At 64.6% G+C, this 83875-nt stretch carries 83 protein-coding genes and 2 pseudogenes; 36 read left to right on the forward strand and 49 right to left on the reverse strand.

Annotation, left to right across the window (positions count from 1 at the left end):
- The first annotated feature begins 219 nt into the window (after positions 1-219).
- From arcD to arcC, 4 genes are read left to right on the forward strand one after another with little or no spacing between them, the layout of a single operon-like run.
- Complete coding sequence (gene arcD, locus CSQ99_RS19505) at positions 220-1698, forward strand: arginine-ornithine antiporter (protein WP_099040667.1); 1479 nt, start codon at positions 220-222, stop codon at positions 1696-1698.
- Positions 1695-2954 carry an arginine deiminase gene (locus tag CSQ99_RS19510; protein WP_176561105.1) on the forward strand — a complete coding sequence of 420 codons (1260 nt, stop codon included), beginning with the start codon at positions 1695-1697 and terminating at the stop codon, positions 2952-2954. The genes arcD and CSQ99_RS19510 overlap by 4 nt, the downstream gene beginning before the upstream one ends.
- 20 nt (positions 2955-2974) lie before the next feature.
- Positions 2975-3979 carry an ornithine carbamoyltransferase gene (locus tag CSQ99_RS19515; protein WP_099040668.1) on the forward strand — a complete coding sequence of 335 codons (1005 nt, stop codon included), beginning with the start codon at positions 2975-2977 and terminating at the stop codon, positions 3977-3979.
- 15 nt (positions 3980-3994) lie between these two features.
- Positions 3995-4912: a carbamate kinase gene (gene arcC, locus CSQ99_RS19520; protein ID WP_099040669.1), complete on the forward strand. Its 918-nt coding sequence runs from the start codon at positions 3995-3997 to the stop codon at positions 4910-4912.
- A gap of 445 nt (positions 4913-5357) precedes the next feature.
- Here the strand turns inward: arcC and CSQ99_RS19525 are convergent, their stop codons facing one another.
- Complete coding sequence (locus CSQ99_RS19525; protein ID WP_099040670.1) at positions 5358-5588, reverse strand: hypothetical protein; 231 nt, start codon at positions 5586-5588, stop codon at positions 5358-5360.
- A gap of 182 nt (positions 5589-5770) precedes the next feature.
- Between CSQ99_RS19525 and CSQ99_RS19530 the strand changes: the two genes are divergently transcribed.
- The gene (locus CSQ99_RS19530; protein WP_099040671.1) at positions 5771-6652 is read left to right on the forward strand and encodes a universal stress protein; all 882 of its coding nucleotides are present in this window, start codon (positions 5771-5773) and stop codon (positions 6650-6652) included.
- Positions 6653-6852: 200 nt separating this feature from the next.
- Here the strand turns inward: CSQ99_RS19530 and CSQ99_RS19535 are convergent, their stop codons facing one another.
- Together CSQ99_RS19535 and CSQ99_RS19540 are read right to left on the reverse strand one after the other, a co-directional pair.
- Complete coding sequence (locus CSQ99_RS19535) at positions 6853-7806, reverse strand: 1-phosphofructokinase family hexose kinase (RefSeq protein ID WP_099040672.1); 954 nt, start codon at positions 7804-7806, stop codon at positions 6853-6855.
- 222 nt (positions 7807-8028) lie between these two features.
- Positions 8029-9012 (reverse strand): annotated as a pseudogene (locus CSQ99_RS19540) (magnesium transporter).
- Between the two features lie 148 nt (positions 9013-9160).
- On the opposite strand from CSQ99_RS19540, the gene CSQ99_RS19545 reads away from it, so the two are divergent.
- The 3 genes from CSQ99_RS19545 to CSQ99_RS19555 all read left to right on the forward strand — a co-directional run bounded on the left by CSQ99_RS19545 (position 9161) and on the right by CSQ99_RS19555 (position 11891).
- Entirely contained in the window at positions 9161-9946 is a 786-nt protein-coding gene (locus tag CSQ99_RS19545) for a universal stress protein (protein WP_099040736.1), read from the forward strand.
- Between the two features lie 158 nt (positions 9947-10104).
- Entirely contained in the window at positions 10105-10989 is an 885-nt protein-coding gene (locus tag CSQ99_RS19550; protein ID WP_099040673.1) for a universal stress protein, read from the forward strand.
- A gap of 41 nt (positions 10990-11030) precedes the next feature.
- Positions 11031-11891: a universal stress protein gene (locus CSQ99_RS19555; RefSeq protein WP_245908994.1), complete on the forward strand. Its 861-nt coding sequence runs from the start codon at positions 11031-11033 to the stop codon at positions 11889-11891.
- Here the strand turns inward: CSQ99_RS19555 and CSQ99_RS19560 are convergent.
- The 7 genes and pseudogenes from CSQ99_RS19560 to CSQ99_RS19590 form a co-directional block, all read right to left on the reverse strand.
- Positions 11888-12787, reverse strand: a pseudogene (locus tag CSQ99_RS19560) (universal stress protein). The gene CSQ99_RS19555 and the pseudogene CSQ99_RS19560 sit on opposite strands and share 4 nt — an antisense overlap.
- A 57-nt stretch (positions 12788-12844) precedes the next feature.
- Positions 12845-13645, reverse strand: coding sequence for a ribosome hibernation promotion factor (locus tag CSQ99_RS19565; RefSeq protein ID WP_099040675.1), 801 nt, complete (start codon positions 13643-13645; stop codon positions 12845-12847).
- Between the two features lie 123 nt (positions 13646-13768).
- Positions 13769-14632: a universal stress protein gene (locus tag CSQ99_RS19570; RefSeq protein WP_245908995.1), complete on the reverse strand. Its 864-nt coding sequence runs from the start codon at positions 14630-14632 to the stop codon at positions 13769-13771.
- Positions 14632-14901 (reverse strand): DUF1918 domain-containing protein, encoded by a 270-nt coding sequence (locus tag CSQ99_RS19575; RefSeq protein WP_099040737.1) that lies wholly within the window; start codon positions 14899-14901, stop codon positions 14632-14634. The genes CSQ99_RS19570 and CSQ99_RS19575 overlap by 1 nt, the downstream gene beginning before the upstream one ends.
- A 118-nt stretch (positions 14902-15019) precedes the next feature.
- Positions 15020-15838: a universal stress protein gene (locus CSQ99_RS19580; protein ID WP_176561106.1), complete on the reverse strand. Its 819-nt coding sequence runs from the start codon at positions 15836-15838 to the stop codon at positions 15020-15022.
- A gap of 5 nt (positions 15839-15843) precedes the next feature.
- Positions 15844-16767: a universal stress protein gene (locus CSQ99_RS19585; RefSeq protein ID WP_099040677.1), complete on the reverse strand. Its 924-nt coding sequence runs from the start codon at positions 16765-16767 to the stop codon at positions 15844-15846.
- 27 nt (positions 16768-16794) lie between these two features.
- Entirely contained in the window at positions 16795-18297 is a 1503-nt protein-coding gene (locus tag CSQ99_RS19590) for a bifunctional aminoglycoside phosphotransferase/ATP-binding protein (protein WP_099040678.1), read from the reverse strand.
- A 106-nt stretch (positions 18298-18403) separates the two neighbouring features.
- Between CSQ99_RS19590 and CSQ99_RS19595 the strand changes: the two genes are divergently transcribed.
- The 3 genes from CSQ99_RS19595 to dosR are packed head-to-tail and all read left to right on the forward strand — an operon-like array spanning position 18404 to position 20982.
- Positions 18404-19396 carry an Acg family FMN-binding oxidoreductase gene (locus CSQ99_RS19595; protein ID WP_099040679.1) on the forward strand — a complete coding sequence of 331 codons (993 nt, stop codon included), beginning with the start codon at positions 18404-18406 and terminating at the stop codon, positions 19394-19396.
- Positions 19397-19421: 25 nt separating this feature from the next.
- Positions 19422-20291, forward strand: a complete 870-nt coding sequence (locus tag CSQ99_RS19600; RefSeq protein WP_099040680.1) for a universal stress protein — start codon at positions 19422-19424, stop codon at positions 20289-20291.
- A gap of 40 nt (positions 20292-20331) precedes the next feature.
- Entirely contained in the window at positions 20332-20982 is a 651-nt protein-coding gene (gene dosR, locus CSQ99_RS19605; protein ID WP_099040681.1) for a hypoxia response regulator transcription factor DosR/DevR, read from the forward strand.
- Between the two features lie 19 nt (positions 20983-21001).
- Here the strand turns inward: dosR and CSQ99_RS19610 are convergent, their stop codons facing one another.
- The 6 genes from CSQ99_RS19610 to CSQ99_RS19635 form a co-directional block, all read right to left on the reverse strand.
- Positions 21002-21889 carry a universal stress protein gene (locus CSQ99_RS19610; protein ID WP_099040682.1) on the reverse strand — a complete coding sequence of 296 codons (888 nt, stop codon included), beginning with the start codon at positions 21887-21889 and terminating at the stop codon, positions 21002-21004.
- 110 nt (positions 21890-21999) lie between these two features.
- The gene (locus CSQ99_RS19615) at positions 22000-22581 is read right to left on the reverse strand and encodes an Rv1733c family protein (RefSeq protein WP_099040683.1); all 582 of its coding nucleotides are present in this window, start codon (positions 22579-22581) and stop codon (positions 22000-22002) included.
- A gap of 202 nt (positions 22582-22783) precedes the next feature.
- The gene (locus tag CSQ99_RS19620) at positions 22784-23821 is read right to left on the reverse strand and encodes an Acg family FMN-binding oxidoreductase (protein ID WP_099040684.1); all 1038 of its coding nucleotides are present in this window, start codon (positions 23819-23821) and stop codon (positions 22784-22786) included.
- Between the two features lie 116 nt (positions 23822-23937).
- Complete coding sequence (locus CSQ99_RS19625; RefSeq protein WP_099040685.1) at positions 23938-24840, reverse strand: universal stress protein; 903 nt, start codon at positions 24838-24840, stop codon at positions 23938-23940.
- A complete protein-coding gene (locus CSQ99_RS19630; RefSeq protein ID WP_099040686.1) occupies positions 24837-25064 on the reverse strand; it encodes a three-helix bundle dimerization domain-containing protein in 228 nt (75 codons plus the stop codon). The genes CSQ99_RS19625 and CSQ99_RS19630 overlap by 4 nt, the downstream gene beginning before the upstream one ends.
- 200 nt (positions 25065-25264) lie before the next feature.
- Complete coding sequence (locus tag CSQ99_RS19635) at positions 25265-25960, reverse strand: hypothetical protein (RefSeq protein ID WP_245908996.1); 696 nt, start codon at positions 25958-25960, stop codon at positions 25265-25267.
- A gap of 76 nt (positions 25961-26036) precedes the next feature.
- On the opposite strand from CSQ99_RS19635, the gene CSQ99_RS19640 reads away from it, so the two are divergent.
- Positions 26037-26405, forward strand: a complete 369-nt coding sequence (locus tag CSQ99_RS19640) for a SpoIIAA family protein (protein ID WP_099040739.1) — start codon at positions 26037-26039, stop codon at positions 26403-26405.
- 98 nt (positions 26406-26503) lie between these two features.
- Entirely contained in the window at positions 26504-26857 is a 354-nt protein-coding gene (fdxA, locus tag CSQ99_RS19645; protein WP_099040687.1) for a ferredoxin, read from the forward strand.
- 374 nt (positions 26858-27231) lie between these two features.
- Here the strand turns inward: fdxA and CSQ99_RS19650 are convergent, their stop codons facing one another.
- The 3 genes from CSQ99_RS19650 to CSQ99_RS19660 all read right to left on the reverse strand — a co-directional run bounded on the left by CSQ99_RS19650 (position 27232) and on the right by CSQ99_RS19660 (position 30195).
- A complete protein-coding gene (locus tag CSQ99_RS19650) occupies positions 27232-28383 on the reverse strand; it encodes an epoxide hydrolase family protein (protein WP_099040688.1) in 1152 nt (383 codons plus the stop codon).
- Positions 28384-28412: 29 nt separating this feature from the next.
- Positions 28413-29438: an alcohol dehydrogenase catalytic domain-containing protein gene (locus CSQ99_RS19655; RefSeq protein WP_099040689.1), complete on the reverse strand. Its 1026-nt coding sequence runs from the start codon at positions 29436-29438 to the stop codon at positions 28413-28415.
- A 127-nt stretch (positions 29439-29565) separates the two neighbouring features.
- Complete coding sequence (locus tag CSQ99_RS19660) at positions 29566-30195, reverse strand: TetR/AcrR family transcriptional regulator (protein ID WP_099040690.1); 630 nt, start codon at positions 30193-30195, stop codon at positions 29566-29568.
- Between the two features lie 97 nt (positions 30196-30292).
- Here CSQ99_RS19660 and CSQ99_RS19665 point away from each other — a divergent pair, with 97 nt between their 5' ends.
- The 5 genes from CSQ99_RS19665 (at position 30293) to CSQ99_RS19685 (ending at position 35562) form a co-directional block, all read left to right on the forward strand.
- Positions 30293-31126, forward strand: coding sequence for a mycofactocin-coupled SDR family oxidoreductase (locus CSQ99_RS19665; protein WP_099040740.1), 834 nt, complete (start codon positions 30293-30295; stop codon positions 31124-31126).
- A complete protein-coding gene (locus CSQ99_RS19670; RefSeq protein WP_099040691.1) occupies positions 31123-31935 on the forward strand; it encodes a mycofactocin-coupled SDR family oxidoreductase in 813 nt (270 codons plus the stop codon). Before CSQ99_RS19665 ends, CSQ99_RS19670 begins: the two co-directional genes overlap by 4 nt.
- A 19-nt stretch (positions 31936-31954) precedes the next feature.
- Positions 31955-32761, forward strand: coding sequence for a carboxymuconolactone decarboxylase family protein (locus CSQ99_RS19675; protein ID WP_099040692.1), 807 nt, complete (start codon positions 31955-31957; stop codon positions 32759-32761).
- Between the two features lie 5 nt (positions 32762-32766).
- Complete coding sequence (locus tag CSQ99_RS19680) at positions 32767-34215, forward strand: aldehyde dehydrogenase family protein (RefSeq protein WP_099040741.1); 1449 nt, start codon at positions 32767-32769, stop codon at positions 34213-34215.
- 66 nt (positions 34216-34281) lie between these two features.
- On the forward strand, positions 34282-35562 hold the full coding sequence (locus CSQ99_RS19685; protein ID WP_099040693.1) for a cytochrome P450: 1281 nt from the start codon (positions 34282-34284) through the stop codon (positions 35560-35562).
- Positions 35563-35586: 24 nt separating this feature from the next.
- On the opposite strand, the gene CSQ99_RS19690 is transcribed toward CSQ99_RS19685, so the two are convergent.
- The gene (locus tag CSQ99_RS19690; RefSeq protein ID WP_099040694.1) at positions 35587-37089 is read right to left on the reverse strand and encodes a serine hydrolase domain-containing protein; all 1503 of its coding nucleotides are present in this window, start codon (positions 37087-37089) and stop codon (positions 35587-35589) included.
- A gap of 167 nt (positions 37090-37256) precedes the next feature.
- On the opposite strand from CSQ99_RS19690, the gene CSQ99_RS19695 reads away from it, so the two are divergent.
- On the forward strand, positions 37257-37949 hold the full coding sequence (locus CSQ99_RS19695; protein ID WP_425437841.1) for a DUF1906 domain-containing protein: 693 nt from the start codon (positions 37257-37259) through the stop codon (positions 37947-37949).
- A gap of 131 nt (positions 37950-38080) precedes the next feature.
- Here CSQ99_RS19695 and CSQ99_RS19700 read toward each other — a convergent pair whose 3' ends face one another.
- Entirely contained in the window at positions 38081-38410 is a 330-nt protein-coding gene (locus CSQ99_RS19700) for a hemophore-related protein (RefSeq protein WP_099040696.1), read from the reverse strand.
- Between the two features lie 105 nt (positions 38411-38515).
- On the reverse strand, positions 38516-39439 hold the full coding sequence (locus tag CSQ99_RS19705) for an alpha/beta hydrolase (RefSeq protein ID WP_099040742.1): 924 nt from the start codon (positions 39437-39439) through the stop codon (positions 38516-38518).
- Positions 39440-39588: 149 nt separating this feature from the next.
- Between CSQ99_RS19705 and CSQ99_RS19710 the strand changes: the two genes are divergently transcribed.
- Together CSQ99_RS19710 and CSQ99_RS19715 are read left to right on the forward strand one after the other, a co-directional pair.
- A complete protein-coding gene (locus tag CSQ99_RS19710) occupies positions 39589-41841 on the forward strand; it encodes a molybdopterin-dependent oxidoreductase (RefSeq protein WP_281258493.1) in 2253 nt (750 codons plus the stop codon).
- A 21-nt stretch (positions 41842-41862) separates the two neighbouring features.
- Positions 41863-43113, forward strand: coding sequence for a cytochrome P450 (locus CSQ99_RS19715; RefSeq protein WP_425437839.1), 1251 nt, complete (start codon positions 41863-41865; stop codon positions 43111-43113).
- A gap of 18 nt (positions 43114-43131) precedes the next feature.
- Here CSQ99_RS19715 and fadD1 read toward each other — a convergent pair whose 3' ends face one another.
- From fadD1 to CSQ99_RS19750, 7 genes are read right to left on the reverse strand one after another with little or no spacing between them, the layout of a single operon-like run.
- Entirely contained in the window at positions 43132-44730 is a 1599-nt protein-coding gene (gene fadD1 / locus CSQ99_RS19720) for a fatty-acid--CoA ligase FadD1 (protein WP_099040699.1), read from the reverse strand.
- Positions 44723-45124, reverse strand: coding sequence for a Zn-ribbon domain-containing OB-fold protein (locus tag CSQ99_RS19725; RefSeq protein ID WP_099040700.1), 402 nt, complete (start codon positions 45122-45124; stop codon positions 44723-44725). Before CSQ99_RS19725 ends, fadD1 begins: the two co-directional genes overlap by 8 nt.
- Before the next feature lies 1 nt (position 45125).
- Positions 45126-46328 carry a thiolase family protein gene (locus CSQ99_RS19730; RefSeq protein WP_099040701.1) on the reverse strand — a complete coding sequence of 401 codons (1203 nt, stop codon included), beginning with the start codon at positions 46326-46328 and terminating at the stop codon, positions 45126-45128.
- Positions 46325-46747 (reverse strand): MaoC family dehydratase, encoded by a 423-nt coding sequence (locus tag CSQ99_RS19735; RefSeq protein ID WP_099040702.1) that lies wholly within the window; start codon positions 46745-46747, stop codon positions 46325-46327. Before CSQ99_RS19735 ends, CSQ99_RS19730 begins: the two co-directional genes overlap by 4 nt.
- Positions 46744-47247 (reverse strand): MaoC family dehydratase, encoded by a 504-nt coding sequence (locus CSQ99_RS19740; RefSeq protein WP_099040703.1) that lies wholly within the window; start codon positions 47245-47247, stop codon positions 46744-46746. The genes CSQ99_RS19735 and CSQ99_RS19740 overlap by 4 nt, the downstream gene beginning before the upstream one ends.
- The gene (locus CSQ99_RS19745; protein WP_099040704.1) at positions 47244-48254 is read right to left on the reverse strand and encodes an acyl-CoA dehydrogenase family protein; all 1011 of its coding nucleotides are present in this window, start codon (positions 48252-48254) and stop codon (positions 47244-47246) included. Before CSQ99_RS19745 ends, CSQ99_RS19740 begins: the two co-directional genes overlap by 4 nt.
- Before the next feature lie 4 nt (positions 48255-48258).
- The gene (locus CSQ99_RS19750; protein WP_099040705.1) at positions 48259-49410 is read right to left on the reverse strand and encodes an acyl-CoA dehydrogenase family protein; all 1152 of its coding nucleotides are present in this window, start codon (positions 49408-49410) and stop codon (positions 48259-48261) included.
- 383 nt (positions 49411-49793) lie between these two features.
- Here CSQ99_RS19750 and CSQ99_RS19755 point away from each other — a divergent pair, with 383 nt between their 5' ends.
- Both CSQ99_RS19755 and CSQ99_RS19760 read left to right on the forward strand, forming a co-directional pair.
- Positions 49794-51563: a serine/threonine-protein kinase gene (locus tag CSQ99_RS19755; RefSeq protein WP_099040706.1), complete on the forward strand. Its 1770-nt coding sequence runs from the start codon at positions 49794-49796 to the stop codon at positions 51561-51563.
- Between the two features lie 7 nt (positions 51564-51570).
- Positions 51571-52326: an acyl-[acyl-carrier-protein] thioesterase gene (locus tag CSQ99_RS19760; protein WP_099040707.1), complete on the forward strand. Its 756-nt coding sequence runs from the start codon at positions 51571-51573 to the stop codon at positions 52324-52326.
- A 17-nt stretch (positions 52327-52343) separates the two neighbouring features.
- On the opposite strand, the gene CSQ99_RS19765 is transcribed toward CSQ99_RS19760, so the two are convergent.
- The 4 genes from CSQ99_RS19765 to CSQ99_RS19780 are packed head-to-tail and all read right to left on the reverse strand — an operon-like array spanning position 52344 to position 56028.
- On the reverse strand, positions 52344-53096 hold the full coding sequence (locus tag CSQ99_RS19765; protein ID WP_099040708.1) for an SDR family NAD(P)-dependent oxidoreductase: 753 nt from the start codon (positions 53094-53096) through the stop codon (positions 52344-52346).
- Entirely contained in the window at positions 53093-54124 is a 1032-nt protein-coding gene (locus CSQ99_RS19770) for a phosphotransferase family protein (RefSeq protein WP_099040709.1), read from the reverse strand. Before CSQ99_RS19770 ends, CSQ99_RS19765 begins: the two co-directional genes overlap by 4 nt.
- The gene (locus CSQ99_RS19775) at positions 54121-54729 is read right to left on the reverse strand and encodes a TetR family transcriptional regulator (RefSeq protein ID WP_099040710.1); all 609 of its coding nucleotides are present in this window, start codon (positions 54727-54729) and stop codon (positions 54121-54123) included. Before CSQ99_RS19775 ends, CSQ99_RS19770 begins: the two co-directional genes overlap by 4 nt.
- A gap of 3 nt (positions 54730-54732) precedes the next feature.
- Positions 54733-56028, reverse strand: coding sequence for an acyl-CoA dehydrogenase family protein (locus tag CSQ99_RS19780; RefSeq protein ID WP_099040711.1), 1296 nt, complete (start codon positions 56026-56028; stop codon positions 54733-54735).
- A gap of 121 nt (positions 56029-56149) precedes the next feature.
- Here CSQ99_RS19780 and CSQ99_RS19785 point away from each other — a divergent pair, with 121 nt between their 5' ends.
- Positions 56150-57151: an NADPH:quinone oxidoreductase family protein gene (locus CSQ99_RS19785; protein WP_099040712.1), complete on the forward strand. Its 1002-nt coding sequence runs from the start codon at positions 56150-56152 to the stop codon at positions 57149-57151.
- A 3-nt stretch (positions 57152-57154) separates the two neighbouring features.
- Here the strand turns inward: CSQ99_RS19785 and CSQ99_RS19790 are convergent, their stop codons facing one another.
- Positions 57155-58390, reverse strand: coding sequence for a CynX/NimT family MFS transporter (locus CSQ99_RS19790; RefSeq protein ID WP_425437840.1), 1236 nt, complete (start codon positions 58388-58390; stop codon positions 57155-57157).
- A 46-nt stretch (positions 58391-58436) separates the two neighbouring features.
- On the opposite strand from CSQ99_RS19790, the gene CSQ99_RS19795 reads away from it, so the two are divergent.
- Positions 58437-59105 carry a FadR/GntR family transcriptional regulator gene (locus CSQ99_RS19795; protein WP_099040713.1) on the forward strand — a complete coding sequence of 223 codons (669 nt, stop codon included), beginning with the start codon at positions 58437-58439 and terminating at the stop codon, positions 59103-59105.
- Between the two features lie 27 nt (positions 59106-59132).
- Here CSQ99_RS19795 and CSQ99_RS19800 read toward each other — a convergent pair whose 3' ends face one another.
- The gene (locus CSQ99_RS19800) at positions 59133-60551 is read right to left on the reverse strand and encodes an SDR family oxidoreductase (RefSeq protein WP_099040714.1); all 1419 of its coding nucleotides are present in this window, start codon (positions 60549-60551) and stop codon (positions 59133-59135) included.
- A gap of 183 nt (positions 60552-60734) precedes the next feature.
- On the opposite strand from CSQ99_RS19800, the gene CSQ99_RS19805 reads away from it, so the two are divergent.
- From CSQ99_RS19805 to CSQ99_RS19815, 3 genes are all read left to right on the forward strand, one after another.
- Positions 60735-61865 carry a ferredoxin reductase gene (locus CSQ99_RS19805; protein WP_099040715.1) on the forward strand — a complete coding sequence of 377 codons (1131 nt, stop codon included), beginning with the start codon at positions 60735-60737 and terminating at the stop codon, positions 61863-61865.
- 7 nt (positions 61866-61872) lie between these two features.
- A complete protein-coding gene (locus tag CSQ99_RS19810) occupies positions 61873-63117 on the forward strand; it encodes a fatty acid desaturase family protein (protein ID WP_099040716.1) in 1245 nt (414 codons plus the stop codon).
- 75 nt (positions 63118-63192) lie between these two features.
- A complete protein-coding gene (locus tag CSQ99_RS19815; RefSeq protein WP_099040717.1) occupies positions 63193-64038 on the forward strand; it encodes a formate/nitrite transporter family protein in 846 nt (281 codons plus the stop codon).
- Between the two features lie 131 nt (positions 64039-64169).
- Here CSQ99_RS19815 and CSQ99_RS19820 read toward each other — a convergent pair whose 3' ends face one another.
- Together CSQ99_RS19820 and CSQ99_RS31455 are read right to left on the reverse strand one after the other, a co-directional pair.
- Positions 64170-64862 carry a mycothiol-dependent nitroreductase Rv2466c family protein gene (locus CSQ99_RS19820; protein ID WP_099040718.1) on the reverse strand — a complete coding sequence of 231 codons (693 nt, stop codon included), beginning with the start codon at positions 64860-64862 and terminating at the stop codon, positions 64170-64172.
- 31 nt (positions 64863-64893) lie between these two features.
- On the reverse strand, positions 64894-65049 hold the full coding sequence (locus tag CSQ99_RS31455; RefSeq protein ID WP_245908997.1) for a hypothetical protein: 156 nt from the start codon (positions 65047-65049) through the stop codon (positions 64894-64896).
- A gap of 6 nt (positions 65050-65055) precedes the next feature.
- Between CSQ99_RS31455 and CSQ99_RS31910 the strand changes: the two genes are divergently transcribed.
- Entirely contained in the window at positions 65056-65364 is a 309-nt protein-coding gene (locus CSQ99_RS31910) for a nuclear transport factor 2 family protein (protein WP_425437842.1), read from the forward strand.
- A gap of 16 nt (positions 65365-65380) precedes the next feature.
- Here the strand turns inward: CSQ99_RS31910 and CSQ99_RS19830 are convergent, their stop codons facing one another.
- The 4 genes from CSQ99_RS19830 to CSQ99_RS19845 all read right to left on the reverse strand — a co-directional run bounded on the left by CSQ99_RS19830 (position 65381) and on the right by CSQ99_RS19845 (position 70980).
- Positions 65381-65701 (reverse strand): STAS domain-containing protein, encoded by a 321-nt coding sequence (locus CSQ99_RS19830; RefSeq protein ID WP_099040720.1) that lies wholly within the window; start codon positions 65699-65701, stop codon positions 65381-65383.
- Complete coding sequence (locus tag CSQ99_RS19835; protein ID WP_099040721.1) at positions 65701-69885, reverse strand: SpoIIE family protein phosphatase; 4185 nt, start codon at positions 69883-69885, stop codon at positions 65701-65703. The genes CSQ99_RS19830 and CSQ99_RS19835 overlap by 1 nt, the downstream gene beginning before the upstream one ends.
- Entirely contained in the window at positions 69866-70210 is a 345-nt protein-coding gene (locus tag CSQ99_RS19840) for an STAS domain-containing protein (protein WP_342746716.1), read from the reverse strand. The genes CSQ99_RS19835 and CSQ99_RS19840 overlap by 20 nt, the downstream gene beginning before the upstream one ends.
- Before the next feature lie 101 nt (positions 70211-70311).
- On the reverse strand, positions 70312-70980 hold the full coding sequence (locus CSQ99_RS19845; protein ID WP_099040723.1) for a PAS and ANTAR domain-containing protein: 669 nt from the start codon (positions 70978-70980) through the stop codon (positions 70312-70314).
- 172 nt (positions 70981-71152) lie between these two features.
- Here CSQ99_RS19845 and CSQ99_RS31695 point away from each other — a divergent pair, with 172 nt between their 5' ends.
- Positions 71153-72655, forward strand: coding sequence for a dihydrolipoyl dehydrogenase family protein (locus CSQ99_RS31695; protein WP_099040724.1), 1503 nt, complete (start codon positions 71153-71155; stop codon positions 72653-72655).
- A 27-nt stretch (positions 72656-72682) separates the two neighbouring features.
- Here CSQ99_RS31695 and CSQ99_RS19855 read toward each other — a convergent pair whose 3' ends face one another.
- The 5 genes from CSQ99_RS19855 to CSQ99_RS19875 all read right to left on the reverse strand — a co-directional run bounded on the left by CSQ99_RS19855 (position 72683) and on the right by CSQ99_RS19875 (position 77504).
- Positions 72683-73456 (reverse strand): SDR family NAD(P)-dependent oxidoreductase, encoded by a 774-nt coding sequence (locus tag CSQ99_RS19855; RefSeq protein WP_099040725.1) that lies wholly within the window; start codon positions 73454-73456, stop codon positions 72683-72685.
- Positions 73457-73578: 122 nt separating this feature from the next.
- Positions 73579-74466 carry an NAD(P)-dependent oxidoreductase gene (locus CSQ99_RS19860; protein ID WP_099040726.1) on the reverse strand — a complete coding sequence of 296 codons (888 nt, stop codon included), beginning with the start codon at positions 74464-74466 and terminating at the stop codon, positions 73579-73581.
- Entirely contained in the window at positions 74463-75944 is a 1482-nt protein-coding gene (locus tag CSQ99_RS19865; RefSeq protein ID WP_099040727.1) for a four-carbon acid sugar kinase family protein, read from the reverse strand. Before CSQ99_RS19865 ends, CSQ99_RS19860 begins: the two co-directional genes overlap by 4 nt.
- Before the next feature lie 28 nt (positions 75945-75972).
- Positions 75973-76743: an SDR family NAD(P)-dependent oxidoreductase gene (locus CSQ99_RS19870; protein ID WP_099040728.1), complete on the reverse strand. Its 771-nt coding sequence runs from the start codon at positions 76741-76743 to the stop codon at positions 75973-75975.
- The gene (locus tag CSQ99_RS19875; RefSeq protein ID WP_099040744.1) at positions 76743-77504 is read right to left on the reverse strand and encodes a FadR/GntR family transcriptional regulator; all 762 of its coding nucleotides are present in this window, start codon (positions 77502-77504) and stop codon (positions 76743-76745) included. Before CSQ99_RS19875 ends, CSQ99_RS19870 begins: the two co-directional genes overlap by 1 nt.
- Positions 77505-77697: 193 nt before the next feature.
- Between CSQ99_RS19875 and CSQ99_RS19880 the strand changes: the two genes are divergently transcribed.
- A complete protein-coding gene (locus CSQ99_RS19880) occupies positions 77698-78462 on the forward strand; it encodes an inositol monophosphatase family protein (protein ID WP_176561107.1) in 765 nt (254 codons plus the stop codon).
- Between the two features lie 246 nt (positions 78463-78708).
- On the forward strand, positions 78709-78969 hold the full coding sequence (locus CSQ99_RS19885; RefSeq protein WP_099040730.1) for a hypothetical protein: 261 nt from the start codon (positions 78709-78711) through the stop codon (positions 78967-78969).
- An 825-nt stretch (positions 78970-79794) separates the two neighbouring features.
- Here the strand turns inward: CSQ99_RS19885 and CSQ99_RS19890 are convergent.
- On the reverse strand, positions 79795-80505 hold the full coding sequence (locus tag CSQ99_RS19890) for a TetR/AcrR family transcriptional regulator (protein WP_099040731.1): 711 nt from the start codon (positions 80503-80505) through the stop codon (positions 79795-79797).
- 101 nt (positions 80506-80606) lie between these two features.
- Between CSQ99_RS19890 and CSQ99_RS19895 the strand changes: the two genes are divergently transcribed.
- The 4 genes from CSQ99_RS19895 to CSQ99_RS31700 all read left to right on the forward strand — a co-directional run bounded on the left by CSQ99_RS19895 (position 80607) and on the right by CSQ99_RS31700 (position 82898).
- The gene (locus CSQ99_RS19895) at positions 80607-81137 is read left to right on the forward strand and encodes a hotdog domain-containing protein (protein ID WP_099040732.1); all 531 of its coding nucleotides are present in this window, start codon (positions 80607-80609) and stop codon (positions 81135-81137) included.
- A complete protein-coding gene (locus CSQ99_RS19900) occupies positions 81134-81787 on the forward strand; it encodes a TetR family transcriptional regulator (RefSeq protein WP_099040733.1) in 654 nt (217 codons plus the stop codon). Before CSQ99_RS19895 ends, CSQ99_RS19900 begins: the two co-directional genes overlap by 4 nt.
- A 635-nt stretch (positions 81788-82422) precedes the next feature.
- Positions 82423-82839 (forward strand): DUF488 family protein, encoded by a 417-nt coding sequence (locus CSQ99_RS19905; RefSeq protein ID WP_281258494.1) that lies wholly within the window; start codon positions 82423-82425, stop codon positions 82837-82839.
- On the forward strand, positions 82794-82898 hold the full coding sequence (locus CSQ99_RS31700) for a hypothetical protein (protein ID WP_281258495.1): 105 nt from the start codon (positions 82794-82796) through the stop codon (positions 82896-82898). The genes CSQ99_RS19905 and CSQ99_RS31700 overlap by 46 nt, the downstream gene beginning before the upstream one ends.
- Before the next feature lie 264 nt (positions 82899-83162).
- Here CSQ99_RS31700 and CSQ99_RS19910 read toward each other — a convergent pair whose 3' ends face one another.
- Together CSQ99_RS19910 and CSQ99_RS31470 are read right to left on the reverse strand one after the other, a co-directional pair.
- Positions 83163-83474, reverse strand: a complete 312-nt coding sequence (locus tag CSQ99_RS19910) for an FAD-binding oxidoreductase/lyase (RefSeq protein ID WP_099040734.1) — start codon at positions 83472-83474, stop codon at positions 83163-83165.
- Positions 83475-83525: 51 nt separating this feature from the next.
- A partial coding sequence (locus CSQ99_RS31470) for a transposase (protein WP_245908998.1) occupies positions 83526-83875 on the reverse strand: 350 nt, incomplete at its 5' end.

An 83875-nucleotide genomic window follows, 5' to 3' on the forward strand; every position in this document is an offset into this window, starting at 1 on the left:
TTGCACTGGAAGTGCCTTTCCGAACTGACCCGATTGTTTGTGTGAGAACTACAATCATCCCAGTTCAGAGGGCACTTTCCTCATTCCGACACCCAGAAAACACCAGGTCAGTCGGTGGATCGAGGCTAAAGCCTCCACAGCTATCGCGGCTCCGCTGGAAGCATCAGTGCTGCGAGGCGGCACCCGCGACCTTGCGTCATCTCGACCGGAGAGACAACGATGTCCGAAACCGTAATGACGCGGCCCGAGCCCGCCCGTCCCCCCGTCCCGAAACGTGGGCTGGGCCTGGCCGCCCTGACGGCAATCGTCGTCGGGTCGATGATCGGCAGCGGCATCTTCGCACTGCCGTCGCAGATGGCGGGCAGCGCCGCACCCGGTCCGCTGCTCATTGGCTGGGTGATCACCGGCGCGGGCATGTTGACACTGGCCTTCGTCTTCCAGACGCTCGCGAGTCGCAAACCGGATGTCGACGGCGGTGTCTACGGTTACGCCAGAGCCGGTTTCGGCAACTACGTGGGCTTCACCTCCGCCTTCGGCTACTGGGTGTCGGCCTGGATCGGCAACGTGGCCTACCTTGTCCTGCTGTTCTCGACGCTCGGCTACTTCTTCCCCGTTTTCGAGGGCGGCGCAACGGTTTCCGCGGTCATCGGCGCGTCGGTCGTGCTGTGGATCGTGCACGCCATGACGCTGCGCGGCGTGCAGACCGCCGCCTTGGTAAACGTCGTGGTGACTGTCGCGAAGGTGGTCCCGATCCTGGTGTTCGTCGCCATTGCCGCGGTCGGATTCAAAGCGGGGCTCTTCTCCGCGGACTTTTGGGGCAACGCGACGCAGATCGACGGGGCTCCGCTCGGCGACACCATGACGCAGGTCAAGAACATGATGCTGATCACCGTCTGGGTTTTCATCGGCATCGAGGGTGCCTCCGTCTACTCGCAACGTGCGGCCAGGCGCAAGGACGTCGGCCGGGCTACCGTGCTGGGCTTCGCCGGGGTGCTGGTGCTGCTACTCCTGGTGAACCTGCTGTCGTACGGCCTGATGGCCCAGGCGACACTCGCCGGCGTCCCGGACCCGTCCATGGCCGGGGTGCTCGAAAGCCAGGTGGGCACGTGGGGTGCGGCCTTCATCTCGATCGGTCTGGTCGTGTCGCTGCTCGGCGCCCTCATCGCATGGGTGCTGTTGTGCGTCGAGATCCTGCGCCTGCCCGCTCTCGAACACGTGATGCCGAAGGCGCTCGCCAAGGAGAACGCACACGGCGCACCGGCTAATGCACTGTGGCTCACAAATATCTTCGTCCAGGCGATGTTGCTGTGGACTCTGGCCAACGAAAGCACCTATCTCGATCTGATCCTGCTGGCGACCTCGCTGATCCTGCTGCCGTACCTGTGGTCGGCCGCCTATCAGGTGCTGCTGGCGGTGCGCGGTGAGACGTACGAGTCCGGCCATGGCCGGGTCCGCGATCTCGCCATCGGCGTGGTCGCGTTGGGCTACGCGGTGTGGCTGGTGTACGCGGGCGGGTGGCAGTATCTGTTGGTTGCGGCGTTGGCCTACTTCGTCGCCACCGTGTTCTACGTGTGGGCGCGCCGGGAGAATCGCCTGCCGGTTTTCACGAAGCCGGAATGGGGCGTTTTCGCGGTGCTTGCGCTGACGTCGGTCGCGGCCGTCGTATTGATGACCACCGGCAATTTGTCCGTCCTGTGAACGCCACCGAATCCCGGCTCGGCGTGTGGTCCGAGGCGGGCCGGCTGCGGCGGGTCATGGTCTGCGCGCCGGGGCTGGCCCATCAGCGGCTCACCCCGGACAACTGCCACGAGCTGCTGTTCGACGACGTCATCTGGCTGCAGCAGGCCCGCCGTGACCACTTCGATTTCGTCGCCAAAATGGTCGACCGCGGCGTCGAGGTCCTCGAGCTTCAAGATCTGCTCGCCGACGTCGTGGCTCAGCCCGAAGCCCTCCAGTGGCTGCTGGACCGCAAGGTGACCGAGGACCTGGTCGGCCCCGCGCTCACCAACGAGATCCGGGCCTGGCTGACCGAGCAGCCGTCGGATCGATTGGCGGAGTTGCTCATTGGTGGTGTCGCCTACCAGGACGTGGTCGACGAAGTGGATGGCAGGTTCCTCTCGCTGTTCAACTCGTTGGACCCGGCGGGGTTTGTCATTCGGCCGCTGCCCAACACGCAGTTCATGCGCGACAACTCCTCCTGGATCTTCGGCGGCGTGACGCTGAACCCGATGTACTGGCCTGCGCGGCGTCAGGAGACGTTGCTCACCGCCGCCGTCTACAAGTTCCATCCCGCCTTCGCCGACGAGAAGTACGCCGTGTGGCTGGGTGACGCCGACGGCGCACCCACCGACCACGGTCTGGCCACCCTCGAGGGCGGCGACGTGATGCCGATCGGGAAGGGACTCGTAGTGATCGGCATGGGCGAGCGGTCGTCTCATCAGGCGATCACCCAGGTGGCGCGCAACCTGTTCGCCGCAGGAGCGGCCGAGCGTGTGATCATCGCGAGCCTGCCGAAGACGCGCTCTGCCATGCATCTGGATACCGTGTTCACTTTCTGCGACCACGACCTGGTGACGGCGTTCGCTCCGGTCGTCGACGGAATCGTGGCGATCAGCCTGCGGCCCGACGAGTCCGCGTCGTCCGGCCTGGACGTCCGCCGCGAAAAAGGTGGCCTGATCGAGACGATCGGCGACGCGGTCGGCGTGGACTTTCGGGTCGTCACCACTGCCGGGGACGTTTACGGTATCCAGCGCGAGCAGTGGGATGACGGCAACAACGTGGTCGCGATCGAGCCCGGTGTGGTTATCGGATACGACCGGAACACCTTGACCAACACGGCGCTTCGAAAGGCGGGAGTGGAGGTAGTCACCATCGATGCCAGCGAGCTTGGCAGGGGCCGCGGCGGCGGCCGGTGCATGACCTGCCCGATCCTGCGCGATCCGCTCTACACCTGACCCTTACCCGGAGGCTCCCCATGGCGTTCAACAACCGCAACCGCAGTCTGCTCAGCCTCGTCCATCACACCGATCGCGACCTGCTGTATCTATTGGACTTGTCGCGAGATCTGAAGAGGGCGAAGTACTCCGGCATCAGCCGGACCAGCCTGGCAGGCAAGAACATCGCATTGATCTTCGAGAAGAGTTCCACACGCACCCGCTGCGCGTTCGAAGTGGCGGCATACGACGAAGGCGCCCACGTGACGTACATCGACCCCGCGTCGTCGCAGATCGGGCACAAGGAGTCGATGAAGGACACCGCCCGCGTTCTGGGGCGGATGTACGACGCCATCGAGTACCGTGGCGCAGGCCAGAAGATCGTCGAGGAGCTAGCCGAGTATGCAGGGGTACCGGTGTTCAACGGGCTCACCGACGAGTTCCATCCCACCCAGATGCTCGCTGACGTCCTCACGATGACCGAGCACTGTCCAAAGCCGTTGACCGACATCGCTTTCGCGTTCGTCGGAGACGGTCGCAACAATGTGGCCAACTCACTGCTGCTGGTGGCCGCCAAGCTCGGCATGGACGTGCGTATCGGTGCCCCACAAGATCTTTGGCCCAGCGATGACCTGCTGACGCAGTGCCGGGAGTTCGGCGTCGCGTCCGGCGCACGGATCACGGTCACCGACGATCCATTCAAGGCGGTGAGCGGCGTCGACTTCATCTACACCGACGTGTGGGTGTCCATGGGCGAACCGGTGGAGGCCTGGGGCGACCGGATCGAACTGCTGCTGCCCTTTCAGGTGAACGCCGAGTTGATGGCCGCAGCGGGCAATCCGCGGGTGAAGTTCATGCACTGCCTGCCCGCCTTTCACAACTCCGAGACCGAGGTCGGCGCGCAAATCTCCTCGCAGTACCCGCATCTGGCCAACGGCATCGAGGTCACCGAGGACGTCTTCGAGTCCGCAGCGAACATCGCGTTCGAACAGGCGGAGAACCGAATGCATACGATCAAGGCGGTCCTCGTGTCCGCACTGGCCTGAGCGCAGGGAGCCGATATGCGAATCGTGGTCGCCCTTGGCGGCAATGCGCTGCTGCGACGAGGACAGCCGATGACCGCGGAGAATCAAAGGGCCAACATCCGGTCCGCGGCGGAGTCCATCGCGGAAGTCGTTCAGGGCAACGAGGTTGTCATAGCGCACGGCAACGGCCCGCAGGTGGGTTTGTTGGCGCTGCAAGCGGCGGCCTATCACGATCTTGCCCATGGGGTGGCTTCGTACCCCCTCGACTTGCTCGGGGCGCAGACCGAGGCGATGATCGGCTACGTCATCGAGCAAGAACTGGGCAACCTACTGCCCGCCGATCAGTCGCTCGCCACGATATTGACGATGATCGAGGTCGACCGGAACGATCCGGCGTTCTCCAATCCCACCAAACCGATCGGCCCGGTCTATGACAGGGAGACCGCGGAGCGCCTCAAGGCCGCAAGCGGCTGGGCCATCGCACCGGACGGCGACAAGTTTCGGCGAGTCGTCGCGAGCCCAAAACCCAAGAGGATCTTCGAGATTCGGTCAATCCGCAGCCTGGTGGAGCAGGGCACCATCGTGATCTGCGCGGGCGGGGGCGGAATACCGACGATGTATGACGACGTCGGCATGCTCCACGGCGTGGAGGCCGTCATCGACAAGGACCTCGCCTCGGCCCTGCTGGCCGAACAACTCGACGCGGACCTGCTCGTGATCGCCACCGACGTCGATGGCGTCTACACCGACTGGGGCACAACGCGACAGGCGCGGCTCGGGCGGGTTACGCCCGACGAGCTTGTCGACCTGGACCTGCCCGCCGGGTCGATGGGACCCAAAGTTCAAGCTGCGTGCGGCTTCGCGCAATCCACCGGCAATGAGGCGGTCATAGGGTCGCTGGCTGACATCGCCAAAATAGTCGTCGGGGACGCCGGCACCCGCGTGAGAACCTGACCTTGCCGCTCGGCCTGATGACCGCACCGCTGCGTGCGGCAACGGCCGGTACCCGGCTGATGTAGTCCCCGGCGTCGACGCGTTCAACTCACCGCCACCGCATGATATGACTTTCGACCGTCGACAGGGGTCCTTCGGCCCTCCGATCGGGTACGCCGACGGTGCAACAGTTGGTGGTGCCGGCCAAACCGGTGATCTGCCCGAAGGCTGGAAGCCGCGGCTGAGTGGGGGACTCAGGACCTGGCATCCGCCTTCGGGCAGTTTTTGCGAGAACGCAGGCTAATTCGCGATTGCGAGCACGTCGTCGAAGCCGGTGACGAGGCAGTCGTAGAGAACCTCGGGATCCGGTCAAGGAGGACAACCGAGACGATCGTCGACCGCAGTCGAGGGTCGCTCTCCATCGACCAGGTGAAAGTGTCGGTGTTGCTGAGGAATTAGGCCATGGCTACGCGGTGCCGGTCACGTCGACGGACAGGATTTCAGCGATGGCGTGGGCAGCAGTCCAATCGCCTGTGCGCAGCGTGCAGGCAAGGTCGTCGACCAACGGACTGCTGGTGTCCAACTCGGCCAACCACGCCGATATCGTGGGCACGATGTCATCAGCGGATACGCGGGCAATCCGACCCGCGTGCAGCCGGTCGGTGAGCTGATAGGTTTTCACCCTCTGTGGGTTCATGGGTGGCCTCCTCGTTGGCTGCGACCTTCTGATCAGACCACCCGGCTAGTTTGCTGGCAAAGGGGCAAAGGTCCCCGCGGTGCTTTGGGCCCGGGCTCCAGGCGCCCGGCGGGGCCCTTTGGCCGAACGGGTGGGGACTAAAGACTCACTCCTGAAGTCGCCCGGCGGCCTTAACGTGCCATATGTCTTCGATTGCTCCCCCGGGAATCGTGGTCGGCGTCGACGGGTCGGCCGCCGCGAAGTTTGCCGTCGACTGGGCCGCACGAGACGCTGCGAGACGCGGCGCCCCGCTCACCCTGGTCCACGTCGTCAGCAGTGTTCTCGGCTCGTTGTCCCACGCACCCCTGCCGACCGGGGTGGGAAAGTGGCAACAGCAGAAGGCCCACGAGGCCGTTGACGAGGCAATGGCCGTCGTTGCAGCTGTGCAGAGGGACGCCGGCCCCCTAGACGTCCAAACCGAGATCTATTACTCGACCGCCGTCCCCACTCTCATCGATATGTCGAAGGGTGCGGCGATGGTCGTGGTCGGTAGCCGCGGCCACGGTGCAATCGGCAGTCTGCTCGGTTCGGTAAGCGCAGGCGTCATACAGCACGCGCACTGCCCGGTGGCAGTCATTCACGATGAGGATCCGTTGATGCCGCATCCGGCGCAGGCGCCGGTCCTGGTCGGGATCGACGGCTCCCCCACGTCCGAGCTGGCCACCGCAATCGCCTTCGACGAGGCGTCGCGCAGGGGCGTGGACCTCATTGCCCTGCACGCATGGACCGAATTCGGAGTGGGCGACCTTCTCGGCATGAACTGGCTGACGATGAAGGCTTCCGAGGACGCCGCGCTGGCCCAGCGTCTGGCCGGGTGGCAGGAGAACTACCCGGACGTGAAAGTCCAACGCCTTGTCGTCTGCGATCACCCGGCTCGCACGCTCATCGATCATTCGGAGGCGGCGCAACTGGTCGTCGTCGGCAGCCACGGTCGTGGCGGATTTGCCGGCATGCTGCTCGGTTCGGTCAGCGCCGCGGTGGTTCAGTCAGCGCGCATGCCGGTGATCGTCGCGCGCCAGCCGTAACCTCGCGCTCTTTACTCTGACCCGAACATACATGTGGTGCTCGCGGCAGCGGATCGGAAAGGCCGAGTGCACCAAGCGATTCGGTCGATTTGGCGACAACCACCATGTGATCGCCGCCATCAGGCGTGTCAATGACGCGGTTTCGGTGATCAATCCGTCGAGGTCGAGACAACCACGCCGTGCAATCGAGAATCGAAAACTCATGCAGATACGACAGCGACTTCTACTGGCTCTTCAGCAATTTCGAAGAGCCGCTCGGTGTCGGCGCGCGTGCACGGGGCGGTACCGGGGGTCATCAGCATTGCCGCGCCGGCGGCCATGCCGAAACGCACCGCCGTGCTCAGCGACCACCCGCGAGTCAGACCCACGGTGATGCCGGCGACCATCGCGTCGCCCGCACCAACGCCGCTGACCGCACGCATCGGAATGGCATCGAATCGGCGGCTTTCGGTCGGTGTGACGAGCAACGCGCCCTGAGCTCCTAGCGACACCACCACAGCCTCGGCGCGGCCGGAATCGACAAGTTCGTGCGCGGCGTCGAGCTGTTCGGGTTCGGTCGTCAGTTCACGTCCCAAGCATTCGCGGAGTTCGCGCACACTTGCCTTGAGCACGGATACACCACAATGCACGTGTTGTAGACCGGCGCCCGAGGTGTCCAAGACAAATCTGACACCGGTCTCAACGCACACCTCCGCGATCCGCTGGTAGAAGTCCGCAGGCACGCCCGGCGGCAGACTCCCGCTCGCGACAACGAATTGTGCCGACACCGCCTCAGCACGCAGCTGATCCATACACTCGGCTTGTTCGGACGCAGTCAATCGCGGGCCCGGAAGTACAAACCGGTATTGCAGACCGGTGTCGGTCTCATCGATCGTGAAGCTCTCCCGCGTGGGCTCGGCAATGTCGATCCGTCGGCAAGGCACACCTGCCTCGGCGACCAATCGGGCGACGAGGTCGCCGCTGGCACCCCCAGCAGGGAAAACGGCCGACACCGGCGCGCCGAGGACGTGTGCGATCTTTGCCACGTTGATCCCCCCACCGCCGGCGTCGTAACGAGCACGTGAGCAGCGGATCTTTTCGGTGGGACGCACGGCCTCCGCTGCGACGGTGATATCCAACGCAGGGTTCATCGTCAGAGTGACGATCGAATCCATGGCACAGCCTCCTCGCTTCATGAGCTGGTACTTATCCGACTACATCGCAGATCATGACGGTAGGGACCGGAGTCCCGCGCCGGGGAGGCGTTGGGCTCTAACACAAATGCCGCGATTACCCAAGGGACCCTCGGTTTCGGTGAACCCCGACGCGGTCCCCGCCGCCGTCGCAGATCGCCGCTGCCGAACGTCGGTTGCTGTTGGAGTCCGTGCGGTAGGCCGCTAACCGAGCAACACGGTGACTGCTCCGAGGTAGATCGCGATCGACAACAGATCCTGGATGACGGTGGCCAACGGGCCGGAACCGAACGCGGGATCCTTGTCCAGCGCCTGCAGCAACCAGGGCAGGAGCAGCGCCACCACCGTGGCGATCGTGCTCGCCGAGAGCACCGCGATGGCCACCGCCGTCGCGAGCCTCCAGTCGTCTGTCATCCACGCCACCGTCGGCAAGATCACCAGCCCCAGCAGCACGCCGATGATCAGCCCCGTCAAGGATTCCGGAGCCAGGATGCGGCGAATTCCGACACCGACCGACAGGCCGCGGATCGCGACCGTTTCCGTTTGCGTGCCAACGGCATCGGCCAAATAGACGATCCCGGGCACAAAATACGCGACCGCCAGCACGGCGCTGAGCTGATCCTCGAAGACCGCCATCAACCCTGCCGACACCATGGCACCGATCAAACCGACCACCAGCCACGGCAAACGATGCCAGAGCCGCCGGGTCACACTCTCGACCGTCGTCGTTCGGGTCGACTCGACCGTATGCAGAAATCCGCCCAGTCGTGCCATGTCCTCGTCATGTTCATGCAGGAGAACAGCAAGCAGTCGCTGCGGCGGTATCAGCCCACAGAAGCGGCCCTCCTGGTCGACCACCGCGAGACCAGGTTCGTTGTCCTGCACCACCCGCCAGGCGGCGCGCTCCTGGTCGGTGTCCGGCGTCACCACCGGGGGCTCTTAGTCCATGACGTCGCGCAGCGTCGCGCCGTTGTCCGCCGCAAACATCTGCTCAATGGTCGCGACACCGACGAGACGATCTCTGTCGAGAACCGCGACGGCCCCAGCACTGTCGAAACGCCTGCCCCGCATACGTTCGAGCGTCGTGACGATCAGGTCATCCGGGGATGCCGTCGGCACCTGCGTATAGGCGTGTGACAGCGCGGTCTCCGGCTCACCGCCGAAATCGGTTGGGACATAGGTGACCATGGCAGCTGACGCTACAGACATGACTTGCCGACAGACTGCGTGAAGACCGTGTTGAGGACCAATGTCCAGCAGGGAGGGACCTAGTGCCCCACCCGTTGGCCGTCGAACCCAATAGCGTCGAAGGAACAACGGCGGAATGGAGTGCACGATGACTGAGAGTGACGCCCCCGTGCCGGTAGTCGTCGCAATTGACGGTTCGGACACTGCGATCCACGCCGCGCTGTGGGCGATCGACGAAGCAATCGCCCGAAGTGTGCCGTTACGCCTCGTGTGCGTCACCAAGGCCACCCATCCCTCTGCAGAGGACTACTACGCAGACATCCACCACGCGGAGAACGCGATTCGTGCGGCACGGGACGCGGTCGAGTCCACTGGTCAGCCCGTCAAGATAGAGACCGCAATCCTGTCAGGGCCCCCCGCCGTCTCGCTCATCTTCGAGTCGGAGAACGCCGACTTGGTCTGTGTCGGCACCGTCGGTATCGGCCGAAACGCCCGTGCGATCTTGGGATCAACCGCAATCGAGCTCGCAGAGAAGGCACGGTGCCCGGTCGCGATCATCCGCCCAGAGGACGAGATACCGCGCGACACCCCCCAGTGGGTCGTCGTGGCGGTGACCGACGAACCCGAAAGCGAGTCCGTGGTTGAGCGCGCGATGGACGAGGCGAGGTTGCGGGAGGCACCGGTGCTCATGCTCGGACATCGCGGACGTTTGGACGACATTGTCGTGCAATGGAAAGCGCGCTATCCCGACGTGCACGTCTACCCCGTCACCAACGGCGCCGACGTCGCCCGGTTTCTAAAAAAACACGACGAACCGGTTCAGCTCGCCGTGATCGGCGGTTCACGTGCCGAAGAGGTTATGCAGATTGTCGGCCCCTACGGGCACTCCCCGTTTCGCGGCACGGCAGCCTCGGTCCTGGTCGTGCGGCACTGACGATCGCCGTGTCGGTACGGCCGCGACCGTCCAGGGACTACCGGCACCCGGCCAAGGGACCAACGACCCTGCTTGCGCGAGCAGTGACTGCATAGCGTCAACCACGAACACGCCCGCATCAACAGCCGCTTCTCGAACAAGTAGACAAGGAGTGCGCAATGTCCGATGACAGAGCGAAGTACGGCATCCTGGTGGGCGTCGACGGATCGCCGGAGTCCGAGGCCGCCATTCGCTGGGCGACCACCGAGGCCATCATGCGCGACCAACCGCTCACGCTGATGCACGCCATCCCTCCCGTGGTCGTCAGCTGGCCGGTGGCCTATCTGGAGGCGAGTTTCGCCGATTCCCAGGCGGCGAGCGCCCGCGAAGTGATCGAGAAGGCACAGAAGACTGTTCAGGCAAGCGCGGGCGAATCGCAGCCGCCCCCTCTGCGTACCGAAATGAGGCATACGGACGCGCCTTCGGCACTGGTGGTCGGGTCGCGCGACGCATACATGACCGTAGTCGGCAGCCGAGGTATGGGCCCGCTCGGCCGCGCCTTACTGGGTTCGGTCAGCAGCGGTCTGGTCCACCACGGGCACGGACCCATTGCGATAATCCGCGCGGAGGAATCCCAAGCACCCGACGCTGCCTCACCGGTTCTGCTTGGCATCGACGGATCTCCCGCCTCGGAGGAGGCGACGTCCCTGGCCTTCGATGAGGCATCCCGGCGTGGCGTGGGTCTCGTAGCGTTGCACGCATGGAGTGACGTCGGAGTCCTGCCAGTCCTCGGAATGGACTGGCACAAGTACGAGGATGAAGGACACGAGGTGCTGGCCGAACGCCTTGCGGGCTGGCAGGAGCGGTACCCAGACGTCCATGTCGAACGGCGGATCGTGTGCGATCAGCCTGCGCGTTGGCTCGTCGACGAATCACAACAGGCTCAGCTCGTCGTTGTCGGCAGCCACGGTCGCGGGGGCTTCAGCGGCATGCTGCTGGGCTCCGTCAGCTCGAAGGTGGCTCAGGCCGCCAAGGTGCCGGTCATCGTCGTCCGGCACCGGTGAGACCGACGATGTCCACTGGCACAGGGGCTGTCGTCGTTGGCGTGGACGGTACGACTGCATCAAGGGGAGCGGCGCGCTGGGCGGCCGCGGTAGCAGAGAAGTTCGGTGCGCCCCTCGAGATCGTCAACGGGCGCCATGCCACCGGCCGTCCACTGACCGACGCCGCAGCAGCCCTTTGGGCAGCCGCTGTCGCCGCGCAGCGTGAATCCGCAGAAACAATGCTCAAGTCGATCGAGGAGGAGATACGCGGCGACTTCGCTTCACTTGAGGTCTCCACCCTTCTGTCCGACGAACCCGTCGATGTTCTCCTGACTTCGCGTAGCCGACGCGCGCGGCTGGTCGTTCTCGGTTCCGACGAAATGACTCCGGCGGCCGCACTCGTGATCGGCTCGACAACGCTTGCCGTCTCCGCACATTCAGCCTGCCCTGTGATCGCCTGGCGCGGGAGCAACGCGCTGCCGACCAACCAGCCGGTCGTGCTCGGCGTCGACTATGAACACACCGGGCCGGACGCATTCAGGGCCGCTTTCGATTTCGCTGACCGGTTCGGGTTGGGGCTCAACGCCGTCCACGCGTGGTCGGCGTTTCGCCCCCCGGTGGACGCCATCACCCCGTACGGTGTCGACTGGGATGCGCTGGAAGCCCTTCAGTGGCAGAACCTCTTGAACACCCTCGACCCATGGACCGAGTTGTATCCGAACGTCGGGGTGACCCTATTCGTCGAGACCGAGGCGGCCGGCAAGGCCCTCATGCACCACGTGGCGGATTCACAACTCGTGGTGGTTGGCAGTCGGGGCCGCAATGCCCTGGCGGGTGCACTGCTCGGCTCCACCAGCCTCAACCTGCTCCATCACAGCCCTGTTCCGGTGATGTTGTGCCACAAGGTGTCCGGTGCAGCCTAGTGCTGACGAACGATGAGTACAGGGGTATGTGCAGCCTGCGCCACTTCGGAACTGACCGAACCAAGCAACATCTCGGTTAAGCCACCGCGGCGACCGTGACTGCCGACGACGACGAGTTGCGCTTCCTCGGACCGCTCGAGCAGTCGGCGCGCCGGGTGCTCGAATTCGACGACGGCTTGCACGTTGACCTCCGGATAGCGGCCCTTCTAGGCCGTGAGGCTCTCGGCAAGAGTTTCTTCGGCCGTGGATTGCAGCGCCGACCATTCCATGCCGAAGAAGGACGCGTCTGCATCCCAAAGGACACGTAGTACGACCAGATCCACTCCCCGCCAGGAGGCTTCGTCGAACGCAATCGCCATCGCCGACTCCGAAGCCTGCGAGCCATCGATCCCCACCAGCACCGGCAGGCGTGCCGCGCACGGGGACGACCGGCTCTCGTCGTTGATGACCGCGACTGGGCAATGCGCGTGGTGGATCAGCCCGGCGCTGACCGACCCGAGTAGGCGGCTATGCCGGCGGGTGCGTCCGCGGCGGCCGATCACCACCATCTGGGCATTTTTCGACAGATCCACGAGTGCCGGAACAGCTTTCCCGTACAGCATCTCGCTGTCGATTTCCGGCCGATCGCCGTTTGCGGCGACCTCGGCGGCGCGTATCGCGGTGGCGATGACATTGTGGGCCTCGTTCTCCTGAATCTCGCGCACCTCCTCGGGGATTCGGCCTGCGGGCCACGCCGACGTAGATGCCGCGCCCGACAAGAGGTCCGTGACGTGAACAACGGTGAGCGGCACATGGCGCATCGCTGCCTCATGCATCGCCCAGGCAACCGCCACTCCTGACGACGGGGACCCGTCGACGCCGACGACCACGCCGTGATGTGAGATCCGCCTGGGCATCCGTCCCTCCTCGCGATCGACGACCGGTGACCGGTCTTGGCTAGGTCTGGCGGCGAGTTAGCCAGCCGGGGTGATCAAGCCGTAGTGCCCGTCGTAGCGCACATACAGCACGGCGGCGCGGCCCTGGGCGGCGTCGATGAAGAACAGGAAGGGCAGTCCGAGCATGCTCAAACGCTCGGTGGCCTGCTCGACGGTTATGCACGGAGCCGGATGCGGGCTGATCGTCACCGGTGCTTGGAAGGGTGCCAAATGCACCGTTGAGGGGGGCACCACTTGCGCCAGGCGGTACCCGGTCGGACCGCTGCGGTAGAGGACACCGGCGATATCGGTGCCTTTCTCGTTGAACAGATGAAAGTCATAGTCGAGAAGGTCCATTTCGAGGGCCGCCTCGTCAACCGTGCAGGGCGCCATGGCGAATGACTTGCGTCGAATAACCCGACGTTCGGCAGCCGGACGCGGAAAGTGGCTCGGCCGCGGCGTCGCCCTCGAACCGCGCTGCCACGGATATGAACCGGTTGGGCTAACCGCGCCCCGACTGGCGTCCCAGTATTGGGCGGCGCGTTCGAGTTGGTGGCGCATCCTCGCCGCGAGTCGATCAATGGCTTCGCGCGCGGTGACCCCTTCGGCCTGTGCGCGGATGAACCGGCCGCCCACCTCGAGGTTCGCCTGCGCGACGACCGGGCGCCACACCGCAGGATCCCGATGTCTGGCCAGTTTGACGTGGGCATGCAGCACGGGTCGGTGCGAAAGCCGCCCCAGCCTTGCTATCTTGCTCCGCGCGTAGTCGGCGGCTCCCGGGAGTTGACCGTGCGTTGTCACGTCTATATCGACAGGTGGCAAGTCCTGTCTGTACGTCATGAGGTCTTGTCTACGCTTCACGTCGGTTCGGTCGCGAGGGACTTCAGTCACAGCCCTCGGCGACCATAGACCTCAATTGGTAGAACTACTGGTATGCAACCGATTCCCGTCCGCGGCCATGAACTATGACCGCGCGACAACCACCGGAATCCGGGCTGCTTGCACCACTGCGGCGCTGACTGACCCGAGGAGCATGCTGGCGATACTTCCGTGGCCGTGGCTGCCAACCACGATCAGCTGTGCAGAGCATGAGTTCTCAACGAGTCGTCGTGCCGGCTGATCACGGACGACAATCCGCCGAACAGGCACGTTCGGATAGCGTTCTTGCCACCCGGCCAACTGCCCGGCCAGCACGTCATCCACTTCGGAACGCAGATCGTTCCAGTCCAGGGCAAATTCGAACGCTCCAGAACCCCACCACGCGTGCAGGGCCACCAGCTCGACACCGCGTCGAGACGCTTCGTCAAATGCCAGCGCGGTAGCCGATTCCGAGGCGCGTGAACCGTCGAAGCCGAGCAGAATCGGCCCACCGTCGAGATCCTCGGTGGGCCGTTCTGCCTCGCGAATGACCGCCACAGGACAATGCGCGTGATGGACCAATCCCAAGCTCACCGATCCGAGCACCGTACGTGCGAGCGCCCCTCTGCCCCGGCTGGCCACCACGACCAGCTGCGCGTCCTTTGAGAGCGCAATCAGCGCCGGAACTGCCGCCGACACAAGCACTTCGGCGGATACCGACAGCCGTCCGCCAGTGATTTCCTTCGCAACGGCAACCGCGTCGTCGACGATCTGGCGGCCTCGTTCATGGTCCCACTGCATGACATCTGGCGGGACCGGAGTGGCCAGCCACGTGCCGACCACAGGAGCCACCGCATGGACGACCGTCAGGTGCGCGTTGCGCATCTCGGCATCTTTGGCAGCCCAGCGGATCGCCGCATCCGCCGACGGCGAGCCATCGGTGCCGACGACGATCCCTGAATGTGCCACTAGCCGCTCTTGAAGTGGTGGGTGATCTCGGTCTGAACCGCCGCAATACGCTGCTCGGCGCGGTTGTCGGCCGCCCGCTGCGCCGCGGCAGTCACGACGATCGCGTCAGGACCCGGGAACACAGTCGCCACATGGTCGTTATCGAGCCAATGCACCACGTATGGCGGCGAACCGTCAGTGGAGTGCACCTCGGTGATCAGTCCACGCTGTTCGTGTTGGTCGATCGTGAGGCCCTTCGTCACCAACCAATCGCCGACCTTTGCCTTCATCGCGCCGTCTCCCTCATAGGTCACCCACCAATCGTGCCCCGGCACGGCGGTCTTCCGGTACGGGCTTCGGTACCCCGCTTCGAAGGCCAAAGGACCTTAGGGGACCTCGCCCAATCACTCAGCGAAGAACCAGCACGGAACAGTTCGTATGGCGAAGCGACTTTCGCCCTTCAGGACCGACGACTTCAGTCGTCAGCACGGGGTCATTCGCGTCCACTATCACCAGTTGGTCGATGTTGGCGCTCTGCGCCAACACGCCGCCGATGTGTTCCGACATGGGAAGCGCACAGATCTGGATTTCGGCGGCATCGTCGTCCCTCGCCTCAGCGAGGTACTCATCGAGTCGCGCTCGCACATCGCGGTCATCGTCGGCTTCACTCGTGGGCGCAGACGGCCATCGCGTCAGTGCCAGCACCGGTGCCTTTCGCAGCGTCGCCTCGTCAATCGCCGCCTGTAATACGGCACCGCCGCCTGGCGATTCGTCGACTGCGGCCACAATCCAGAGGGGGTCGCACAACGGCTTGTGCGGATGTCGGCGGCGGACGATGGCCACCGGTACGTAAGCGGCTTGGGCCAGTGCGGCGCTGGTTGTCCCGTGCTCGTGATGTGGTGAGTCGTCCATGCCTGTCGAGCCGACGCACACCAGTTGCGCTGATCGCGAAGCCTCGGTCAGTTGTTCGACGGGATCGCCCTGTAGAACCGTCGATTCAAGCTTGACGGGCTTGCCGGTGGCTTCTACAGCGACCCACGCCTCATGCAGCGCATGCTGAGCATAGGCGTATTCGCGTTCCAGATCCTTCGCGTGCGGATTGATCACACAGGCGAGCAGCAGCGGAACATCGCGATCAACTGCTTCATCAACAGCCCACAACGAGGCACGGACAGCATGTTTCGACCCGTCGATCCCGACGACGACAGGGAGGTCCTGCCGATTCATGTTCATCATTGAACTCCAGTCCTGAATTGACTCTTTGATGAATGTGGGCTCATTGAGCGGCAGATCATCGTGGGGATGACCGAATGGTGGAGGAGGTTGAGCCCGGTCGAACCCAACACCGCACCCGCCATCGGACCGCGCCCACGGCTGCCGATGACCACGAGTTGCGCATCTTCGGAGTGATGCAGCAGGGCTCGACTCGGTTTGTCCTGGTCGACTACGTACTGCACGTCGACGTCGGGATATTGCCGTGTCCACGGCGCCAATGCGGTCACCAGGTGTCCGCGTTGGTCAGCGTGGACCGCATTCCAATCGATCATGAAGGGCAGAGTGACATCGCCGGCCGATCGGCGCGTCGACCACGCATGGACGGCGACGATGTTCACCGCGAATCGGTCGGCGAGTTCGAAGGCTGACGTGATCGCCACCCGGCTCGGATCGTCATCGTCTACACCTACGACGATCGGCTGACCGGTGAGCGCGGTCGCCCCACCGCGCCAGGCGACCACCGGGCACATCGAGTTCGCCGCCACCGCAACGGTGGTCGAGCCGATCAGCACAGCCGCGGCGACCGAGAGGTCGTCACAGCCCAGTACGATCAACTTCGCATGCTGGCTCAGATCGACCAACAATCGATCGACAGCTTCAGACACATGTGCGGTGGTGATGCGCAGGTTGGGGTGATCGCCGTGGACGGCTTGGCCCGCCTCGTCGAGAATTGCCGAGGCTCTTTCCTGCTGCGCGGACATCTCGCAGGCCCGGACAGCGGCAATGGCATCAGAAGGATTGTGACCGAGGTAAGGCCTGGCATGCACGATGTGCAGCGGGGCCCCGAGCTTGTGCGCGACCCCCGCAGCCCAACGGGCCGCGCGTATCGCGTTGTCCGTACCGTCGACTCCGACGACGACGGGATTCACGCTGTCTTCCATTAGATCTCGCCTCTCCGGTCAGCGTCGTCAAATTGCGAGACAACAGATTTGGCGAGCCTCGGCGACTGAGTCGGCGAGCGGACGCGTGGTGTCGATGGGATGACCGTCGGCCGAGGCGCCGACGACCTCTGCCATCGCGGCGGCGATCTCAGGTGTGGCATCGGAGGTCGTCACAGGCCTGTTCTCGATTCTCTCCGAGGCCTCGTCGAGAGGGACGGTGCAGGTGAGTTCCACGATCGGCGAATGCGATTGGCCGGCCAACCGGCGGGCGCGAGCACGGTGCACGGGATCGCGCCAGGTGCCGTCCAAAATCACGGACACGCCACGGCCCAGCAACATCCGCGCCCGCCGAAGAACCTCGTCGTACACGAAATTCACGTTTTCGGCTGCGTACAGACCCGAGTCCAGGACACCGATCGCTCCAGCTATGACGCCGGTCTGCTCGAGCTCACGGCGCACCTCATCTGTCGAAATAATCTCTGCCCCACACTGTTCCGCCAATCCACGTGACAGCGTTGTCTTCCCAGTACCGGGACCTCCCCCGACGACGATCAGTTGAATCGTACCGGTCCGCAGATGCCCCACCGCGATGTCGATATGCCGACGCGCATCGCTGGAAGCCTCCGCATGACCCTGCGCAAAGCGAACACAATCGACCTTGGCGCGGACCACCGCACGGTAGGCGATATAGAAGTGCTTGAGCGCATCCGGTGCGGGGTCTCGAGCACAGCGACTGTACGCATCGAGAAAGAACTCGCCGAGATCTTGGCGACCGAGAAACTCGAGGTCCATCGCGAGAAACGCTGCATCGTCGATGGAATCCACGTATCTCAGCTTGTCGTCGAACTCGAGACAGTCGAGGATGGCCGTTCCCCCGGGTGTGCAGAAGATGTCGTCGGCCAACAGATCCGCGTGCCCGTCGACGATCCGGCGGCTGCTGATGCGCTCGGCGAACAGTTCGCCGCGGCCCGCGATGAACTGAGCGGACAACCGTCCGACCTCACGGAGCAACTCGCTGGGAATCACGGTGTCCGCGTACCGTTGCAGTTCAACCAGATTCTGCCGCCATCGCGCTGAGACTGCGTCAGCTGTTCCGCAACTGTCGATCGCGGCGCTTCTCAGTGTCTCGGTGTGGAAGCGCGCCAGCTTTTGCGCGATCTCTTCCAAGTGATCGTGGACCGGGCGACCATTCCTGGCCAGCGATGCCAGGCGGGTCGAGTCGGGGTAGCGCCGCATCACGACCACCGGTTCCGCAGGGCCACCACCCGGACCGGCGAAGTGAGCCACCCCCAGGTAGCTGTCCGGGGCGAGCCTGCTGTTGAGAGTGACCTCGTGCGCGCAGGCAGCCTCCCGCTGCGTCGCGGTGGTGAAGTCGAGGAAGTCGGTGGCGATCGCCTTCTTCGCCTTGTACGCCTTGTCGCCGAGGAGGACGACCACGCCCGTATGCGTCTCGCGTACCTGGGCGTCCAGATTGCCCGCGATCGTCCAAGGAGCTTCGCCGCTGCTCAATTCGGCAGTCATGCCATCCATATCTAGATGGTTCATCCCGCGGTCCCCGGTAAGCCAGGGTCCTAAGGCCCAGGCTTGGGGACCATTGACCCTGGTTGAGGCCGGTTCTAAATCCGAAGCTAGGGACATGCGTGACACCATGGTGGACACCCAAGTGATCAAGGAGGCTGTGCAGTTGGCGTGCCGCGCGCCGTCGCTGCACAACAGCCAACCGTGGCATTGGGTTGCTGCAGGCAAAGTGGTCGATCTGTTCCTCGACAAGGAACGCGTCCTCTACTCGACCGACCACACCGGCCGTGAGGCCGTGATCGGCTGTGGTGCCGTACTGGACCACTTTCGGGTCGCCATGGCTGCGGCGGGGTGGGCCTGCCATGTCGACCGATATCCCAATCCCAACAACTCTCTGCATTTGGCGTCGATCGATTTCAGCCCGATGGAGTTCGTCACCGAGGGACACCTCCGCCGTGCCGACGCGATACATCTGCGACGGAGCGATCGTCTCCCCTACGCGGAGGCGCCGGGCTGGGCCACGGCCGAGGAACAGTTGCGTCGTAGCGTCACCTCCGATGCCGTCCGCCTTGATGTCATCGCCGACGAGTTGCACGCCGAACTTGCGGAGGCCGCTCAGCTCACCGAATCGTTGCGACTCTACGATTCGTCCTATCACTCTGAACTGTCCTGGTGGACAAGACCGTTCGAGTCCACCGACGGGATACCCCACAGCTCGCTGGTGTCGGCCGCTGAAAGCGACCGCGTCGATGTCGGACGTAACTTCCCGGTCACCCGCAACACAGATCGGCGCTTCGAGGTCGGCCAGGACCACTCGAAGATTCTTGTGCTATCGACTTACGACGGTGATCCCACTTCTGTCCTGGAGTGCGGCGAAATGCTCTCCGCCGTATTGCTGGAAGCCACGATGGCGGCACTCGCCACGTGCACGCTGACGAATATCACCGAGCTCTACCCGGGCCGGGACATCGTCGCATCGTTGATCGACCAGCCGACCACTCCCCAGGTATTGATCCGTGTCGGATCAGCTCCGGAGAGCGACGACAAGCCACCGCCGACGCCACGGCGGCAGATCGACGAGGTCTTCGAAGTAAAGGCGAAGGATATTTGACCGCCAAGCAGCACAAGGAGCCACCATGCGAGACCTACCTCATTCGCCGCCCTCAGTCGTAGTCGGTCTGGACGGTTCGCGCTCTGCACTCGATGCGGCGCTGTGGGCCGTCGACGAAGCCGTGAGTCGCGATATTCCCTTGCGCCTCGTCTACGCGGTCGATCCCGACAGTTCCTCCGGCACTGATCCGCACGATGCGGCGAGGGACCTTGCCGCGGCAGAGATAGCGGTTCGTCACGCGTGCACAGCCATCGAGTCGACCGACAAGCCCGTCAAGATCGAGATGGAGATCCTGCAGGCCCGGCCAGCCCGGGCGCTGATCGATACCTCCAGGTCGGCGGCAATGCTCTGCCTGGGAGACATGGGCCTCAGACACAGCGCACAAGGCCGGATCGGTTCCACGGCCGCGGAAGTCGCGGCCTCCGCCCATTGCCCGGTGGCCATTGTCCGCAGCTATGACCCGCGCCCAGGGCGAAATGACTGGGTGGTTGCCGAGATTGACGGGTCTCCCGTCGGCAACCACATCTTGCAGCGTGCCTCCGATGAAGCACGGCTCCGCAACGCGCCGCTGCGGGTGCTGACCAGTTGGCAGACTCGGTTCACCGACGTCTACAACAATCGCTCCGTGGCCGAGGGCAACAGGTGCGCCAAGGCGCAGCTCGACCGTCAACTGGCGCAGTGGAAGAAGCGCTACCCAGAGCTCGATGTCGAGTCCGTCGTAGTGCACGGCAATACGCTGGACTATCTGACGCAATATGGCGACTGGATCCAGTTGCTGGTGGTGGGTCATGAGCGCGTTCGCGGCATCAAGGATCTGGTCGGGCCACCCGGCTACGCGTCATTGCAGGAAGCAGGCTGTTCGGTCTTGATCTGCCAACCACACACCGTATTGTGATTTCGGCGTCTCGACCGCCGTTGCCGACAGGGGGCTTCAGATGGTGAAAGTCTTTCTCGTCGATGACCACGAAGTCGTCCGGCGCGGGCTGATCGACCTGTTGAGCGCCGATCCGGATCTCGAGGTCATCGGCGAAGCCGGATCTGTGGCGCAGGCGCTGGCCCGGATACCGGCGCTGCTGCCCGATGTCGCAGTCCTCGACGTGCGGCTTCCTGACGGCAATGGCATCGAATTGTGTCGCGATCTGCTGTCTCGGCTGCCGGATCTGCGCTGTCTGATGCTCACCTCGTTCACGTCTGACGAAGCGATGCTGGACGCGATATTGGCCGGCGCGAGCGGGTATGTCGTCAAGGACATCAAGGGTATGGAGCTCGCCCACGCGATCAAGGAGGTCGGGGCCGGCCGCTCATTGCTAGACAATCGAGCGGCGGCCGCACTGATGGCCAAACTCCGCGGGGCCGCGGAGAAATCGGATCCCTTGGCCGGCCTAAGCGACCAGGAACGGGTGTTGCTCGATTTGCTCGGCGAGGGTTTGACCAACAAGCAGATCGCCGCCCGGATGTTCCTGGCGGAGAAGACGGTCAAAAATTACGTGTCACGGCTGTTGGCCAAGCTGGGCATGGAACGCCGCACCCAGGCGGCGGTGTTCGTGTCCAAACTCGATCAATCCCACCGCCACTCCGAGGAATAGGCCACCGCCGACAGCGATCTCAGGTCGGACGGACCACCAGGACCGGCGTGCGCGCCGACTCCGCAACGGCCAGACTGACAGAACCCAGCAGCATGCCCGCGAATCCGCCCCGGCCGTGGCTGCCGACGACGGTCAGTTGCGCCGCCTCGGACCTTTCGAGCAACTGGTGCACGGGACGGTTGAGGGCCACGATGGACTGCACGCGCACGTCGGGATAACGCTCCTGCCAGCCGGCCAGGCGCTCAGCCAGGGTTTCGTCCGCGCGCCGCTGCAGAGAAGGCAACTCGGTTTCGGGTAGCTCGAATAGCCCGAAATCGCTCCACACGTGCAACGCGATGAGATCGACGCCACGGCGCGACGCTTCCTCGAATGCGATGGCGGTAGCCGATTCGGATACCGGCGAACCGTCGATGCCCACCAGGACAGGCGCCCTGGCGGGATCCGTCATCATTGGGTCCTCGTGAATGACCGCGACTGGGGCGTGAGCGTGCTGAATGAGACCCCTGCTGACTGACCCGAGCAGTCTCCGGTTGATCGGTCCGGTACCGCGGCATCCAACGACGATCATTTCCGCGTCCTTGGACAGATCTATCAGCGTGGGCAATACACCCCCCGTGATCAACGCAGTCTCGATATCAATCTGACGCGAACCCGCAGTCGCCGCCTGCGCGGCCCCGCGCGCAGCACTGAGAATCTCTTGGCCGTCTCTCTCGATACGAGCAAGCACCTCGTCGGGCATGGGGATCTCGGGCCACATTCGGACTGCGGGTGACTGTATGACGTGGATGATCGACAGCGGAAGCTTGCGCATCGCGGCTTCTCGCGCCGCCCAGTCGATGGCCACCTTTGACTGAGGCGATCCGTCAGCAGCTACGAGGATACCGTGATGTGTTGGGGAGGTTGACATTTGCGGACTCCTTCTGCCATGGCTGCTATATGCGCGACGCTACATTCATCGATGGGTCCGGTCGGGAGGCGATGGCCACCACACTGGTAGGCCAAAGGTCCTCTGATTGGTCAGGATTGGTAGTGGAGCGATTGGAGCTCGCGATCCCATTGGATATATGTTCGGTGTGCGAGGAACTCCCCAATGAGATAAGCGCCGCCGACGGCGGTCGCCATAACGGCGAACCACACAGAGAAGGCGACACCCACGGCATCGCTGACCGCCGCACTCGGTGGCGAAGGGGGGTCAGCCGGCTCGCCGGTGGCGTCGTCGACCCAGATGTCGGCTTGATCGCCAATCGTTGCCTTATCGGCCCATTCGACGACGTCGATGTGGTCGGAACCCGCATCAGTCCAGGAGGCCCGCACAAAAAACGAGACATCCTCTGGTCCTGGACCCACATCGACGGTGCCGTTCTCAAGCGCCGTGGCGGTAACCGCGTGGCGGTGCTCAGCCTCTTCCGCGTACAGCCGGGTTTGTTTGTCGTACACGGATGTTCCGATGGCAGCGGCGACGGGCAACGCCAGGACAGCGACGAAGGCGGCGAGAATGAGCGCCCACGCCTGAATTCGGTCGCTGCCCCGCACGAGGGGATTGCGCCCCGCAATCCGGCTGAACCAGTACCTCCCCCACGTGATCGTGAACGGTTGCATGACGTCTCTCCTTGCGTTGTCCCAGGGTCTTTCATCGATCCTGGGCGCCGACGAACCGCGATTCCAGGGTCCAATGGCCTGTTGCGGTGGGCCAGACGTCGTCTTCGGCGCCGCCGATGCCCATTTGATCTCGCGAATTGTCGAGCCTCACAAGCACAGCCTGGTTCCGCAGGCGAGTTCTCGGTACTCGTCGCGCACTAGCTCACCCGTCGAAGTCGACCTGACCGAATGTCATTGACGGCACACTTGCTCCGTCGAGTCGTGAATCGTCTAACCTGACAACCACTTCTGCCAGGTCGCGACGCGGTGTGGCGGGCAACGGATCGCTGTTGACGGGCGCCCAGCCGATGCGTAGCAGCATCTGGGGATAGCCATCCTCACCAAGCACGTCCGCCCGGACCGCTTCTCGGGTCGCGGCGATCTCCAGCGGCTCGGTGATCGGGCAACTTGCCAGGCCCAGGGCAGTCGCCGTGAGGAGTACCACGCTGGTGGCTTCACCCGCGCGCAGCCTCGACAGGTCATCGTCCGCTACGGTTCCCAGCGCAATAACCACAGCGTTGTCCGCGGCCGCATCGACCGGAGGCTGCGCGAGTACTGGTCCGGCGAACCATCGCGCCGGAATCGAACCTGCCGAGTCCGGCACGGGTGTGTTCCGGGCCGGGACTCCGGCCTCAGCCGCATATCGTCCGCTCCACGCTGCCAATTCTGCCGAGTATGCAAAGTCGGTCGCGTGGAGGGAAGCGGCCTCACCCACGATCTGCGTCAGGTGCGCGATGTCGTCGATCCGGCGCATTGTCACCCCTGCGCGCGCAGCCCGAGCGCCCATCAACGCGAGATCGCCCTTAGCGACCGGCCAGTGACTGTAGTACCGGCGATCGGTGCGGCGGCGCGGGATCGCCGCCGCAAGCGCGATGTCCACATCGGCCGGCGTCTGGCGACGAAGTTCTATCGAAGCCAGGTGATCCACATCGGCGGGATTGGGAAACCGGTGAATCTTGGCTGCCCACCCCAGTGCGGCGAAGGCGGTTACGCAATGATTAAGCGCGACACCACAGCTCAGAAGCAGGTCTCTGGCATCGGGGTCTGTGTTCGGCAGTTGCCGATCACGGTCTGCGTAGAGATGCACACTGCGTTCGCCGATCGCCCAACGCCACGGCTGGGAGTTGTGCACCGACGGCGCCCGAACGGCCAGCAGCAACGCTGACGTGATGGTCTCGGCATCTGGAAAATGCGCGCTCATTTGTCCCCACCTCGATCGGAGAAGTCTGTTGTTCTTTCCAGCGTGCCGCTTCTCGGCCAGAATCGAGAGGGTCTAAAGACCCAGACACATATGACTTGCGGAGTCGAACCGGAGCCCTAGGACTGCCGTGCCACGATGACCGGGATCCGCGCTGCCTGCGCCACGGCCGAGCTCACCGAACCCAAGAGAAGACCCGCAAATCCTCCGTGTCCATGGCTTCCTACAACCAGTAGTTGTGCACGTTCGGATTCCGTGAGCAGACAGTGGGCGGGATTGTCCTGAGCAATGACGCGCCGGACGGCGACATCCGGATAGCGCTCGCACCAGCCTGCAAGCCGTTGCGCCAGTTCCTCCTCGGCTTGCACGGCCCCACCCTCGAGGGGCACATCGAAGGAGAAATCTGCGTTGTTCATCCAGGTGTGGATCGCCACCAGTTCTACGCCGCGCCGCGATGCCTCGTCGAAGGCGATGGCCGTCGCTCGCTCGGAGGCTGGCGACCCGTCGATACCAACGAGCACAGGCGCCGCGACCGAGTAATCCGTGACCGGCTCCTCGTCGTGGATCACCGCCACGGGGCAGTGCGCATGGTGCAGCAGGCCCGAGCTGACCGAGCCCAGCAGAAGCCTCTTCACGCCGCCGAGCCCGCGGCGACCGACCACCACCATTTCCGCGTCTTTTGACATGTCCACGAGAGTCGGCACCGCAGATCCGGAGACGACGCGACGCTGAGTGGTCAATCCCGCTGCGCCGGATGTGGCCTCGGCGACGACCTGCATGGCGTCATCAATTACCTGGTCGGCACGTCGGTCGCGCTGGGACCAGTAGTCCGCCGATACGGGCATGTCGACCCACGGCCCGATAGACGTCGCCGGGAGAATGTGGACGACCGTCAACGGCACGTTGCGTAATGCCGCGTCCCGTGCGGCCCACTCTGTCGCCACGTCCGAGGCAGTCGAGCCGTCAACCCCGACGACGATGCCGTGATACTTCGACTCTGAAGACTCTGTTGTTGAACTCATTTCGCGCTTCTTTCCTTGTGGTCGAAGCTCAAGAGGCGTCGACTTCGATTGAGCGTCAGGGGAATCAAATGGGCGGTGACCGTCGCTCTCGCGGCCAGCTCGGCGTACACCTCTGCCACGACCGCCTCGACCTCGATTCGCGAGCGATCGGGGAATCGGCCGCACAGTGTCGACACGACGCTTTCAAGTTCATCGTGCACCAACGGTGCCGCGAAAGTGGTCATCGCCAGAGTCTGCGTCGAAGAAGTGCCAAGCATCTACGGACCAAAGTCCCCAAACCGGCGGCTAGCGTCACTTGGTGCCCGCGGAGCGCGCGGCGCCGCACCCCTTGCCTCCCGGATCCGACGAGCATCCCGGGCACCCCACGCGACGGGCACGCCACGACAAGCACAACCCGACGAGGTAGAGCCACCGGTCCCGCAATTCAGGCGGCGCTGGGAAAATCGATACTGATGTGGAGATTCGAATCCTGCCGATCTTTGCCGACGGGCTTCCACCCCACATATGTCAGATACAGACCGATGGCGGCAAATACGACGTATACCGCCTGCCATACGCCGACCGCTCCGATGACACGGTTGGCCACGGAGGCAAAGGTATCGGGGAAGGCAAGAAGAAAGACTCCGCGGGCAATGAGCAGCCATCCGAGGGCGGACACGATAATCGCGGCCGGGTCACGCCAGAGTTGGTGAAACGCCACGATCGAGATGCCACCCATGAGGATGAAGGCCCCTGTCACCCAGGGCCACAAATCGCTTGCGGTGAACTCGGACAATAGCCGTCGCATGTCGGGGGCGCGCAGCGCCACGACGATGGCGACGATAGTAAAGAATGGACCAAGCACTCGGGCGAACATCCGGGTGCGTTGTTGCACTTGCACACTCATCATTGCCTCGATCCGAAGGTGATTCATGAGATCTGCTGGTCTCGGTGCCAATACCACCACCACATGTATTTCCTGCCCCAGGGCCGAAGGTCCCGTGTGGTGTCGAATTCTTCCGCTGAAAAGCGGTGGGTGACGGAACAGACGGCTGTCATCTGGCCCCTGACCCGGGGGCACAAAGACCCCGTTCTTCATGACATCGAGCCAACTAGGCTCGAGCATGTCGCCGGTTGGCATCAGGATCGCCCAGCCCAGTGACGTACGGCAGGTATCCACACGAGCCGTCACGAGCCATGCGGCAAGGGAGAATTCGATGATCGAAGTACTGCATGACATGCCGCCCGGAGTGACCGGTATCCGCGTGTCGGGCCGATTGAGTGGCAACGACCTGCGTGAATTCGCGCCGGCCATGGAGGACCTGCTGAAAACGGATGAGATCCGGATCGTCGAAGTCATCGCTTCTGACTACCGGGGTTTCGGGCCCGACGGGCTGGTCGAGGACCTGAAGTTGGGCTTCAGCGCTCTCTTCCAACATCATTCGGCCTTCAAGCGAGTCGCGGTCGTGTCTGACAAGGAATGGGTCGCCCACACGCTGCACGCGCTCGCGTGGATGGTTCCTGGCGAGCTCGCCATATTCGGGCTCGACGAACTCGAGCGCGCGAAGGAGTGGGCCGCCGGCTGAGCCGGCTCGCGCGGAGCGGCTGGTGAGGGGCGAAGGTCACCCGTGAAAGTGCCTTTGTGCTCCGTTCTGCGCGGCGTTGATATTCCTACCGTTGCGCCATGACCTATGTAATCGGTTCGGCGTGTGTCGATGTGATGGACAAGTCGTGTGTGCTCGAGTGCCCCGCGGACTGCATCTACGAAGGTGCGCGCTCGCTCTACATAAATCCCGAAGAGTGTGTCGATTGTGGCGCGTGCAAATTGGTCTGCCGAATGGAGGCGATCGAATACGAGACCGATCTGCCCGACGGCGATTTGCAGCACCTCGTCGACAACGCGGCCTTCTTCCAGACCGTACTACCTGGCCGTGCCGCGCCGTTGGGTGCGCCAGGCGGCGCGCAAGGTGTTGGACGAATCGGCGTCGATACCCCCTTGGTTGCGATGATGCCGACTAAGGATCAGTCGGGGCATTGACGTCGGCCGAACGGCCGTATTGCGCTGCGGCGCAACCTCTCATATCAAAAATGTGGGGTTTGGAAGCACAATGCCACTGCCAACGAGGGCCCATCGGCCCTACAGGAACGGCATTGTCGGCGCGCATTCTGGGAGCAATCAATCGTTGAGGAGAGCACGATCATGGCAGATGGCATGGAATCGCAGAACGTCGTCGAACCACTGACGGAATACTGTCGCACTTGCGGTCACGCAAAAGAGAGTCACAACCTGGATTTTCGGGGTGCCCCGGAAGAGGCTCACCAACTCTACGGTCATGGCAAGTATGTGTGCCATCACATGACCGGAGCCAATTCCGCCGTTCACTGCATCTGCGTGGGGTGGAACAGCTGGGTCTAGAACACCCCCAGTTCCCGAAGCCTGTCGCCGTAGGCGTTGACATCGGCGGCGAAGAGGTGCGGCTGTTCGAACGCGGCGAAATGCCCGCCGCGGTCCTGCACGCTGTAATGCACGACGTTGTAGCGTCCCTCGGCCCATACCCGCGGCGTCTGCAGAAGTTCGTACGGATAGACCGCGTATCCCGTCGGGACATCGACCCGTCCGCTCCACTCGCTCAGCGCCGAGTTACCCGCCCGGGTTGCTTCGCAGTACAGCCGGGCCGCCGATGTCGCGGTACCGGTGAGCCAGTACATCATCAGGTTGTCGATGAGGCGGTCGGTACGAATCGGCATGCCGTCGCGGATGTCGCACCACGCGTGGAACTTCTCCAAGATCCAGCCGGCCAGGCCCAATGGTGAATCGTCGAGTCCAAAGCCCAGCGAGTGCGGCCGTGTCGACTGGATGTCCATATACGCCGTGCCGTCGGTGATCCGCTGGGCGGACGAGACCATCGCTGCCAGTTCGCTTTCCGTCACCCCTGTCATCGCGTCGGCGGCGTCACCATCGAAGGGGGCGAACAACATGTTGGTGTGGATGGCGGCCACCGATGGTGCGTGATGCTCCCCCAGATGCCGGACGACGAGAGCACCCCAGTCACCGCCCTGCGCGAGGTATCGGTCATAGCCGAGTTGGGCCATCACGTCGGCGACAGCGGCAGCGACCTTCGCGACATCGACGCCGCGCTGAATCGTCGGACCCGAGAATCCGTAGCCGGGCATGGAGACGACGACCACGTGGAAGCGTTCGCGCAGCAGTGGCAGCACATCGAGGAATTCAACGATGGATCCGGGCCATCCGTGGACCAGCACCAGCGGGATGGCATCGGCGGTGCCGGACCGCACATGCAGCAGATGCACCCGCTGCCCAGCCGCCGTGGCCAGGAACGATCCCCATCCGTTGAGCTCGGCTTCGGTTGCTCGCCAGTCGTATCCGTCGCGCCACCGATCGACGACCGATCGCAGGAATGCTTGTTCGGTTCCGTAATCCCATCCACTGTCCGGGAGTTCGGCCGGGAATCTCGCCGAGTCCAGTCGGCGGCGCAGGTCGTCGAGGTCGGCCTGGGTAACGGCGATCGGGAACGGCCGTATCGCATGTCCTTTGATGCTCATGGGATTCTCCTTTGTGCGACGTCGCCGGCTCAGACGGTCAGGGCCACCTTGACACAGTCGGCTGTGCGCGCCGCCACCGCGGCGTAGGCCGCTGGCGCGTCAGCGAGCGGCATGGTGTCGGTGAAGATGCCACTGACGTCGAGGCGACCCGACTGGAGCAACGGCACCAGTTCAGGCCACGTGCGCTGCACCGGCGCGGTCGTCATCCTCAGCGTGATGCTGCGAATCAGGCTGATCGTGGCGGGAAACGGGAACGGGTCGAGGTTGTGCACGCCGACCACCGAGACGGTGCCCCCCGCGCGGACCAGGTTGAGGGCTTCCGACATCGAGCCATCACTTCCTACGGCGTCGATGACCGAGGCCGCGCCCCGCCCGCCCGTCGCGTCCAGGACTGCCTGCAGCGCAGGCGGTTCCAGCGGAGTCGCTCCGAGCCGTTCGGCCCGGAGCCGTCGGCCCTCGACCGGGTCTACGACAAAGACGGTGCCCGCGCCGAGCATGAGCGCACTCTGTACCGCGCACAGGCCGACCGCACCGAGACCGAGGACCACGATCGTTCCCCCGGGAGGGAAGTCGGCGCGTTGTGCGGCCGCCCAACCGGTGGCGAGGTTGTCCGTCAGAAGCAACGCCTCCTCGGTATCGATGTCCTGGGGCAGGCGCAACAGCTGAAAGTCCGCTGCGGGCACCGCCAGCAGCTCCGATTGCGCCCCGCCGAGGGCACCGGCGCCGAAGATCCGTGGACCGCCGATGCATGTCACCGGATCACGAGTTTCGCACCCCGCGCAGGAGCCGCAGCCGGCGACCGACGAGACGAGCACCTCGTCACCCACTGCGAACGTCCGCACGTCAGGGCCGATCTCGACGATCGTGCCGATCGCCTCGTGCCCGAGTGCCACCGGATCGCCGAGAGGATAATCGCCCTCGTAGAAGTGCAGATCCGAGCCGCAGATCGCCGCGGCATTCACCTGAATCACCGCGCCGTCAGCGCCGGGCAGAATCGGATCGGGCAGCGTCTCCACACGTACCTGCCCAGGCGTATCGATCACGACACTCTTCATCGATGGTCAACCTTTCTGCAGCCTGGCCAGCGCCAGTTTCGCATCGTTGATGGTGTCCATGCGCGCACAGCAGGACTGTACGGAGACGGTGCCATCTGGAATCAAAGGCAAGTCGGCGAATCGCCGGTTAGGGCGATAAATCACCGGCGGCGCGCATGGTGTCCTGGGAGGCCGTCAACCAGAAGACCGCGCGGTCGAGCGAGGGCAGGATCTCAGTTACGGAGATCGCCCCGTCGGCGAACTGCCCGAGCAAGCCGTAAATGATGCCAGACATGATCCCTTCCATGTCGCGTGCAAATGCGGGGTCGGCCTGGGCAAGAATCTTCCGGGCGACGGGTACCACCACATCGAACCCGTGCTCGGTCAGTCCCTGTCCACCAGGACCAGCCTGTGCCCGGAAGTAGGCCTTGAGCATGCGCGGATGTTGCTCCCAGGGCTGAAAAATGGTGCGGAACAACGCCATAAGGTCGTCATACATCGAGCCTGACAGCTGTTCGGCGGCACTGGCCGCGACCCCGGCGTACCGGTTCTCGTCCATCCACCAGCGCAACGCACCGACGATCAATGCTTCGCGTGTCGGATACCGCCGATAGATGGTGGTCATCGAAACCCGTGCCCGCCGGGCAACCTCGCGCAGCTGGACCGCCTCATAGCCCTCGGTTTCGAGCAGGTCAACCACCGCGGCGATGACGGCATCGGCATCGTCGGCACCCGCAGTGGGGTGTTCGCCGACGCTGCGCGATCCTTGCCGAGCCATGAGTAACGATGTTACTGTACGCGCCGAGTAACGCGGTTACTCACCGCTGACGAGGTAGTTCCTGGTCCGCGGCAGTTCCGAAGTGGAAGCGGGCATCGTGGGTCAACTGGACGGCAGAGTCGCATTCATCACCGGCGTAGCCCGAGGTCAGGGGCGTAGCCATGCCCTCAGGCTGGCTGGTGAGGGCGCCAACATCATCGGAGTGGACATCTGCGCAGACATCCCGTCGAACAACTACCCGATGGCCACGCGTGCGGACCTCGACGAAACGGTCTCGCTGGTCGAGGAAGTTGGCGGGAAGATGCTCGCCACGGTCGCCGACGTCCGTGACTACCACGGGCTCAAGGCCGCGGTGGACGCCGGAGTCGATCAGTTCGGCCGGTTGGACATCGTGCTGGCCAACGCGGGCATCGCAAGTGTCGCCTTCCGCGAACTCACGATCGAAGAAGAGCTCGATCAATGGGCCGGTGTGCTCGATGTCAACTTGGTCGGCGCGTTTCACACCGCTCGAGCCGCTGTCCCCCACCTCATCGACGGGAACCGAGGCGGAGTGATCATCTTCACGAGCTCGACTGCGGGCTTGAAGGGGTTCGGCGGCATCCAGGGCGGAGGCGCGGCATACGCAGCTTCCAAACACGGGATCGTTGGCCTGATGCGCTCATTCGCCAATGCGCTTGCCCCGCTGAATATTCGGGTCAACACCATTCATCCCACCGCGGTGAACACGATGATGGCAATGAATGACGATATGCAGGACTTCCTGAAGAACTTTCCCGACGGCGGCGGTCCACACCTGCAGAACCCGATGCCGGTCGGCATGCTCGAGCCAGAAGACATCAGCGCCGCGATCGCCTACCTGGTTTCCGATGACGCCAAATACGTCACCGGGGTGACCTTCCCGGTCGACGCCGGCTTCTGCAACAAGCTGTGAGCACTTCAGAAGGGCGAATCGCCGGCAAGCGCGTACTCATCACTGGTGCGGCGCGTGGAATGGGCCGCAGCCACGCGGTGCGCCTTGCCGAAGAAGGTGCCGACCTCATCCTGGTGGACATCTGTTCATCGGTGTCAGAAATCGAGTACCCGCTCGCATCCAAGGACGACCTCGAGGAGACGGCGCGGCAGGTCACCGAGTTCGGTCGGCGAGCCGTCACGCACATCGTCGATGTCCGCGATGCCACGTCACTGACTGCCGCAGTCGAGAACGGCGTCGCCGAACTGGGCGGTCTCGATGCGGCGGTTGCCAATGCCGGCGTCCTGACCGTCGGCACCTGGGATACCACCACGCCTGAGCAGTGGCGCACTGTCGTGGACGTTAACCTCATCGGAACTTGGAACACCTGCGCTGCGGCGCTGCCGCACCTGGTCGAGCGCGGCGGCAGTCTGATCCTGATCAGCTCGGCGGCCGGGCTGAAAGGGACGCCGCTGCACCTCCCGTACACGGCAACCAAACACGGCGTCGTCGGTTTGAGCCGAGCGCTCGCCAATGAACTTGCCGCACAGAATGTTCGGGTCAATACCGTGCATCCGACCGGTGTCGAGACGGGGATGCGTCCGGAATCGCTGCACGGACTGCTCGCGGAGTCGCGGCCCGACTTGGTGCCGGTCTTCCTCAACGCCCTACCCATCATGATGGCCGACGCGATCGACATCAGCAATGCGGTGCTGTTTCTGATTTCAGACGAATCCAGGTACGTGACCGGACTCGAGTTCAAGGTCGACGCCGGCGTGACACTGCGCTGAGACCCTAGTAGGGAGCAATATGACCACAATCGATGATCGGCTCGAGCGCGGCAGGCGGGCCTTTGCTGAGGTGATGACCTTCCCGGCGCCCGACAACCTAATGCCGGCGACTGCGAGCTTTCTCGAATTCGTCTTCGCCGAAGTGTGGCAACGTCCGGTGTTGAGCCGCCGTGACCGTTGGTTCGTCACGCTGCCATGCGTCGCGGCAGCCGACGCCGAAGTGCCGCTACGAGAGCATGTGTATGCGGCGCTCAACAGCGGCGACGTGTCAATCACTGAAATGCAGGAGATGGTATTGCATTTCGCCGTGTACGCCGGTTGGCCGAAGGCGTCGCGGTTCAACATGACCGTCGACGAACAATGGGACCGCATCCATCGCGAGCGCGGTCGGCCGGTACCGCCGCCCGAGACGCTGCTGCCACTGACGACACCGAGCGACCCGGAAGAGCGGCTCTCGGGGGGCGAGCAGTCGTTCATGGACGTCAACTGCATGCCGTTCGTACCGATTCGCGACAATCCATATTCGGGGGCAGGCATCTTGAACTTCGTCTTCGGCGAGATGTGGCTGCGCCCCGGCCTCGCCATGAAGCAAAGGCGGCTGGTGACCGTAGCGTGTGTGGCTTTCCAGGACGCGCCGATACCCATTCTGAGTCACGTCTACGCGGCGCTGAAGAGTCGTGATGTGTCGTTCGACGAAATGGACGAGCTTGCAATGCAGTTCGCGGCATATTACGGCTGGGCCAAAGCGTCCCATCTCACTGGGGTGATCGCCGAGCAGAAGCGGCGGGTCGTCGACGAATGGGCGACGGAAGCCGATGTTCCGTGACCGCGATGACTACACATGAGCCGGTCGGTCTGGTCGTCGGTGGAGATCGAATCACCGCGTCCTCTGTACCCCACCATGAACACATCTTCCCAGGCACGGGAGGGCCGAATGCGATCGTTGCGATGGCCGGATCAGCTGAGATCGACCGCGCAGTCGCCTGCGCGTGGGAAGCACACCGCGAGTGGGCGGGGTTCACCGTCGATCGCCGTCGCGACCTGTTGATCGATCTGGCAGATGTCATTCACGAGAACCTGGACGAACTCGCGGCACTCAATGTGCATGACTACGCGGTTCCCATTTCGTTTGCGGGCACTGCCATTCTGCTGGAACGGTTTCTGCGTCATTTCGCGGGGTACGCGGACAAACCGTTCGGGTTGAGCACACCTGTAGCCGGTTCATTTGATGTGAACCTTGTCGAGCGCGAGCCGTACGGCGTCGTCGGAGTCATCGCACCGTGGAACGGCGCTTTGGCGGTGGCCGGCGCGTGCGTGGCACCTGCGCTGGCGGCGGGTAATGCCGTGGTGTTCAAGCCATCCGAGTTGGCGCCTCTTGCCTCGTTGCGCTTCGGAGAACTATGCCTCGAAGCGGGCCTCCCCCCGGGATTGGTCAACGTGGTGCCCGCGGGCCCCGAGGGTGGGGAAGCCCTCGTCCGCCATCCCGGCATCCGCAAAATCCATTTCACCGGCGGCGGTCACACCGCTCGTGCGGTGGTGCAGGCAGCCGCCGTGAATCTCACGCCCGTCGTTGCCGAACTCGGCGGCAAGTCGGCCGGCATCGTGTTCGACGATGCCGACCTGGACGCCGCTGCCATGCTGTCTGCGCATCAGGGACCGCTGATGCAGTCGGGCCAGAGTTGCGCCTGCGCAAGCCGTCTGCTGGTGCATGGATCGGTGTACGACGCATTCCTGGAGCGGTTTTCAGCCGTCATCGACGCGGCAATGGTCGGCGATCCCTTCGACACCGCAGTCACGTTCGGCCCTGTCATCAGTGAAGGGGCGCTCGATCGCATCCACGGGGTGATCGAGAACGCCGTTCACGAGCGCGCCGGTGTACTCCTCACAGGCGGAAAGCGCATAGGCGGTGAGTACTCACGGGGCTACTACATCGAGCCCACCGTATTCGGCGACGTCGACAACACTTCGAACCTGGCTCAAATCGAGACATTCGGGCCGGTCGTCTCTGTGATCAGGTTTGACGACGATGCCGATGCACTACGTCTGGCCAACGAAACTCCCTATGGTTTGAACGCCTTCGTGCATACACGCGACCTGAACCGGGCCCATCGCGTCGCGCGAGCCCTGGAGGCGGGGTCGGTATGGATCAACACGTTCAGCGATATCTCGCCGCAGGGCCCCTACGGCGGGTACAAGCAGAGCGGCTTCGGTCGCACCGGCGGCATCGACGGACTGCATGAATTTCTGCAGACCAAGAATATTCGCATCGGAATGGGCTGAGGGCAGCATCGCCGCCACTGCACGCCACCTCAACACGTCGAACCGACTGAAAGGTTCCCGACAGCCGTGAATGAACTCGCCGAAATCGACTACTTCTCCGACGAAGCCGTCGCCCAAAACCCCTACGAATACTACGAATATCTGCGCGGCAACGGTCCGGTGTTCCGAGAGCCTCACCACGACGTCGTCGCCGTCACCGGCTACGCAGAGGTCATGGCGGCCTTCAAGGACACCGAGTCCTTTTCGGCGGTCAATGCGATCGGCGGCCCGTTTCCGCCGCTGCCCTTCAAACCCGAAGGCGACGACATCTCCGCTCAGATCGAAGCCAACCGGCATCGGTTCCCGATTTTCGAACACATGGTCGTCATGGATCCACCCGACCACCAGCGGGCTCGGTCGTTGTTGAGCAGACTACTCACGCCACGACGGCTCAAGGAGAACGAGGAGTACATGTGGACGCTCGTCGACCGCCAGATCGACGAGTTCATCGACAACGGTAAGTGTGAATTCCTGGCGGAGTACGCCAAGCCGTTCGCCACCCTCGCTATCACCGACCTACTGGGTGTGCCAGTGGAAGACCGCGACGAGATTCGTCATGCGCTGGGTGCCGGCAGGGCGCCCGGTGACACGGTGGGCGCGCTCAACGGTGCCCCGGTCGGCCGTAACCCGTTGAAGTACCTTGACGACAAGTTCGCCGGTTACATCGCCGAGCGGCGCCGCGACCCACGCGATGACGTTCTCAGCGGCATGGCCACCGCCACATACCCTGATGGATCGACCCCCGAACTTCTGGAGGTGGTGCGGCCCGCCACCTTCTTGTTCGCAGCCGGCCAAGAGACCGTCACCAAACTGCTCAGCGCCGCAGTGCAGACATTGGGCGAACACCCTGAGTTCCAGCATCAGCTTCATGACAATCGGAAACTGATCCCCGCGTTCATCGAGGAATCGCTGCGGATGCAAAGCCCCACAAAGGTCGACTTCCGCCTCGCTCGCAAGACCACATCGCTTGGAAGCGTGCATATTCCGGCCGGCACCGTGTTGATGCTGTGCCTGGGCGCCGCTAACCGAGACCCGGACAAGTTCGAGAACCCTCATCAATTTCGACTCGACCGCAAGAACGTACGCGAACACATCGCCTTCGGACGCGGAATCCATACCTGCGCCGGTGCGCCGCTGGCACGAGTCGAGGGACTGGTGACGGTCCACCGTCTGCTCGACCGCATGCGTGACTTGACGGTCAGCGAAGCTGCACACGGGCCCGCCGACGATCGGCGATACTCGTACGAACCGACCTTTCTGCTACGCGGACTCAGAGAACTGCATATCGAATTCTCGCCGGTCCAATGAGGCGGTTTCTACAGGTGCCGCCGATTACAGATGCAGCGCCCGAGCGGCCAGCGTCGCGAGTTCGCCTTGCAGATTCGTGATCGGTGCGCTGCCGCGCAGATGGATCACGTTGGTGAGAAGTACGACGTAGGTGTCCGAGGCGGGATCGATCCACAGCGACGTTCCGGTGAACCCGACATGGCCGAAGCTACCGATCGGAAAGACCATTCCCCGCGGCTTGGAGTGCGGGGTATCGATATCCCAGCCGAACCCGCGCAGGTTCTGCCCAGCGATCGCCGGATAGTGCGGAGCAAGCAGCGGATGTTCGGTGTTCGGTGATGCGGCAAGGGCTTCTTGGGTCGCGGCGTTCGCGTCTACGACCTGTTGGGGCGTATGGCCTGGCTGCTGCGGAGTCGTCATCAACTGCAAGGTCTCCTGTTTCAGCGGAAACTTGCTCGGGCGCCCTGCCAGTCGATCCAGCAGAGCTTGCGCATAGATGCCGACGTCGTGCGCAGTCGAGAACACCCCGGCGTTGCCTGCCACTCCCCCCATGCGGCGCGCCGTGGGGTCGTGCACGGTACCTCGCAGCAGAAAGTCCAGATCGGGGTTCGCACCGGGTTCAGCTCGACCCTCTTCGTCACGTGCCGTCGGTGCGATTCGCGACAGCAGACTGGCGTCCCATTCACCGGCAGCACAAGGTGTGGGCGGCCCGGCAGTGAGCGCAACCGCTGATCCTCTGATTTGTTGTGGCCCACAGGCTTTGGACATTGACAGATAGCGGGTATCGCCCATGCCGAGCGGTGCGAAGACCTTCTCCTGGACATAGACGTCTTCCGGCTGGCCGGTGATCCTCTCGACCATCAGGCCGAGCAGAATGAAGTTGATGTCGGAGTAGCGGAATCCCGCCCCGGGAGACGCCTCCAGCGGCTTGGTGAGCGCACGAGAGAGACCCTCCGCCTTGTCTCCCCCATCGAGTCCCCACCGACCTCCGAGGTCGATTTCTCCCACCAGACCCGAAGTGTGGGTGAGCATCATGCGAATCGTCACTTCGGCCCGCCGCGGATCATTGGCCGGGTTGAAGTCGGGCAGATACTTCTGCACCGGATCGTCGAACTGAACCTTGCCTTGTTCGTAGAGCTGCATGACGGCGGTCGCCGTGGCGAGGGGCTTCGTCAACGACGCCAGGTCGAAGATCGTGTCCTCGGTCATCGGCTCCTCGGGTGCCGGCGCCCCATCCGGTCCGGGCTCGCCTGCAAGCTTGCGCAATCCGAAGGCTTGATCGAAGACGGTCATGCCATCGTGCCCGACCACGACCACTGCCCCCGGCAGTTTCCGCGCCGCGATTGCACCGGTGATGAGTCGGGAGACGGCAGCGAATTCCTTGTCACGGGTCGGATTTCGCGACGTCGACGTTGTGGCGGACGGGCTGGTCTGGGTGGCCTGCGTGCTACTGGTTACCTCTGGCTCACGTGCTTCGGCACATGAGGACGCCGCAACGAGTGCAAGCAGGACAGCTGCAGCGGGAATGGCTTTTCCCAGAACTGACATGGTCCCTCAGCATAGAGCGAAGGTTGTGGTCGACATCTTGTTACCATCGCGGCGTGGTCGACCCGTGTACGCCACCCGGTCGCGACGGAGCGCCGTCTCGTCGCGACGTACTGAAATATGCCATCTCCGCCCCAGCTCTTCTGGCTCTCGGCGCGGCCGTCTCGACAATGCACGGGCCGAAGGCATCGGCCGCTGCCGCGAAGTTGATCGATTTCACGCACCGCCAGGTTGCGCCGGATTTGATCAAAGCGGCGGGCTTCGACGGGGCACTTGTCTACGTATCCGAGTTGCGGCCGGGCGCGGACTTCGACTTCAAGCCCGTCACCCGCGGGTATGCGGACGCGCTGCGCGCCGAAGGCCTCGAGGTTGTCAGCTGCTATCAGTACGGAAAGCCCAATTGGCCGAATGCGCCATCGGATTACACCCGCGGCTACGACGGTGGCGTGGCGGACGCGCGGACGGCGATGCGGCTGCACACCGCGGCCGGCGGACCCGATACGGCGCCGATCTTCTTCAGCGTCGACGAGGACATCGACCTCGACACCTGGAACAGCGTTGCGGTCCAGTGGTATCGGGGCATCAACTCGATACTGGGCGTGAATCGCACCGGCATGTACGGACACGCAAATGCGTGTGCGTGGGCGATCCAGGACGGCGTCATCGGACCCTCGACCACTCCCGGCCACGCGTGGGCATGGCAGACCAGAGCGTGGTCGTACGGCGAGCGCGAGCCCGCGGCGGTGCTGTATCAGGACGTCATCGTCACACCGACCGACAAGGGCGTCATCCTGGGCGGGACCAGCGTCGATGTGGACTTGGTCCTCGCTCCCGATTTCGGGCAGTGGAGCCTTCCGAGATAGAAGTCATCCCGGCCCGCTCCAAGAAACCTCCAAGGCCTACCCGCCAGTCTGCTGTCAGCAAGTGCGGGGGCCCCACCCGACGAGGTCCCCGCACCTGCCGTATTCAGGCAAGCTCGGCCGCGTACCCGCGATCAGTAGTTGTTACAGCTATTGGCGATCGACGCCATGGGCCCAAAGTACTTCTGACCCCAAGATGTGGACTGATATTCCGCAACGAGCTGCGCGCGTTCCCCTGGCGGGGAGGACAAGAAATTGCCTAGCATGGCGGCGGCGATCGGGTTCGCGTTGAACTTCTGCGCCAGCGCCGGATTCTCGGTATTCAGTGCGGCCATGACCTGCGGATAACTGCAGGTGGTGTCGACGATCGGGTCGGCGGAGGCCATCGGAGTTCCTGCGGTCAACGAAAGCGCGAGACCGCCGACAGCGGCGACGACCAACTTTTTCAAGGATGAATTGAGCATGTTCGGGGACCTTCCAACTTATGCAGTGGCCCCCGACTGGCCCTGACTTCAACAGTGACCCCATGGTAGCGCGCGTTTGCCATGTCGTCACTGAGATCGCATTGCTCAATCCTGAGCCCGAATGAGCCCGCGGATGTCCGCCCACAGCAGTTCTCGCGCCGACGCTGCAGCTTCAAACGGCATGATCGTCATGAAACCATGGAACATCTCTGGGAAATCCCGATGCGCCACAGGTACTTTCGCGTCGCGTAGCCGCGTCGCGTACTCGGCACCTTCGTCGTGCAGGACATCGAGTCCCGCCGTCACAACCACGGCCCGCGGAAGGCCGTCATGCGACTCGGCTCGGCCCGGCGCCACCAGATCTGTCGGTTCGGCGCCGTCGAGGTACTGCTCCCAGTACCACTTCATCGCGGTACGGGTATTCACGTAGCCGGTGGCATACGCCAGGTAGCTCGCCGTCTCGAACGTCGGCTCGATTACGGGGTAGATCAGCACCTGGCCGACAGGCATCGGCGCGCCGCGCTCACGACACATCAACGAGACCACCGCCGCCAGGTTGCCGCCCGCGCTGTCACCGGCGACGATCAGCCTCGCGGCATCCACGTCGAGGTCGGCGGCGTGTTCGGCAACCCATCGAAACGCGGCGTAGGCGTCCTCCGCGGCGGCGGGCGCGCGGTGTTCCGGTGCGAGCCGGTAGTCGACGGATACGACAACGGACTCGGTGTGGCGGGACATCGCCCGACAGAAGCTGTCATGCGAGTCGAGGTCGCACAGCACGAAGCCGCCGCCGTGGAAGAACACCACCGCGGGGCGAGGGTCGCCGTCGCCGTGCGGGCGGTAGATCCGCACCCTGAGATCACCGCCCGGACCGGGAATGAAGCGGTCATCGGCGCTTGCGACGTCGTCGAGGTTGCCGACGGGCAGACGACGGCCGACCAGGATGGCCCGCACCTCCTGGGCCGTCATCGTCTCGACCGCGGGGAAGGCCTCGTCGCTGGCGCGCATGAAAGCCTGCACGCCGTCGTCCATGAGCCGACGGTAGTACAGCGGCGATCCCGGCACGGCTGAATCTGGACACTTGTCCGGCTCCGAAGGTGGCGAAAACGGGCCGATGTGGCAACGGCCCTCATCTCGCAGATTCCGCGGACACACGTCGCGAGACCCCCTAGACTGGACAAGTGTCCAGGCACGTTGCGGTGACCTGCCCGCTATGCGAGGCGATGTGCGGACTGCAGGTGCGCATCGACGGCGACGAGGTCGCCGATATCCGCGGCAACCCCGACGACGTGTGGTCGCGCGGCCATATCTGCCCGAAGGGCACCTCGCTGGCCCATCTGCACACCGACCCCGATCGACTGCGCCAGCCGATGGTCCGGACACCGAACGGTCATGTCCCGGTGTCCTGGGACGACGCCTACGCCGAAGTCGAACGCGTGCTGCGACCGGTGCTCGAGCGCCACGGCGCCGAAGCCGTCACCGTCTACGTGGGTAACCCGGTCGCCCACAACCTGGGGCTCAGCACCCACATCGGCGCACTCATCGGCATGGCGCAGGCCGCGGGAATGCCCTCGTACTACTCGCCCGGCACCGTCGACCAGTGGCCGCTGAACCTCGTCAGTGCACTGTTGTTCGGCCACATGTGGAACGCGCCGATTCCCGACGTCGATCGGACCGACCACCTGATGATCTTCGGCGCGAATCCTGCTGCGTCGCAGGGCTCGATGCTGTCGGCGCCCGATCTGATGGGTCGCCTCGCCGCGATTCGCCGGCGGGGCGGCACGGTGACCGTCGTCGATCCGCGCCGAACACTCACCGCGCAACGCTCGTCGCAATGGGTGCCGATCCGGCCCGGCACCGACGCGCTGCTGCTGTTCGCGATCCTGCGCACGCTCGAGGAGAACAACTGGGTGCGCCGACCCGCCCATCTCGAAGGCCGCGTCACCGGACTCGACGACGTGATCGCGATGGCCGCCGACTTCCCGCCGGAAACCGTCGCCGGCGCGTGCGGTATCGACGCGACGGTCATCCGACAGCTCGCGCACGATCTCGCGCACGCCGAAGCCCCGGTGCTGTACAGCCGCATCGGCGCATGCACTCAGGAGTTCGGCACCTTGGCGACCTGGCTGGTGTTCGTGATCAACATTGCGCTCGGCTCGCTGGACCGCGCAGGCGGTTCCGTGTTCCCGAAGCCGGCCGTGTGGTCGCCGATGTTCATGAAGCCGCCGGACCAGGACGGGCCGGGCTGGCAGTTCGGCCGCTTCCACAGCCGGGTGCGCGGTGCGCCGGAGGTGTTCAGCCAGTTTCCGGTGAGCTGTCTCGCCGAGGAGATCGACACCCCCGGCGATGGTCGGCTGCACGGGCTGATCACCGTCGCGGGCAATCCGGTGGTGTCGGCGCCGGGAGCGCGCCGACTCGATGCGGCCCTGGCGACGCTCGACGCGATGATCTCGGTGGACAACTACCTCAACGAGACGACCCGTCACGCCCACGTCATCCTGCCCGGGCTCTCGCCGTTGCAACGGCCGCACGCCGACGACCTGTACTGGATCTACGCGGTCTCGTCATGCCTGAAATGGTCCGAGCCGGTGTTCGCGCCCTCGCCGGAACAACCGCCGGAGTGGCAGATCCTGCTGCGGCTCGCCGGCGCGATGGTCGGGGTGCCGATGCCCGAGGTGGACGTCGCCGCCATGGACGACCTCTACGTGGCCGGCTTGGTCGCCACCGCATGCGCGACACCGGGAACACCGTTGAGTGGGCGGGATCCGCAGGAGGCGACGGCGGCACTGATCGGGTCCGGCCCGGAGCGACTCGTGGACATGGGGATTCGGCTCGGCCCGTGGGGCGACGACCTCGGCAGGCGGCCCGACGGTTTGACGTTGGCCGAAGTGCGTGAACATCCCAACGGCCTGCACCTGGGCGACCTGGACGGCGGCCGGCTGGACGACGAGGTGTGCACACCCTCCGGCACCGTCGAATTGGTGCACCAACGACTCGTCGACGACGTGCCCCGCCTGCGCGCCCGACTGCTGCGAGCCGACGACGAGCTGCTGCTCACCAGCCGTCGACACCTGCGCTCCAACAACTCCTGGATGCACAACGTGCCCGCGCTGATGCGGGGCAAGGACCGCTGCACGCTGCTGATCCACCCCGACGACGCACAGCGAGCCGGCCTGCAGACCGGTGACCTCGCTGAGTTGTCCACTGACGCGGGCTCGGTGGCGGTGCCTGCCGAGGTGTCCGACGAGATGATGCCCGGCGTGGTGTCGCTGCCGCACGGATGGGGCCACGGCGTCGACCGCACCAAGCTGCAGGTCGCCAACGGCCAGCCGGGTGTCAACTCGAATCTGCTGAACCCCGCCCATCTGATCGACGTGCCCAGCAATACTCAGGTCGTCAACGGCGTGCCGTGCCACGTCCGGAATCGAACCTGAGCCGGAATCGAACCTGAGCCGGTGCCGACCCTGAGGAGGTCCCCGATGGCCGCACCCAACCTGCCACCCGGCTTCGATTTCACCGATCCCGACATCTACGCCGAGCGCCTGCCGACAGAGGAGCTCGCCGAGGTCCGTCGCGCGGCTCCGATCTGGTGGAACGAGCAGGGCCCCGACGCGGGCGGGTACCGCGACGGTGGCTTCTGGGTGGTCAGCAAGCACCGCGACGTCCGCGAGGTGTCGCTACGCAGCGACGTGTTCTCGGCAGCCGCGAAAACCGTCGTCCCGCATTTCAAGCCCTCGGTCGACGTCGAAGGACAGATCAAGGCGTCCAAGTTGTCGATGCTCATGATGGACGACCCCGAGCACGCCCGGCTGCGCAAGATCGTCTCCCGCGGATTCACGCCCCGCGCCGTCGAGCGGCTGCGCGCCGAGCTCAACGAGCGGGCGCAGCAGATAGCCGCCGAAGCGGCCACGCACGACTCCGGCGACTTCGTCCTCGACGTCTCGCGTGAACTCCCGTTGCAGGCGATCGCCGGACTCCTCGGTGTTCCGCTGGAGGACCGCGAGAAGTTGTTCGACTGGTCCAACCAGATGGTCGGCGGTGACGACCCCGAGTTCGAGGAACACAACTCGCTGGGCGCGGTCGTCGAATTGATCGGCTACGCCATGGAATTGGCGAAGCTTCGGGAGAAGGAGCCGGGCGAGGACATCGTCAGCACGCTGATCGACTCCGAAGCCGACGGTCAGCTCACCGAGGCCGAGTTCGGGATGTTCGTCGTGACGCTCGCGGTGGCGGGTAACGAGACCAGCCGCAACTCGATCACCCAGGGCATGATGGCGTTCACCGATTTCCCCGACCAGTGGGAACTGTTCAAGCGTGAGCGTCCGAAGACCGCAGCCGACGAAATCATCCGCTGGGCCTCACCCATCACCGCGTTTCAACGGACAGCGCTGGCCGACACCGAACTATCGGGTGTGCCGATCAAGAAGGGCCAGCGGCTGGTGTTGTTCTACCGATCGGCAAACTTCGACGAAGACGTGTTCGACGATCCGTACACGTTCAACATCCTGCGAGATCCCAATCCGCACTTGGGCTTCGGCGGTACGGGCGCCCACTACTGTGTCGGCGCGAACCTCGCACGGATGACGATCGACCTGATGTTCAACGCGATCGCCGACCACATCCCCGACCTGAAACCAATGTCGGCGCCCGAGCGGCTGCGGTCGAGCTTCATCAATGGCATCAAGCACTGGCAGGTGGAGTACTGAGCGTGTGATTTCGGTGCGCTAACGTTCGCTCAGCGACTGTTTGCGCACCGAAATCGCCGAGTAGCGGCGGCCGCGCGGCTCGCGTTCCCACAGTTGGCCGTCACCCGCGGCGACACCCTCCTGGATCAGCGTGCGCTTGAGGATCTTGTTCGTCGCGGTCTGCGGCAACTCATCGTTGATTCGTAGATACCGCGGCCACGCCTTCGGCGACAGGTCCTGCTGTGCGGCAAGGAAATCCTCGAACCGCTTCGGCGTGAGTTCGTCGTTGAGCACGACGGCCGCCATCACCTGGTCGCCGACGTGCTCGTCGGGCACGGCATACACCGCGACGAGATTGACCTCCGGCAGCCGCTGCAGAATCCGCTCGATCGGGCCCGCCGCAAGGTTCTCCCCGTCGACGCGCATCCAGTCCGCGGTGCGCCCCGCCAGGAAGATCCACCCGTCGGCGTCGCGATAGGCGAGATCGCCCGACCAGTACATGCCGTGCCGCATGCGCTCATCCGTGGCCGCCGAGTCGTTGTAGTAGCCGGTGAACCCGCCGGATCCGTAGGTGTTCACCAACTCCCCCACGGCGTCGTCGAAGTTGGCCAACGCACCGTGCTCGTCGAATTCCGCTGTCGCACATTCGGTCACGGTGTCGGCGTGATACACGCTCACCCCCGGATAACCCTTGCCGATCGATCCCGGCGGGCATCCGTCCTCGCGCATCACCACGACCGCGAACTCACTCGACCCGAAGCTGTCCACCACCCGGCAGCCGAAGCGTTTGCCGAACAACTCGATATCGCGTTCCGTCGCTTCGTTGCCGAACGCGGCCCGCAGTGTGTTGTCGGCATCGTCGGGGTGCTCCGGCGTCGCCAGTACCAGTGCGAGCGGCTTGCCGACGTAGTTCATGTAGGTGGCGTTGTACCGCCGAATGTCGGGCAGGAACCGCGACGGCGAGAACCTCGCGGGCACCATCGTCGCCCCGCACGCGATCGCGACGGCCCACCCCGCGGCTACCCCATTCGAATGAAACAGCGGCATCGACAGGTACGCCACATCGTCGGCTGTCAGCTCGAAGCGGTCCACCAGGCTCGCTCCGCACAGCACCGCCATCGCGTGCGCAAACCGCACCGCCTTGGGGTCGCCGCTGGTTCCGGAGGTGAAGATCATAATCGCGGTGTCTTGGCCGGTGACCTCACGATGCGGGACAAGGGGTTTCGCGGTCTGTACCGCGGCCAGGTATTCGGCGCTGTCGACGTCCACCACCGTCGCGGGGCCGAGGTCCAGTCCGTCGAGCAGCGGGAGGTGATCGGTGTCGACGAGCACCATTCGGCAGTCGGCGCGCCGGATGTCGGTCGCCAGCCCCTCACCACGTCGCGTGGTGTTGATACCGCACAGCACATAGCCGCCGAGCGCCGCCGCGGCCATCGACCGCAGCATTGCTGGCGAATTACCCAGCAGCGCGCCGACGTGCAACGGTTCGTCCGGCGGCGCCGATTCGATCAGGGCCGCGGCCTCCGCCGACGCCTCGGCCAGATGCTCACGCCACGTCCACGCGCGGTCGCCGTGCAACATCGCGACGCCGTCATCAGCCAAGCGCGTGCGCAGCAGCTGCTGCACCGTCTCAATCATCGGCCGGCCGGTACCGAAGGAGCGTCACACCGTCCTCGTCACAGAACACCGGGACGACGCGCATGCCGATTCGGATGGCCTCGGGTTCGACGGCCACCAGTTCGGTGCTCACCCTCGGACCGGCATCCCATTCGACCACGGCCAAGAGCTGTGGCAGCTTCTCGGCCCACGGCGGTCCGGTCGGGCGGCGGGCGACGGTGTAGGTGTACACCGTTCCCGCGCCGTCGATCTCGCGCCATTCGAGGTCGTCGGCCAGGGTTCCCGGTGCGAGCGTGCGCGGGTAGAACACGTACCGGTCCGCGGACGGCGAGTACTGGATCAGAATCCTGTGCTCACGCAACGCATCCCAGTAGGGCTGCGACACCGGTGTCGGTTCGGGCAAAGGTGCGGTCATGTCAATCGCCGCCAAGGATCAGGGCGACCTGCTCGCTCATGATGCCGCCGGTGCCGCTGACGAACGCCGTGTTGCAGTCGGCAACCTGGGCATCGGCTGAACGGCCCATCACCTGCCTGGCGCCGTCGACGATGTGGTGCATTCCACCCGCCATCCCGGGCTGCCCGTAGGACAACTGCCCGCCCGCGGTGTTGAGCGGGAAGTCGCCGCGGAAGGTCAGGTCGTGGTCCGTCAGCCATTTCATGCCCTCGCCCTTACCGCAGAAGCCGGCGTCCTCGAGCGTCATCAGCACGGTGATCGTGTAGCAGTCGTAGACCGACGCCACGTCGATGTCGGACCGCTGCAGCCCCGCCATCGCGAACGCCCGGTCGGCGGACCGGGCAATCGGCGTGCGCATCAGGTCATCGGCGTAGGTCGCTGTCTTGAAGCGGATGTGCTCCCCGAAGCCCTTGAGCCACACCGGGCGGTGGCGGCCCCGTCGTGCCACGTCGGCATTGGCGATCAACACACCCGAGCCGCCCTGCACGCGCATCACGGTCTCGAGCATGTGTATCGGATCGGCGATCACCGGGCTGTTCAGCACGTCCTCGACGGTGATCGGCGTGCCATGGAACACCGCGCCGGGATGGGCGCACGCGTTGGTCCGCTGGTCGACGGCGATCCGGGCCAATGCCGCGGCGTCGTAACCATATTCGTGCGCATACCGCTGGGCGATCTGCGCGAAGGGGCCGTTCTGGCCGACGTTGCCGTAGGGGATCTCGAACTCGGCCTGCGGTGAGCCGTAGTTGTTGCTCGATGCGCCGTACCAGCTGAGTGTGCGCCCGGGCTTGGACTCCGAGCGTGGCACTTCGGCCGATCCCGGGACGACGGCGAGCACGGCATCGCACAGACCCAACTCGACAGCGGCGGCGGCGCGCCACACCATGCCAGCCGCGGTAGCCCCGCCGAGGTCCACGCGGTCTCCGAAGTTCAGCGGCAGACCCAGGTACTCGGACAGCGTGGCCGGGGCGAACATGTCCGACTCCGCGATTCCGTGCGTCGAGAGGCCGTTCACCAGGGCGGTATCCACGCCCGCGTCGTCGATGACCATCTTGGCGAGCCGCGCGTACTGATCCAGCGTGAACGACGGCGGGGCGCTCTGGCGCTTCTCCGCGGGCAGTTCCGCGATGCCGATGATCGCCGCCTCGCCGCGCAGGCCCGTCATGGCGCGACCTTTGACGGCAGCGCGACGGTCGCGGTACCCGGCATCAGCACCTCGTCACCGCGCTTGCAGTAGATATCGAGGTCGACGAGGCCGGCCTCCCGTTTGCCGGTGACCACACCGCCGAACGTCAACTGCTGCCCGGGATACGCGATCGCCCGGTTCTGGACGGAGAACGCCACCAGCCGGCCTGCGCCGCCGATCCAGTCGGTCAGCGCTCGTGAAAGCAGCGCCGCCTGCAGTGGACCCTGGACGAGCACGGTGTCGTAGCCCTCGGTGTCGCGGGCCCAGTCCTTGTCGTAGTGGATGCGGTGGCCGTTGTACGTGGCGGCGCTGAAGAAGAACATCTGCGTCTCGTCGACCGTCACCGACAGCGCTGGGATCACGTCACCGCTGTCGACGTCCTCGTACAACGGGCTCACGCGGGCCGCGCGATCATCGACGTGGTCGCTTCGGCGAGAAGGTCACGATGCTGGTTGCGGTATTCGGCACGCCAGGTCACCAAAACGAATCTTCCTGACCTGCCTTCCTTCTCGATGATCGACTCGACCATGCGGGTCATCTCGACCTCATCGCCGTGGTAGGCGGGCAGGTGGAATGCGGTGCTCTCACCACCGGCCATTCGTCGAGGCGCTTTCGGGAAAGCCATGCTGCCCGTCACCGCGCCCGAGGAGCCGTCGGGCCGCAACTCGTCGAGCGCGGCGACCCCGAGGATCGCGTACTGCAGATACAGCGGCGGACAGATGACCTCGCGAAAGCCATGACTGCGCGCGTAGTCCGCGTCGAACCACAGCGGATTGTGATCGCCGACGGCGGCGGCCCAGCGCTGCCAGTCCCGCCGATACACCTCGCCGGTGGCGACGGCTACCACGGTTCCGACCCTGGCGGCCGATTCCGGGTCGACAAGGCTTTCCGCGCTCATCGTGAACCTCTCGTGCCGTCAAGCCATTTCGCGGCGATGTCCGCCCCACCGCCGAGTGTCGAGAGCACCCGCGCGCGCTCGGAGAACAGGTGCAGGCCGGTGTCGACGACGTAACCCATACCGCCGTGGAGTTGATGCGCGTCGAGGGTGACCTTCTTCACCTCGGCGGCGCGTATCCGGGCGATCGCCGTCTCGCGGGTCGCGACCTTGCCGCGCCCGACCCAGAACGCCGCCGACTGCGCCGCGAGACGCGCCGCGGCCAGCGCGATGTGCATGTCGGCGACCATATGCTGCGCCGCCTGGAACGACGCGATCGGCCTGCCGAACTGCTCACGCATCTTCGTATAGTCCACGGTGCGGTCGATCACCGCCTCGCCGACACCGACGAGATCCAGACAATCCAGCGCCACAAGGGCATTCGCTGTCCGTCGCAGCTGATCCTCGTCGACCGGCGTCGGCTCGTCGATCATGACGTCGTCGAACCGAACCGTGAATACCCCGAAGCCGCCCATGATCGGCAAGGGCTCGACATCAACCCCGTTGGCGGTGGTGTCGACGGCCACGACGCCCGCGTCTGTGCTCGCGACGATCACATCGGCCAGGTCGGCGTCGGCGACGTAGTGCACGTCACCGCTGACCCGGCAGGTGTCACCGTCACGGCGCACCCGCAATTGCGGGGTCACGTCGGCGGCGTCACGCGGGTTGAACAACGCGTACGTTCCGCGCGCCTCGCCGGACGACAGACGCGGCAACCATGCCGAACCGACGCCAAGCCAGTCGACGGCGAGCGCCGCGTACAGCGTGCTCTGAACCACTCTGGGGCACAGCGCCCGTCCCGCCTCGACGCAAAAAACACCGATGTCGTTGAGGCCGGCGTCGACCACCAAGCCGAGGATGCCCGCCGATGCGAGCGCTTTCCACTGCGCGTCCGGCTTTAGGTCGGCCGCCAGCACGCTGCGGCACATTGCGGCCAGGTCGCGTTCGTCCTGCGAAGGAATCACCCGCATACCGTCACCTCCCGTACGACGGCATCTTGTGACCGCGCTGGGCGATCACGTCACGAAGGACTTCGTTGGTGCCACCGCCGAACCGCATGAGAGGCGACACCCGGTAGAGGCGCTCGAAGAATCCGTCGAGCGGTGCACCGGCGCTGCGGTGCGCCCGCAGACCCTCGGGACCCAGCAGGTCGAGCGCGAGGTCGGCGATCCGCTGCCGGAGCTCACTGGTGAAGATCTTCTCGACGCTGACCTCCACGGAGGGGATACGGCCGCTGTCGAGCATCGAGGCGGCTTCCAGACCCATCAATCTGGCGACCTCGACGTCGGCCTCGGCCTGGGCGAGCCGCCGCCGAAACGCTGGATCCGGGTCACCGGCGAGCGCGGTCAGCTCGTCGAGCGCACGACGTAGGTCGCCCACGTTGATCAACGCGCCGCGCTCCAGGTCCAGCGCACCGGTGATGTAGGTCCACCCCATGTTGAGCTCGCCGACCAGGTTGGTGGCCGGCACGCGCACGTCGCGGAAGAACGTCTCGTTGGTGCGATAGCCCGACCACGCGTACAGCGGGTGGATGTCGATGCCCGGGCTGTCGATGGGTACCACGATCACCGAGATGCCGCGATGTCTCGGCGCGTCCGGGTCGGTGCGCACGCACAACCACTCGTGGGTGGACCGCTGGGCGCCGCTGTTCCAGATCTTCGAGCCGTTGATCACCCATTCATCGCCGTCGCGCACCGCGCGCGTGCGCAGGCTGGCCAGGTCGGTGCCGGCGTTGGGCTCGGAGTAGCCGAGCGCGAAGATGATCTCGCCTCTGGCGACGCCGGGCAGGAACTCCGTCTTGTTCTGCTCGGTGCCGTGCCGCATGATCATCGGCGCCACCGATGTCACCGTGAGATCGGGCCCGGGCACGCCGACATACTCGAACTCGCTCATCAGCAGGTGCTGGTGCATGGCGGTAAGGCCGAGCCCGCCGTACTCCTTCGGCCAGTTCAGGCCGAACCAGCCCTTCTCGCCGATCTTGCGGCGGAACGCTGTCAGCTCGCCGCCCTGGTGTTCGAGTCCATGCTCGGCCATCTCCGCCCGTAGCGCCGCGGTGACGTTCTCGTCGAGGAACTGCCGCACCTCGTCCACCCAGGCTCGCTGCTCGTCGTCGAGCTCGAAGTCCACGCAGGCGACACTATCGAGAAAGTGTTCACCGGGCGGGCGAACTGTGCCGTCACTAGCGCGTGTCCGACGTGCTTTCCGCGCCGCGCGGACGGGGATCGAGGTCCTGTCTGCAGTCCTATGGTCGAGAGTGCACCCATGGCTGTGACTGGCGTGACGACCCTGAGTTCAATCTCGACTGTAGGAAGTGCAGGCGGCAGTACCGACCGCTGCCGTCCTCGCACCACGCGCGCAGCGGGCGGTGCGGTCTGCGGATCCGCAGCACATCTGGCAAGCGTCGTCACTGCTCTGCGCGAAATGCCCTGATTGGTCATCTCGGTCGGTCCGAAAACGCTCGTCACCGGCATAGTTCGTCGCCCAGGCGTGCGGGTTTGTAGTCTTCGGGGATGCCGTTCGAGAACGGCGAGGTCTTCGCCGGCTACGTGATCCAGCGGTTGCTGGGCACCGGTGGCTCGGGAGAGGTCTACCTCGCCCAGCATCCGCGCCTGCCTCGTCAGGACGCGTTGAAGGTGCTGTCGCTGGACTCGACGGCCGATGACGAGTTCCGGGCCCGATTCAACCGCGAGGCCGAATTGGCGGCGACGCTGTGGCACCCCCACATCGTCGGCGTCCTCGACCGTGGTGAGTTCAACGGTCGTCTGTGGATCTCGATGGACTATGTGGACGGCACCGACGCGGGCCGATTGATTCGTGAGACCTACCCCCGCGGCATGCCGGAACACGACGTGTGGGAGATCGTGACGGCGGTGGCCGATGCGCTCGACTTCGGTCACGAGCGCCAGCTGCTCCATCGTGACGTCAAGCCCGAGAACATCCTCGTCACCGCCTCCGATGGCCACCGGCGCCGGGTGTTGTTGACCGACTTCGGGATCGCCCGCAGGATCGATGACGCCAGCAATCTCACCAACACCAACATCGCGTTGGGCACCATCAACTACGTGGCCCCCGAGCAGCTGCTGGGCAGGGCGATCGACGGTCGGGCGGATCAATACGCGTTGGCTGCCACGACCTTTCACCTGCTGACCGGCTCACCGGTGTTCGAAGACTCGAACCCCGCCGTCATCATCAGCCACCATCTGGGGACCCTGCCGCCGCGGATATCGGACCGGCGACCCGATCTCGCGCACCTCGACGCCGTGCTGACAAGGGCGCTCGCCAAAGATCCAACCGAGCGCTACCCGACATGCATGGACTTCGCCCGAGCCCTCACACAGCAGAGTCCACGCCCGCAGGCAGCCGATCTCGGCGCAGACGAGCGGCCAGTCACGCAGCGTTTGGAGCGCCTCGTCATTCATGGGACGGCACGGGGCGTACAGCGCCGCGCAATGGGCGATCGAGATGCCATCGGGCTCCTGTCATTTCATCTGGTGCCGTTTGAAGCCATTGCCGGCCGGGACGCGCCCGTCCCCGTCGAGATCCAAACTCAGCTCGTCAAGGATCAACTTGCCGACGGAGATGAGGTCGAGGTCAGCGGGACCTGGGACGGCGAGGGTCTGGACGCGGACACGATCGTCAACATCTCGGCCGGCGTGAAACCACCGCGGCGGCGGCCCAAGACCCCGGCCAAACTGCCACGCGCCGACGCTCCGACGAAGGCTCGCAAACGCAAATGGGTCCCGATCGCCGCACTTCTCGCCGTGATCGCAGTGGTGGCCGGCGGGGTGCTGTACTTCACCGGAGCACTCGGTGTCTCGACCGGCCCCGGACCGATCGTCAAGCCCGCGAGCGCGACCGTCTTCTCTCCCGGCGGCACACCGGACAATCCGCAGGATGCCGGCAAGGCGATCGACGGCGACCCGGACACCGCGTGGTCCACCGTCACCTATCGCGACGCCGTCCCGTTTCCGACCTTCATCGAGGGCCAGGGTTTGATGCTGCACCTGTCCGAGCCGACGGCACTGAGCGCAGTCACCATCGACATCTCCAGCACGGGAACGGAAGTGCAGATCCGCTCATCGCCGACCGAGAGGCCCGCCGCGTTGTCTGACACCACCGAACTGGCCCCCACCGCCGCATTGCAGCCGGGGCAGAACCGCATCGAGGTGCACGACTCAGCCAAGACATCCAATGTGCTGGTGTGGATCTCCAATCTGGGCACGACCGACGGCCGCAGCCGGACGGAAATCTCGGAGGTCACGCTGCAGGCAGCGGGCTGAGTAAGCGATGCCGAACAGCGATGTCGACCGGCGGCTGGCCCCGAAGCCGTCGGCAGGCTATATCTACCAGACCTCGTGGCCCGTCCCGACCGGTGATATCGGCGGTCAGCTGCAGTTGCGCCTTGACGGGGTGGCCCGGTACATCCAGGAGGTCGGCGCCGAGAATCTGCTCGATGCCGGTGAAGCCGAGGAGCATCCGCACTGGCTGGTCCAACGCACGGTGATCGACGTCATCGAACCGATCGAGTGGCCGAATGAGGTGTCGTTCAGCCGGTGGTGCTCGGCGCTGTCGACGCGATGGTGCACCATGCGCGTCGACCTGGTCGGCAACGACGGCGGCCGCATCGAAACCGAGGGTTTTTGGATCGCGATCAACGAACGGACCCTGACACCGCAGCGGGTCTCCGACAGTCTCATCGAGAAGTTCGCCAGCACCACCGAGGAGCACCGCCTCAAGTGGCGACCGTGGCTGGCCAACCCGGACGATTTCGACGTCGTTGCGCCATTCGCATTGCGTCGCACCGACATCGACGTGTTCGAACACGTCACCAACACCGCATACTGGCATGCCATCCACGAAGTCATGGCCGACGTGCCCGACGTGTGCCGGCCGCCGTATCGCGCTGTCGTGGAATACCGCCGACCGATTCAGTACGGCGAAGACGTCACTCTGCGGTGGGCCCGCCGCGATGACGACGTGAACATCGCCATCGCCGTGGGTGACGAAGTCCGCGCCGCAGCGCTGCTACGCAAGCTCCGCTGACATCGATCGCACGGACGTCATCCCGCGACGCCGCCGTCGATGGTCATGAGTGATCCGGTGGTGTAACTCGACGCGTCGGAGAGCAGATACACGACGGCGCCGACGATCTCATCGGGGCGACCGACGCGACCCATCGCGATGCCACGCAGGATCTCGGGGTTCTGCACCAGACCTGACGCTGCGTCGGTGTCGAACGTGCCGCAGATGATTCCGTTGACCCGGACGCCGACCGACGCATACTCGCGGGCCGTCGCTGAGGTCAATGCGTTCAACCCGGCCTTCGCCGCGGCGTACACCGTCGTCAGTGGCGTGGGCCGCACCGAGGCCAGCGAGCTGATGTTGATGATCGAACCGCCACCAGTAGCGGCCATCGCCGTGGCGGCGAGGGCCGTGAGACGCGTCGGTCCTTTCAGGTTGACGCCGATCACCTTGTCGAACAACGTCTCCGAGGTATCGAGCAACGACGGTGCCAACGGGCTCATCCCGGCATTGTTGACCAGACCATCAAGTCGGCCCCATCGGGCGGCAGCGGCATCGACGACAGCGCCCAGTGAATCCCATTGGCCGACATGGCAGCTCAACGCGTGAGCACAACCGCCACTGTCGGCGATTCGGGCGGCGAGCTCTTCGCACGACGCAAGTTTGCGACTGGCGATGACAACCCGGGCACCTCGTTGAGCCAGTCCCACGCTCATGGCGGCGCCGAGGCCGCGACTTCCCCCGGTGACAAGCACCACCCGATCGGTGAGGTCGAAGAGGGAATCGTTCATCGGGCGAACCTCCTGGCGCGGATGAGAAGTTGCTTCACGAGTGGACCGAAGACCTCATGAACTGGATTGCGGGACTCACCGCGAACGTGCGTGGCATAGGAGCCTTCCAGAACGATGGCGAGCTTCCAGGCGCTGAACACCTGGTACCAGTCGAACCGCGACAGATCGCGCCCCGTCGTCGCGGCATAGCGATCCACCAATTGGGCCGGCGCCTGGCAGTGTGCGGGGTGGATGCCGTTGGGAGAACCGGGAGCTGCCAGGGCGATGGGGTTGCCGTCTTCGGGCCAGAAGATCATCGCCCAGGCCAGGTCGATGAGAGGGTCGCCGACGGTGGTCATCTCGAAGTCGACGATGCAGGCGATCCGTGGCGGGGGTGCGGGCGCCCAGATGACGTTGTCGACTTTGTAGTCACCATGCATGACCGTGAGGTCGGCCCGATCGGGGGTGTTGGTCTGGAGCCATTGCGCAAGGTCGTCGATGCCGTCCAGTTCGCGGACCCGATAGCTGTCCAATTGGGTCATCCAGCGACCGACCTGGCGGTCCAAAAATCCCTCTGGATGCGACATTTCGGACAATACGGTGTTGGCCCAATCCACCGCGTGCAGATCGGCAAGCGTGTCGATGAGTTGTTCACCAATCGAACCGTGCGAGTCCGGGTTGTCGTGCAGCCCCGCCGGTAAACCGTTGCGCCGAATCACGTCGCCGTCCACGAAGGACATGACGAAGAACGGCGCCCCGAGAACGTCGGAATTCTCGCTGCGCGCCAATATGCGAGGTACCGGAATTCCTTGCTCCGAAAGCGCTTCCATGATGCGAGCCTCACGGATGACTTGATGGGCGGTGGCAGACACCGCAGCTTTCGGCGCGCGGCGCACCACCAATGATTCGCCGGGTCGATCGACGCGGAACATCTCACAGCTGCCGCCGCCGCGAATCGACGTCACGGAGATGTCGGCGTACTCGCCGGTGGCCTCGCCCAGCCATGCGGCGAACTGAAGGATATCGAAATCCAGAAATTGTGCGGTCATGGTTCGCCTGAGTCCCCGCGAGCAGCTTCGTCACGCCGGATGCCGTCGATCAGGTAGTCGATGTGGGCCGTGAACAATTCGTCGACTTCCTCCGACGTGACGCCTGCCGGGTCGCTGCCCGCGGGTTGGCCGCGGCGTCGAGACGATGAGGGTGCCGTGGGGCGATCCATGGCGACGAAGCCGACCGTCGCCCACGTCAGCAGTCGGCAGGCACGGACGGCGCTGTCCTTGGACATGCCGTCGCGGCTCATGCACTTCAGCAGCGGCCGCGACGCCTCCAGATACGCCGGTCTCCTGACTTGGACGAAGAGTCTGCTGTCGGCGGCCTCGGTGAGGCGTTGCCGCATCTGCTGTGTCCATCGCCGCGCATAATCGGGCCATTTTTCGCCGCGCTCAACGGCGGGCGCGACATCGGCGAGGAAATGGTCGGCGACGGCGTCCAGCAGCGCGTCCTTGTTGCCGACACGGGCGTATACCGGGGGCGGTGTCACGCCGAGACGATTGGCGACGCTGCGCATGCTGACCGAATCGAGTCCACCTTCGCGCAGAATCTCAACCGCGGCAAGCACAACCTGCTCCGCGCTCAGGTCGATTTCGCTAGCCATGGCTCATGCCACTCCGGCTTCCAGCTTCAGTTGCTCCCACTTGCGCTGCGCGGCGGGTCGGCGAGAGGGCAGATGTTCCGTCGGCCACCCTTCGACAGGTCGGTATTGCTTCAGCACGTGACGTGCCAGCACCGACTTGTGCAGTTCATCGGGGCCATCGCCGATCGACCCGAACCGGGTGATTCGGTACCACTGCTCGATGGGCAGATCACCGGAATAGCCGAGTGCCCCGCAGACCTGGATGGCGCGGTCGAGCACCGCGAGCACGACCTTGGACACGTGGGCCTTGACCATGCCGAGTTCGGCACGAACCGCACCCGCTCCGTGCCGGTCCATTTTCCACGCGGTGTGAAACGTCAGCAGCCGGGCCGCCTGAATCTCCGTGTGCGACAGGGCGACATAGTCCTGAACCATTTGGTGCTCGCCGAGCAGCCGACCGTGTGATTGCCGCGAGACGGCCCGCTCCCCCATGATGTCGAGGGCGCGTTGCGCCTGGCCCAGCCACCGCATGGCGTGATGGATACGCCCGCCGCCGAGGCGCTGCTGCGCCAGTCGGAAACCTTCGCCACGAGCGCCGATCAGATGGTCGGCGGGCACCCGACAATCGGTGAACACCACCTCTGCGTGGTTGCCCCGACGCCCGTACTCGGGATCGGGATGGGCCATGGTGGGGATCTCGCGCGCGATCTCCATACCGGGCGTGCCGGCTGGCACGACGAAGATCGACGCGTGCCGGTGCGGCCGGCCCGCTGGGTCGGTTTCTGCGACCACCAGGATGATGTCGGCGCAGGACGCGTTGGTGGTGAACCACTTGTGCCCGTTGATCACCCACGCGTCACCGTCGAGGACCGCGGTGGTGGCGATGACCGTTGGATCGGCTCCCGCCAAGAACGGTTCGGTCAAGGCGAACGCGCTGGATATCTCCCCACGCAGATTCGGGTAGAGCCAGCGTTGTTTTTGGGCATCGTCAGCGCCGTGGGCCAACAACTCCATGTTGCCGCTGTCGGGTGCCTGCACACCGAACAGTTCCATCGAAACCATGCAGCGGCCGATGATCTCCGACATGAACGCGAGTTTGAGCTGTCCTGCGCCTTCGCCGCCCAGGGCGGGATCCAAGAACATGCCCCAGAGTCCCTGCGCCTTCACCTTGTCCTGCAAGTGCCGCTTGACCGCTGTCCATTCTTCGGCGGGCAGCTCCGACATAACGGGTTCGAGGGGGATCACCTCGTCATCGATGAAACCGCGCATCCATGCCAGCTTTTCGGCGAACTCCGGATCGGTCTCGAAGTCCCACGCCATGGCCCACCCCTCGATGAAGTCGTGCCGGTGACCGAAGGTGGATCGACTCCGGTCTTTAAATCACAGTGTAATCATGGTGTTATCTATGCGGGCAAGCACGGGACACCGATAAGGATCAGCGATGAAGGCGTGGCAGGTGCAGGGCGTGGGCGAGCCCGCAGAGGTCATGCGGGTGGTGCAGCGGCAACTCCCCGATCCAGGGCCAGGCCAGGTGAAGATCGAGGTGTCCGCCGCCGGAGTCGGATTGCCGGACGTCCTGATGTGCCGCGGTACCTATCCGCTCACGCCCCCCGGATCGTTCACGCCCGGTCAGGAACTGGCGGGAACGGTCACCGCGGTCGGCGCCGACGTCGGCATCGCGATCGGCACACGGGTGATGGGTGTCAGCGACTTCATGAGCGGAAACGGCTCTTTTGCCACTGAGGCCCTCGCCTCGGCGGCGACGGTGCAACCCGTCCCCGATTCCATGGATGTCCTCGCCGCCGCGGGCTTTTGGATTCCGAACATGACCGCGTGGATGGGTTTGGTCGACCGCGGCGGACTTCAGGCGGGCCAACGGCTCGTCGTCCTCGGCGCCGCGGGCGGCACTGGAATCGCGGCAGTCCAACTGGGAAAGGCGCTCGGCGCCGAGGTATATGCGATCGCGGGCGACGAATCCCGCGCCGAGTTCTGCCGGGGTTACGGTGCCGACCACGTGCTGGTGAGCAGGAACGACACGGTCGCCGACGGACGACCGCTCGCGCAGGCCCTCCGTGAGCTCACCGATGGGCAGGGCGTCGACATGATCTTCGACCCGGTCGGCGGCGCGCAGGGCACCGCCGCGATGGGCGCACTCGCGCGTAACGGGAGACACCTGGCGATTGGATTCGCCAGCGGCAGTTGGCCAACTGTCGACGTCCAAATGATGACGCTCACCAACACCTCACTTGTCGGTGTCCTCGCCGCCGGCTATTCGCAGGACCACATCGAGGGCATCTTGCAGAGTCTCACCGCGATGCTGGCCAGCGGCGCGCTACGCGAGACGGTCATCGAGAGGGTGCCCTTCGATGCGATCCCTGAGGCGCTGATGCGGGTGGCAACGCGAAAGACGTTGGGTAAGTGCGTGGTTGATATCCATGGCTGACGATCAGACGTAGCGGTTGCGGCCTGCGAGTGCGCCCATCGTCATCTGCAGCGCATAGATCACCAACACGAAGATCCACGGCACGGTCCAGCCGTGGCTCACATCGTGAAGTACGCCGAAGACGAATGGTCCGATGCCCGCCAGCAGATAGCCGAAGCCCTGTGCCATCCCCGACAACTGTGCGGTGTCCTCGGTGGTGCGGGCGCGTAGCGCAATCACGGTGAGCGCCAACGAGAAGACACTCAGCCCCACGCCGACCAGCACACTCCACAGCAGGGGCGCGGCCGCCGGATCGACCAGCAGGCCAATCACCCCGGCAAGGCCAATGATGCCCAGACCAACGATCCAGCCACTCTGACTACCCGATCGGGCCGCCAACGGCGCGAGGAAAATGCTGATCGGCACGGCGATCAGCGAAATCAATCCGACAAGCATTCCAGCGGTCGTCTTGCTCACACCGCTGTCGATGAACACCTCGGGCAGCCAACCCAACATGATGTAGGCGAGCGTGGACTGGAAGCCGAAGAACAGAGTCACCGTCCACGCCAGGCGATTTCGCAGCAGTGACCCACCGGTGGGGCGGGCAGGCATGTCGGCCGCGCTCACTCGCCTGGCACCAACGAGCCACGCGACGAGGGCCAGCAGCGCGAGGACGGCCCACGCGCCGAGCGCACCACGCCAACTGCCGAACGCCGATTCCATCGGCGGGGTCAGCGCCGACCCCAACGCGCCGCCGCCTTGAAGCGCGGCGGTGTAGATGCCGGTCATCACCCCGATCTGAGCGGGGAACGATCCCTTGATGACCACCGGGATCAACACGTTGATCAGGGCGATGCCACCGGTGGCCACCACCGTGCCGCCAATGACGACGAAAGGACCGTCGAGCACGCGCAACAACAACCCGACGACCAACGTCACCAATCCGGCGCTGATGGCGTGCTGCAGACCGATCCGGCGAGCCAGCCATGGCGCGGTCACTCCCGCGGCGGCAAAACATAAACCGGGCAGTGTGGTCAGCGCGCCGGCCCACGTGGCCGAGGCACCCAGCGATTCGCGCATCGCGCCGAGGAGCGGCCCCACGCTGGTGAGTGCCGGTCGCAGGTTCAGCGCCGTGAGCACCACCGCGGCGATCAGCAGGCCACCACCCGCTGCCCGGGCGGCCGGATGTAGCTCGGCGTCGGTGATCGAGGCTCCGCGCTCGTCCAGTTCCGGGCATAACCCGGGCGCGTCACGACTCACTGCGCTAGTCTGCCATACATCCCATGATTGGATGAATCGAGATACTGTGCCCTTGGCAACAACGCGCCGCACCGGGCTGGTCGAGCAGGTGATAGGCCAGCTGCGAGAGTCCGTGGTGTCCGGCGAATGGCCCGTCGACACGCGCATCCCCAACGAGTCCACGCTGAGCGAGGCGCTGGGTGTGGGTCGCAACACGGTGCGGGAAGCGGTGCGCGCGCTGGCACACGCCGGAATCCTCGAGGTCCGGCAGGGCGACGGCACCTACGTGCGCGCCACCAGTGAAGTGTCCGGCGCGCTGCGCCACCTGTGCGGATCCGAACTCCGCGAGGTTCTGCAGGTGCGCCGGTGCCTCGAGGTCGAGGGCGCCCGGCTGGCCGCAGCTGCGCGCACAGATGAGGACGTCGCCGCGCTGCGCCAATTACTCCAGCGCCGAGACGAATTGGAGCTCGGTGAGGATGACGCCGCCTTCGTGAGGGCCGACGCCGCGTTGCATTTCGCCGTGGTGCAGGCGTCAGGCAACACCGTGCTGACCGAGCTCTACCGCGGGCTCACCGAAGCCGTCACCGCCAGCGTCGCCACCACCAGCGCGGCTCACGAACCCCGCCATATTCGGCACGAAGGGCTGATCGACGCGATCACCGCACAGGATGTCGAAGCGGCAGGACGGGAGGCCGGGGGGTTCCTCGAGGACCTCATCGAGGAATTGCCTTCCTAGCGTCAGTACCTCGGCCGGGCGCAATAACTACCAATTGCTCGGTGAGTAATCCTTGAGGAAGCAGCCGTACAGGTCTTCGCCGAGTTCCCCGCGCACGATGGGGTCGTAGACGCGGGCAGCACCGTCGACGAGGTCGAGCGGGGCATGGAAACCCTCGTCGGCGAGTCGCAGCTTCGTGGGGTGCGGACGCTCGTCGGTGATCCAACCTGTATCGACCGCGGTCATGAGAATGCCGTCACGTTCCAGCATCTCGGCGGCGCTCGTGCGGGTGAGCATGTTCAGTGCGGCCTTGGCCATGTTGGTGTGCGGATGTCCTGGACCCTTGTAGGTGCGACTGAACTGTCCCTCCATCGCCGACACGTTCACGACGTATTTGCGTCGGGCCGACGACGCGGCCATCGCCGGGCGTAGCCGACTCACCAGAATGAACGGCGCGGTCTGATTGCACAGCTGTACTTCGAGCAGTTCCATCGCGTCGACCTCGTGCACACGTTGGGTCCAGCTGTTGGTCGACGCGGTGTCGGGCAGCAGCCCACCCGCGTCGATGGCGGTGCCCGCGGCAATCCGCGCCGGGGAGGCACTGCGCGCAGTCAGTGCCAGTTCGGTGACTGCGTGCGGTGTCTGATGTTCGGCGAGGCTTCCCGCGAGTGCGGCCGGGTGGGCGTCACTGACGTGATCGAACGTAATGACGTCGACGAGCTGAGGCGGCGGCGTCCGCTCGCCCTCGACGAGAGCCGAATAGGAGCCCGGTGAGCGTCGAACGGTCTGAGCCGCGTTGTTGATCAGGATGTCCAACGGACCGCGCTCGGCCACGGTGTCCGCAAGCGCAACGACCTGAGCGGGATCGCGCAGATCGATGCCGACGATGCGCAGCCGGTGCAGCCAGTCGGAACTGTCGGGCATCGACGCGAAACGTCGCACGGCGTCGTTCGGGAAGCGCGTGGTGATCGTCGTGTGCGCCCCGTCGCGAAGCAGTCGCAGCGCGATGTACATGCCGATCTTGGCCCGACCGCCGGTAAGCAGGGCGCTGCGGCCTGCGAGATCGGCGCGGGCATCGCGCTTGGCGCGGTTGAGCGTGGCGCACTCCGGGCAGAGCTGGTGGTAAAAGGCGTCGACGACCGCGTAGCGGTTCTTGCACATGTAGCAGGCGCGGGGCCGGAGCAACGTGCCCGCGGTGGCACCGACCGCGGCGGAAACCAACGGAAGGCCCTGCGTCTCGTCGTCGATGCGGCCCGGCGCACCGGTGGCGGTGGCGGCGGTCACGGCGTGGTCGGCGGCGGCCACTGCGTCGCGTTTCGCGTCGCGGCGAGCCTTCTTCACCGCCTTGAAGACGCTTGCAGTGGCCCGACGTACCGCGACGGCATCCGGGTGTTCGGGCGCCAACAACTCGACGTCTGCCAGCACCTGCAGGCAGATGTTGAGCTTGTCGGGGTCTATCGCGTTCACCCAGGAAGAGTAGGTCAACTGCTTCTGAATTCCCGAATACGAGAGCGGGCCAGGCCAGGGTCCTCTCATCGAAGAAAGTCCATAGGCCGCAATTCCACGTGTGGACGACGCCCATGCCGGGTATTTGAGTGTACGGATGTACACCCAAACGTCTACCGGACTGACCGACAGGGAGACCGAACTGTGGCTGCGACGTTGCGCGATTTCGTTCAGTGGAGCAAGAAGCCCGCGAAGGACGTCGATACGGCCACCACGCCGAACGTCAACCTTCTGCGCGGTCTGGCGGCGAGAGCGACGACACCGCTATTGCCCGACGACTACCTGAAACTTCTCAACCCGCTATGGTCGGCACGCGAGCTCCGCGGAGAGATTGTCGAGGTCCGCGGTGAAACCGAGGATTCGGCCACCGTGACGATCAAGCCCGGGTGGGGCTTCTCCGCGCAGTACCGGCCCGGGCAATTCGTCGGCATCGGACTCCGCGTCGACGGTCGTTGGCACTGGCGGTCGTATTCACTCACCTCAGTCCCCCACCGCGACGACAAAAACATCACCATCACGGTCAAGGCGACGCCGGAAGGCTTCCTGTCCACGCATCTGGTGCACGGGGTCAAACCGGGAACGATCGTTCGCTTGGCGGCTCCAAAAGGCGACTTCGCGCTACCCGACCCAGCGCCACCAAAAATCTTGTTCATCAGCGCGGGGAGCGGCATCACGCCGCTGATGGCAATGCTGCGCTCGCTGAAGCTCCGCGGCGAAAGCCCTAACGTCGTGCACATCCACTCGGCACCGTCGACGGATGCGGTGATCTTCCACGACGAGCTGCGCGAACTGGAGAAGGAGCAGCCTGGCTACCGGCTGCACTTGCAGCTGACCGAAACGAACGGCCACCTCGATTTCAACGAACTCGACAGCGTGGTACCCGACTGGAAAGACCGGCCCACGTGGGCGTGCGGTCCCGCCGCGATGCTGGACACGGCCGAGAAGGTATGGCAAGACGCCGGATTGCAAGATGCCTTGCAAACCGAGCGGTTCACGATCGCGCGCACCGACAAAGGCGGCGAGGGCGGCACGGCCCTCTTCTCGATTTCCGACAAAAGCGTCGAAATCGACGGAGCCACCTCACTTTTGGAGGCCGGCGAAAAGGTCGGCATTCAGATGCCTTTCGGCTGCCGGATGGGTATCTGCCAGACCTGCGTACTGCCCTTGGAGTCAGGGCACGTCCGCGACCTCCGGTCCGGGGACGAGCACGGCGCGGGTGACCGAATAAACACCTGCGTCTCCACCGCTTCCGGCGACTGCACCATCAAGATTTAGGAGAACCATGGCTATCACCGACATCAAGCAGTACGCACACCTCACATCCGCGGACGTCGAGGAACTCGCGCGGGAATTGGACGCCATTCGATCCGACGTCGAAGAGTCACGTGGCGAACGTGACGCCCGCTACATCCGACGCACCATTCAATTGCAACGAGCGCTGGCCGCAAGCGGCCGGATCGTCCTGTTCGCGAGCAATAAAAAGGCGGCCTGGCTCGCGGGCACCGCACTGCTCGGCACGGCGAAAATCATCGAGAACATGGAACTCGGCCACAACATCATCCACGGTCAGTGGGACTGGATGAACGACCCGGAAATCCACTCCACCGAATGGGAGTGGGACACGACGTCGCCGAGCACACACTGGAAGAAGTCGCACAACTTCATTCACCACAAGTACACCAACGTCGTCGGGCTCGATGACGACATCGGCTACGGCATCATGCGCCTCACCCGAGATCAGCGTTGGGAAGGGTGGATGATCGGCAATCCCGTCTACAACCTGCTGCTGGGCACGCTGTTCGAGTGGGGTGTCGCACTACATGGAGTGGAGACCACGAAGTACCGCAAAGGTGAGAAGTCGATTGCCGAGGTCCGCAAGGATCTGCGGATCATCGGCAAGAAGGTCGGCAAGCAAGTCGGCAAGGATTACATCGTCTTCCCCGCCCTGACCGGCAAGAACTGGAAGCACACCCTCTACGCCAACGCGGTGGCGAATCTGATCCGAAACTACTGGTCGTACATGGTGATCTTCTGCGGTCACTTCCCGGACGGCGCAGAGAAATTCACGCGAGAGGAGTTCGAGAACGAAACCCAGCCAGAATGGTATCTGCGCCAGATGCTCGGCTCGGCCAACTTCCATGCCGGACCGCTGATGGCATTCATGAGTGGCAACCTCTGCTACCAGATCGAACACCATCTCTTTCCGGACTTACCGAGCAATCGATACGCCGAAATCAGTGAGCGCGTGCGGGCACTCTGCGACAAGTACGACCTGCCTTACACCACGGGACCTCTTGGCCGTCAGTATCTGCAGTCCTTTTGGACCATCCTCAAACTCGCTCTGCCCGACAAACTTCTCAAAGCCACGCCTGATGATGCGCCGGAGACGAACTCGGAGCTGAAATTCCGGATCCGAGAAGGCATGCGGGAGAGTTTCGGCGTCGACCCCGCTACCGGGAAGCGCCGCGGTCTGCGTACGGCGATGAAGGAATTGAAAACCGGCGCAATTTCCCGATCGCGGGCGTGAGCACTTCCGCTTTTCGCCGGACGCAGTTGTGGGTATTGAAAGCCGTCATCTCCATACCCAACCAAAGGACCTCTCTTGAGCGAGACGAGCCGGCGGGAGCTCGGCGATTCCGACCGTCCCATCGAAGACGAACTCGAAGACGCCTTCGCCCGAATGATCGACGAGGGCACTCAGCGCCTGCACCGGACGTGGCGCGAAGTGCTGGCGACCGGATTTTTCGGCGGCACCGAGGTCGCGATGGGGGTGCTTGCCTACCTGGCGGTTCTCCATGCCACGCATAACCCGCTGCTGGCGGGATTAGCGTTCTCCATCGGCTTCCTCGCTCTTCTGCTGGGCCGCAGTGAGCTGTTTACCGAAGGCTTCCTGGTACCGGTCACCACCGTGGCAGCCAAGCGCGCCAGTGTGGGCCAGCTGTTCAAGCTATGGACCGGCACGTTAGCCGCCAACCTCGTCGGCGGCTGGCTGCTGATGTCGCTGATCATGACTGCATTTCCGAAGTTGCGCACGCAGACCATCGAGTCCGCCCTCCACTACATCGCGGCACCGATCTCGGCGGAGACGGTGGCACTGACGCTGCTCGGCGGGATGGCGATTACCTTGATGACCCGCATGCAGCACGGCACCGATTCGATGTTCGGAAAGATCGCAGCCGCCATCGCAGGAGCGTTCCTGCTCGCCGGACTGCAGATGTTCCACTCGATTTTGGATTCTCTGCTGATTTTCGGAGCGCTGGCGACGGGCAGCGCACCGTTTGGATACCTCAGCTGGCTCAGCTGGTTTGGCTACACCGTCTTGGGCAACGTGATCGGCGGGCTAGGACTCGTGACGCTTCTTCGCTTGGTGCGTAGTAAAGATCGGCTGCAAGAGGAGCGTGAGGAAGCCGACGAAGCGCCAAGCGGCGACGGTGTGTCCGCCACCTGAGATTTCACGACGGATGCTGCCATCGTGCGGATCTATGCCGTAGGTACTCCCGGTGCCCATGTCGATGCCGAGCAGCAGATCCACGCCCCCAACCCGACGGCGAGGCGATAACCGATCCGCTGAAGTCGGCGTCAGGTATCGAAGGTGATGACTCGCCCCCGATTGATCGACACCCAGTCGCGAGCCTCGAGATACGGGCGGAAGGTGTTGACAATCAGCTTCTCGTCGTCGGCGGTCTTGGGCCGCTGGAGCTCATAGAGGTGAGGGAACTCCGTCCAGGCGGCGACGGCGTCCCAGAGCCGCAGGGCCGCTTCGCCGACGGGCGGGTCGACAAGCACCGGACCGAAGAGGCACTGCCCGTCGGGGAAGAACATCGTCGGCACGCCGTATCCGCCGGCATCAACCACCCGCTGGTGATCGGCCATCACCTCATCCCCGGTCGTCGGGTCCGCGATCGCCTGGTCGACCAGTTCCGGATCGAGACCGAGTTCCTCGAGTAGGTGGCGCGCCACGGCCTTCTCGTGGGGCTTGTGCCCGTCGACGTGAAGAGCTCGGCCTGCCCTGCCGTACCACGCGTCGAGGTCCGCCATCGATCGACGTCGCAGCACCACCCCAATGCGCATCATCGACCAGCCGTAGGACCACTCCCGTTCCCACGGGTGCTTCTTGCCTTCCTGACGGTTGATCTCCTCGAGGCTGAAGAAGCGCCAATTCACCTCGAGGCCAGTCAGGTTTCGTACCTCGCGAATCCACAGCGAGGTCTGATACGCGTAGGGACACATAACGTCGAAATGGAAGTCGACGGAGGCCGGACGACTCGTCACAACTGCACCCTAGGTGGCAGCAACGAGCATCTCAACGGTGGAGCCGGCGGCGATGGCACGCGGACAACGTCTCGTATGGTGACAGCGCATGGACGATGACCACGAACGCCTCCAAGACAGCGGCGAACTGCTGCGCCGATACCTCACGGCGATCCCCGACATCGAGCGTCTCCGCGAACTTCTTCATCCCGACGTGTCATTCACGCTGTACGCGCCAACCGGTAGAACCAACACGGGCCGCGACCGAATCCTTCGGGGCCTCGAACGCGAGTTCGCCGACTTCTACGAGCGAGATTCATTTTCTCTCAATGTGATTGACTCATTCGGCTGCGCAGAGAGTGCGGCGGCACGGTTCGTCATCACGGCCAAAACGCAACGCGGGCCATATCAGAACCACTACGCGATAATCGCGCGGTTCAGCGATGGCCTCTTGATTGAGGCTTGGGAGTACGTCGATTCAGCCAGCGCTCGCGACCAGCTCGGGCCCCCCGACAGGCGATAACCGCCGCGGACCGAACTCAGTTGTCCCGTGGCTTGGCCTCGACGCTGACCACGTCCGTGAGTCCGCTGATCTTCAGAACCGGCATGAGAATCGGGTTGACGATCAAGCGGATGCGTTCTGCGTGCCCGAACAGCGCGTTGATGGCACCGCTGTCGAGGTACTCGATACCGCTCAGGTCGACCGTCAGAACTCCGCCGTCCTGCGATGCCGGGCCGAGCGCGTCTGTGACGGCGGCGGCGAAGACATCGATGTTGCTCATATCGAGTTCACCTGAGGCGCGCAGCACGACCGTTCCGTCATCGCGTCGGTCTGCGCCGACACGCAGCGGTGTGGCCATCAGCCGATCCTCGCGTGCATATGAACCGTGGTGCCGGTCTCACCCGGCTCGATTGTCACATCCTGCATCAATGCATTCATCAATATGATGCCCCGCCCGCGCGTGGAGTTGGGATCATCTTCGGCTGTCTTCCACGATCCGGTGTCGATGACGGTCAAGTGCAATCGGTCGGCTACCACCGTCGCACGCAACACCACCGACCCTTCATCGCGGTCACGGTGTCCGTGCTCAATCGAATTCGCGACGGCCTCGCCGACCGCGATCAACACGTCGACCGTCTGGTCGGGATCCAACCCGGCGCTTGTCAGCCATTTGCGCAATGTGGAACGCGTCGTTGCGAGTTCATCCGCGTCGGCGATCATCGTGACTTCCAGTGGTGCCGGCTGCCGGTACAGGAGAAGGGCGACGTCGTCCTGGTAGCCATCGCTGGGTGTCAGCCGCGACATGATCTCGTCGGCCAGGCCGTCCAGAGCGGTGTCACGATTGTCCTGAATCAGGTCGGCAGCGCGACCGATCCCCTTGTCGAGCGGCTCGCGGCGCCGTTCGATCAGACCGTCGGTGTACAGCAACAACGTCGCGCGCGGAGGCATCGCCTCGCGCGCCTCGGGCCGAATCCGGTCGTATGGCAGGCCCAGTGGCATGGCGGCAGCTGCGTCGAGCAGCCTGCTGGTGCGATCGGCGAGGACCAGAATCGGTGGCGGATGGCCCGCACTGGAGTAGACCACCTCGCCGGTCTCCGGGTTGAGGACCGCGCAGAACGCCGTGGTGCACTGGGCGCCCGGAAGTCGCGCCGCGAACCGGTCGAGCGCGGCCAGCGTGCCTGAGGGACTGGGGTTTTCGAGCAGGAGCGCGCGGCACGCGCTTCTGAGTTGGCCCATCACGGTGGCGGCGGCCAACCCGTGGCCCACACAGTCGCCGACGATCAACCCGATACGCCCGTCGTCCAGATCGACCACGTCGTACCAGTCACCGCCGACTTGCAACGGGCGGGTGGCCGGCTGATACCGCACGGCGAAACCGCTGGACACACTCGGACCCAGGATGGCGTGCTGCAAGGCCAACGCCGTTTCCCGTTGCTGATCGAGCTGCTGTACGCGTTGCAGGCCCTGCCCAAGGCGGCTGGCCAGCAGGGAAAGCAGCGTCCTGTCTTCGACGCTGAACGGCCTGCGCTCATCCAGCTCGATAAACACCACCAGCACACCATCATCCGGATGCTGAAACGCAATACCTGCGGTACCCGACTCGGCTGCCAACGGAGAAAGCAGGTCGCCAACACGCAGGGTATCGATGGCCGTGCGGGCCGATGCTCCCAGTTCCTCCCACGATGTGGGCTGACCAAGGCAGATGAAATCTGATGGAACAGAATCACCTTCAGGAAAAGTGACGACGACAACGCGACGTGCCGACCAGAGGTCTCCGAATGCCTCGGCGGCCGCGCGTACCGCATCATCGAGAGTATCGGCTTGTGCCAGTTGCTGGTTGAGCGCTGCCAGTGCGGTCTCACGCTGCACCGTGTAATGGTCAGCGGTTACGTCGCGGAAGGTGCCCACCGATACTCGCTGACCGGTGTCGGGATCCTCAACATGCGTGAAGGTGGCGGTGACCCACAGCCGATGTCCATCGCGATGCGTCACCGGAACGGTGTAGGTCCCGTGCGGCTCGCTCAAGTGGCGATCCAGCATCTCCCCCGCCTGACGGTGGGCTTCGGGATCGACATCGGCAGACGGCCACCATGGATAAACCGGCTGATATGGCAAGCCATCGGTGCCGAAACCGAGGATGTCGGTGAACGCGGCGTTGACCTCGATGACCGTGCCCTGCTCATCGCAGACGAAGAAGGCTTCCTGCAGCGAATCGATCAGGGCGGTACGCCATCTGGCGTGGTGGTCACGCAGTCGCGCAAGCGCGATATTCGCGCGCACACGAGCAAGCAGTTCTGCGGCGGCGAACGGTTTGACGAGGTAGTCGTCGGCACCTGCCTGAAGACCTCCGATCGACTCTTCCTGCCCGGCGCGCGCGGACAGCAGTAGCACTGGGACCGCCGCAGTTCTGGGGTCCGCGCGAAGCGCCGCGACCAACTCGAGCCCGTCGAGGCGTGGCATCATCACGTCACTGATGATCATGTCCGGCACCGAGGCGCGGATGGAATCCAACGCCTGTTGGCCGTCGGTCACCGCATCTACCTCGTAGCCGTCATTGCGCAGCAGACGCACCAAATAGCCACGAACGTCAGCGTTGTCGTCTGCGACGATCACGCGCACCGGCGCGCCGGGCGTGTCAGTCGCGGCGTCGGCGACCTCCAGCGTCGGTGCGAAACCCCTGCTCAGGGTGAGGGATTCGTCGTCGTCGCTCGGCATCCAGCGCAAAGCTTCCTGGACAAATGGTTCGGCAACTCCGGACGGGGCCGAGCGTGCGTCGACCGCGGCGACGAGATCCACAGGTAGGTGCGCGGCTCCGAACGGCAGCCGGATCGTGAACGTCGTGCCGCCGTTTTCGGCACTGTCGGCGGCAATGTTTCCGCCGTGCAGATCGACGAGTTCCTTCACAAGAGCCAAGCCGATTCCGCTGCCCTCATTGGACCTGGCGCGGACGTTCTCAATGCGATGGAAACGCTCGAAGAGGCGAGGAATCTCATCAGGGGACACACCGATTCCGGAGTCAGCGACCGTGATGATCGCCTCGGCATCCGCGCGGCGCACTTTGACGGCGATGGTTCCGTCGAAGGTGAACTTGAGCGCATTCGAGAGCAGGTTGAATATCACCTTCTCCCACATGTCGCGGTCGATATAGACCGCCTCGTCCAAGCTCGGACAGTCAACCGTGAACGTCAGCCCTGTCCGTTCGATCGCCGAACGGAACACGCTGGCGAGCTCAGCGGTGACGGCTGCCAGATCGACAGGCACGTAACGTGCCTGAGCACGGCCCGCCTCGATACGTGAGAAGTCCAGCAACGTGTTGACCAGCTTGTTGAGCCGTAATCCGTTGCGCCAGACGATATCTAGATCTTTTCGTGTTGGATCGTCAAGCTCGGTGCGACGGCGCATTTGGTCGACGGGGTCCAGGATCAGCGTCAGCGGAGTGCGGAACTCATGGCTGATGTTCGAGAAGAACGTCGTCTTGGCACGATCCAGCTCGGCCAGCTCCTCCGCCCGCCGTTGCTGCGCCCGGTAGCTTCGGACGCTGCCGATCCCCGCCGCGATATGTCCCGCGACAAGCATGACGAAGTCGCGGTAGACCTCGTCCAACGGTCGATAACGGTTCAATGCAGCCACCAGGAACCCACTCGGTGCTGCACCTTGACGCAGGAGGGGGACGACCAAGGCCTGCGCCGGCGGATCACGCCACTCGCCGGTCGGCAGATCGGTGAACGCACCCGCACCGAGGTCGACCAACACCGCCTCGCCGCGAGCAGCTTCATCGACCGGCCACACCGCGGCGTCGCCCGCGTCCAGGTGCACAGCACATGCAGGATGCGGCGGCGCGATACCGCTCGAACCGGCGAGCCGCGCGTTGCCGTCGTCATCGAAGAGATAGGTCACGGTGAACGGGAGGTCACGCAAGTTATGACCGAGCTGACGGTCGGCGAAGGCAAGGGTTTCGTGTTCCGTGCGTATCACGCTCGGATCCGAGCCGAGGTCACGAAGGGTCGTCATGCGCCGCTCGCTGATGACTTGCTGCGTGTCCTCGCTGACCACGCACAACATGCCGACGATCCGACCTGCGTCGTCGCGGAGCGGACTATAGGAGAACGTGTGATAGGTCTCTTCTGGAAATCCCGAACGCTCCAAGAACAGCAGCAGCGCCGAGTCCCAGGTGGCCTCGCCCGTTGCCAGCACATGATCGATGCGCGGGCCGATGTCGTCCCAAATCTCGGCCCACACCTCGCGGGCAGGTTGTCCGAGCGCCCAGGGATACTTGCGGCCCAGGGTGTCGCGCCGATAGGCGGCGTTGCAGAAGAAGGTCAGCTCCGGACCCCATGCCATCCACATCGAAAAGCGGGACGACAGCAGGATGCTCACCGCCGTCTGCAAGCTCTGTGGCCACTGCGCGGGCGGGCCGAGCGGCGTGGCATCCCAGTTCACCTTGGCGAGATCAGGTCCGACCTCGCTGTCGGCGCTGAAGACGGCATTGAGCCGGCGGGATGCGCCGTCCGCCGAGGTCAATTCAGGTCCCTTCGATCGCATCGGGCACCGTCCGGTACAGCCGGAGGACGCCGTCGAGCTTGGTGATTTCGATGGGGCGAGTGACGACGACGGTGGGTGCCACCAGCCGGACTGCCACGCCGATCGAAAGACCCTGCTCATAGCATTGCAGGACGGCGTTCAGCCCCGCGCTGCCGAAGTAGGTGACAGCGGACAACTCGAGAACGAGGAGTCGAGCCGGATGGTCCAGCGCCGTCTTGAGGGCATCGTCGAGGTGAGAAACGAGGGTCGCGACGCTCGCCGAATCGATATCACCGCGAACGGACAGGACGAGGCCTGTGCCTCGATCGTCCTGGTGCACTCCCACTAGCGACACGCTGTTACACCCGTTGCTCGTCGAATGGTCGAATTGCCGATACCCAATTTGATGTTTTTGGCACACAGGTGTCGGGTCACGGGTGATCCAGATTACGCGTCGCGCGCTTCGCCGATGCGCTCGTGCGCGGTGAGGAGCAGGTGATCGAATTGGCGGCGCAGCTCGTCTGGCTGGAATTCGACGATGTCGAGCTCAGCCACGATCTGTGCCGCCAAGGCCCGCAGTTTGGTGTTGGTGTGCTGCGAACGCCATTGGAGCAACTCGAAGGCCGCACTGGCGTCGATGCGGTAGACGAGCATCAATGCGCCCTTGGCCTGCTCGATCGTGGCGCGCGCCTCAAGCAGCTGCGGCAACGAGTCGTCAAGCGCACGACGGCGGGTCAGTTCGAACGTGTCGGTGAGGTCGATGTAATAGCCCTCGCTGCCGACGACCGCGCCGGTGTCGTCGAGCATCCTGTCGGCGAGCACGATCACGGTGTGAACTCGCCCGCCCGTGTCGAGGAAGCGATGCCGGCTGGAGAACGACTTCCCGGAATGCAAGGCATGGTCGAGGAGCTCTTGAACGTGCTCGCGGTCGTCGGGGTGTTTATGGGACAGGAGGAGCTCGGTGGTCGGAATAACCTCGCCTGGCTCATAGCCGTGCATGCGGGCGACCTCGTCGGACCACTCCCACCGCTGCCCGACGTAGAAGAATCTGAACCCGCCGACGCCGAGATCTGACGCCGCTTGGGGTGCGGGACTGCGCGTCGGAGCGGGCTTCATCCTCGGATCATCGCACTCGATTGCGAAGGTCGGTCCCCGTTTTGTTCGCCTTGGTCCGCACTTCGGCATCCGCGACGGTTTGCCGGAGTCATGCTCACGAGAATGCCGTCCCCGTCCAGCGCCCACCGTTGTTTTCGCGAAACGGCTCGACGCGGCCAAGCGGCCATTCACGATGCAGGCACGACATCGTGGTCGGGGTCGATATCGCCGGGTTCGACATCGCAGCGTTCGCGTGACAGGAGTGGTCAAGATGCGTGTTGTCGTCATTGGAGGCGGGCCCGCCGGCGTTTCCGCCGCTCTGCACGCCGCCGGGCTGGGCGCAGAGGTCACACTCATCGAGCGGGCGAGAGTCGGCGGAACCGCGCTCAACAGCGGGCCGGCGCCGGTGCGCACGCTTGCCCGCGCCGCACGACTGGTGCGGGACTGGAGTTCGTGGGAAACGTTCGGTCTGCACGGGCCGCGGCCCGAGGTCGACCTCGTCGCTACCCTCGCCAATGCCCAACGGGTCGCCGACTATCTGTACGAACGCAAGCGACTCGCCGATCACATCCGTTCCGCCGGAGTCGATCTCGTCGAAGAGGCAGGCGACGCACGGTTCGTCGACGCCGATACCGTCGCCGTGGCCGATGGCCGTACCTGGACCGCTGATCGGGTGATCATTGCCGTGGGCGGCAGGGCCGGGCGACTGCCGATCCCCGGGGCCGAGCTCGGCCTGACGTACGAGGACGTTCGCACCCTGACCTCGCTGCCCCACCGGATCTGCGTCATCGGGGCCGCCGACACCGGCTGCCAGCTGACGTCGATTCTGGCGGACTTCGGCTGCGAAGTGACGCTCGTCGAGTATGCGCCCCGGATCGTGCCGCGAGCCGACATCGACGTTTCGGTCGCCCTGGAGAACGCGTTCGGAAGACGCGGCATCAGGGTCATCACCGGCGCCGCGGTGCACCAAATCGAGGGACTCCAACGCGGAATGCGCGTGCTGTATCGGGTCGGGAACGAGGCAGGGACGGTCGACGTGGACGCGGCGTTCTTCGCCGTCGGCTGGCCCGGCAACGCCGACCAGGTCGATGCCGCGGCAGCCGGCGTGGTCACCGAGCGTGGCTACGTGGTGGTCGACGACTACACCGCCACGAACGTTCCCCACATCTTCGCCGCCGGCGACGTGGACGGAAACAGCATGGTCATCAGCAGCGCGACGCTCGAAGGCCGTGTCGCCGCCGAGAACGCAGTGCTCGGCCCGCGTCGCCGCGTGGTCCATGAGATCGTCCCTGGCGGCAGTTTCACCGACCCGGAATACGGCAGCGTCGGGCTCACCGAGGAGCAGGCCCGGGCGCGCTATGACTGCACTGTGGCCGTAGCCCGCTATGAAGACATGCTGCGGCCCGTCGCCGACGGGCATCCGGAAGGTTTCTGCAAGTTGATCGTCGAGACCACGCGACGGCAGATCGTCGGCGCTCACGTCCTCGGTGAGTATTCGGCCGAAGTCATCCAGATGGTCGCGGCATGCATGGCGGCGGGGATGCGCGTCGAGGAGGTCGCCGAACTTCAGTTCGCCTTTCCCACCTTCACCGAGGGAGTCAGCCAGGCCGCCCAGATGGTCGTGAGCCAGCTCGGCGTCCGTTCGCAGCCGCATCTCTGGACTCGTCTGGGCGCGATGCCGTCAGATCTGGAGTAGCGCGGTCATCAGCGCACCGCGCGGCCGTTATTGCGCTAGGTATCCCCCATCGACGGGCAGCACGGCGCCGGTGATGAAGGAGGCGTCGTCGGAAGCGAGAAACACGATGGCGCTTGCGACTTCGGCCGGTTCGCCGAGACGTCCCATCGGGTGCATGCGTTCGATCTCCTCGAGATACTCCGCGCCGCCCGGCTCGTCCGGGATCCGCTTGACAGCGTCGGTTCGGATCGTTCCGGGAGCAACGGCGTTGACTCTGATCCCCCTGTCGGCCCACTCGACCGCCAGGTGCTTGGTCAAGCCGGTGGCGATGAACTTGGCGGGCCCGTATGCGGCCTGCCGCTTCTGCCCGGCCATTCCGGATATCGAGGAGAGGCAGACGATGGCCCCACCACCGGTCGGCAGCATCGCCTCGATCGCGAACTTGCACGTGAGAAACATGCCACGCCCATCGACGGCCATTACTTCGTCCCAGGCGGCGGTGGTCATCTCCATCACATCGCCGAGAGGGATGATGCCGGCGTTGGCGACCAGCACATCGAGCCGTCCGAAACGGTCGGCCGCTGCCTCGATCATCCGCCGCGCGTCGTCCTCGACCGAGACGTCGCCGATAACGGTCTCGACTTCCGCCCCGGTATGTCGTAGTTCTTCGGCGAGCGCCAGCAGCGGCTCGCCCTGGATGTCGGTCACGATCAGCCGTGCGCCCTCGCGCGCGAAGTGCTCGGCGGTCGCCCGACCAATGCCGAACGCCGCACCGGTGATCACGGCGGACTTTCCGTGGAGACGTCCAGGTCCTTGGGTCACTGCTTGCCGTCCTTTGGTCGTCGCGGTGCCTTGGCGCAATCCGCAGGCGTGGTCAAGACTCTCGCAGGCGGGCGGTTCGCGCTCTACTGGCCCACCGTGCGGGCTTGACCTATCGGCTCCCGTCAGGTCGACGCGGTTGCGGTGCCACGCAGAATCTGGATGAGGGAGGAGTCGTCGGCTCGTCCGAGGCCCGCGCGGCGGCCGGCGAGGAACAGCTGCTCAGCGGCGGAGGCCAGCGGGGTGGGATATGACTTCTCGCGGGCCGCGGCGGTCACCAGGCCCATATCTTTGACGAAGATATCCGTGGCGGAACGGATGTCGTTGTTCGGATTGTCGATCATCCGGGCACCGCGATCGTCGAGCATGAACGACGCAGCAGCACCATGCCGGAGCACCTCCCACGTGTCACCGGCGTCGAGGCCGAGCGCCTCGGCGTAGGCGAGTGCCTCGGCGGCCACCGCGACATGCACTCCGCACAGCAGCTGGTTGACGAGTTTGACCTTCTGCCCTTCCCCGGGCTCCGTGCCGACGACGGGGGCGTTGCGGGCCATCACGTCCAGCAAGGGTTGGACCGCGGCGAGCGCAGTTTCGGAACCGCTGACCATGATCAGCAGATCGCCCTGCCCGGCCCGGGCGGCACCACCGGACACGGGGGCGTCGACGATCTGGACGTCGGTCACAGTCAGCCGCCGTGCCCAGTCCTCCACGGCTGCTGGTCCGACGGTGGCCATCAACAGCACGACGCTGCCCGGTTTGAGTGCCGCGGCGGCATCACCTTCGCCGTAGAGCACCGATTCGACCTGCGCGGCGGTGGCGACCATCAGCACGAGCACGTCGGCATCGGCTGCGGCCTCACGGACCGTTGTCGCGGCCTTCACACCGTCGCCCGCGAGGGCCTCGGCCTTCTTCGGGTCGATGTCGAACGCCGTGACCGCGTGTCCAGCCTTGGCGACGAACGACGCCATGGGAGAACCCATGGCTCCCAGTCCAATCCATCCGACGCTGCTCATATCTGCTGATTTCCTTCTGCTAGAGGTGTGGCGAAAAGGTCGACGACATCGGCGAGGGTGTCGTCGTCACCGACGTTGCCCGCGAACACCACGTAGGGAGTACCGACGGCTTCCGGTGCCGCTTCGATGGGGCGGAAGACCGACACCATCCCAGGGAACAGTTGGCCGATGACCTCTGCGCGACGGATTCCGAGGCCGCGGACCGCGACGTCGTGGGAAGTGATGCCACCCTTGGCTACGACCCACGCCGGGTGTGCGGCAAGCGATGCCCTGACGACCTCGATGACCGCGGTGGAGACGGTGCGCGAGATGGCCAGACTGTCGTCGGCGTCACCGCCGCGCAACAGGGTGCGACTGGTGAACAGCAGCACATTGGAGGTGGCAAGCGCCTCGATGACGTGCCGCCCGATCTCGGCGACGTGAGCGTCGCGCCGGTCGGTGTCGATCAGGGTGGGCACGTCCAGTTCGGTTTCGGCCATGCCGCTTCGTTCCTGTGCCTTGGCGACCTGCCTACTCGTCAGACCAACATGCGAACCGACAACCACCAAACCGTGGCCACCTGGATTGCCGTCAGGCCAGATCTGTTCCGCGCCAAGCGGTTCCTGAGGCTCCAGGCCCGCCAACGCCCTAACGAACGACGGTCCTGAGCGGTACCCGAAGCTGCGTCCACTTCGCTCTGCCTCCAGCAATCCGAGGACGACGATTTCCAGGTCGGCGTAGTCGGTCGCGTTGACCACGACGAACGCACCGCCACTGACCCCATCGAGTATCTGGGCGACCCTACCCGGCCCACCGATCCGGATATCGTCGAGCGTGATGCTGTGGACCTCGTCGGTGGAGATGGTGCCGCCGCTCTTCTCGGCAATGAAGTCACGCAAGTTCGAGGACTTGTAGCCGAACGTCGCGTCCTGCGCGAATTCGGTCTCCCCCACCGGCGTGAGTTTCCCGGACACGTTGGCCCAGTGGATGTCACCGGCGGTGAACCGGCCGGCCTCGAAGTAGGCCGGAATCAGCAGCACCCCATCGAATCCGGTGCCGATCACACGGCGGCGCGAGGCGTCAATGGCCCGAATCTCGGCGATGATGTGGCCGCGCAAAGTGGAATCGCCGCGGCTGATGACTTCCATCGGGCCGCCGAAACTCTGCCCAAGTGCGAACAGACTGGCGGATACGCTGGTGTTCATCTCGACAGCGGAGTCCTCGGACATGCTGCGCGTGTTGGTCAGGATGAAGCAGGCGGATCCTGGCGCTGCGAGGCCCGCGGCGTACTCATCGGTTTCGAAAACAGTGACGACGCTGACGTCGTGCACGGTCTGCGAACCGGTGGGGTCGTCATCGAGTACGGCGATGCGGCGGCCCGCGGCCACGTTGGCGGCCCGGATACGTTCCCGCGCACCGGGTTCGTGCCGGACGGATGGGGTGCCGGCGAGAACTTCCTCAGCCGACGGGCTGTGGGAGTCGGCGCTCTTTGCGATCATCCGGACTCCTCGGGTTGGGTGAAGAAGGTCACGAGATTTGCAGTCCGCCGTTGACGTCGTAAGTCGCCGCGGTGATGAACCCGGCGTCCTCACTCATCAGGAAGGCCATCAGGGCGGCAACCTCCTCGACGGTGCCGACCCTGCCCAGCGGGATGTCGGCGCTCATCTGCGCCTTGCGCTCGTCGGTCAGCGTGCCGCCCATGATGTCGGTATCGATCGGCCCGGGTGCCACGGAATTCACCGTGATGTTGTGGGGGCCCACCTCTCGGGCCAACGCTCGTGAAAATCCGATGACGGCCGCCTTGGAGGCGCTGTAGGGCACCTTCGAGTACGTCCCGCCACCACGTTGCGCGGAGATGGAGGACACGCTGACGATGCGGCCGGTTCCAGCAGCGATCATCGCGGGCAGGACACGCTGGGTGACGAGGAATGTGCCGCGCATGTTGACGTTGAACACCCGGTCCCACTCTGCCGGTGTGACTTCCAGGAACTCGGTCGGAGAGCTGACTCCCGCGATGTTGGCCAGCCCGATGATCGGCGGCAGCGTCGACTCAACCTGTGCGATGGCCGTTTCCACTGATTTCTCGTCCGAGATGTCAGCGCCGATACCGAGAGTGGACACCGCGTGCCTGTCGGTCAGTTCGTCGGCCGCGAGTTTGGCAGCGCCCTCGTCGATGTCCAGGATCGCCACGGACCACCCGTCACGCGCCAGGCGGTCGGCAGTGGCCCGGCCGATACCTCGGGGTGATGCGCCGCCGGTGACGACGGCGGTGCGTTCGGTAGGGAGTGAAGCGCTCATCAGGGGGTGGCCTTCCGTTGGGGGTTGGACGTTGTCACGACAGTTCCTCGATCGCGGGTCAGCGTTGTCTCGGTGTCGAGGACATACCGGCGCAGGTCGTTTTCGGTTTGGTCCATGTGGGCCTCCATGGCGTCGCGACTCCGCGTGGGGTCACCGGAGGTGAGTGCCTCGAGGATCGCTTCGTGCATAGCGATTGCGTTCACCTGGATCTCTGGAATTGAGGAGGTTTCGGTGCGCGCCTCGACCAGCAGATTGCCGAAGGGTTCAAACATGAACGGAATGAACATGTTTCCGGTCGCGTGCATGATCACGTCGTGGAAGGCGATGTCCGCCTCGACAAAGAGATCGACCCGGTTCGTTCTTTTGGCCAGAAGCATTTCTTCGATACTGGCGGCCAGGGATTCGAGATCCTCCTTCGACCGGTTGAGGGCGGCCAGTTGTGCGGCGCCGATCTCGACCAGCCGCCTCGCTTCGATCAAGCGTCCCGACACCCGCCCCGAGGACGAGCGGCGTTCCTCGATGCGGACGACTGCGGCCAGTGACGTCCAGGCCTTCGGCGGATTGATGAAGGTGCCGCGCCCGCGTCGGATCGTGACGATGTTTTGCGACCGCAGGATGCGCACCGCTTCGCGGACGGTCAACCGGCTCATCCCGTACTTCAGGGCCAGCTCCCCCTCCGATGGGAGGACCGACTCGACTGGGAACTGTCCATCCACAATCGACTCGAGAAGCATGTCCGCGAGTTCTTCGGGAAGTGCCACGGCCCCGCCTTCGTTGTTGACATCTGACATCTGACGTCTGACGTATTCAGCGTGACCTTGCGCACACCCGATGTCAATAGGGATCCGAGAGGCGTGGATTGCGAGCTCAGACTCCAGGTAAATCGCTGGACTATTGGCGAACCAGCCCACGAGCCGGCGGTGCCGGCAAAGGATGCGGAACTACGCTGCCCGAATGAGAGCAGAGCTGGCGGCCGCGCACGCCGCGGTGGACGAAGCGGTCGCGATCCTTCGGGACGGGCGCGCCAAGCCGCACGAGCGGATCGACAAGGCGGCCAAGGATTTCCTCACCGACGTCGATCTGGCCAGCGAGTCGGCGATGCAACGCTCACTCGCGACATCGACTCCGGATATCGGCTTCTACGGCGAAGAGGGCGGCGGGGCGCCGCTCGACACGGGCAGGGTCTGGGTCGCCGATCCGCTCGACGGAACTATCAACTACGCAACCGGGTCACCGCTATGCGGAGTGATGCTCGGCCTGCTCGAGGACGGCGTGCCGACACTGGGCGTGATCGACCTGCCGTTCCTCGGCGTACGTGTCGACTCGGGTGCGGTGGCCGACGTGAGCTCGTTCGAGGATGGGATCGTCGGAATGGGCGACGCCTTCCATCGGGGCGGCGCCCGGCTGGACGCCTATCTCGACCTGACCATGAGCGTGCACCGACGAGCGATGCGCTTTCGCTGCGTCGGCGCAGCGTCGGTGCTTTGGACCTGGCTTGTCAGCGGCCAGATCCAGGGCATGGTGCTTGCCCATAACAACCCGTACGACGTCGTCGCGGGACATGCGATCGCTCGCGCGGCGGGAGCGATATGTACCGACTACGCCGGAGCCCCGCTAAGTCTCGATTCGCCTGGAGCCATGGCGGCCGTGCCGGGCATTCAGACAGAGCTGGTGAGCCTCGCCAGCGATCTCGCAGCCGCGGTAGCGCGGGACGACTGACGCGCTTGTCAGTCAAGTCGTTGCCGGGATATTGCGTCCATTAGGAAATGAGAAGCAGGCGGAAACACCTTTGCGCCCCCAAGGACGGGCAGGAATCCCAGCCTCGGTCGCCTTGCCTCGGGGCAAGCCTTACCTATCCAAGTGGACTGAAAATTGTGGCTGCCATAGGGATATCAGGCGACACTGCAGCCTTCATACGATCTCCAGCAACCGGCTCACCTTTGGGGCCAAGACAAGGAGAATCCCATGACTTCCACCATCGTGACTCGAATCGGTTTCGGCGTTGCCGCGGCTGCGTTCATGACGGGCATCGCGTTCGGGGCAAGCCCCGTTGCCAGCGCACTTCCCGAGGGCACCATCAAGTCCGAATGCAAGTCCGCGGGAGGCACGTACGATACGGGCGTCGGACGGGACGGCAACAGGTACTCGGATTGCACCTACACAGACATCGGTGGCGGGCTGCACGTTGACCACTACAAGAACGGTAAGTACTCGGGCACGTCTTAGTAGGACGAGATCGCGATCAGCCGAACTCTACCGACCGGGCTAATACTCGTCCGGTGGGAAACCGTGAAATGAGAAAGTGGGCCAGAGCTTTTTGCTCTGACCCACTTCTCAGTTGTGGAGCTGCCGGGAATCGAAACCGGTACTCAAATCGCGTTGACCTGCGGAAAACGATGAGATCCCGTCGTGAACGACGCAAGATTACGCTAAACGACCTGCGGATACGCGCGGCGTGTTGATGGCATCAACCGTTGCTCGAGTCGTACGGCGATATCTTCGCGCTCGGCCGTGAGATCGCGGAGCCGATTCGGTGACGGCGTCGACCACACCGCCCAAGTATCGGCGACTGGAAAGCACCCTGCCGTACGGCTTCATTGCCTGACCTACTCAATGCGAACGAGACGTCATTGGCGTTCGTTGAGTGAAGGTGCGTTGGTCGTCGAGGATGTGGAGGTTTTACCACGGAACACGAATTAGACAGGGCTCGAAAGCGACCGGCTCACTTCAGCCGAGGTTGTAATGGGGGACAAGGTGGTGATCCGCAGCAATAAGGCCGATCAAGCCCGGCAAGGGGATCAATTACCGAACCTCGGTGAGCATCCTGGGTCCAGGTGTCTGGAGGGTGAAGACCCACAACCAAGCCGGGCCGGAAACCGCGTGTTCCAGGGCCTCCGGGATCGGAAACAGTGTGTTTCAAGCAGCGCATGGTGCGCCATCGCCGACGGGCCGATCGTTAAGGCACCGTCGCCAAACCGATGGATCGCATCGCCTTGGATAAACTGGTGGGGGTATCGCGGTTATCTGTCGGTGCCCATCATCTGCGGCGAACTAGCTACCTGGCGGGGCCGGCGTCTTCTTCGCCCGTGTCGTCGCGGGCTTTGACTCCGTATGGGTGCCGAGATCCTTGCGCCGGTGGGCGATAAGGAAGTCCTCGACAATCTTTCTGCAGTCGTCGTGAGTCATGATGCGAAACCCGGTCATTCGGGCGAACGCGAATGGCCCGACAAGCTGACAGAGCGCCAGTTCCAGGTCGAAGTCGTCGAGTTCGGCTCGTGCCTGCCCGCCCTGTAGCAGCGCGTCGAACGGTTGTCGGTACTGGTCGATGACTCGGGTCCGCAGCGCGCCGGATACGTGCCGGTCGTCCGTGTCGCCTTTGGCGCCGGTGGGTCCCAACGCGAGCCAAGCCAGCGTCGTGACGTGCAGTGGCGCATCGTTGAACAGCGCGGCCTGGCGACGGAGTAATTCGATCAGCTGCTCGCGCAGGGGGCCCGTCGTCGGCGCCGGCGGTGTTACCTGCGGCAGAAGACGCTCGAACGTCGCGGCCAGCAGATGCGACGAGCTCGTGAAGTGGCGGTAGAGGGTGGTGCGAGCGACCTTGGAGGCCTTGGTGACTGCCTCGATAGTGACGGCTTCTACGCCCCCGGTGCTTAGAAGGGTCGCGGCAGCATCCAGCAGCCGGTTGCGTGACCGAACTCGGCGGGGGTCGATGTCACCGTCATCCGCGTCTGGGATCAGCGCTGGCTGGCTACTCTCACTCACTGATTCACCTCGAGCCGGTCGAACTTCAGACGATGTCGTCCCGGGATTCTAGCAGTTATGCTACTAACGGTAGCGTAGCGAAACTGATGGTACTGGGGAGTATGAGTTTGGCCGAGAGCGCGTCACAGCCGCATCGGCTGCCGTCTCATACTCCGACGTGCATGGGCTGCGGCCCGGAGAATCCGCACGGCCTTCAGCTGGTGGTCTACCGCGACGGCGACACGGTGTATGGCGATGTCACGTTCGATGAACGCCATATCGGCGCGCCGGGTTTGGCGCATGGCGGCGCGGTGGCGGCCGCCTGCGACGACGTGCTTGGTTTCACGCTCTGGATTGCCGGCACGCCCGTGGTCACGCGCAGCCTGACGGTGGAGTATCTGCTGCCGGTGCCGTTGCATCAGCCCCACCGCATCGCCGCGCACATCGTCTCGCGGGATGGTCGCGCTCTGAATGTCCTTGGCACCGGCATAGGTAGCGATGGGGTCACCCGCTTCACCGCCAGCGCAGTGTTCATCACCGTCAGCACCGATCATTTCGCCACCCATGGTGATCTGTCGGACTTCGGTGACCTGCTGGAACGGTTCGCCGCCACGAGCCAGGCATTTCCCGACTCGCCTGGTGCCACGACGTGACGGAAACCACGACGGGTTCTGTCACACCGCCAGTGCCCGAGGCGGATTCGATACGACGAGCGGAGGTGTCGCCGCGGGGTTCCCGCACGTCCACCCGTCGCCGCGACGCGATCCTTGATGCGACGCTGACGACGGCCGCCACGGGAGGCTATGAAGCCGTCCAGATGCGGGCCGTGGCCGAGCAGGTAGGTATTGCTGTGGGCACGCTGTACCGGTATTTCCCGTCGAAGACCCATCTGCTCGTGTCGGCGCTGACCCGTGAGTTCCAACGCCTCGACGCCTCCTGCGATTGGTCGGCCGTCGGCGCCACGCCCCAGGAGCGGCTGGGAATGCTCACCGCGCGGCTGCACTCCGACTGGCAGCGCGACCCCCAACTGACCGAGGCGATGACTCGCGCGTGCGTCTTTGCCGACACCACCGCCGCCAGCGCGGTCAACCAGGCGGCCAACGTGATCGAACGACTCCTCGCCAGAACCCTCGGTGGCGGCGATCCCACCGACCACCACCGTCAGATTGCCGGCCTGATCGCCGATGTTTGGTTAGCCAATCGCGCCGCATTCATCAGCAAGCGGGCAACGGCCGCCGAAGCCCGTGACCACATCGACCGAGCCGTGCAACTGCTGCTGTCCGGCGATGCCGCCGCGAATTAGCGTTACCTACAGCACGTTCGAGAAGGCGCACGCATGTGTCATAGGAGTTCTCATGCTCAACCCAGGTATCGAATGCTGCATGGTCAGCGCGTAGGGCTGCAGAACGGACTCGATTGAACCTCGGTGACTACACCGACTGGTCATCTCCGGCCGCGTCCGACTGACCCCGCTGCCCGCGAGCGCTTACCCGATGGTGGACGTGCTGATTGACCCCGCCACGGTCGCGCAACACGACGCGCCTCGGCGACCAATACGACCACGAGAATATCGGTGAGCCCGAGGCCGCCCAACTCTCGCTGACCCAGGACCCCGAAGCAGTAGGCGCAGCGCCGGGTAGATGACGCTTGCGCGGCGATCAACTCAACCAAAGCCGTGCTCGGCAGCACGACTTCGTTCCAGTCCCTGATTGCCTCGGCCTGGTCGACGGGCGCACAACCGCTTATGCGTCAGGGAGTATCCGCCAGGCGAGCCGGAGAACATCAGGCCGCTTTCGTCGCGGGTATCGTCTGCAATCAAGCGCGTGCTCGACCCGGACGGCGTCATTGCTCGGTGCAAGTACGGCATCGTCTGGTGCCGCCTAAAGCCGCGATGACCCGGCAGGGGGGGCAGGCAGGTGGGTGATCCCGGTGCTCAGAATGGCGACAATCGGCGTCTATGGCTTCGACGGCGAGTCTTTCCTAGAGCGACTGCGGCGCGCGAACGTCGGCCTGCTGCTCGACGTACGCCAGCGCCGCGGCGTCCGCGGATCTCAATACGCCTGGGCGAACTCACGCCGGCTGCAGACAGCCCTCGCCCATGCCCGGATCGCCTACGAGCACCACCCTGAGCTCGCTCCAACCACCGAGCTACGCCGGCTCCAGTACGCCGAGGATGACCGTCGCGGAGTCGGCAAACGCTCGCGCCGCGAGCTCGCTGCCGAGTACGTCCGCCGCTACACCACTGAGATCCTCGACCCTGCCGACCTCACGCCGATCGTGTCGGCCTGTCGAGCAATGGGACCGCAGCGCTGCTCTGTGTCGAGCGCGACCCTGAGGCCTGCCACCGCTCGTTGATCGCCCAGCGCCTAAGCGATCAGCACCACGTCACGATCGAGCACCTGCGCCCCGCATGACGCGTGAATTCCTCAAACTGTCAGGACGGCGCGCCCAGATGCTCACGTCTCACCGATGGTGCCGGCTTCGCGCGCCGTCGTAAGCTCGGCCGACCCGCCGCCAACCCGAGCAGGTTGACGGTCAGGTCGTCACCGCTGGTAAAGATTCCGGACGCTTTTCGCGACAAGATTGAGTGGGTCACTGGCCAGTCCGTACGCCGACCTTCCGCTGAGCGAGCACGTGCAAAGGTTTCCTAGTTCTCCATGTTCGGGGGTCGTGTCTGCTCACGCCGAGAGCACCGGTCGACCGAGCGTCGACTCAGGACGCAGTTCGACGGCCAGCTCCGCGCCGAGGACCGCTTGCGCGAGCGCTTGGCCGAGCCCGGGGGCCTGCTTGAAGAGATTGTGGCCGGCGATGAAGTAAATGCCGTCGGCCTCCCAGATCGCCACTCCGTCCTCACTCCAGGGCAGGTCGGTCACCCAGCAGTGGCGGTAGTCCACGGGCTCGGGATCCAGCCCGGGCAGGGCCCGGCGCACGTAGTCACCGGCCCGATCGGCCAGCGCGGCGAGCTGGGCCGGATCGACAAAGCTGGTCAAGTCCAGGGACGTGGTGTACGACGTCGTCGGGTGATTCTTCGAGGTGATGGTTCAGGCGGTCAGTGCCGCCGGCGTGGCCTCCTGTTCGCTCGGGGTGTCGTTGACGGCACGTGATTTGCTCAGCGCGTCGAGGCCCAGGTAGCGCCGAGACTCGGCCCATTCGTCGTGTTGTTCGGCCAATACGGCCCCGACGAGACGAATCAGCGCATCGCGGTCGGGGAAGATGCCCACGACATCGGTGCGCCGGCGGATCTCCTTATTGAGCCGTTCGATCGTTATCTGTAGTCCGGTGGTCGGGCAGGGCTGTGATCTGCTGATTTGCGGTGTGGACGGTGTCCGCGACGTGCTCCTTGCGCTCGGTTGTCGGCCGGTCAGCAGGGATCGATTGTTATCGAATCGCG

Source organism: Mycobacterium neglectum (genome assembly GCF_002591975.1).
Classification (GTDB): Bacteria; Actinomycetota; Actinomycetes; order Mycobacteriales; family Mycobacteriaceae; genus Mycobacterium; species Mycobacterium neglectum.

Bases quoted from the DNA above. Each gene is read 5' to 3' on its own strand.
- CSQ99_RS19615 (WP_099040683.1), bottom strand. From the start codon at position 22,581: ATGCAACCGTTCACGATCACGTGGGGGAGGTACTGGTTCAGCCGGATT.
- CSQ99_RS19630 (WP_099040686.1), bottom strand. From the start codon at position 25,064: ATGACCACTTTCGCGGCACCGTTGGTGCACGATGAACTTGAAAGCGTC.
- CSQ99_RS19905 (WP_281258494.1), top strand. From the start codon at position 82,423: ATGGCGACAATCGGCGTCTATGGCTTCGACGGCGAGTCTTTCCTAGAG.
- CSQ99_RS19650 (WP_099040688.1), bottom strand. From the start codon at position 28,383: ATGAGCATCAAAGGACATGCGATACGGCCGTTCCCGATCGCCGTTACC.
- CSQ99_RS19565 (WP_099040675.1), bottom strand. From the start codon at position 13,645: ATGACGTACAGACAGGACTTGCCACCTGTCGATATAGACGTGACAACG.
- fadD1 (WP_099040699.1), bottom strand. From the start codon at position 44,730: ATGATTGAGACGGTGCAGCAGCTGCTGCGCACGCGCTTGGCTGATGAC.
- fdxA (WP_099040687.1), top strand. From the start codon at position 26,504: ATGACCTATGTAATCGGTTCGGCGTGTGTCGATGTGATGGACAAGTCG.
- CSQ99_RS19725 (WP_099040700.1), bottom strand. From the start codon at position 45,124: ATGACCGCACCTTTGCCCGAACCGACACCGGTGTCGCAGCCCTACTGG.
- CSQ99_RS19705 (WP_099040742.1), bottom strand. From the start codon at position 39,439: ATGGACGACGGCGTGCAGGCTTTCATGCGCGCCAGCGACGAGGCCTTC.
- CSQ99_RS19730 (WP_099040701.1), bottom strand. From the start codon at position 46,328: ATGACGGGCCTGCGCGGCGAGGCGGCGATCATCGGCATCGCGGAACTG.
- CSQ99_RS19595 (WP_099040679.1), top strand. From the start codon at position 18,404: ATGCGTGACACCATGGTGGACACCCAAGTGATCAAGGAGGCTGTGCAG.
- CSQ99_RS19690 (WP_099040694.1), bottom strand. From the start codon at position 37,089: ATGTCAGTTCTGGGAAAAGCCATTCCCGCTGCAGCTGTCCTGCTTGCA.
- CSQ99_RS19625 (WP_099040685.1), bottom strand. From the start codon at position 24,840: ATGAGTTCAACAACAGAGTCTTCAGAGTCGAAGTATCACGGCATCGTC.
- CSQ99_RS19700 (WP_099040696.1), bottom strand. From the start codon at position 38,410: ATGCTCAATTCATCCTTGAAAAAGTTGGTCGTCGCCGCTGTCGGCGGT.
- CSQ99_RS19860 (WP_099040726.1), bottom strand. From the start codon at position 74,466: ATGAGCAGCGTCGGATGGATTGGACTGGGAGCCATGGGTTCTCCCATG.
- CSQ99_RS19775 (WP_099040710.1), bottom strand. From the start codon at position 54,729: ATGGCTAGCGAAATCGACCTGAGCGCGGAGCAGGTTGTGCTTGCCGCG.
- CSQ99_RS19810 (WP_099040716.1), top strand. From the start codon at position 61,873: ATGGCTATCACCGACATCAAGCAGTACGCACACCTCACATCCGCGGAC.
- CSQ99_RS19680 (WP_099040741.1), top strand. From the start codon at position 32,767: ATGACTACACATGAGCCGGTCGGTCTGGTCGTCGGTGGAGATCGAATC.
- CSQ99_RS19785 (WP_099040712.1), top strand. From the start codon at position 56,150: ATGAAGGCGTGGCAGGTGCAGGGCGTGGGCGAGCCCGCAGAGGTCATG.
- CSQ99_RS19765 (WP_099040708.1), bottom strand. From the start codon at position 53,096: ATGAACGATTCCCTCTTCGACCTCACCGATCGGGTGGTGCTTGTCACC.
- CSQ99_RS19525 (WP_099040670.1), bottom strand. From the start codon at position 5,588: ATGAACCCACAGAGGGTGAAAACCTATCAGCTCACCGACCGGCTGCAC.
- CSQ99_RS19745 (WP_099040704.1), bottom strand. From the start codon at position 48,254: ATGCGGGTGATTCCTTCGCAGGACGAACGCGACCTGGCCGCAATGTGC.
- CSQ99_RS19865 (WP_099040727.1), bottom strand. From the start codon at position 75,944: ATGATCGCAAAGAGCGCCGACTCCCACAGCCCGTCGGCTGAGGAAGTT.
- CSQ99_RS31455 (WP_245908997.1), bottom strand. From the start codon at position 65,049: ATGAAGAAGTTCGCGGAGACGCTCGATGTCGGGGATCGCCGTGAGGTA.
- CSQ99_RS19695 (WP_425437841.1), top strand. From the start codon at position 37,257: ATGCACGGGCCGAAGGCATCGGCCGCTGCCGCGAAGTTGATCGATTTC.
- CSQ99_RS19675 (WP_099040692.1), top strand. From the start codon at position 31,955: ATGACCACAATCGATGATCGGCTCGAGCGCGGCAGGCGGGCCTTTGCT.
- CSQ99_RS19895 (WP_099040732.1), top strand. From the start codon at position 80,607: ATGAGTTTGGCCGAGAGCGCGTCACAGCCGCATCGGCTGCCGTCTCAT.
- arcC (WP_099040669.1), top strand. From the start codon at position 3,995: ATGCGAATCGTGGTCGCCCTTGGCGGCAATGCGCTGCTGCGACGAGGA.
- CSQ99_RS19880 (WP_176561107.1), top strand. From the start codon at position 77,698: ATGAGAGCAGAGCTGGCGGCCGCGCACGCCGCGGTGGACGAAGCGGTC.
- CSQ99_RS19535 (WP_099040672.1), bottom strand. From the start codon at position 7,806: ATGGATTCGATCGTCACTCTGACGATGAACCCTGCGTTGGATATCACC.
- CSQ99_RS19545 (WP_099040736.1), top strand. From the start codon at position 9,161: ATGACTGAGAGTGACGCCCCCGTGCCGGTAGTCGTCGCAATTGACGGT.
- CSQ99_RS19550 (WP_099040673.1), top strand. From the start codon at position 10,105: ATGTCCGATGACAGAGCGAAGTACGGCATCCTGGTGGGCGTCGACGGA.
- CSQ99_RS19755 (WP_099040706.1), top strand. From the start codon at position 49,794: ATGCCGTTCGAGAACGGCGAGGTCTTCGCCGGCTACGTGATCCAGCGG.
- CSQ99_RS19580 (WP_176561106.1), bottom strand. From the start codon at position 15,838: ATGAATCGGCAGGACCTCCCTGTCGTCGTCGGGATCGACGGGTCGAAA.
- arcD (WP_099040667.1), top strand. From the start codon at position 220: ATGTCCGAAACCGTAATGACGCGGCCCGAGCCCGCCCGTCCCCCCGTC.
- CSQ99_RS19590 (WP_099040678.1), bottom strand. From the start codon at position 18,297: ATGGATGGCATGACTGCCGAATTGAGCAGCGGCGAAGCTCCTTGGACG.
- CSQ99_RS19740 (WP_099040703.1), bottom strand. From the start codon at position 47,247: ATGAGCGCGGAAAGCCTTGTCGACCCGGAATCGGCCGCCAGGGTCGGA.
- CSQ99_RS19575 (WP_099040737.1), bottom strand. From the start codon at position 14,901: ATGAAGGCAAAGGTCGGCGATTGGTTGGTGACGAAGGGCCTCACGATC.
- CSQ99_RS19610 (WP_099040682.1), bottom strand. From the start codon at position 21,889: ATGTCAACCTCCCCAACACATCACGGTATCCTCGTAGCTGCTGACGGA.
- CSQ99_RS19835 (WP_099040721.1), bottom strand. From the start codon at position 69,885: ATGCGATCGAAGGGACCTGAATTGACCTCGGCGGACGGCGCATCCCGC.
- CSQ99_RS19770 (WP_099040709.1), bottom strand. From the start codon at position 54,124: ATGACCGCACAATTTCTGGATTTCGATATCCTTCAGTTCGCCGCATGG.
- CSQ99_RS19515 (WP_099040668.1), top strand. From the start codon at position 2,975: ATGGCGTTCAACAACCGCAACCGCAGTCTGCTCAGCCTCGTCCATCAC.
- CSQ99_RS19635 (WP_245908996.1), bottom strand. From the start codon at position 25,960: ATGCCAACCGGCGACATGCTCGAGCCTAGTTGGCTCGATGTCATGAAG.
- CSQ99_RS19655 (WP_099040689.1), bottom strand. From the start codon at position 29,438: ATGAAGAGTGTCGTGATCGATACGCCTGGGCAGGTACGTGTGGAGACG.
- CSQ99_RS19870 (WP_099040728.1), bottom strand. From the start codon at position 76,743: ATGAGCGCTTCACTCCCTACCGAACGCACCGCCGTCGTCACCGGCGGC.
- CSQ99_RS19760 (WP_099040707.1), top strand. From the start codon at position 51,571: ATGCCGAACAGCGATGTCGACCGGCGGCTGGCCCCGAAGCCGTCGGCA.
- CSQ99_RS19845 (WP_099040723.1), bottom strand. From the start codon at position 70,980: ATGAAGCCCGCTCCGACGCGCAGTCCCGCACCCCAAGCGGCGTCAGAT.
- CSQ99_RS19830 (WP_099040720.1), bottom strand. From the start codon at position 65,701: ATGGCCACACCGCTGCGTGTCGGCGCAGACCGACGCGATGACGGAACG.
- CSQ99_RS19780 (WP_099040711.1), bottom strand. From the start codon at position 56,028: ATGGCGTGGGACTTCGAGACCGATCCGGAGTTCGCCGAAAAGCTGGCA.
- CSQ99_RS19885 (WP_099040730.1), top strand. From the start codon at position 78,709: ATGACTTCCACCATCGTGACTCGAATCGGTTTCGGCGTTGCCGCGGCT.
- CSQ99_RS19585 (WP_099040677.1), bottom strand. From the start codon at position 16,767: ATGGAAGACAGCGTGAATCCCGTCGTCGTCGGAGTCGACGGTACGGAC.
- CSQ99_RS19620 (WP_099040684.1), bottom strand. From the start codon at position 23,821: ATGAGCGCGCATTTTCCAGATGCCGAGACCATCACGTCAGCGTTGCTG.
- dosR (WP_099040681.1), top strand. From the start codon at position 20,332: ATGGTGAAAGTCTTTCTCGTCGATGACCACGAAGTCGTCCGGCGCGGG.
- CSQ99_RS19640 (WP_099040739.1), top strand. From the start codon at position 26,037: ATGATCGAAGTACTGCATGACATGCCGCCCGGAGTGACCGGTATCCGC.
- CSQ99_RS19530 (WP_099040671.1), top strand. From the start codon at position 5,771: ATGTCTTCGATTGCTCCCCCGGGAATCGTGGTCGGCGTCGACGGGTCG.
- CSQ99_RS19660 (WP_099040690.1), bottom strand. From the start codon at position 30,195: ATGGCTCGGCAAGGATCGCGCAGCGTCGGCGAACACCCCACTGCGGGT.
- CSQ99_RS31695 (WP_099040724.1), top strand. From the start codon at position 71,153: ATGCAGGCACGACATCGTGGTCGGGGTCGATATCGCCGGGTTCGACAT.
- CSQ99_RS19600 (WP_099040680.1), top strand. From the start codon at position 19,422: ATGCGAGACCTACCTCATTCGCCGCCCTCAGTCGTAGTCGGTCTGGAC.